Consider the following 113211-nt stretch of genomic DNA (forward strand, 5'->3'; position numbering starts at 1 on the left):
GGGGACCTGTCCGTCCCCGGGAGGCGGCCCCCGCCGTTGTCGGCGGGCCGGACGCACGGTGCGGTCAGCGCAGGACGCCTGCGGCGCGCGCCGCCGCGAGCCAGGCGGGGAACTCCGCGAGCAGGCGGTCGTACAGCACCTGGTCGGGCACGGAGCGCGGGTCGCGCCCGGCGGCCAGGAAGCCGGCGTTGTCCACCACCCGCTTCGCGGGCACCGGCAGCTCGTCGAGCCTGCGCAGGAAGGCGAACTCCTTGCCGTCCGGGTCGCCGAAGCCCACGAACTGCCAGAACAGCGGCAGTCGCGACGCCTCGCAGAGCAGCCGTTCGGCCGCGCTGCGGGAGGTGGGCCCGCCGTCGGTCTGGAAGACCACGAACGCCGGGTCGGTCGCCCCGGAGGCCCGGTAGTGGTCGATCACGGCCTCCATCGCGGCGTGGTAGTCGGTGCGGCCCATGTGCCCGTACGACGCGTGGAGGCTGCCGATCCGGCCGGCGTGGTCGTCGAGGGTGAGGTCGGCGACGCCGTGGACGCCGGTGGAGAAGAAGACCACCGGTACCGTGCCGTCGTCGTCGAGGTTCGCGCACAGGCCCAGGATCTGCTCGGCCAGGTGCTGCACGGTGCCGTCGCGGTAGAAGGGCCGCATGGAGCCGGAGCGGTCGAGGACCAGGTAGACGGCCGCCCGCAGCCCGGACAGGCCGTTCTTGCGCAGGCTGACCCCGGCGGCCTTGTACAGGTCGACCAGGCCCGGTGCGGCGCTCGCCACCCGTTCGGCCCCCACTGCCGCGCCGCCCGCGGAGCCTTCCGCGCCCCCGGGACGGGGACCGTTCCCGCCGTCGCCCCGGTTCTCGCCCGCGCCCTCGTGGGGCCGTTTCACGTAGTCGATCGCCATGGTCGTGCTCCTCCGCCGGGCGCCGCCGCCCGGCCCGGTCGCACGCTACCGCCCCGCCCGGCAGCCGTCAGGCCTTCCGTCCGGTCCGCGTCCGCAGGCCGCGTCCGCAGGCCGCGTCCGGAGACCATGCCCGGAGGCCGTGCCCGGAGGCCCTGCGCACCGCGCTGCCGCGCCGCCGTACCGCCCCGTGCGGCGGCCTCAGCCGAAGAAGCCCAGGGCGGCCGCGGCGCCCACGCCGCCGCAGACCATGAAGATCGGTGTCAGCACCTTCACCTCGACCCAGCTGCCGGCGCGGAACCGCATGGCCTTGGGCGGCCCCACCGGGTACCAGCGCTTGCGGCCCAGCGGGATCGGCCACAGGATCGGGCAGCCCGACACCGTCAGCGCGTCGCCGATGCAGTGGACGAGGGCGCCGAGCACGATGGGCAGGCCGACCCACAGGTACTGCTGCCCCGGCTCCGTGAACAGCCAGGAGGAGCCGTTGCCGGGCTTGTCCAGGATGTCGGCGAGCATCCAGGCGCTGGTGGCGCCGAGGAGCCAGACCAGGACGTCGCTGGAGACGCGGGCCTGCCGCCAGAGCAGCCCCTCGATGGCGAGCACCATGTGCACGAAGAGCACCGCGAGCACGCCCCACCGGCCGCCGTACACGCAGACCGCCGCCGCGCCGCCGCCGAAGAGGACGGCCCACAGCCAGGTGTGGGTGAGGGTGCGGTGGCCGCCGGAGCGCCGCGGGTCGCCCGCGCCGCGGGTCGACTTGTAGACCGCGTACGACAGCTTGTCGATGACCTCGCACATCCAGCGCGACACCGGGCCGAACGCGCGGGAGATGGTGGCGGCCTTGTGGTCCAGGTCCGGTGCCAGGGCCGCGCCGGCGCAGATGAGCGCACCGGTGACCAGCACCGGCCAGGGCATGGCGTGGTCGAGCGCGTACGCGCCCGCGCCGACACCCAGCCACGCGGCAGCCCCGGACAGCGAATGCGCCGGCCCCATCATGGTGATCCCCGCCCCTCGTTCCGCGTCCGGCCTGCCCCTCGGCGTCCGGACCGGCCGCAGCATAGCGGTCCGGATGATCGACTAGGGCGCGGGGGCGGTCGCGGTGACGGTCACGGTGGGCCCCGGGACCGGCGTCGACGCGTGGGTCCGGCCCGAGCCGAAGGCGGAGCCGAGGCCGAAGAACATCACGGCGACGCAGCAGCACATCAGCACCTGTCTGCGCAGGGCCGCCCGCTGCTCCCGGGTCGGCCCCTGCGGCGTGCCGTCGTACCAGCCGTCGTGATGCGAGCTCATGGGGCCCAAGCATCCGTGCGGATTGTGAACTCTGTCAAGGGTTAGGTTTTGTCGCGGCCGTCCACCTCTGTGACGGAACTGTGGCTCCGATGTGAGCTGGGTCAACGTGGGGCGCGTACTCGGTATATTCACACCAGGCCCCTTCGAAGACCGGAGACACCGTGTCCAGGAAAGTCACCGTGACAGCTGCGGAGGTCGCCCGGCTCGCCGGGGTGGGACGGGCCGCCGTCAGCAACTGGCGCCGGCGCCACGAGGACTTCCCGGCCCCGGCGGGCGGCACCGACGCCAGCCCCCTGTTCGCGCTCTCCGAGGTCGAGGGATGGCTGCGCAGGCAGGGCAAGCTCGCCGACGCCAACCAGCGGGACTGGCTCTGGCCCCACTTCGACGCGCTCGGCGACCGCGACCGCATGGGCCTCGCCGTCGCCGCCGTCGGCGCCGCCTGCCTGCGCGGCGGCCCCGACCGGACGCCGCTCCCCCTCCCCGACCTGCCCGACCTGGCCGAGCCCGCCGACCCGGGCCTGGTGGACCGCGCCGTCGAGGTGGCCCGCGCCGAAGGGCCGTACGAGACCTTCGAGTTCCTGCGGGGGCGCTGGCTCGACACCCACGTGCGGCAGATCAGCTCCACCCCCGGGGAGCTCGCGGAGCTGATGACCGCCCTCGCCCTGCCCGACGGGGACGCCCCCTCCGCCGGGGCGTCCGCCCCCGCCCCCACCGTCCTCGACCCCGCCTGCGGCACCGGCACCCTGCTCTCCAGCGCCCTGCGCCGCACCGCGGCCCAGGGCCGGCCCGCCGCCCTGCTCGGCCAGGAGTCCGCCCCCACCTGCGCCGCGCTGGCCGCCGTGCGCCTCGCCTTCGAGTACCGGGCCGTCGCCGGGTCCGCCGGGTCCGCCGGGTCCGCCGGGTCCGCCGGTTCCGCCGGGTCCGGACCGGCGGCCGGGAGCCCGCCGCCCGCCTTCCCCGCCCCCGACATCCGGACCGGCGACACGCTGCGCGCCGACGCGTTCCCCGACGTCCGCGCCGACGCCGTGGTCTGCAACCCGCCGTTCAACGAACGCGACTGGGGGCACGACGAACTCGCCTGGGACGACCGCTGGACCTACGGCCTGCCGCCGCGCACCGAGTCCGAGATCGCCTGGGTCCAGCACGCCCTCGCCCGGCTGCGCCCCGGCGGCACCGCCGTCCTGCTGATGCCGCCCGCCGCCGCCTCCCGCCGGGCGGGGCGCCGCATCCGCAGCGCCCTGCTCCAGCGCGGCGCGCTGCGCGCCGTCGTCGCCCTGCCGCCGGGCGCCGCCCCGCCCCACGGCGTCGCCCTCCACCTGTGGGTGCTGCGCAACCCCGGCGACGCCCCGGCCCCCGACTGCCTCCTGCTCGTCGACGCCGCCGGGGCCCAGGCCCCCGCCGGCCAGCCCCACGCCCCGCAGCCCGCCGACGGCCGCACCGGGCCCGACTGGCCCGCCGTCCACGCCGCGGTCCTCGACGCCTGGCGCGAGTTCGAGAGCCGCGGCGAGCACACCGAGGACCGCCCCGGCCGCCACCGCGCCGTCCGGGTCATCGACCTGCTCGACGACGAGGTCGACCTCACCCCCGCCCGGCACATCCCGCAGGGCGTCGCCGCGGGGGAGGCCCCCGACCTCGGCGGCCGCTGGGACGACCTCGCCGCCGCGCTCCGGCAGGCGGACGCCCTCTCCGCGGACCTCCGCGCGCTCGGCTCGCCCGCCGGCACCGCCGCCCCCGCGTCCTCCGCGGACCGGCCCGCCGCGGCGTCCCCGGCCGGAGTTCCCCAGACCACCGTCGGCGACCTGCTGCGCAGCGGCCACCTCTCCCTCCACCCGGGCACCTCGGCCCACCAGCCCCTCGTCCGCGACGGCGAGGCGCCGCCCGGCGCCGTACGGGTGCTCACCGCCGCCGACGTCCTCGCCGGCGCCGAGCCGTCCGGCTGGCTGCCGGCCGCCGAGGTCGACCCCGCCTGGACCGTCACCCGGCCCGGCGACGTCGTCGTCGCCGTCGCCCCGCACCACGCCGCCACCCGGGTCGCCGACGGCGCCCCGGCCGTCCTCGGCCCGCAGGTCCACGCCCTGCGCCCGGATCCCGGCGCCCTCGACCCCTGGTTCCTCGCCGGCAGCCTGCGCAGCCGCGCCAACGTCCGCCAGGCCGGCACCCACGCCTCCACCACCTCCCGCGTCGACCTGCGCCGGATGCAGCTGCTGCGCCTCCCGCTCGCCGAGCAGCGCCGCTACGGCGCCGCCTTCCAGCGGCTCGACGCCTTCGAACGCACCGTCGCCCGCGCCGCCGCGGCCGGCGACGACCTGGTGCGCTCCCTGACCGACGCCCTCGCCGCCGGCCTCGTCCCACCGGAGCCGGAGGGCGCCCCCGGGACCGGCTGAGCCGCCCGCCGCGCCGCGCCCACCCGGCCCGCACACCGCACAGCTGCACCACCGCACAGCTGCACCACCGCACCACCGCACCACGGCAAAGCCGCACCACCGCACCACCGCACCACCGCACCGCCGTCCGTACGGCGGAGCCGCACGAACGACCCGCACGCACAGCAGACACGCAGACAGCAGACACGGACACACGGGGGAAACCAGTGCCCGACATCCACATACGTCCCGACGCGCTCCGGCAGTCCGCCACCGGCCTGCGCACCGTCGCCGGCGGCGTCGGCCCGCAGGCCGGCCACTGGCTCGACGCCAGCTTCGCCGCCGCGCTCTCCCACGGCGGCTGGGAGTCCGCCGGGGCGCTCTCCGGCTGCGCCGCCGCCTGGCAGGACCACATGAAGCAGGTGGTCCGGCAGCTCCACGACCACGCGGACCGGCTGGACTACTCGGCGGGCTCGTACGAGTCCGCCGACGCCGAGGCCACCCGCCGCCTCCGGCAGGCGCTGACCGACCTGAACGCGGGCTGAGGCCGCCATGGTGACGATCGCCCAGCTCAAGCAGGCGAACCCAGCGATGTGGCAGTCCGCCGCCGACGGCTGGCTCAACCTCGCCAAGGAGTCCGAGCAGGCCTGCAACGACATCCACGACCAGGGCAGGGGCCCCCTCGACGAGCACTGGCAGGACCGCGTCGGCCAGGCCGCCCGCGGGCAGCTCGCCCGCGACGCCGACACCCTGGAGGCCGGCGCCGACATCATGCGCGGCGTGGCCATGGTCCTCGACGGGCTCACCACCAGCATCGAGTACGCCCAGCGCACCCTCCAGGACGGCCTGGACCTCGCCGCCCGGTACGGCTTCGACGTCGACGGGCAGACCGGCGCCCTCACCCCCAACGGGAGCGGCGACGTCCCCGAGGGCCACCGCTACGGCGCCGAGGTCTCCGCCCTGCTCGACGAGGCGCTGCGGCAGGCCGGCCAGGCCGACCGGAAGGCCGCCGACGAGCTGCGCAGGCTCGCCGGCACGACCGGCGTCACCGACCCGGACGTCGCGCTCAACCGGTACCAGGGCGAGGCGTCCCAGACCGAGCTGTCCATGTACAGGGGCGACATCCCCGACGGCTCGGACCCCGCCCTGGTCTCCGAGTGGTGGGACTCCCTCACCCCGCAGCAGCAGGAGCAGCTCAAGCTCTCGAACCCCGTCGAGATCGCCGGGCTCGACGGCATCCCCGACGGCGTCAAGCAGGAACTGCGCGGCACCGACGGGAAGTTCGACCGCGTGGAGTTCGTCCGCTGGACGATGGAGCACTGGGACGACGACAACGTCGACATCGACGGCGAGAACAACTGCACCAACTTCGCCTCCGAGGGGCTGCACCACTCCGGCGTGCAGTACAAGGGCTGGAACACCCTCGACGACGACGGCTGGGGCAAGAGCACCGCCGGCGGCTGGGGCTGGGACTGGCTCGACCGCAACGGCCACACCCACACCAACTCCTGGGGCGGCGCCCAGAACCTGCACGACTTCCTGAACCGCAACGGCAGCCACGAGGTGCCGCTCTCGCAGGCGAAGCCGGGCGACATCATCTTCTTCGAGGAGGCGTCCGACCAGAACGAGCACATCAAGCAGGGCACCATCCACCACACCGCCGTGGTCACCGCCGTCACCCCCGACGGCGACATCCGCTACACCCAGCACAGCGACCAGCGGCTCAACGTCTCCCTCAACGGCCGCGAGCACCACGAGACCACCGCCGAGGGGCAGCAGAACATCCGTGTCGTCCGCGTCGAGCCGAACTGGTACTGAGAGCCGATGAGCAGCCACCCCGAACCGCCCCGCAGCCCCGCCCCGCAGCCCCCGCCGCCGCACGGGGCCCCGCCGCCCCGCGGCCCGGTGCCGTACGGCCCCGGACCCCACGGACCGGGAGCGCACGTCCCGGGTCCGCCGGGCCCCGGCGGGTACGGACCGGCGGCGCACCCCCCGGCGGCGCATCCCGCGCGGACCCTCCGCGTCCGGGGGCCGCTGGCCCTGCTCGTCCTCGGCCTGGCCGCCACCGGCTTCGCCCTGTGGTCCTGGAACCACCACGTCGGCGCGTTCGTCGACGCCTGCAAGGCGGGGCCCGGCATCCCGGCGTCCGGGACGGCCGCCGCCGTCGGCGGCCTCCTCCTCGGCCTCGCGGCCACGGTCTGGCTCGCCCGCCGGGTCCTGGCCGCCCCGCGCCGCGGCGCGGGGGCCGTCGCCCTGGTGATCGCCGCCGTCCTGCTGCTGGTCCAGGCCGTCGAGGCCAAGGAGGTGCTGGGCTCCCGCGGCCCCCAGGCGAACCCCTGCTCCGGCAGCCACGCCCCGTCCCGCCTGCTCTGACCCGTCTCCGTCCGCCCTGACCCGCCTCCGCCCGCCCCGCCCGCACTCCCGCCCGCACCCGCCGGTCCCGACCCCGGCGGGTGCGGCCGTGGCGGTCGGCCCTTGGGCGCGCGCTGTGCGAGCATGGCCGACGGCCGGGCGCGGACCCGGCACGTGACCAGGACGGACGACGGCGAAGGGAAGCGGCATGGTGCTCGGCCTCGGATGGAGACTCCACGGGGACGGACGCACCCCCGGCCCCGGCGAGGTCGTCAGGCCCGCGGAGCGGTTGTCCTGGCCGCGCACGGTCGGGCTCGGCGCGCAGCACGTGGTCGCCATGTTCGGCGCGACGTTCGTCGCCCCCGTCCTGATGGGCCTCGACCCGAACCTCGCGGTGATGCTCTCCGGCGTCGCCACCATCCTCTTCCTGCTGATCACCCGCGGGCGCATCCCCAGCTACCTCGGCAGCAGCCTCTCCTTCGTGGGCGTCGCCGCCTCCATCAAGGCGGCCGGCGGCGGCATCGGCACCGTCACCGGCGCCATGCTGGTGGTCGGCGTCGTCCTGGCGGCGGCGGGCGTGGCGGTCCAGGCGCTCGGCGCCCGCGTGGTGCACGCCGTGCTGCCCCCGGTCGTCACCGGCGCCGTCGTGATGATCATCGGGTTCAACCTGGCGCCGGTCGTCGCCCGCACGTACTGGCCGCAGGACCAGTGGGTCGCCCTGCTCACCATGGCCTTCACGCTCTGCGCGATGGTCGTCGTCCGCGGCTTCCTCTCCCGCATCGCGGTCTTCCTCGGACTGGTCTTCGGCTACGTGCTGTCCTGGCTCTTCGACCGGATCTTCGGGCAGATCCACTCGCCGAACGCCGCCGGCCAGGTCACCGACCACTGGCGCGTCGACCTCAGCGGGGTCGCGCACGCCGACTGGTTCGGCCTGCCGGCCGTCCACGCGCCCGACTTCAAGCTCTCGGCCGTGCTCCTCGCGCTGCCCGTCGTCGTCGCCCTCATCGCCGAGAACGCCGGGCACGTCAAGGCCGTCGCCGAGATGACCGGGGACGACCTCGACCCCGACCTCGGCCGGGCCATCGCCGCCGACGGCGCCACCACCGTCCTGTCCACCTCCCTCGGCGGACCGGCGACCACCACCTACGCGGAGAACATCGGCGTCATGGCCGCCACCCGCGTCTACTCCACCGCCGCGTACCTGTGCGCCGCGCTCTTCGCGATCCTCTTCGGCCTCTGCCCCAAGTTCGGCGCGGTCGTCGCGGCCACCCCCGGCGGCGTCCTCGGCGGCATCACCGTCGTCCTCTACGGCATGATCGGCCTGCTCGGCGCCAAGATCTGGCACGAGAACGACGTCGACCTCGGCAACCCGCTCAACCTCGTCCCCGTCGCCGCGGGCGTCATCATCGGCATCGGCAACGTCTCGCTGACCTTCAGCCAGGACTTCAAGCTCGACGGCATCCCCCTCGGGACCCTCGTCACCATCCTCGGCTACCACGCCCTGCGCCCCCTCGCCCCGCCCCACCTCAAGGGCGAGCCCCCGCTCATGGACGCCGCCGAACCCGGCGGCGACGGCGACGGCCACGGGGGCACTGGCGGCGGCGGGCCGCGGACCGGCCGCTGAGCCCGCACCCGTGCCCGCGGCGACGACCGCCGAGGGCGCAGACGGCGGCCCGGCCCGGCTGGGCCGGGCCGCCGGTACCGTGGCCGACGGCCGGGGCAGCCGCCGGACGAGGAGCTCCGCCGACACCGCCCACCCCTCCCAAAGCAGACCGGGGACCACGGACTCCTCCTCGCCGACCCCATGGACCCCCCCACCGCTCCGCTCCGCCCTCGCGGACGCGCTCGGTGTCCCTCCCGCCGCCGTCGGCATCGCCGACGGGGACGGCGGCATGGGGGAGTCCACCTGGTCCGACCCCGTCCTCTGCCTCTCCTACGCCTGCGGCGGCGGTGTCACCCCCGTCCGGGACATCCACACCGCCGACTCCCTCCCCGGCCTCCCGTCCGAGCAGGTGCTCGCCGTCCGCCCCGCTGCCCGGACCGGCATGCCGGCCCTCCGCCACGCGGGCACGCTGCGGCCGAGCGCCCACCGGGTCGCGACGCCCGGCGGCACCGTCGCCCGCGCCCGGGTGCACGCGGACGACGCGTGCACGAGCCTGACGGTCGACCGGGTCGAACCCGGCCCGCTCGTACCGCACAGGAGTGGAGGAAGCCGAGGTTGAGGGCAGCCGACAGGTCGTCGGTGCGGTGGGCCTGGGCGGGCACCTCCGGCGCCAACGCTTCGGGGGCGGGTGCCTTCACCATCCGCTCGCCGGTCCGGCATGGGGAGCCCGGTCCGGAAGGCCATCCCGTCGCATTCGTCCGCGTGTGCGATACCGTGCCCGGAACCGTTTCTGCTGCCGCGGGGGTGCGCGTGGGCGTGGTGCTGCCGGACGAACTGGTGTGGGTGCTGGACCTGATCGGGGTGTCCTGGCCCAACGTGGACGAGGACGACTACCGCAGGACGGCCGACTCCCTGCGGTCCTTCTGCGACGAGGTCGACAACGGCCGCGCCGACACCCACGTCGCGGTGCAGCGGATGCTCGGTGAGAACGCCGGAGCGGCGACCCGGGCCTTCGAAGCCCACTGGGGAGTGCTGTCCGGAACCCACCTCCACCAGCTCGCCGAGGGCGGCAGGCTCGCGGCGAACGCCCTGGACGGCGTCGCCGTGCTCATCGAGGGGGCCAAGGCCGCTGCCATCGTCCAGCTGGGCATCCTGGCGGCCGAGGTCGCAGCCGCGCAGGCCGCTGCGCCGCTGACGTTCGGCCTCTCGGAGGCCGGCGCCCTGGGCGCCACCCAGGCCACCCGCCTGATCGTCCGCCGACTGCTCAAGGAGGCGGAGCAGGCCATCGTCGCCGAACTGATGGCCGTCGCCGAGGGGCCGGTCATCAACGCACTGTCCGACATGGCCGGGAACCTGGCCGTCCAGCTGGGGGAGAACGCCCTCGGGATGCGTGACGGCGTCGACATGTCGCAGGTGGGCAGGTCCGGCGCGGACGGTTTCTCCCAGGGCGTCGACGAGGCCGGCAGCACACTCGGCCTGTCCGGCGGCGGCGCGGGCGGCCACGACGCCTGACCCCGGGGGCGGGCCGTCGGTGCGGCACCCCGCCTGCGCGGTGCCGCTCGCGGTCCGCCGGGCTCTCAGGGCTGGTCGCTGGGCACTGCCTCCGCCACGCGGGCCAGCATGTCCACATAGCTGCGGCCGACCGGCAGGGAGAACAGCGAGTCGACGTACTCTCCGACGTCCAGGCGGAAGTCCCCGCCGGCCGGCGGGGGGAAGTCCGACAGCACGTAGCGCCCGTAGGACGGGGAGGCCGGGTCGGTGTCCACGGTCCAGTCGCCGCCGTACTCGTGCATGACGTACTGGGCGGTGTAGGCGAGGACGTGGGTGAACAGCCACCAGTAGTCGTCCTCGGGCAGGGCGGCCACGTCCTCGTCCCGCATCAGCTCGTGCACGGGCGAGAGCATCGTGTAGGGCCGCTCCGCCACCGCCTCCGGATCGGCGCCGAGCACCTTGGCGAGGCGCACCAGGGAGTCCCGGGACCCCTGCTTCCAGTCGTCGAGTTCGGCCAGCAGCGTGTCGATGTCCTGCCGGTCGTCGGGGGAAGGCATCGCGCTCCTCAGTTCCGGGTGGTGAAGACGATCCGCGCCCGCAGCAGGGCGTTCCTCAGCGCGGGTGACGGGTGGGCGTCCATGAAGTCCCAGTGCAGCTGCACGTCCGGGTCGCGCCGCCGCGTGGCGACGTCCTTCGCGATCTGCTCGAAGAGGTCGTCCGACAGAGGGACGAACTGCTCGACCGGAGTGCCGTTGACCGTCTTCCACCGCTGGTAGGTCTTGACCTCGACATGGTATCGACGGCCCGAGGCGTCGTGCGCGGTGACGTCCACGTGCCTGCCGCCCGAGCCCGTGACCGGGTAGGGGGCGTGGTCATGAGTGGCCACCGGCACGTGGTTCCCGTGCCGTCGGCCGCCCCACAACCGGGCCGCCGCCCGCTCGCCTGCGGCCCAGCGGCGTTCCCCCGGCTCCTCCTCCAGGTGTCGTCTGCGGGATCGCCAGTTCCGTACGTCGTCCGTCGTCGGTCCGGTGGAGGGGCCCGCCTCCAGCTCTCTCGGCCGGCCGCCCGCGCCCTCCGCCCCGCCCCGGTGCGGCGGAGTCGGCCCGTCGCGGCCCGCGTCGCCGCGCCGGATGCCGTGGAGGGCGTCCGCCACGGACTGCTCGTGGGCGCGGTGGTTGGCGTTGGCCTGGTGGTGGCCGCGTGCGACCTTGTCGAGGTGCTCGGTGAGTGCCTTCTGCGCCTTCGTCACGGAGTCCAGCAGCTTCTCCACCCCCGACTCCGCAGCCTGGGCGAGGGAGCCGCGGCCACGGGTGCGGCCGAAGTGGTGCCGTGCGGCGCCCAGGTGCGTGCCGCCCTCGGTGTGCAGGTGCTCGCTGTGGGCCGAGAACCGGGCGGCCAGGCGCTCCGTCTCCTCGAAGTTGTGCCGGATCTCCTCGGTCACCGGGCCGCTCCCGCGGAGTCCCCGGCCAGGTGGCCCCTGCTCCGTGCGTGCGGTCCCGGGTCCGTGGCGCCGGTGCCGCCTTCGCGCCCGACCGTGCCCTCCGGTTCCCGGAAACGGCCCCCCGTGGCCGATTCGACGCCCATGTGACCATCCCCCTTTGGCGAAGAAACGCTTCCGCACTCTAGCCGCAAGCCTTGCGGCCGAAGCCGGGAGACCTGCGCCGCGGGGGAGTGCGTCCGGCCCTTGGGAGATGCGCCTGTCGCGGGCGTGGCCGGCGGCGCAGCGGGCGGCACCTTCGCGACGCTGGGCGCCGTGCACTGGACGGCGGGTGTGCCGGAACCCGCGCTTGCCGTCCTTGTCGGGCCGGAGGGCGTGGCGTGCACGGTTCGCCCGAGGTCCTCTGCGCTGCCCACGGGCGCGTTGTGCGTGGGGTGGGCCACCCGCTCTCGAGCGTCGATCGGCAGGATCCCGCTGCGAGCCTCCGTGACCTCCCTCGGCAACTCGATCGAGTGAAAGCATCGTTCACATCTAAAGCTCTCGCTATGCTCGCGTCCGGAGAATCCTTCTGTCGGTTGAACAGATCTCTTTCTCAGGGGGCGCCATGAGGATCAAGCGGGTGCATGTGGAGAACTTCCGTTGCCTGAAGAAGGTGGACATCGCGTTCGACCGGATCACCTGCTTCGTGGGCCCCACCGGCGCGGGGAAGTCCACCGTGCTGCGCGCCCTCGACTGGTTCTTCAACGGCGAGAGGTCCGTCGCACTCGGTGACGAGGATCTGCACTCCGCGGCCGACGGACGCCGGATCACGGTGGAGGTGGAGTTCGACGCGCTCACCCCGCGCGACAGGGAGTCGCTCGGCAGCTATGCGCCGCCGGACGCCGAGACCGTCATCATCTGGCGCACCTGGGAGGACGGCGAGGACAGGATCACCGGCAAGGGCCTCGCCTACCCGCCGTTCGAGGCCGTGCGCGAGCAGCCGAAGGCGATGGCGAAGCGGACGGCGTACCGCGAGCTCCGCGAGCAGCGGCCCGACCTTGGCCTGCCCGCAGCCGGCAGCGAGGAGGCCGTGCTGGAGGCGCTGCGCCTGTGGGAGCTGGACCACCGGGACCAGCTGTCCGAGACTGAGATCCCCGGCACCCACTTCTTCGGCTTCGCCGGCCAGAGCAAGCTCGCCGAGCTGATCGACTTCGTCTTCGTCTCGGCTGACCTGCGCGCCCACGAGGAGGCGGACGACCAGAAGACCTCCACCGTCGGGCGGATCCTCGACCACGCGGTGGACCGCACCGTGGCGAGCAAGCAGCTCGACGGGGTGGAGGAGGCCGCCCACCGGCAGCGGCAGGAGATCCACGCCAGGGTCTACGGGCCCGTCCTCGACGGCATCTCCCGGCAGCTGTCGAGGGAGGTCGCTCAGTTCACGACGGGGCGTCAGGTGCTGGTCTCACCTGTGGTCCAGGCTCCCCGGCCGGCCAGGACCACGTTCCGGATCAGTATCAGGGACGGTGCCGCCGAGACGTCCGTGCACCGCCAGGGGCACGGGTTCCAGCGAGCCCTGATCATCGCCGCACTCAAGCTGCTGGCCGAGCGCAGGCGTCCGCAGGACGGGGAGCGCACCCTGTGCCTCGCCGTCGAGGAGCCCGAGCTGTTCCAGCACCCCGCGCAGGCGCGGACCTTCGCGGAGGTGCTGCGCAGGCTCGCCGCCTCCTCCGGGGGCGGCGTGCAGGTGATGTACGCGACGCACAGCTTCGTCTTCGTGGACCACCGCAGCTACCACGAGATCCGCCGTCTCGGCCAGGACTTCGTCGACGGCCACCCGGTCACGCGGGTGCGGTCGGTGACCGAGGCCGACCTGTGCCGGCTCCTCGACCTGTACGTGAAGGCCGACGACGTCAGGCGGCGCACCGGGAGCACGTGCACCGGGACCCTCGCGGAGGCGTTCTTCGCGAAGGCCGCCGTGCTGGTGGAGGGGGACACGGACGCGGCCGTCGTCACCGGCTGCGCCGAGCGGCAGGGGGCCAATCTCGGAGCCGAGGGGATCAGCGTGATCGACGTGAACGGCAAGGGGAACCTCATCCTCTGCCACGCGATCCTCACCGCGCTCGGAGTGCGCTGCCACGTGGTCTTCGACGGCGACGAGGGGCTGCTCGAGCGCAAGCTGGAGTCGGTCCGGCATCTGCCGGAGGAGGAGCAGCGGCAGAAGCGGAAGAAGTTCGAGGAGGAGGCCGACCGTGAGGCGAGGAAGAACACCGCCCTTCTCGGCTACCTCCGCCGCCCGTCGGGCCCGTGGCCCGAGACGGCGGCAGAGCCGACGCATACCGTCTTCGGCGACAACCTCGAGGTGTACCTCGGCGGGGAGTGGCCGTCCTGGGAGCAGCGCAGGCGCGAGCTGGTCGCCCTGGGGGACGGCTTCACCCACAAGAACACGGCCACGTACCGGGAGGCGGCCCGGACCGCCGAGGCCGGTCCGCCGCTGCTGCTCCTGACCCTCCTGGAGAACGTGCGGGCGCTCGCCCGGGACTGACGTGCGCGGCGGAGGCGCGCGACGACGCCTCCGCCGGCCGCGGCGGGCGGAGGTGCCTCCGGCGCCTGCCCGGGTCTGCCCTGTGGCGCTGCGGGTATCCGGCTGCCGGTCCCATCGGCCGGCGTTCGGCCCTTTCCCGTACAGCCAGGTCACCGCTTCGCCATGATGGGCGCCATGCAGCAGCTCGAGGCCCACGAAGTGTCCCTGCACAAGGTGTTCAGCAGCGACTACGACTTCCGGATCCCGGACTACCAGCGGCCCTACGCCTGGGACGTCGAGCAGGCCGTCCAGCTGCTCTCCGACCTCGAGGAGGCGCTGGAGCGGGGCACCGGGGAGCCCTACTTCCTCGGCTCCGTGGTGCTCGTCAAGACCAAGGGCGACGCGCGCGCCGAGGTCATCGACGGGCAGCAGCGCCTCACCACCCTCACCATCCTGCTGTCGGTGCTGCGCGACCTCGCTGAGGACCCCGACCTGCGCAGCGACCTCGGCAGGCTCGTCACCGAGCCGGGCGACAAGGTGCTCGGGCTCGCACCCAAGCCGAGGCTCACGCTGCGCGAGCGCGATGCCGGCTTCTTCCGGACGCACGTCCAGGCCGTCGGGTCCGTCGCGACCCTGCTCGCCCTCGACGAGCGGACGCTCCCCACCGACGCCCAGAAGTCCGTCCTGCGCAACACCGCCGCCCTGCACCGCGTCCTCGGCGACTGGCCGGAGAAGCGGCGGCTGGAGCTGGTCCGGATGCTCGGCGAGCGGACGTTCCTGGTCGTCGTCAGCACCCCCGACCTGGACAGCGCCCACCGGATCTTCAGCGTCATGAACTCCCGCGGCCTGGACCTCTCGCCCACCGACATCTTCAAGGCGCGCATCATCGGCGCCCTCGGGCCGGAGGAGTCGCAGGAGAGCGCCCGCAGGTGGGAGGACGCCGAGGAGGCCCTGGGGCGCGAGGACTTCGCCGACCTCTTCCTGCACCTGCGCATGGTCTTCGCGATGCGGCGAGCGGAGCGGGAGCTGCTGAGGGAGTTCCAGGACCAGGTCCTGAGCCGGTACCTGGCCGACCGGGCCGGGTCCTTCGTCAACGACGTCGTCGTCCCCTACGCGGACGCCTACGCGAGGATCCGCGACGCCGACTACAAGGCCGCCCACGGCGCGGCGAAGGTCAACGCCTGGTTCCGGCGCCTCCAGCAGATCGACAACAACGACTGGCGCCCCGCCGCCCTGTGGGCACTGCGCCACCACGAGAACGACCCCGTCTGGCTGGACCGGTTCCTCCGGGCCCTGGAGCGGCTCGCAGCCAGCATGTTCGTCCGCCGCGTCTACACGACGCCCCGGGTGACCCGCTACGCGGAGCTGATGCGCGAACTCGACGCCGGACACGGCCCGGACGCCCGGTCCCTCGTCCTCACGGAGACGGAGAAGGCCGACACCCGCGCGCGCCTCGACGGGGACCTCTACCTCGCCACCAAGACCCGCAAGTACGTGCTGCTGCGCCTGGACGAGATGCTGGCGGGCCGGTCCGGGGTCTCCTACGACCACCCCGTCGTCACCGTCGAGCACGTCCTGCCGCAGAACCCGAAGGCGGGGTCGCGGTGGCAGCGGGACTTCACCGACGAGCAGCGCGCGGAGTGGACCCACCGTCTCGCCAACCTCGTCCTGCTCAACCGGGCCAAGAACTCCTACGCCCAGAACCACGACTTCGCCGAGAAGAAGGCGAAGTACTTCACCGGCAGGCACGGCGCCTCCCTCTTCGCCCTCACCAGCCAGGTCCTGCACGAGGACAAGTGGACGCCCGACCTGCTGAGGAAGCGGCAGCGGAGGCTCCTGGGCCTGCTCGCGGAGGAGTGGGACCTGTGAGGCGGCGGACCGGCATGCCCTGCCGTCGCCTACTGCCCGCCGCGGCCGAACGGAGGGAGCGTGCGGCTCGTCCTTCTGGTGTCCGTCCGCTCCTCCGCCCACCGTGCCGTCGTCCGTGACGCTCCGAGGAGGGAGCGGTCGGGCGAGGGACTGTCCGGAACGTCTCATCCGTATGTAGTGCCTGGGTGAAGTTGCAGTTCGGAAGGCATGCGGGTCTAAGACCACTGCGCTCCGACCTCCCGGCGACCACCGGTCCGCAGAACCGTTGCCTCGGTCGGCACGCCCCACCCCGTGACTCCTCTCCGGGAATCACCATGCCCCCCCCTTTGCCGGAGGACTCCGTGCCCGGTCGTGCCCGCAACCGCCGAGCGGCGGCTGCCGCCTGCTGCGGCTTCGTCCTCCTGGGGATGTCCGCGTGCGGAGGGGACGGGAACCGCCCAACCGCCGGCAGGCACGCCGCAGCGAGCCGGAAGGCGGTATCCGGGAAGACGGCCGAACCCCGTCACCGGGCCTCCGCAACACCTGCGTTCTCGCCGTCGCCCACCGCGTCGAAGGCGCCGGCCCCGCCGGCGACCAGGAAGTCCGCCTTCTGCTCGGGAAAGCCGCAGAACGTCGTCTTCATGCAGGCCGGTGGGGCCACCAAGGGGAAGGCCGGAATCCCCGGCTACATGAAGATCGACCATGTGCGGTGGGTGCGTGACGAGTCCGGCATGACGATCACCTACACCATGGCCGGACGGATCCCCGAGGCTCTTCCCGATCTCTCGGGCGTGAGCTGGGTCAGCTCTCTCGGCACCCGCAACAGCATGGACGCGGCCGGGAGCGTCACCGTCTCCCTGTTCCAGGACGAGTGGCGCGTCATGGCCGGTGCACCGGACCCGAACGCCTCCAGCGAGTACATCTCCGTCAGGCCGCGACTGAAGGGGAGGACCCTGACGGTCCGCCTGCCCGCCCAGCTGAGCACGGACGGCGGTGTGCTCCAAATCTCCCGGACCACCCATGTGGCGACCTTGGTCAACGGCAAGACGGGACTCGGCGAGGGCACCTGGTACGACGGGTGCCCCGATGACGGCGGCAGGACGCTCGACTGGGAGAACACGCTCATCCGGTTGAAGTGAGCTGGCGCTGCAAGAACTGGTCCGCACCGGTGGCGTAGAGGCCCTGCTCGGAGGACTCCATCCGGTCCTGAGTGGTCGCATCGACGCACAGTTCGACGGACCGACCCGGGCGATCCCGCCTCCTTCGGAAGGACGGGCCGCCGGACAGGGCGCGTCGGAGGCCGCGGACGGCATCCTCCATGCACCCGGCGCCCTCCTCCGGAAGCCGCTCCGCGGTTTTTGTCCCCACCGCCGAGGGCCGGGCCCTGCGGGCCGCCGGCCGGCACTCTCCCGGGTAGGGGGACCACGGGCTTCTCTGCCCGGACCGAACCGGTCGAATTCCGGCTGTGTACGATCGCCGTGCAGGAGCGGATGCGACAAAGGGGGAGCGCATGTCCGGTTCGGGAGAGTTCTCGATACATCCGGCCGACCTTCGGACGGCCGCGCCGAGGTTCGCGGCGGAGAGCGAGCGGCTGAAGGCCGCCGCCTCGGCGCTGGAGGGGGCACTGGCCCGGCTCGGCAGCCCCTGGGGGGACGACGACCAGGGGCGGAAGTTCGCGGACGCCTACAACCCGCGTCACGAGCAGCTCAGGAAGACCACCGGCGTGCTGGTCGAGGGGCTTGCCAGCATCAAGGACGGGCTGCTCGCGGTCGCCGACAACCACACGGAGACCGACCGCTCGAACGCCGACGGCATGCGCTGACCAGGGGGCTGGGAGATGAGCGCCGCCGACAAGGCCAAGGAGATCGTCCAGGACCTCACCGGGATGTGGTGGCCCGCTGCCGACGAGCACGGCCTCCGCGAGGCCGCAGGCGCCTGGCGGACCTTCGCCGAGGCCGTCGACGACTGCTGCGCCGCCGCCAACAGCGAGGCCCGCGGGGTCATCGAGAACAACAAGGGCCCGGCGATCGAGAAGTTCGACGAGTTCTGGCGCCGCTACCACGACGGCGGCAGGGGCTGGCTCACGGACCTCGCCGGAGCCGCCCGGGCCATGGCCCAGGCCCTGGACCGGTACGCGGACGAGGTCGCCGAGGCCACCCGCAGGATCGAGCACGCGCTGGAGATCGCCGGCGCCGCGCTGGTGGCCGGCACCGCCCTCGCCGTCTTCACCGGCGGCCTGTCCGAGGCCGCCGCCGCGGCGGCCGCCGCGACCATCACCGAGGTCGCCGCGAGCGCCGGCGTCGCCGTCTCCACGGTCGTCGCCGAGATTGCCGCCACGACCCTGACCGGTGTCGTCTTCGGCGCCGTCGAGTCCGTCGCCGTCGACCTGGCCGTGGCCCAGCCCATGCGCATCGGCCTGGGCGACCAGAGCGGCCTCAACCTCGACGAGGTGCACGACGCCGCCACCAGCGGCGCCGTGGTCGGCGGCGTCCTCGGCGGAGCGGGCGGCAGCGCGAAGGCCGTCTCCGAGGCCGGCGGCCTCCGCAACGTCCTCGGTGGCTTCCGCCTGCCCGACTTCGGGGGCCCGCGCCTCGCCGTGGCCGGTGGTGCCGACGCCGGCAGTGCGGACATGCGCCTGTGGATGAAGGCCGGGGGCGGGGACGGCGGTGCCGCCAAACCGGTCCCGCCCAGCGGACACTTCCCCGAGGACGCGGTCAACCACGTCATCAAGGGCGAGATCAAGTACAGGGCCGACGGAAAGCCCAAGGTCGTCGGCTACCACCTGCGCCCCGGCGGCAAGGACCGCCCGGGTGTGAAGGTCCCCAAGATCGACGACCGGGACAACCGGACCGGCCTGACCAGAGGTAACGTCTGGATGAGGGATCCGCGCACCGGCGAGTGGGTGATGAAGCTCCGGAAGAGCACCTTCTTCCCCGACACCTGGTCGGAGAAGGACGCCGCCCGGGCCATACGCAAGGCGTTCGAGAACTCCACAGTCGTCGACCCGGCGAAGAACATGTGGGAAGGCGAATACAAGGGAATCATCATCCAGGGTTACTACGACCCTGTGACCGGTGACGCGATCACCGCATACCCGAAGTTTCCGGCCCCTTGAGCAAGAACCAAGGAGAACGCGCTGTGCAGCGCATCACGGACTACTACTCCCTCGACGGCAAGGCGCCCCGGTACACCGGCCCCGAAGAGCTGAGCGTGCTGGGGCAGTGGGTCGACTCCGACATCCAGCTCTCCCCCTATTCGGTGCTCCAGGTCCTCGACCTGGTGCGCAAGGCCGAGCAGGACGTCTTCGCGGTGACGGAGGAGTTCGGCGGCAACGCGCACACCACCGAGATCTCCCCCAAAGGCGTCTCCATCGAGAACGACTGGGTCGAGCACGTACGCGGCACCTTCACCCTCGACCAGGCGCTCGACGTCCTGCTCGACTTCTGGGAGTTCTGCAAGGTCTGTCTCGGTGAGAAGTCCGAGCAGGTGCACCGGGAGTGGGTGGCCGAGCACGGCCGCGACCCGCTCCGGGCGTACTGACCGGACAGGGGCCGACCTGTCCCTCCGCTTCGTCGTCCTCATGCCCGCGGTCCCGGGTGCTGCGGAGCACCTCGGTCTCAGCGCAGGCGAATCCGCAGAATCCCGTCTCCGGGCGCATCCGGCCGCGTCACCGGCCTCGACCCGCTGCGCTGCACCTTCATCCCGTCGGGGGACTCCAGGACACCTGAACCGCGCGGAACACAGGTACGCGTGCGGGTCAGCCCTGTGACCGCCGGGCCCTGGACATGGCGGCGAGACCGGCGAAGAGCTGGGCGGACCACTCCGGGTGGTTACTCAACTCGTCCGGGAGATGCACGAAGCTGCGCCCGTGCCGGATCATCGACTGCCCGCTGAAGTGCGCGGCGCGTCCGCCGTTCGGGAGGACGACGAGCTCCCAGTCGCTGGAGCCGTCGTCCTCCTCCGCACTCGTGCAGAGCGCGAACCGGCAAGGCGGTGTGGCCCTGAACGCGAAGAAGCCGTTCGCATGCGGGGCGGTGCAGAGGCTCGCCGGCCGGGGCCGAGGCTCGTCCTTGTGCATGACCAGGGGCCGCCAGTCCGGGTCGCCGGAGGCGTCGACGCAGTCGGCGGACAGGTGTCTGCGGAGCTCCTGGTGGCGGAAGGCGATGTCGAGCAGCTGTTCGACGGCTGCATGGTCCACACGTCGGCCCAGGGTCCATTCGTCCTCCCATTGATTGCGGAGGGCACCGGTGACCCAGGAGTGCAGCGTCCAGAGCACGCGGCTCCAGCTTCCAGCCGTCGCTGAAGTTCAGGTGTGCCTGGGACTGGGTGATGCCGATCTCGGCGAGCAGCCTGGGCAGGACGTCGCGGGAGAACTCGGCGGTCACCCGCTGGCTGTCACGCTGCGCGGTGCGGCCCAGCAGGTCGCCCCAGATCCGCCCCAGCCCGGTCTCCGCGTCGTCGCGGCCGTACACGCGGACCCGCTGCACCTCGTCCAGCTCCGAGCGCAGCCCCGGGTCCGAGAGGAAGACCGCCGGCTCCACCCGCGGGATGCGGGCGCGCGGGCCGCTGAGGTTCAACCTGCGCGCCGCCCACTCCAGCCGGCTCTTCAGCTCCTTGGACTTCAGGTCGGTCAGGTGGAGCGGGTTGTCGATGGTGCGGACCCGGTCCGGGCCGCGGAAGCTCCAGGTCGAACCGGTGTTGGCCACCGTTCCGGGATGACCCTTCAGCTCCACGAGGTACAGGCCGCCGAGCGTGGCGATCAGCAGGTCGCACTCGTTGATCCGGCCCGAGGCGGCGGTGAAGGAGAACGTCGCCCAGGCCCGGTACGGCTTGGCCCGGGGCATCAGCGACCTGATGTGGTCCAGCGCCTCCTGCTCCCAGGGGAACGGCGACTTGCGCGTCTGGAACCAGCGCTTCTGCTCCGGCTGCGCTCCGGGCTTTGGGGATGCGGGCCTGATCGCTGCCGTCACCGCTGGGCCTCCACCTCTGACCGCTTCCTCCACGAACTGCTCGGCAGACCCTACTGGCGGATGCCGACAGCCGGGGCAGGCCCCGGAGGCCCGGTCGTGTGCCTGTCGGCGTCCTCCACCGCCGGACTGCGGCAGAGCCGAACGGGTGACCTGACGCGGCGCCGGTTGCGGCCCTGCCTTCCGCGTTGCCGGGGCTCCGTCGATCCAGCCGGTCCCGGGCCGGTCCGCCACGGCGGATCTGTCCAGGCCTTTCCCCTGCCGCTCCGGGGCGCCCCGAAACCGCACCCGGGCCGTGTGACACGTAGCACCCGCGGCGTCTCCCGCGCGGGCGCCGTCGGGCCGTTCCCGTCCGCGCGGCGGATGCGCCGCCGCGGGCCCCCGACCGGCCCTGACCTGCGGGGCGGTGCGGTCGGGGCGCCCCGTGCCCCGGCGCGCGCCCCGGTCGCGGGGGCGTCCGGCGCCCCGGAGGCGGCGGCGGGCCGTCCCGGTCCGCGGACGAGGGGGTGTTGTCACCCCGTGCGGGAGACGCAACGATGACCGCCGGACGGGCCCGGCGCCCCCTGACCGGGGGAGAAGGCGGGGTGCGGGCCGTGCCGACCACGGCTGCGGCCCGGCGGCCCTGCCCCGAACCCGCCGCCTGCCCCGCGCGTACGACACCGGCACGGCGGCCGCCCGGGCCGGCGGGCGTCCCGCGCCTGCGCCACCGGGTGGGAATTCGGCGAGGAACGACTGAAGAACCACCGGGGAACCACTGAAGTTCCAGGGAAGATCCGCGGAAGATCCAGGGAAAGAGGTCGCATCCATGGTCCAACGGCTCGGTGTGGTCGCGGAGTCCGCCGCGGGGGAGGCCCGCGTCGCGGCGACTCCCGCGACGGTGCGTCAGCTGGCCGGCCTCGGCTACGAGGTCGTGGTCGAGTCCGGCGCCGGCCTGCGCGCGGGTTTCACCGACGCGTCCTACGCCGGGGCGGGCGCGCAGGTCGTCGGCCGTGAGGAGGCCTGGCGGTCCGACGTCGTCCTGAAGGTCGTCGCGCCCTCCGCCGGGGAGGTCGCCGCGCTGCGCGACGACGCGACGCTGATCGGCCTGATCGGACCCGCCCTCGACCCCGCACTCGTGGACACGCTCACCCAGCGCTCGCTCACGGTGCTGGCGATGGACGCCGTGCCCCGCATCTCCCGCGCGCAGTCGCTGGACGTGCTGAGTTCGATGGCCAACATCGCCGGCTACCGGGCGGTGATCGAGGCGGCCCACGCGTTCGGCCGCTTCTTCACCGGCCAGGTGACGGCGGCGGGCAAGGTGCCGCCGGCGAAGGTGCTGGTCGCCGGGGCCGGGGTCGCCGGCCTGGCGGCGATCGGGGCGGCGGGCGGCCTCGGCGCGGTCGTCCGGGCCACCGACCCGCGCCCGGAGGTCGCCGACCAGGTGCGTTCGCTAGGGGCGGAGTTCCTGGCCGTCGAGGTCGAGCAGGAGGCGAGCGCCGACGGCTACGCCAAGGCCACGTCCGCCGACTACGACCGGCGCGCCGAGGCGCTCTACGCCGAGCAGGCCGCCGACGTCGACATCATCGTCACCACCGCGCTCATCCCCGGCCGCCCGGCGCCGAGGCTGATCTCGGCCGAGCACGTGGCGAGCATGCGGCCGGGCAGCGTGATCGTCGACATGGCCGCCGCGCAGGGCGGCAACGTCGCCGGCTCGGTCCCCGGCGAGGTCGTCGTCACCGACAACGGCGTGACGATCATCGGTTACACGGACCTGGCCGGACGGCTGCCCGCCCAGGCATCCCAGCTCTACGGCACCAACCTGGTGAACCTGATGAAGCTGCTGACGCCGGGCAGGGACGGACAGGTCGTCCTCGACTTCGACGACGTGGTCCAGCGGTCCATGACGGTCGTGCGGGACGGCGGGAAGACATGGCCGCCACCGCCGGTGGAGGTGTCGGCCGCGCCCGTGACGCGGCCGTCGGACACCGCGGGGCCCGCCGTGGGGAAGCCCGCCGTGGGGAAGAGGTCGAAGCCGCCGCTCACCGACCGCCGCAGGTTCGCGGTCGTCGGCCTGGGCGCGGCGGCGCTGTTCCTGCTCGCCGGGTTCTCGCCGAACCAGCTGGCCGGGAACTTCACCGTCTTCGTCCTGGCCGTCGTCATCGGCTACTACGTCATCGGCAGCGTGCACCACGCACTGCACACCCCGCTGATGTCGGTCACCAACGCGATCTCCGGGATCATCGTCGTCGGCGCGCTGCTCCAGATCGGGCACGGGCACACCGCCGTGGACGTGCTGTCGTTCGCCGCGGTCCTGCTGGCGAGCATCAACATCTTCGGCGGCTTCGCGGTCACCCGCCGCATGCTCAGCATGTTCACGAAGGACTGAGGCCCATGACCGCTGCAACGGCCACCCAGGCCGCCTACATCGTCTCCGCCCTGCTGTTCATCCTCAGCCTGGCCGGACTCTCCAGGCACGAGACCTCCCGCTCCGGCACCGTCCTGGGCGTCTCCGGCATGGCGGTCGCCCTGGCTGCCACGGTCGGGCTCGCCTCGCGCAGCATCCCCGCGACCGGCGTCGGCCTCGCCGCCGCCGCCATGGCGATCGGCGCGGGGATCGGGCTCTGGCGCGCCCGCGTCGTCGAGATGACGGGCATGCCCGAGCTGATCGCCGTCCTGCACAGCTTCGTCGGCCTGGCCGCCGTCCTCGTCGGCTGGAACGGCTACCTCGACGTCGAGGCGCAGCCCGGAACCTGGACCGAGGTCCCCGGCTCCCTGCTGGGCGTGCACCACGCCGAGGTGTTCATCGGCGTCTTCATCGGTGCCGTCACCTTCACCGGATCGGTCGTCGCCTACCTGAAGCTGTCCGCGCGGATCAAGTCCCGCCCGCTGATGCTGCCGGGCAGGAACGCGCTCAACCTCGGCGCCCTGGCCGCCTTCGCCGTCCTCACCGTGCTCTTCGTGGTGCAGCCGGGCCTCGGGCTGCTGATCGCGGTCACGGCGGTGGCGCTCGCCCTCGGCTGGCACCTGGTCGCCTCCATCGGCGGCGGCGACATGCCGGTCGTGGTGTCGATGCTCAACAGCTACTCCGGCTGGGCGGCCGCCGCCTCGGGCTTCCTGCTGAACAACAACCTGCTCATCGTCACCGGCGCGCTCGTCGGCTCGTCCGGCGCCTACCTCTCGTACGTCATGTGCCAGGCGATGAACCGGTCCTTCCTCTCCGTGATCGCGGGCGGCTTCGGCATCGAGGCGCCCGCCGCCGCCTCCGCCGAGCAGGGCGAGTACCGCGAGATCACCGCCGAGGAGACCGCCGGGCTGCTGCGCGGCGCCTCCTCGGTGGTCATCACCCCCGGGTACGGGATGGCCGTGGCCCAGGCGCAGCACCTGGTCGCCGACCTCACCCGCAGGCTGCGGGAACGGGGCGTCGAGGTGCGCTTCGGCATCCACCCCGTCGCGGGACGGCTGCCGGGCCACATGAACGTCCTGCTCGCCGAGGCGAAGGTGCCCTACGACATCGTCCTGGAGATGGACGAGATCAACGACGACTTCGCGAAGTCGTCCGTCGTCCTGGTGATCGGCGCCAACGACACCGTCAACCCCGCCGCCGAGGAGGACGCCGCCAGCCCGATCGCCGGGATGCCCGTCCTGCGCGTCTGGGAGGCGGAGGACGTCGTCGTCTTCAAGCGGTCCATGGCCCCCGGCTACGCCGGCGTGCAGAACCCCCTGTTCTTCCGTGAGAACAGCCGGATGCTCTTCGGTGACGCCAGGGACCGGGTCGAGGACATCCTGAGCGCCCTGGGCACGCCGGTGTGAGCCGCGACGGGGCCGGCCCCGGCCCCGCGCGGGCTCCCCGGGCCCGGGCTCCCGTGCCGCCGCCCCGGCGGCACGGGAGCCCGTTCCCGTGTCTCAGGCGTGCCCGGGGAACTCCTCGGCCCGCACGCCGCTGATGAAGTCGGTCCACGCGTCGGCCGAGAAGCAGAGGACCGCCCCGTGGGGGTCCTTGGAGTCCCGGACGTCGACCAGGTCGAACCGGTCGCGGACCTCGACGCAGTCCCCGTCCGGGATGCTGTGGCCGGACTTGTGCCAGGTGGTCGGGCCGTCGTGCGTGCCTGCCGTGTCCATGGTTTCCGCGTCCTCCTTCTCGGGGCGTGCCCGCTGTCCTGCCGCCGTCGGTCCGCAGCGCCATGGCCGGTGTGCCCTCCGGCGCGTACGAACCGGTGAACGCCCGTCGGGCGCCGGGGGTTCAGGCGTGCGGCCCCTGCAGCCGTCCCGCCTCGGGCGGGTAACGGCCCGGGCGGCTCCTGCGATGCACGGGAGCTGACCGCGCAGGCCGACGGAAGGGGATGCGGTGTCGTTCGACGGATGCGACGCGGGGGCGGAGTTCGACCGGCAGCTGGGGGTGCTCGTCGACCGGGGGTACCCGGAGGCGGCCGGAGTGGACGCGAGCGCGTTCGCCGCGATGCTGGCCCCGCTGCGTGAGGTCGCCGTGGCGCGCGGCGCGGGGACGGCTCCGCCGAGCGGAGGGCGGGTGCCGTTCCTGCTGGTGGTGACCCGCGACCTGGTGCCGGTGGAGGAGTCCGTCCCCCGGACGACGCTCGCGGGGAAGGACCGGCCGGGCGTCGTCGACCGGAACTACAGGGACGGTGACCTCGCCCGGTTCGCTCCGGCCGGGGGCGTCGTCCTCCCGGCGGGCGGCGCCTACCTGCTGCTCGACGTGGACCGTGGCGAGGAGTTCTGCGGGGCGGTGCCCGACGAGGCGGTGGAGGCGGTCGCGGCGCGGGGGAGGAGCCCGCTGACCATCGAGGAGGGCATCGCCCTCGTCACCCTGCACCCGGGGGCGCTGGAGAAGAACAGGTGCTTCTCGCTGGGGGGTTCGCGCTGCGGTGACCGACGGGTGCCCGCGGTGTGGATCAGCCGGGGCGCGCCGAAGCTGGGCTGGTGCTGGGCGGGCAACCCCCACACCTGGCTCGGCATGGCGTCCGCCGCCGCGCGGGTGGGAACCGGCGCGGACCGGTCGGCCGCGGTGGGCTGAGAGGCTTGCCCCGGCAGGGCGGCCCGGTACTGCTGCCAGGGCCGCTGCCCGGGTCCTGCCGGCGTCCTCACCCGGGTTCCCCGTGCGGTCCGGTCGGGGTTCCGGCGGGTGTTCCGTCGGGATTCCGACGCGGCTCCGTCGCCTCCAGGGCGGCCCCTTCCGTCGGTGCTCCGCCCCGGGGCGGCCCCGGCCGCCCTGGGGCAGGTTCCGCGCCTCCGGCTCGGCGACTGTCCTGCGGGACCCGGCCCGGTGGTCGGCACCACGGCCGCCCGACCGGCGGACGGCACTGCGGTTCCGGCCCCGCAGTCCCGGCAGCACGGTGCCGGCCCCGCGATCGCTCCCCGGCGGTCGGCCGGTCGTGCACCGGTGGGATGATCTGCCGTCACCGGGATGGACCGCGCGGTGCGCAACGAGGACGCAGGGGCAGGGGCAGGGGCAGGGGCAGGGAACGCGGGACACGCGGCGCGGGACACGCGGGACACGGAACACGGGGAGGACGGGCATGCGGGTGGACGGGGCCGGGGCGGAGCGGGCGGGGGTCTCCCGTGCGGCGGGCGGTGCGGAGGTGCGGCGGCCGGGCAGGCGCGGGGTGCTGCTGGCCGCGCTGGGGGGCGGCGCGGTCGTCCTGGGCGGGGGCGTGGGCGCCGCCGTGGTCGAGGACGTGCTGCCCGGCGGCGTCCGGCTGCGCCGCGCCCTGGGTCTGACCGGCCCCGACGGCACCGTCCCGGACGTTGCCCCCGGGCCGGTGCACACCGTCACCGAGCGCTCCCGGGCCCGCGGCGGCGCGGTCCGGCTCGTCACCATGGCCCCGCCCGGCCACGATCCGGCGCGGCTGCCCGTCTGCCTGGCCCTGCACGGCCGGGGCGCCGACGCGCGGACCCTGGTGGCCCTGGGGATGCCGCAGTTCCTGGCGGCCGCGGTGCGGGCGGGCGTCCCGCCCTTCGTGGTGGCGGCGGTGGACGGCGGCGACGCCACCTACTGGCACCGGCGGCGCGGCGGGGGCGACCCGCAGGCGATGCTGCTGCACGAGGTTCCGGGCTGGCTGCGCGCCCGCGGGCTGGGCCGTTCCACGGCGGGGGAGCCGCGGGCGGTGCTGGGCATCTCCATGGGCGGCTCCGGCGCCCTCCAGTACGCCCTGGGCCGACGCGGCGCCGTGGACGCCGTCGCGGCCCTCAGCCCGGCGGTCTTCCGCACCTGGCCGGATGCGGCCACCACGGGCGGCTACGACGGGGAGGCGGACTGGCGGGCCCACGAGCCGCTGCTCGCCCTCGGCCGGCCGCACGGCCGGCGCCTCGGGGTCTGGTGCGGCACCGAGGACCCGTTCTGTGACGCGGCCCGCGTGCTCGCCGACCGCGGGGGAGTCGTCGAGCGGCACTTCCCGCGGGGCGAGCACACCGACGGCTTCTGGCGGCGCGTCATGCCGGAGGCCTTCGCCTTCGTCGGCCGGTCCCTCGCTGCGGCCCATCGGTGACAGGATCATGTCGTGAACTGAGTCAAATATGACAATGTGCTGTGGCGCCGCCTCATCCCGGCTAGGCTGCGGACCCGCTTCCGTCATCTCCAGGAGAGGCAGGCCCCTATGAGGCCCCGTCGCATACCCGCCGTCGCCGCAGCCGCCGCCCTCGGCACCGCCGCGCTGCTCACCGCCGCCCCCGCCCAGGCCGCCGGATCGGTGCACCTCACCAAGATCTACTACGACAGCCCCGGCAGGGACACGCGCTCCAACGCGAGCCTCGACGCGGAGTACGTCCAGATCAGGAACTCCACCTCCCGGCCGGTCAGCCTGCGCGGCTGGACCCTCACGGACGCCTCCCGCCACGCCTACGTCTTCCCCGCCTTCACCCTCCGGGCAGGCGCGACCGTCACCGTCCACACCGGCCAGGGCCGCAACTCCGCCGCCCACCTCTACCAGCAGCGCCGCGCCTACGTCTGGAACAACGACCGGGACAGGGCGACCCTGAGGCGCTCCTCCGGCGCCGTCCAGGACACCTGCTCCTACGCGAACGCCGACCGCGACTGGACCTCCTGCTGACGTTCCGTCCGAGGGGATGCCGGGCTCCGGCCCGCCCGTCCGGCCGGTGGCCGCCCGACGGGGCGGGCGCCGGCCGGACGGCGTTGCGGTGCCGGTCCGGGGCGGGTGCACCGGAGGGGGCCGACCCCCTCCGCGCCGTCCGCCGGAAACCGGGGTGTGGCAAGCTGTCCCGTCCGGTGGCGCCGAGACCCGGAGGATGAGAGCGTCGTGGCACGTCCCTCGATAACCCGCGCGCACCGCGCACTGATCGGCGTGGTCGCCGCGGGCGCCTGCCTGATCGCCGGCATCGGCTTCGCCGGTTCCTACAACGCGGTGCGCGAGCTGGCCCTCCGCAAGGGCTTCGGCACCTTCTCCTACGCCTTCCCCGTCGGTGTCGACGCCGGGATCGTGGTCCTCCTCGCCCTGGACCTGGTCCTCACCTGGCTGCGTATCCCCTTCCCGCTGCTGCGGCAGACCGCGTGGCTGCTCACCGGCGCCACCGTGGTCTTCAACGCCGCGGCCTCCTACCCCGACCCGCTGGGCATGGGGATGCACGCCGCCATCCCCGTGCTCTTCGTGGTCGTCGTGGAGGCGGCCCGGCACGCGGTGGGCCGCATCGCGGACATCACCGCCGACCGGCACATGGAGTCCGTCCGGCTGGTGCGCTGGCTGCTCGCCCCCGTCCCCACCTTCCGGCTGTGGCGCCGCATGAAGCTCTGGGAGCTGCGCTCCTACGACGAGGTGGTCCGCCACGAGCAGAACCGCCTGGTGTACCGGGCCCGGCTGCGCGCCCGGTACGGGCGCGCCTGGCGCCGGACCGCCCCGATCGAGGCGGTCCTGCCGCTGAAGCTCGCCCGGTACGGGGTCCCGCTGGACATCGCCGCGCTGGAGCGCGGCGGCGGGGCCGACCCGGCGCCCGGGCACGGGCGGGAGCCGGCCGCGCCCGTCCTGGACGGGGCCGCCCGGATGCAGGAGATCGCCGTGGCGGCGGAGCAGCCCGAGGCGTCCCGGGAGGGAGCCCCGGACGCCGGGGCGGCGGCCCGGGCCGTGTCCGGGGCGGTGCCCCGGTCCGGGTCCCGCCCCGTGCCTGACGCCGCGCCCGGGGCCGGACCGGTGCCGGCGGACCCGGAGGTCCCCGAGCAGGCCTCGGAACCGCCTGCGGAGCCCTCCACGGAGCCCTACGCGGAGCTCTATGCCGAGCCCGAGGAGGACCTGGTGGCCTCGGCCAACGGCCACCGGCGCCCCCTGCGGGTGCCCAGGCCGCGGCAGGCGCAGCCGTACGCGGACGGGCCGCCGCAGCCGCAGCCCCAGCGGCGCCCGGAGGCGGACCCCGAGGCCGCCTGGGCGCCTCGGGCCGACCCGGGCCCTGACCCCGGACCCGGACCCGGCCCCGCGCCGGGCCCGTCCGCCGGTCCCGCCCCCTCCTCCGGGCCCGTGGGCGGGCCGGAGGAGTCGTGGCCCGGGGTGCCGGAGGCGCCGGAGCCCGGGGAGCCCGAGCCCGCTGCGTCGTCCAGGGAGCAGAAGCTCGACGTCTACCTCAAGGGCCTCTGCACCTACATCGACACGTACGGCAAGGAGCCTGACCACTTCCGGCTCTCCCAGCACCTCTTCCACCAGCACGGCGTGACCGGCCGCCCCGGGCAGCCCGTCAGCCCGGACCAGCTGCGCCGCGCCTGGCCGCAGCTGCAGGAGCGGTACGCCGAGCTGGGCCGCGAGTAGCCGCTGCGGTCGGCCTGCCCGCGGCGGCCGCCCGCCCGCCGGCCGCCCGCTCACCGCTCGGCCAGCCGGCGGCGGCACTCCGCCGCCAGCTCCGGGTAGGCGCGGGCGATGGCGTCGAGCAGCCGCTCCCGCAGCAGCTGGGCCGCCTCGGTGCGGCCGGCCCCGCCGTGGAGGCCGTCCAGCAGGGCGTCGTACCCGGTGAGCCGGTGGCGCAGGTAGTCGACCTGCCAGCGGGCGAGCGTCGCGGTGTCGGTGGTGGCCAGGACCGCGGGCCTGGGCACGTGGTCCGGCCGGTCCCAGGCCCGTTCGCGGTCGCGGCGGTTGCGGTGCCGCACGGCCTGCTCGGCGAGCTCGTCCCGTGCGAGCCGGGGCACCGCGACGGCCTCGGCCGCGATGCGGTCCAGCACCTCCCGCCGCCGCCGCGCCGCGGCCTCACGTGCGGCGGCCGACCGCCGGGCCGCGGCGGCCAGTGTGCGGGCGAACTCCTCGGTGCCCTCGGCGGCCTCCACCCGGCCGACGGCGAACATCCGGGTCGGCGCCTCGGCCCCGTAGAAGGGGCTGCGCCCCTGGGCGTCGGGCTCGCCCAGCAGGTCGCGGACCATGGACGGCGTCCAGCCGCGGGCCCGCAGCGAGGCGAGGGTGTAGTAGGCGCGGTGCCGTCCGCCGCGCTCGCGGTCGGCGGCCGCGGCGGGCGTCTGGGTGTCGCTGGTCCGGGATTCCGCCATCGTGGTGTTCCCCCCGTCGTCCGGCGAAAGTCGGAACCCCATGTATAGACGACACCACTGACAGTGACTGCGGCGGCCGTGCGCCCCGGGGGATGCGGGCGCACGCCCGGCAGCGGGTCCGCGGGGCCTCGGCCCGCCGCGTCCGGGGCCCTCCGGCGCCGGAGGGCGTCCCGGAACACGCCCGGCGGCGGCGGACTTGACCTTCCACAGCGCCCGCAGACCGAAAGGACGTCCATGTCCCGCTCGTTCCTCTTCCTGCTGGGCAGCAGCCGCCCGGACGGCAACACCGAGCTGCCGGCCCGCGCGGCCGCCGGGCACCTCCCGCCCGGCACGGAGCAGCGGTGGGTCAGGCTCGCCGAGCGTCCCCTGCCCGACTTCTCCCACGTCCGCCACGCAGACGGGCCCAGGGCCGCACCGGTGGGGGAGGAGGCGGACCTGCTGGATGCCACGCTCGCCGCCACCGACGTCGTCATCGCCTCGCCGCTGTACTGGTACACCCTCTCCGCCGAGGCCAAGCGCTACCTCGACCACTGGAGCGGCTGGCTGCGCCTCCCCGGCCGGGACTTCAAGGCCGCGATGGCGGGCCGCACCCTGTGGGGCGTCACCGCGATGGCCGGCGACGCCGGGACCGCCGGCCCGCTGGTCGGCGCGCTCCACCACACGGCCGCGTACATGGGCATGCGCTTCGGCGGCGTACTGCTCGGGAACGGCACCAGGCCCGGGGACGTCCTGGCCGACACCGGCGCCCTGGAGCGCGCCGGGACGTTCTTCGCCCGGGAGGCGCCGCTCGCCCGCTTCCCGCAGGCGGCGGAGGCGCCGGCCCGGTGACGGGCGGCAGCGGTCCCCGCCGGGCGGCGTCGTCGAGCCGGGAGAATCAAGCCGGGAGCATCGGGGCGGGACCACCGGGGCGCGCCATTATCGTGCTGCCGTGACCGGTTCTCCACGTCGCCCGCTGCTCTTCCTCGATGTCGACGGACCGCTCATCCCGTTCGGGGCGGCGCCGCAGCAGTACCCGACGTACCGGACCGGCCCCCACCTGCGGGAAGGCGGCTCGAATCCGCTCCTGGCCAGGATCAATCCCGCGCACGGGCCCCGGCTGGCGGCGCTGCCGTGCGAACTGGCCTGGGCCACGACGTGGATGGACGACGCGAACGAGTGCGTCGCGCCACGGATCGGCCTGCCGCCGTTGGCCGTGGTGGCCTGGCCGGAGCCGTCCGACGTGGATGAGCAGGACGAGCGGAACGGGTTGCACTGGAAGACCCGCGCTCTTGTCGGCCGGGCAGCAGGGCGCTCGTTCGCCTGGGTCGACGACGAGATCACCGACACCGACCGCACCTGGGTCTCCGCGCACCATCGAGGACATGCCCTGCTCCATCGTGTCGATCCGCGTCGAGGCCTCACCGATCATGATTTCGAGGCTCTTCACGCATGGCTGCAGCGGGCGGCCGGATCCGTCGGCGACTGATCCCGTGTCACCGGGACTCCACTGCCCGTCCACCGGGTGAAGTGCGGAGCCGTCAGTCCGTGAGAAGGGTCCGTCCGCGGAGCAGGCCGAGCCCGGCGCGACCGCAGCCCCTCCGTCCGAGGAGCTCGATCCGCGGGGCCCGGCCCTCGACCCGGCCCGGACCCCAGGAGCCGGACAGGCCGGCGACGACGGCGTCCTGGTCCCGGCGGAGGCCGCTGACCGGGGAGAGCGGAGTCGGCGGGTCGCCGGCGATCAGGGCGGTGTCCCCGCCGGTCGTGTGGTCCCGATCGGTCGGCAGTCCGTCGTCGTCCAGCAGCAGCCGCGCCCGCACGGCGGGCGGGACGCGCCGCGCCGCGTGCGGTACGTGCGGTACGTGCGGTACGTGCGGCACGCGCGGGACCGCCGGGGCGTCCGGGGAGCCGCCGACGGCGCGGAGGCCCGGTGGGCCACCGGGCAGGGCGGAGTCCGCCGTGGGGGCGGTGCGGGCGGCGGGGGCGGCGCACCGGGCGGTGGCGTTGCCGGGGGCGGCGCGGCCGGTACCGGTCAGCGGTGCGGCGTCCTCGCCCGCGCTCACAGGCGCCGGTGCATGATGTGCAGGCCGACGTAGCCGTGCTCCGGGTGGAGGAAGCCCTCCGGCAGGGTGCCGATCACCTCGAAGCCGAGCGAGCGCCACAGCGCCACGGCCCGGGTGTTGGTCTCCACGACCGCGTTGAACTGCATGGCGCGGTAGCCCTCCGCGCGCGCCCACGCCAGCACGTGCTCGCCCAGCGCCCGGCCGGTGCCGCGGCCGGAGTGCGCGGGTGCGACCGCGAAGCTCGCACTGGCGATGTGCGCGGCGGGGCCCATGTGGTTGGGGTTCATCTTGGCGGAGCCGAGGACGGTGCCGTCGGCGTCGACCGCGACGACCGTGCGGCCCGGGGCGTCGAGCATCCACATGCCGCGCGCCTGCTCCTCCCCGACGTCGCGGGGCCAGGTGTAGGTCTCGCCGGCCTCCATGATCGGCTGGAGGAACGCCCAGACCGCCGGCCAGTCCGCCGGGGTCGCCTCTCTGATCGTCACGGCCCCAGCATGGCGCCCGGCCCGGGGGAGGCGCGAGCGGATTACGGCCGGCGGGCGCGCTCCGGCCGGCCTGCGGGGCGTAGCGGGCGGCGCAGGCCGGCCGGGAGCGCGGCCGGGCGGCGCAGGTTCACCCGCTGGAGGTCCGGGGCGCCGAGGCGCTGCCGGTGCCGGCGGCGCCGGGCCGGACCGCCGAGGTGATGTCGAGCACGAAGACCATCGTGGCCCCCGGGCCCACCCCCAGGCCCGGGCTCCCCTTGCGGCCGAACGCCTCGGCCGGAGGCGCCACCACCAGCAGTCTGCTGCCGACCCGCCGCCCGATCACGGTGTGCTCCAGCGCCCCGATCACCTGGTCGGCGCCCGCCTGGAAGAGCTGAGGCCGCTCGCCCGGGTCGTACGAGCTGGGCACGGCCCTGCCCTCCGTCCAGTCCACCGCCGTGTAGTCGACGGTCACCCGGTCCTGCCGGCGCACCACCCGGCCGTCGCCGGCGCTCACCAGGCGCACGGCGAACCGCTCGCCCCGCGGCGGCCGGTCCGGCACGGTCAGCACCGCCCTGGTCCCGAAGGCGCCGGAGACCGTGATCCCCGGGTCGATGCTCCCGACGTCCCCCGCGGCACCGGCGCCCCCCGTCCCGCCGCCCGGGGCGGCCGCGCCCGGGGTCCCCCCGGCCGGCGGGACGGCCCGCGCCGCGCCGTTCCCGGGCCCGGCGGCCCCCGGGGCGGCCGCGCCGCCCGCCGACTCCCGGGCGCCGCCCGACACCTGGTTGACCACCGTGTACCCGACACCCCCGCCGGCCAGCAGCACGAGCGTGGCGACCGCGGCCAGCAGCCGGGGCCGGCCGGGGCGGCGCCCGCCGGGGACGGTCCACTCCTCGTCCGGCGCCGGCCCGCCCCGGGCCTCCCAGCCGGTCCGTCCGTCGAAGCCCCGCCCGTCGAAGCCCCGTCCCCCGAGGTCCCACCCGTCGAGGTCCCATCCGTCGCCCGGCGGCACCGGCTCGCCGCCGGCCCACCGGTGGGGCGCCTCAGGCCCGTACGGCACCCGCCAGTGCGCCGCCAGGGCCGACTCCAGCGCATCGCCGCCCGTCGTGCCCCCGCCGCCCGGGGGCGTCCCGGCGGACAGCAGGATCAGGCAGCGCCCCACCAGCTCCGCCGCGGCGGGCCGCCGCGCCGGGTCCTTGTCCAGCGCGGCCCTCACCAGCGGCAGCAGCCCTGCGGGCACCCCCGCGGTGTCGGCCTCCTCCCGCATGATCCGGTACGCCACGGCGTCGGGTGCCCCGCTGCCGAACGGCAGCCGTCCGGTGGCCGCGTACGCGACCAGGGCGCCCCAGGCGAAGACGTCCGCCGCGGTGCCGCCCCGGTCGCCCCGGTACTCCTCGGGGCTGGTCCAGCCGGGCGTCCCGGTCCAGCCGCCGGTCCGGGTGATCGCCGTCTCGTCCAGGACGCGGGCGATGCCGAAGTCGAGCACCCGCGGCCCGTCGGACGCCAGGACGACGTTGCCGGGCTTGAGGTCGCGGTGCACCACGCCCGCGGCGTGCACCCGGTGCAGGGCGTCGGCGACGCCCGCCGCCAGGGCCGTCAGGGTGGCGCCGGGCAGCGCCCCGTGGCGGGCCAGGTGGTCGTGGAGGGTGGGGCCGGCGACGTACTCGGTGGCAAGCCAGGGGCGGGCGGTGTCGGTGTCGGCGTCGAGCAGCGGCACCAGGCAGGGGCCGGTGACCCGCCGCAGCAGGTCCACCTCGCGGCGGAAGCGGGCGCGGAACGACGGGTCGCCGGCGATCTCGGCGCGGACCGCCTTGACCGCGACCCGGCGGCCGTCCCGGCCCTCGCAGGCGTAGACGATGCCCATCCCGCCCGCGCCGAGCCGGCCGAGGACCCGGTACGGGCCGATCTCGGCGACGTCTCCGTCGACCAGGGGAAGAACGCGGCTGGTGGCCATGGCTCCTCGGGTGGCGGTCGAGCCCCGCTCCGGCGCGGGGCGGCGGATCGGGGCGGCGGACCGGCCGCCGCCCGGGCGGCGGCGGCGTACTGCTGCACGCATGACGCGGCCGGGCGCCGAAGGGTTCACCCGGGACGGGTCCCGCGCCGCGGTGAGGGGACCGCCCCGCCGCGCGTCGTGACGCCCCGACGCGCGCCGCGGCGGCCGGGCACGCCGTTGACGGCGCGGACGGCGCTGGCTAGCGTCCCGTCAACAGAGTGTTGAAACCGGTACCGGACCCCCGGAAGGGGCGCGGATGGCGCAGCACGACACCCCTGCCCGCACCACGCTCCCCGCCGCGCTGCGCGCGGACGTGGACGCCTCGCTCGCCGCCGTGGACGCCGACCTCGCCCGCCGCTACCCGGGCGACCCCGGCACCCGGCAGCCGGTGCACACCGTCTACGTCCCCGCGGACGTCCTCGACGCCGGCACGGTGCGCTCCTGGGGCGACCGGGCCCTGGCGGCCATGGACGCCCACGCGCCCGGCCCGGCGGCCTTCGCCGCCGCCCTTGGCCTGCCCGCCGGCCCGGCCGCGGAGGAGGTGCACGGCCGGGTCCGGGCCAAGCTCGCCCGCGAGCCCGTGGAGGACCTGCGGGTCGACTTCGAGGACGGCTACGGGATGCGCCCCGACGCGGAGGAGGACGCCGCCGCGGTCCGGGCCGCCCGCCTGCTGGCGGAGGCCGCCGCCGAGGGCTCCGGGCCGTTCTGCGCGGGCATCCGGATCAAGTGCCTGGAGGCGGCGTCCCGCAGCCGCGGCGTCCGCACCCTCGACCTCTTCCTCACCGCCCTCCTCGACGCGGGGGGCGGCCTCCCGGAGGGGCTGCGCGTCACCCTGCCCAAGGTGGCGTACCCGGAGCAGGTGGCCGCGATGGTCCGGCTGTGCGCCGGGTTCGAGGAGGCGGCCGGGCTGCCCGCCGGGCGGATCGGCTTCGAGATCCAGGTCGAGACCACGCAGGCCGTCCTCGGCGCCGACGGCCGCGCCACCGTCGCCCGCATGATCGACGCGGCGCGGGGCCGCTGCACCGGGCTGCACTACGGCACCTTCGACTACAGCGCGGCCTGCGGCGTCGGACCGGCCCAGCAGAGCCCGGACCACCCGGCGGCCGACCACGCCAAGGCCGTGATGCAGGTCGCCGCGGCCGGCACCGGCGTCCGGCTCTCCGACGGCTCGGTGAACGTGCTGCCGACCGGCACCACCGCCGAGGTCCACGCCGCCTGGCGGCTGCACCACGCCCTGGTCCGCCGGGCCCTGCACCGCGCGTACCACCAGGGCTGGGACATGCACCCCGGCCACCTGCCGACCCGCTACGCCGCCGTGTACGGCTTCTACCGCGAGGGGCTGGCCGGGAACGGCCGCCGCCTCGCCGCGTACCTGGCCCGCACCTCCGGCGGCGCCGTCCTGGACGAGCCCGCGACCGCGCGGGCGCTCGCCGGGCACCTGCTGCGCGGCCTGGACTGCGGGGCGCTCGACGCGGCGGAGGTCGAGCGGGCGTCCGGACTGGACCGCGCCCGGCTGGAGGCCCTGTCGGGGCGCGGACCCGCGGGCTGAGGGCGCCCGCCCGCGCCCCGCGCTGTCCCCCGCACTCCGTTCGCTGTCCCCGCACCCCGCGCGCTGTCCCCCGCGCCCCGCGCCCCCCACGCCCGTGCCCCCCACGCCCGCGCCCCTCATGCCCGGCCCCTCATGCCCGGCCCCGGACACAGCCGGCCCCGGACGCAGCCGACCCCGCGCCGGCGGTCGGCGCGGGGTCGGCGGGCGGGTCCGGGACGGGCCCGGACGGGGGTCAGCGCAGGTCGGCCGCCTTCACCGACCAGATGCCGCGCCCGTGCGTCGCCGCGTACACCTTGCCGTCGGGGCCGAGCTTCAGCTGCTGCACCGCCACCGCGGGCAGGTCGCCGACGACCTCCCAGCCGCTGCGGTGCGGGGCCCGGTAGACCACGCCGAGGTCGGTGGCGAGGGCCACGCCGCCGCCGGGCAGCACGAGCAGCGCGTCGGCCGGGGCGTCCGGCAGGTTCGCCGAGACGTCCTTCCAGCTCGTGCCGCCGTTCCAGGACTCGAAGACGTGGCCGATGCCGGCGCCCGGTCCCTCCGTCCAGTGCCGGGAGAAGCCGTTGACGGCCAGGTAGACGTGGTCGGCGTTCGCCGGGTCCACGGCGAAGCCGGACAGGTAGCGGTTGGGCACGGTGCCGTCGACCGGCAGGTTCAGCTGGTGCCAGCCGGTGCCGTCCGCGTTGCCGACGGCGATGCCGCGGGCGAAGCCCACGTTGTTGCAGGGGCCGCACCAGGCCGCGTAGACCCGGCCGCCGGAGGAGGCGACGGCGGTCGCGACGTGGCCGGCGCCCAGGTCGAAGGCGTTCCTCCACTCGTCGGAGCTGCGGATGGCGTACCCGTGGGTCTGCACCCACACGTGCCGGCCGCCCGCGATCCAGGTGTTCCCGTCCTTGCCGTCGGCCGCCAGCGGGGCGATGAAGCGGGCCCCGGCGCCGCCGAGCCGGTTGTCGGGCGGGGCGACCGCGTACGAGGTGGCCTTCGACGGGTCGGTGAGCCAGGAGCCGTCGTTGACGGCGCAGTTCTGCGTCACCTGCAGCGCCAGGTACACGTACTCCTGGGCGATGTTGCAGCCGTTGCCCGGGTCGGTGAGGGTGTCGCCGCCGTCGCCGCCGAAGTTGGAGCCCATGACGCGGTCGCGGCCGCGCAGGATCGACTGCCCGTTGTCCTGCAGGCCGCCGTTGACGGCGACGCCGCCGAAGTCCCGGTCCTGTCCGACGCCCACCGAGTAGTACTGCAGGGTGTCGATGGTGCCGTCGTTGAGCGAGGTCCAGTCGGTGGCGTGCCCGGAGGCGTCCGCGGCGCCGCGCGTCGGGCGCCGGTACACGCCGCCGTCGTCGCCGACGTACAGGTAGGACCTGCCGTGGCTGCGGCCGACCGCGACGGCGTGCTGGTCGGGGTGGGTGGTGGCGTTGCAGTCGCCGGTCTGCTTCGACGGGTCGATGGACCAGCAGGAGAAGCCGAAGTTCCAGTACGGGCCGGGCGCCGACCAGTTCGCGCCGCCGTCGCGGGTCTCGAAGACCTCCTCCAGGCCCGCCCACACGTGCTCCGGGTCGGCCGGGTCGACCTGCAGGAACTGGTTGTACCAGGCCTGCACGCCCGGCATGTAGCCCGGGTCGGTGAGCGCCGAGCCCGACTTCGCGAGCGTCTGGTAGTCGGCGATCCGCTTCCAGGGGCCGAGCGGCGAGCCGCTGCGCGAGACGTAGACCCCGGCGAGCGAGCTGTCGGGGTTGGTCGCGAGCTGCGTCGGCGACTGGTCGATCGCGTAGTAGCGCGAGCCGTCGGCGGAGCGGGCGAAGGTCACCGAGCCCACCTCGTCGGGCGCGGTCGGCAGGTCCCCGAGGCCGGTGGTCAGCCGATGCCAGCTGCCGTCGGCCGCCTTGGCGTAGAAGCCGTTGTAGTCGTCGCCGCTGCGCCAGCCGACCGCCAGCACCACGCGGGAGGGGTGGCGGGGGTCGACGGCGACGTCGTTGGTGATGTTCTTGTAGGGCGCGTCCGGGTCGGAGGCCTTGGGGTGGCCGGGGAGGTAGTCGGGGTTGGGGGCGTACTCCAGCTTCCACGCGCCGGTGAGCGTGCGGGAGGAGTGGCTCCACACGCCGCTGCTGGTCGCCGCCCAGACCCTGCCGCCGGCGAAGCGCAGCTGGTGGATCGTGGTGTTCTCCAGCTCGGGGCCGCCCACCCGGTCGCGCTCGGTGAAGGCGCCGTACCGGGGGTTGGAGAGCGCGTAGACGCCGCTGCCCAGGTAGGCGTCGGCGTTGGTGTTGGCCTCGCCCGTCGCCAGCCACAGCCGGCCGCCGTCCAGGGCCAGGGCCCCGGTGGACTGCGAGGGCAGCCGGTCGCTGATCGGCTGCCAGTGGCCCCCGCCCTGCGAGGAGCGCCACACGCCGCCGCCCGCGCTGCCCGCGTAGACGTACCCGTCGCCGTCGGCGGCGAGCGCGGTGGTGCGGCCGGTGACGCGTCCGGCGCCGCCGCTGGAGTTGGAGTCGATGTCGCGGTAGCGCGGGTCGTCCGAGTCGTAGGGCAGCTTCGTCACGTGCCGCCACCGGCCCCCGGCCTGCGGCAGCGCCTGCATGGCGTTCCAGGCGGCGGTGTACGCGCCCGGCCGGAGCGTGCCCGGCGAGGTGCGGGCCTCGGCGTACTGCGCGGCGCCCTCGGCGATCTCGTCGGCCGCCTCGCCCCCGTCCCCGTCCTCGGCCGCAGCGAAGGGGTGGGCGCCGGTGCTCCTCGCGTCCTGGACGCGGTGCCTGGCGGTGTCCGCCAGCTCCCGCGCCCCGAAGGGCTTTCCTGCGCCGCCGGGAGACGCCTGGCCGGCGGGTATGCCCACCAGGGTCGACACGGTGACGGCGGCACAGATCGTGAGCCACCGTCTGGTACGGGTTGGTGCTGACAACAGTTCCTCCCCAGCGTGGATGTGCGTTCGGGGGGAACCCGACCACGGGAGGGGCGGGAGGGACCCGGCCGGTCGCGAGATTTGACCGAAGCTTTGTACGGAACCTGACATGAGGGGCATACCGCCTCCCGCCGGGCCCGCGCATAGGGTGGACGGTGACACCGACCCGCCCTCCCGGGAGCCGCATCCGCCATGTCCGACCCGCACCGCCACCTCACCGTCAAGGGGCCGGCCCGGCACGGCATCGAGATCAAGAAGTCCCGCTTCGTCTGCTCCCTCGCCCGGGTCGCCGACGAGGAGGAGGCGCAGGCGTTCATCGCGGCGGTCCGCAAGGAGTTCTGGGACGCCCGGCACAACTGCACCGCGTTCGTCGTCGGGGACGAGCAGCGCCGGGAGCGCTCCAGCGACGACGGGGAGCCCGCCGGGACGGCGGGCGTGCCGATGCTGGAGGTGCTGCGCCGCCGCGGGCTCACCGACACGGTCGCGGTGGTCTCCCGCTGGTTCGGCGGGGTGCTGCTGGGGGCGGGCGGCCTGGTGCGGGCCTACGGCTCCGCGGTCTCCGAGACGCTCGACCTCGCCGGCGTGGTGGAACTGCGGCCCGTCGCCCTGCTCGCCGTCACCGCCGACCACGTCCGCGCGGGACGGCTGGAGAACGATCTGAGGGCCGCCGGGCACGCCGTGCGCGACGTCTCCTACGGCGCCGCGGGGGTCCGCATCGAGGTCGGGGTGCCCGAGTCCGGCACCGCCGCCTTCCACGCCTGGCTGGCGGAGGCCACGGGCGGCACCGCCTCCGCCGTCGAGACGGGGCGGACGCGCATCGAGGCCGACGCGGACTGACCGGCCGGGCCGGGCCCGCAGCCGCCGCCCGTGCCCGCCGCCCGTGGCGGGTCCGCCCGTCCGCCTGCGCCTGCCCGGGCCCGCCGCCCGCGACCGGTCCGGCGCGTGCCCGGTGCCGCTTCCGCACATCGCCGGCCGGCCGGCCGTACCGACGTGCCCGTGCGCCCCGCCCAGGCGCCCCCGGCGTCCGGGGGAGGCCCCGCCGGGCGCACGCCGGGCCGGTGCGCACGCCGCTCCCTACGGCCCCCGCCGGCCCCGTACGGCCCCGTGCGGCCCCGTACGGCCCCGTCCGGACCTTCCCCGGGCCTCTCCCCCGAAAGCCGCCCCGGCTGCGCTCCGCAACCGCCGAATCACTCGAACGGGTGACCACCGTCCGGCCCAGGAACTCATGCCCGGGGCGGCGGCGTTCTCCCACCAACCGGTACGGACGGGACACCTCGCCCGGCCGACGGCCGACACCCACCCACGGAGGACAGCAGGATCCCACCGCAGCACCACGGGAGGACCAGCGCATGACCCGTCCCACCTCGTCCGACCAGTCCGATCCGCCCGCAGCCCGCTACCGCATGGTCGTCACCAGCGGCCACGGCCACACCGACACCGCCGCCCTCGCCGACCAGCGGCTCCGCGGCTGGCTCAAGCAGGAGGGCTACGACGAGCCCCCCGCCGCCCCCGCCCCTCCCGTCGCGGACGGTGCCGCCCCGCCCGAGGCCGCCCGGTACCGCATAGGCGACCGCGCCTCCCTCGACCTCGACGCCGGACCGCTGCGCGGCGGCACCGGCCGCTACCTGCGCCGCCGCGTCCGCCAGCCCGCACCGCACGGCGTCCGCCAGACGACCCTCACCGTGGCGACCCCGTCCGGGGGTCCCACCTGGGTCCGCCTGGAGGCCGAGCACCTGCCCAACGGCCCCGGGGTGCGCAGCTCCGGGCGGGTGCCCGTCCCCGGCCTCGCCCGCGACCTGCTCCCGCTGCTCGACGCCTCCGACGGCCCGGCCGCAGTCCGCGACCGACCCGCCGTGGTCGGCCCCCGCGCCGTGGACCGCCTGATCGACGAGCTGTGCGACCCCGACCGCCGGCTGCCGATCGTGGTCGCCAGCGTCCCCGCCGACCTGGACCGCGACGCCTGGCTCGCCGACGCCGTCCGGCCCGCCGTGGCCGGCCTCACCGGCCTGGCCGTCCTCTACGTCCTCGACCACGCCGCCCGCCCGGCCTTCAACCTGGCGCTGGAGTACCACCCCGTCTACGGCGGGGCCGTCCGCACCTACCTCCCCGGACTCGACCCGGCCGCCCGCGGCGACGGCGTCCACCACCCCGTGATGTCGCGCCGCCTCCTGGAGGACGATCCGCGCCGCGCCGCCGCCATCCTCGCCCGGGAGCCGCGCCGGCTCGCCGCCGACACCCCGCTGCCGGACGTCCTCGCCGACGTCCCGGTGCTCCGGACGCTTCCCCTGCCCCCTGCGCCGCCCCGGCCCGGCAGCCCCCCGGCCGACCAGAACGCCCGGGGCGCCCGGACCGACCAGGACGCCCGGGCCGCCGAGGCCGCCGAGGAGTCCGCACGGGAGGAGCAGGCGGGAGCGGACGAACTGCAGCGCATAAGGCGTCAACTCCAGCACGCCGAAAGGCTCGAGCGCTCCCTCCTGGCCGAGGCCGACGACCAGTACGAGGCGCTGAGGCACGCCCGGGCGCAGGTCCGGGTGCTCACCCGCAGGCTGGTCAGCGCCGCCGGCCCGGCCGCCGCCGATCCGGCGGAGGTCGCCGGCGACGCACGGCGGGAGGAGGACGCCAACCCGGCGACCTTCGCCGAACTCGTCGCCCGCCTCGGCGAGTTCCCGTCCCTGGTGTTCACCGGGGACGTCAAGGAGGCGCTGGCCCTCGACGAGCGCAACGCCGGGCCCGGATGGGCGCGCCTCGCCTGGGACGGCCTGCTGGCCCTCCAGGACTACGCCGACGCGGCCGCGCGCGGCCGCGCCCACGGCGACTTCAAGCAGTGGTGCGAGCACACTCCGCCGGACTGCCACCCCTTCCCACCGCGCAAGGCCGTCCGCGGGGAGTCGCACACCGTGAGCACCAACGCGAAGTGGAAGAAGGAGCGGATGCTGCCGGTGCCCCATGCGGTCGACCCCTCCGGCCGCGCCTTCATGGGGGCCCACCTGCGCATCGGCGGCGGCGGTACCGCGCCCCGGCTGCACTACCTCGACGACTGCTCCGGCACCGGCCGCATCTACATCGGATACATAGGACTCCACCTCACCAACACCCGGACGAACTGAGCGGCGGAAGCGGCGCCCGCCGCCGGGTCTCCGCCCCGGTGCGGAGCGGCGGACGCGGGCCGGGGGGTCCGCCCTCCGCTGCCCCCGGTGTCCCGCCACTCCGCGTGCGCGGGCCCGGAGGCCTGGGCGCCGGGCCGTTCCCGGCGCCGGCCCTGGTCGCTCCCCGTGCGCGGGTCCGGAGGCGTCCGGGGCTGTCGGCTGCGGCAGAGGCACGTTCCTCCGCAGAGGCCGGGGCCCGGGGTTCCGCCTCCGGGCGGGATCCACCGGAACGGGGCCGGCCGGCCGCCGCGACCGCGCCGCCTCCGGCGCTGCACCTCCGGGGCGGCACCGCTCCTGCGGCAGTGCCGTCACGGCACGGCCGCCCGGACGCGGCCGGGACGCCTCTGGGGCGCACCCCCCGCGCTCCGGCGCGCCCCCGTCCGCCGGAAAGCTCGCCGGTGATCCCCCACAGGACCCTCCGGGGCGGAACAATGGCCCCGGGGGCCGCCGGAACGCCCGCGGGCGAGGCCCCCGGTACCCGACGACCTGCCGCGCGACCGGACGAAGCCGACCACGGGGGAGCGACCGCCGATGCAGTACCCGCAGAACCGCACCACCGGCCGCCTCACCCGCTCCCTGTTCCGCCGGGATCCGGACGGTCCCGTCCCGCACGACCCGGTCCCCGACGGCACCCCGCCCGGCCCCGTTGCGCCGGGCGTCACCGTGCCGGCCGGCCCGGCGTCCGGCGATCCGGAGCAGTCCGGCCCCCCGGCGGGGCGCGGCACCGCCACGGCGCCGGACGCTCCCTGGGCGGGGCCCGGGGCCGGCGGCGCACCGGACCACGGCGTCCGCGTCGCCCGCGAGCGCACCGCCACCGCGGCGGCCGAACTGGCGCGCTTCCTCGACCTGCTCGACCGCGCCGGCCGCCCCGGCCCGGCGGTCGACTTCGCGTCGCAGCGGCGTGTCCACGAACCCCGCCCCTACGTCGCCCCGGCAACCGCCGAACCGCCCCGCTGGGAGGAGTTCGCACCGCCCGAGCCGGCGGGCGCGCCCGCCGGGTCCGCAGACGCCGCCGACGCCGGCCGCCGCCTGCTCGACCCCGTGTACCAGCGGGAGCGCGCCCAGGCGCGCCTGCGGCACCAGCGCGCCCTGCGGGAGTGGCGGGAGCGCCAGGAGCTGCTGGACGGCGACGACGACGCCCGGACCCGCGCCCGGCAGGACCGCATCGAGCACGAACGTGCCGAGCTGGCCCGTGCGCGCGCCGTGGAGGAGTACAACGCCACCCTCGACGAGTGCCGCCGCGCCTACCGGGCCGCCGAACCGGCCGCCGTGGAGTCGCTCCTGGAACGGGCACTCGCCGCAGCCGGGCACGCCACCCCCGACCTGCCCGCCGCCTGCCGGACGGCCTTCCGGCCGCTCACCCGCACCGCCGTGCTCGACCTGGAACTGCCCTCGCCCCAGATCGTCCCGTCCATCGCCGGCTACCGGCCCTCCGCCGAGGGCGGACCCCCGGAGCCGGTGCCCCGCCCGGACAGCGAGCGGGCCGTCCACTACCTCCAGCTCGCCGCCCGCCTGGCCCTGCGCGCCCTGCACGCGGTCGCGGCCGCGGACGGCGACGAGGTCCTGGGCGGCGTCGTGCTCAACGGCTTCGTCCGGGGGCCGGGCACGCCGCCGGGCGGCTGCTGCCTGCTCACCGTCGACGCCGACCGGGACGACCTCGCCCGCACCCGCCTGCTGCCGCCCGGCCGTCCCGGCCTCCCTGCCCGCGGCAACCGTGCCGACCGTGCCGACCGGGAGGACGCCCTCGCGGTGCTCCGCGCGCTGCCCTCCGCGGTCACCCCCGACCCGTACGGGCCCGCGCCGGTCACGCCCCTGGCCACCGCCAGCGCCGCGGTGCCCGCCGAGGGGGATCTCTCACCGGCGGAGTTCTCCCGGCTGATACGCGAACTGACGGCCCGTATGGGGCTCGGCGGCTGGACGCTCCGGCTGCGGGGCCGCGACGGCCTGGTCGCGGTCGCCGAGGGCGGCGAGGCGGCGGCGCTGCCGGGGCGCCGGGTGGTCTGGGCGGCCCGCCGCCCCGACGGGGTCGACGCCGATGCGGTTCGGACCCTGGCCGAGGCCGTCGCCGAGGAGCGCGCGGACGGGGGCGTCTGGCTGACCACGGCGCACTTCACCCCCGAGGCGGCCGAACTCGCCGCCGCCGACGAGCGGCTGCTGCTGATCGACGGCGATCGGCTGCGCCTGCTGCTCCGCACCCACCTGGACGGGGAGCTCGCCTCCGGCACGGACTGACGGACCCCGCGGTCCCGGCCGATCGTCTCCTCCGCCGACCGCCGACCGCCGACCGCCGACCGCCACCGCCGACCGCGTTCCCCGACCGTCGGCTGCGGTCTCGCGCGCCTGCGCCGCCGGAGGGCCGCGGCGCAGGCGCGGACCGTCCCCGCGCGCCGGGCCACCGCGGCACCGCGTGCGGCCGGGGCGCGCCGGAAGGCGTCGAGCCCGCAGCGCGCCCCGGTCGGGCGGCCCCGGCGCGGACTCCCGGGGCGCGGCGCCCGCAGCGCGCCGTTCGGTTGCGGGTCCTGTTCCCGGCGGCCGCAGGCTGTCACGCTGGTGGGTATGGGAATCGCGTTTGTGGACAGGTGGCGTGCCCGGCACGGCGGGGCGGCGGTCGCACCGGCGGCACAGGCGTCCGACGCGGCCGCCGCGGCCGGGGGGACCGATGGGACCGGGGGGACCGGCGAGGGGATCGGCGGACTCCTCGCCGAGTGCGAACTGCTGCGCGAGCAGGCGGGCCTGGCCGGCGTCGTCCTGGACGACACCCCGGCGTCCCTCTCCGCGCTCGACCAGCTGCTGCCCCGTTGGCGTGACGACCCGGAGGCGTCCGACTGGCTGGGCAACGACGCCGGCCTCTACCTGGGCACCGTCATCGTCCGCACCGTGCCGGGGGCCGCCTGGCGCGTCTGGCCGGACGGCCGCCCGACGGTGCTGCTGCCCGCGGGGCGCGAACTGGACGTGGTGCGGATGGGCCACAGCTGGGCCACCGACGGCTACCCCGAGCTGGCGGTCGCCTGCGCGGAGGCCGAGGAGGACTGACCCGCCGCCGGAGCCCCCGGCCCGCCGGGCGCCGGGTGGCGGCCCATCCCGGGTCCGGCCGGGTCCGGGCGGTGTCCCTCCACCGTCGGGTGGGCCGGGAGGGACGACGCCGGCATGCGGAACACCGCCACCGCCCTGAACGGCGCCAGGCACTCCTGCGGTGCCGGCCCGCCGCCGGTCCAGCGCACCGTGAGGTCTGATCCGCGCGCCCACAGTTCGGCGCCGGTCGGCTTCCCGCAGCCGACCGCGTCGGTCACCGCGACGAGCACCTGCCCCGGCGCCGGGACGGCCGGTCCGCTGCCGGCGAGCCTGGCGCGCAGTGCCGCGGCCGTCTCCTTCCCGCCGCCCACGTCGAACCAGTGCGGGTACGCCCGGGCGTCCTGCGGGGTGGTGAGCACCGAGTCGGCGCCGCTCGGGATGCCCACCGCCACGCGGAGGAGGACGGTCCCGGCGTCCACCCGGTGGCCGCCCGTCCCGGCCGGTCCCGACGGGGACCCGGTGGGTGGGGCCGGGGGCGGGGGAGCGGCCGACGACCCGGCGGTGCCGCTCCCGGACGGATCCCCGCCCGGGGTGACCCGGGCGGACGGGGTGGAGCCGCAGCCCGCCAGGACGGCCGCGCCCAGGACGGCGGCGAGCAGTCCGGCCGCCGGCCCGCCCCTCCGCCTCCGCGCGCCGCCCGCTCGTGTGCCGCCGGCCTGCGGGCCGCCCGCCGACGTGCTGCCCGCCGACGTGCTGCCCAGCGGTCCGGACCGGTCTGTGTGCGTCGCAGTCATGTCAATCCGACGCGGCCGGTGCCCGCCCGGTTCCACCGTTCCCGGGGACCGGATCCGGGGCGGGGGCCGCCGCCGGAACGGCGACCGAACGCAGGGCGCCCGCCGTCCGCCCCGTGCCCGCCGTCCGCCCCGTGCCCGCCGTCCGCCCCGTGCCCGGCTCGGGGGCGGCACCCCGCATCGGCCAGTGGTCCCGCACCGCAGCCAGCGCCGCCGTGATCGCCGGGCGGCGCGACGCCTGCTGCCGCCAGAGCGCGAACACCCGGCGGACCGGCTCCGGCCGCACCGGCCGCGCCACCACCCCCGGCGGGAGCGGACCGCGGCCGAGCCGCGGCACCAGCCCCACCCCCAGGCCCGCCGCGACCAGGGCGATCTGCGTCTCGAACTCGCCCACCTGGTGGGCCACGTCCGGCTCCTCGCCGGCCTCCCGCATGGTGCGGACCAGCCAGTCGTGGCAGATGTTGCCCGGCGGGACGCTGATCCACCGCCGGCCCCGCAGGTCGGCGGTGCCGACCACCGCCGCGGCCGCCAGCGGGTGCCCGGCGGGCAGGACCAGGTCCACCGGGTCCGTGCCGAAGTCCTCCCGGGCCAGCCCGTCGGGCACGGGCAGCGGCGTGTTCTCCCAGTCCTGCACCACCGCGAGGTCAACCTCGCCGCGGGCGACCATCTCGGCGGCCTGGTAGGGGTCGGTCTCCAGCAGGCGCACGTCCAGGTCCGGGCACCGGACCTGCAGCTCCGCCAGCGCCCCCGGCAGCAGCCCGCGGGCCGCGGTCGCGAAGGCCGCCACCATGAGCCGCCCGGCGGCGCGTCCGCGCTGCTCCTCCAGGGACACCTCCGCCTGCTCCACCAGCGCCAGCACCTGCCGTGCCGTGGCGGCGAGCGCCTGCGCGGCGTCGGTGAGCACCACGCCCCGGCCGCGCCGCTCCAGCAGGACGGTCCGGGTCTCGCGCTCCAGTTTGGAGATCTGCTGGGAGACCGCCGAGGGGGTGAAGCCCAGCGAGGCGGCCGCCGCTCCCACCGAGCCGTGCACCGCCACCGCGTGCAGCGCGCGGAGCCGTCCGAAATCCATCATGCAGCGATGCTAAACCCAGGTCTTCAGATGTCATCGCTGGTGCTGAACGGTTGTCCGGCGCCATCCTCGTGCCATGCCCCCGCCCCCCGCCGCAGGACGCGGCGCCATGACCCCCGCCCACATCGGCCTCGCGGTCGCGGTCGCAGCCGTCTGGGGCCTCAACTTCGTCCTCATCGACGTCGGGCTGCACGACTTCCCGCCGCTGCTCTTCTGCGCCCTGCGGTTCACCGCGGTCGCCCTGCCCGGCGTGCTGTTCGCCGGGCCGCCGCGGGTCCCGTGGCGGTGGGTCCTGGCGGTCGGGTTCGTGCTGGGCGTGGTCAAGTTCGGCCTGCTGTTCGTCGGCATGCACGCCGGCATGCCCGCCGGGCTCTCCTCGCTCGTGCTGCAGAGCCAGGCCGTCTTCACCGCCGTCTTCGCCGCGGTGCTGCTGCGCGAGCGCCCCGGCCGCCTGCGCCTGGCGGGCATGGCCCTGGCCCTCCTGGGCATCGCCCTGGTCGCCGCCGACCGGGGCGCCGGCGGCCCGGCCGGATCCTTCGCCCTGGTCGTCGCCGCGGCGGCGGCCTGGGGGCTCTCCAACGTGCTGACCCGCCGGGCCGCCCCGCCCGACATGCTCCGCTGGATGGTCTGGGTGAGCGCCGTGCCGCCGCTCCCGCTCCTCGCCCTCTCCCTGCTGTTCGAGGGGCCGCGGGCGGACCTCGAGGCGCTGCGCACCATCACCCCGGCCGGCCTCGGGGCGGTCGCCTACGTCGCGTGGGCCGCCACCCTCTTCGGCTTCGGCGCGTGGGGGTACCTGCTGCGCGCCTACGACGCCTCGGCGGTGGCGCCGTACTCGCTGCTCGTCCCGGTCTTCGGCATGTCCTCGGCCTGGCTGCTGCTCGGCGAGCGGATCAGCCCGGCGGCCGCCTGCGCGGCGGTCCTGGTGGTCGGCGGGGTCGGGCTCACGGCCCTCAGGCCGCGCCGCCGGACAGGCCCCGCCCCTGCCCCGGGCACCGCCCCGGACCACCGTCCCGCTCCAGGTCCCGGTCCGGCCCCGGTCCCTGCTCGCGCTGCGGGTGCGCCGTCCGCACCCCGTACGACGCCTCCGTCCGGCGCAGGACGCGCAGCAGCGCCTCCCGGTCCCCGGCGCTGACGTCGGCGAAGTACTCCTCGGCGACCTCCTGCCGGACCAGGCCGATCCGCTCCACGGCCCGCCGGCCCGCCTCGGTGAGGTGCAGGCCGACGGCCCGCCGGTCGGCCGGGTCCGGTGCGCGCACCACCAGGCCGGACGCCTCCAGGGCGTCCACCACCGTGGTCGCCGAGCGGGGGGCGATGTGCAGGACGTCGGCCAGTTCGCTCAGGCGCATGGCGCGGCCGGGGGTCTCGCAGTCCGACGCGTGCGCCAGGACCCGCAGCGCGCGCCCCTGGCCCGGCGTGATCCCGTACGGCTCCAGGCCCGCGGCGGTGCGGCGGCGCATCCGCTTCACGGCGCGCGTCAGCGCGTCGGCGAGCTCGGCGGCGTCACCGGGCTCGGCGGTGCCGCCGGGCTGCGGGGCGTCGGGTCGCGGGGCGTCGGGCCGGGCGTCGTCGCCGGGCCGGACAGGGGTGCCGGAGCCGGCGGCGGGCCGGGCGGCGGCCGGTCCGCCGGCGGACCTGGTGGTCGGCGGGGCCATGGGCGGGGCTCCTCGGTGCGGGGTGGTCGCCCAGCGTAGTGGCACGGTGCGGACGGGGAATACGGTGAGGCCGGGCCGCCTTGCGGCTGGTGACGGCCCCGCCTGTCGCAGCGTACGTCCGGCCCCCTGGAGGGAACATGCCCCGATCCGAGGCGCGCGTCACCACCGACCGCCCGCACCGCTACGCCAAGCAGCTCGTCTCCCACCTCGGCCGCCGCATCGAGGCCTCCTGGGACGAGGAGGCCGGCCGCGGCGGACTGGCCTTCGCCGCCGGGACCGGCACCCTGACCGCCGAGCCCGGCGCCCTGCTCCTGGCCGTCGAGGGGGACGCCGCGAGCCTCCCCGTGCTGGAGGACGTCGTCGGCCGCCACCTGGTCCGGTTCGGCACCAAGGACGAGCTCGTCGTGGAGTGGTACCGGGACACCGGTGAGCCCGGCCTGGTCCACCGCGGCGAGGGGGAGCAGGACTGACGCCCGACCCCCTCATGGACCTCACCCCGCGAACTCCGGCCGGGAGGCGGCTGACCCGGGCCGCCCGCGTCCCGGCGCGGGCCCCGTCACCGGACTCGGCCCCGGCCCCGGAGCCGCCCCGCCCCCTGCCCCGGCGCCGGACGCCGCCCGCGATGTCCGAGCCGGGGGGTACGGTTCGTGCCAAGGCGTACCGCACGACCGCAGGGGGTGCCTCATGGGCGGACGCGCGGCGGTGCAGCAGCCGCCGGGGGAGCGGCAGCTCGCCGTGGTCGAGGGTGTCCTGGAGCGGATCACCTACGCCAACGAGGAGACCGGCTACACCGTCGCCCGCGTCGACACCGGCCGCGGGGCGAACGACCTGCTGACCGTCGTCGGCGCGCTGCTCGGAGCCCAGCCCGGCGAGTCGCTGCGGCTGCACGGCCGCTGGGGCTCGCACCCCCAGTACGGCAGGCAGTTCACGGTGGAGAACTACACCACCGTGCTGCCCGCCACCGTCCAGGGCATCCGCCGCTACCTCGGCTCCGGGCTCATCAAGGGCATCGGCCCGCGGCTCGCCGAGCGGATCGTCGACCACTTCGGCACCGGGACCCTCGAGGTGATCGAGCGGGAGCCCGCCCGGCTGATCGAGGTGCCCAAGCTCGGGCCCAAGCGCACGAAGCTCATCGCCGCCGCCTGGGAGGAGCAGAAGGCCATCAAGGAGGTGATGGTCTTCCTGCAGGGCGTCGGCGTCTCGACCTCCCTGGCCGTCCGCATCTACAAGCAGTACGAGGACGCCTCCATCGGCGTGGTGAAGAACCAGCCGTACCGCCTGGCCGCGGACGTGTGGGGCATCGGCTTCCTCACCGCCGACCGCATCGCGCAGGCGGTCGGCATCCCGCACGACAGCCCGGAGCGGGTCAAGGCCGGCCTGCAGTACGCGCTGTCGCAGAGCAGCGACCAGGGGCACTGCTACCTCCCCGAGGAGCGCCTGATCGCCGACGGCGTCAAGCTGCTCCAGGTGGACGTCGGCCTGGTCATCGAGTGCCTGGCGGAGCTGGTCGCGGAGGAGGGCGTGGTCCGCGAGCGGCTGCCCTCCCCCGAGCCGGGCGGCGACCCGGTCACCGCCGTGTACCTGGTGCCGTTCCACCGCGCCGAGATCTCGCTGGCCGCCCAGCTGCTGCGGCTGCTGCGCGCCGACACCGACCGCATGCCCGGCTTCGCCGACGTCGACTGGGAGCGTGCGCTCGGCTGGCTGCGCACCCGCACCGGCGCCGACCTGGCGCCCGAGCAGGAGCAGGCGGTGCGCCTGGCGCTCACCGAGAAGGTCGCCGTGCTCACCGGCGGTCCCGGGTGCGGCAAGTCGTTCACCGTGAAGTCGGTCGTGACCCTCGCCCTCGCCAAGAGGGCCAAGGTGGTGATGGCCGCCCCCACCGGCCGCGCCGCCAAGCGGCTGGCCGAGCTCACCGGCTGCGAGGCGTCGACCGTGCACCGGCTGCTGGAGCTCCGGCCGGGCGGCGACGCCGCCTACGACCGGGACCATCCGCTCGACGCCGACCTGGTGGTGGTCGACGAGGCCTCCATGCTGGACCTCATCCTTGCGAACAAGCTGGTCAAGGCGGTCGCCCCCGGCGCCCACCTGCTGCTGGTGGGCGACGTCGACCAGCTGCCGTCGGTCGGCGCCGGAGAGGTGCTGCGCGACGTCCTGGCCGAGGGCGGACCGGTCCCCGCCGTCCGCCTGACCAGGATCTTCCGGCAGGCCCAGCAGTCCGGCGTGGTCGTCAACGCCCACCGCATCAACGAGGGCCTGCCGCCGCTCACCGAGGGCCTCGCCGACTTCTTCCTCTTCGTGGAGGACGACGCCGAGCGCGCCGCGGGCCTCACGGTGGACGTGGTGGCCCGCCGCATCCCGGCCCGCTTCGGGCTGGACCCGCGCCGCGACGTGCAGGTCCTCGCGCCCATGCACCGCGGCCCGGCCGGCGCCGGCAACCTCAACGTGCTGCTCCAGGCCGCCGTCACCCCCTCCCGCCCCGACACCCCGGAGCGCCGCTTCGGCGGCCGCACCTTCCGGGTCGGCGACAAGGTCACCCAGATCCGGAACAACTACGAGAAGGGCCGCAACGGCGTCTTCAACGGCACCGTCGGCGTGGTCACCGGCATCAACCCCGAGGAGCAGCGGCTCACGGTGCTCACCGACGAGGACGAGGAGGTCCCCTACGCCTTCGACGAGCTGGACGAGCTGGCCCACGCCTACGCGGTCACCATCCACCGCTCGCAGGGCAGCGAGTACCCGGCCGTCGTGATTCCCGTCACCACCTCGGCCTGGACGATGCTCCAGCGCAACCTGCTCTACACGGCCGTCACCCGGGCGAAGCGCATGGTCGTCCTGGTCGGCTCGCGCAAGGCGATCGGGCAGGCCGTGCGCACGGTCAGCGCGGGGCGGCGGCACTCCGCCCTCGACCACCGGCTGGCGGCGGGCTAGCGTCGCGGTCGCGGCCGCGTTCAAGGGGTGAACGCGCACACCCGCCCCTTTCGGGCCACCCCGGGTGCGCGGTTGTCCCCCGTATGGGGGAAGGTAGACCTAGTCAATACACCTTGGCAGAGGTTTCATTCGTCGGTGAGGAAGACGTGAGCGACAACTCGGTAGTACTGCGGTACCAGGACGGCGAGTACGAGTACCCCGTCGTCGAGAGCTCTGTGGGCAACGCCGGCTTCGACATCTCGAAGCTCCGCGCGCAGACCGGCCTGGTCACGCTGGACAACGGCTTCGGCAACACCGCCGCGTACAAGTCCGCGATCACCTTCGTGGACGGTGAGAACGGCATCCTGCGCTACCGCGGCTACCCGATCGAGCAGCTGGCGGAGCAGGGCAGCTTCATCGAGACCGCCTACCTCCTGATCAACGGCGAGCTGCCCACCGCCGACCAGCTGGAGACGTTCCGCAACGAGATCACGCAGCACACCCTGCTGCACGAGGACGTCAAGCGGTTCTACCAGGGCTTCCCGCGCGACGCCCACCCGATGGCGATGCTGTCCTCGGTGGTCAGCGCCCTGTCCACCTTCTACCAGGACAGCCACAACCCGTTCGACCCCGAGCAGCGCCACCTCTCCACCGTGCGCCTGCTCGCCAAGCTCCCCACCATCGCGGCCTACGCGTACAAGAAGTCGGTGGGCCACCCGTTCGTCTACCCGCGCAACGACCTCGGCTACGTCGAGAACTTCCTGCGGATGACCTTCGCGGTGCCGGCCGAGGAGTACGAGCTCGACCCGGTCGTCGTCAACGCCCTGGACAAGCTGCTCATCCTGCACGCCGACCACGAGCAGAACTGCTCGACCTCCACGGTCCGCCTGGTCGGCTCCAGCCAGGCCAACCAGTTCGCCTCCATCTCGGCGGGCATCTCCGCCCTGTGGGGCCCGCTGCACGGCGGCGCCAACCAGGCCGTCCTGGAGATGCTGGAGAAGATCAAGAACGACGGCGGCGACGTCGACGCCTTCATCCGCAAGGTGAAGAACCGCGAGGACGGCGTGAAGCTCATGGGCTTCGGGCACCGCGTCTACAAGTCGTTCGACCCCCGCGCCCAGATCATCAAGAGCGCCGCGCACGACGTCCTCTCCCAGCTGGGCAAGGCCGACGAGCTGCTGGACATCGCGCTGAAGCTGGAGGAGCACGCGCTCTCCGACGACTTCTTCACCGAGCGCAAGCTCTACCCGAACGTGGACTTCTACACCGGCCTGATCTACCGCGCCATGGGCTTCCCCACCAGCATGTTCACCGTGCTGTTCGCCCTCGGCCGCCTGCCGGGCTGGATCGCCCACTGGCACGAGATGATCAAGGACCCGGGCAGCCGCATCGGCCGTCCCCGCCAGATCTACACCGGCACCGAGATCCGCGACTACGTGCCGCTCGGCAGCCGCTGAGCCCGGGGCGCGCCCTGCCGCGCCCCTCGGTCCCGGTCCGGCCGGGCCCGGCTGCCGCCTCCCGCCCTCGGGCGGTGCGCGCGGCCGGGCCCCCTGCCGCCTCCTCCCCGCCGGGGGCGGGGCGGCGCACGACGCCTGACGTCCGGCCGGGACGGCCGCTCAAAGCGTCCCGTTCCGTGTCGCGGCGCCGTGCGTGGGCGGACCGTCCAGCGAAGACGGTCCGGTGTCCGGGGTCCGCCGGAACCCCGTCGGCGGCGTGCGCGGGCTGGTCCGCCCGGCCGCCGCACTCCCAAAGGTATGACGCGGAAGGCTCCGGCGGTGCGCCGGGGTGCGGTGTGAGATGACTCTCACGCCCGGACGGGCCCGCCCCGGGGCACCCCCGCCGCCGGGCCCGCTCACCCTCCGTGATACTAATCACCCGTTCCGCGACCGCGGCCCTCCCGGGCCGACCAGCCCAGGGAGGGACGCATGGCCAGGAACGTCGTCGTGACCGGCGGCGGCACGGGCATCGGCCGCACGGTGGCGCGCCGCTTCGCCGAGGCGGGGGAGCGGGTCGTGATCGTCGGCCGCCGCCGCGAGGTGCTGGTCCGCGCGGCCGCCGAACTCGGCCCCGGTGTCACCCCGCTGGTCTGCGACCTCGCCGACCCGGACGCGGTGGAGGCCGCCCTGGGGGAGCTGCCCTCCCGCATCGACGTCCTGGTCAACAACGCCGGCAGCCGCGAGACCGCCATGGGCCCGGGCCCGCACGCGCTGCTGGCCCGCTGGCGCGGCGACTTCGAGCGCAACGTCATGACGGCGGTGCTGCTCACCGAGTCGGTCCGCGACCGGCTCACCCCCGGCGAGGGCCGGGTGGTCACCGTCAGCTCCATCGCCGCCCTGCGCGGCGCGGGCTCGTACGGCGCCGCCAAGGGCGCCCTGCACGCCTGGAACCACTTCCTCGCCGCCCAGCTCGGCCCCTCGGGCATCACCGCCAACATCGTGGCGCCCGGCACCGTCGCCGGCACCGAGTTCTTCGGGCCCCGCCTGGACGAGGCCGAGCTCTCCCGCCGCGCCGGGCGCACCCTGCTGGGCCGCATCGGCCAGCCCGCCGACGTCTCGGCGGCGGTGTACTTCCTGGCGTCGCCCGAGGCCGGCTACATCACCGGCGAGATCCTCAACTGCAACGGCGGCGAGCTGCTGGGACGCTGAACGGCTCCGCCGCCGGCCCCGGGCCGGGGCCCGCTGCCCCTGCCGGGGACCGGCGGCGGCCGTCCAGCACCCCGCCGTCCAGCACCCCGCCGTCCCGCACCCCGCCGGCCCGGAGGCCGAACCGGCGTCGGGGCCGGCCCCCGGACCGCCGCCGCCGTCAGTCCGTCCGCGCCGTCAGTCCGTCCGCGCCGTCAGTCCGTCCGCGCCGTCAGTCCGTCCGCGCCGTCGGTCCGTCCGCGCCGTCAGTCCGTCCGCGCCGCCTGGAAGGTGCGCAGGCGGAGGCTGTTGGTGACGACGAAGACGGAGGAGAAGGCCATCGCCGCCCCCGCGATGACGGGGTTGAGCAGGCCGAGCGCGGCGAGCGGCAGGGCGGCGACGTTGTAGGCGAAGGCCCAGAAGAGGTTGCCCTTGATGGTGGCCAGGGTGCGCCGGGCCAGGCGGATGGCGTCGGCGGCCACCCGCAGGTCGCCGCGGACCAGGGTGAGGTCGCCGGCCTCGATGGCGGCGTCGGTGCCGGTGCCCATGGCCAGGCCCAGGTCGGCCTGGGCGAGGGCGGCGGCGTCGTTGACGCCGTCGCCGACCATGGCCACCGTGCGGCCCTGCTCCTGGAGGCGGCGGACCGTGGCGACCTTGTCCTCGGGCAGGACCTCGGCGATCACCTCGTCGATGCCGACCTCGGCGGCCACGCTCCGGGCCGCCGCCCGGTTGTCGCCGGTGAGCAGGACCGGCGTCAGGCCCAGGGCGCGCAGCTCGCGGACCGCCTGCGCGCTGGTGGGCTTGACGGTGTCGGAGACCTCCAGCACCGCCCGGGCCCGTCCGTCCCAGCCGACCGCGACCGCGGTCCGCCCGGCCTGCTCGGCGGCGGCCTTCGCCCGGACGAGCTCCTCGGGCAGCTGCTGGGACCGGTCGGCCAGGAACTGCTCGCGGCCGGCGAGGACGGCGTGGCCGTCGACGACGCCCTGCACGCCCCGGCCGGGGACGCCGGCGAACTCCTCGACGGGCGGCAGGGACCCGACGCGGTCGGCGGCGGCGGTGGCGACGGCGCGGGCGATGGGGTGCTCGGAGGCGTGCTCCAGGGCGCCGGCCAGCCGCAGCACCTCCTCCTCGTCCTCGCCGTCGGCGGTGTGCACGGCGGTCAGGGCCATGCGGCCGGTGGTGACGGTCCCGGTCTTGTCCAGGACGACCGTGTCGACGGTGCGGGTGGTCTCCAGGACCTCGGGGCCCTTGATGAGGATGCCGAGCTGGGCGCCGCGGCCGGTGCCCACCATCAGGGCCGTGGGGGTGGCCAGGCCCAGCGCGCAGGGGCAGGCGATGATCAGCACCGCCACCGCGGCGGTGAACGCCTCGGCCGGGTTCCCGGAGACCAGCAGCCAGGTCGCCAGCGTGGCCGCGGCGAGGAGGATGACGACCGGGACGAAGACGGCGGAGATGCGGTCGGCGAGCCGCTGGGCGGCGGCCTTGCCCATCTGGGCGTCCTCCACCAGCTTCGCCATCCGGGCCAGCTGCGTGTCGGCGCCGACCCGGGCGGCCTCGACCACCAGGCGGCCGCCGGCGTTGAGGGTGGCACCGGTGACGGCGTCGCCGGGTGCGACCTCCACGGGCACCGGCTCGCCGGTGAGCATGGAGGCGTCGATCGCGGAGGTGCCCTCCACCACGACCCCGTCGGTGGCGACCTTCTCCCCGGGGCGGACCACGAACCGGTCGCCGACCTGCAGCCGGTCGGCGGGGACGCGGACCTCGCGGCCGCCGCGCAGCACCGCGACGTCCTTGGCGCCCAGGTCGAGCAGGGCGCGCAGCGCGGCCCCGGCGCGGCGCTTGGAGCGGGCCTCGAAGAACCGGCCGAGGAGGATCAGGGTGGTGACGGCGGCCGCGGTCTCCAGGTAGAGGGTGGAGGCGGCGTCGGCCCCGCCGACCGCGAGGGTGAAGCCGTGCTTCATCCCCCGCATGCCCGCGTCGCCCCAGAACAGGGCCCACACCGACCAGCCGAACGCGGCCAGGGTGCCCAGCGAGACCAGGGTGTCCATGGTGGCGGCGCGGTGGCGCAGGTTGGTCCACGCCGCCCGGTGGAAGGGCCAGCCGCCGTAGGCCACGACCGGCCCGGTCAGCGCGAACGCCAGCCACTGCCAGTCGTCGAACTGCAGCGCGGGGACCATGGAGAGCAGGACGACCGGGACCGACAGGGCGGCGCTGATCCGCAGGCGCTGCAGCAGCGGGTCGGGCCCGCCGGGCTCGGCGGCCCCGGCGGCGGCCCCGGCCGCGGCGGCCGGCTCCGGCTCGGGCGGCGGGGGGAGTTCGGCGGTGTAGCCGGCCTTCTCCACGGTGGCGATCAGGTCCTCGACCCGGATCCCGGGGCCGAAGTCGACGCGGGCCTTCTCGGTGGCGAAGTTCACCGACGCCTGCACGCCGTCCAGGCGGTTGAGCTTCTTCTCGATCCGCGCCGCGCAGGAGGCGCAGGTCATGCCACCGATCGCCAGCTCGACGCGGTCCGGGTCCTCGCGCACGGGGGCGCTCGTGCTCATGATCCCCTCCTGGGGTGGTGCCGAGTGGGGTGAGGGGCGCGGGCGGGCAGGCCCGCGCCCCGGCGGGTCAGGCGCGGCCGACCAGCTCGTAGCCGGCCTCGTCCACGGCGGCGCGCAGCGCGGCCTCGTCCACCGGCTGCTCGGAGGAGACCGTCACGGTGCCCGCCTTGGCGTCGGCCGACACGCCGGTCACGCCGGGCAGGGCGGAGACCTCCTCGCTGATCGACTTCTCGCAGTGGCCGCAGCTCATGCCGGTGACGGTGAAGACGGTGGTGGTGGACATCTCTCGTGCCTCCTGTGGACGGGTCTCTCCGATGGACAACACCATACCCCCCTGGGGTATTCCCGGGCAGGGGGGTCCGGGGTGGATGATGCCGATGAGGCCGAGGGTAGTGAGGTCGCGGAGGTTTGCCCCTTTCGGTCGCCCCCCGGCAGGCCGGGCGGGGCGCAGAACCACCCGCCCAGCCCGCCCCGTCCGGCCCCGCCTGGCCCAGCCCGCCCCGCCCGGCCCAGCTCGCCCCGCCCGCCCCGCCCCGCCCGGGCCGGTCCCGCCCCGCCCGCCGGGCCTGCCCGGCGCCGCTGCCGGCCGGTCCCCGGCCGGGAACGGCGAAGCGGCCTGCGGGCCGGAGAGTGCTCTCCGGCCCGCAGGCCGCTTCGGGTTTCGGGTCCCGGATGCCGCCGCCCCGCGGCGGTGGCGGGGTCAGAGGGGCAGCAGGTCGGGCCGCTTCGCCTCAATGTGGTCGCCCGAGGACTCGCCCCGCAGCCGCCGCCCCACCCACGGCACCAGGTGCTCCCGCGCCCACTGGAGGTTCTCCCGGCGCAGCTCCGCCGGGCTGTGCCACTCCGGCGGCGGCCACGCCTCCTCCGGGTCGCGCTCCACCGGCAGCCCGAGCACCTGGGCGGCGCGCAGGGCCACCCGCTGGTGCCCCTCCGGCGACAGGTGCAGCCGGTCCGAGCTCCACGCCCGGCGGTCCTGGACCGACCGCAGCGACCAGAGGTCCAGCACCGCGCAGCCGTGCCGGTCGGCGATGGCCCGCAGATGGGCGTTGTACGTCGCGATCCGGCCGCGCAGCCTGCGCAGCACGGGCATGTCCCGCGTGTCGAAGCCGGTGCAGATCAGCACCGTGCCCGCGGCGGACCGCAGCTGCACCACGGCGGCCTCGAAGGTCTCGGCGATCGCGTCCGGGTCGCTGCCCGGGCGCAGCACGTCGTTGCCCCCGCCGCAGATGCTCACCAGGTCGGGCCGCAGCTCCTGGACCCGGGGCACCTGCTCCTCGACCATCTGCGCGATGAGCCGGCCGCGCACCGCGAGGTTCGCGTACCGGAAGCCCCCGTCCGGGCGGCCGGCGGCCAGCAGCTCGGCCAGCCGGTCGGCCCAGCCCGCGTATCCCGCGCCGTCCGGTCTGGGGTCGTTCAGGCCCTCGGTGAAGCTGTCCCCTACGGCCACGTACGAGGCGATGGTGAAGTTGTCCGATTGATCTGCCACGGCTCCCCATCCTGAACCCGCCCACGTGACCTACGCCACCGTAGGGAGGGGTTGACGAACCGTGACATCCACCACTCGGTCACCGGGAATAGCAGGTCCGGGCGCTGCTCGGCCGCCCCCGCCCTTGCCCCCGCCCCCGCCCCCGCCCCTGCGGCCGTCCCCCGTCCGCCGCCCGGCTCCCGCGGCGGCCCCGGCGTACGGCCCCGCCACCGCCCGTCCCCTCCGCACCGGCCGCCGGTCCGGGGGCGTCCCGCCCGACCCCCCGTCACTTGGCGTCGGCGTAGCAGTCCACCACCCGCGTCTCCATCGGCATCCGGACCGGCGTGTCCCCGAAGACCAGGGTGCGGGCCTCCTCCGCGGCCGCCGCGACGGCGGCCGCGGCCTCGTCCGCCTGCTGGGTGGGGACGTGCACCACCACCTCGTCGTGCTGGAAGAACACCAGGTGCGGCCGCCCGCCGGTGGCGTCCGGACCGATCTCCGCCAGCCTGCGGCGCAGCGCGGCGAGCAGGGCGAGCGCCCAGTCGGCGGCGCTGGCCTGGATGACGAAGTTCCGTGTGAAGCGGCCCCGGGCGCGCGCCGCCCGCTCGCCGTCGGGGCCCGCGGCCGGGCCGTCCCCGGGCGGGCCGCCCGTCGGGCCCCCCTCCTCCGGCCCGTCCTCCCCGGTCCGTCCCGCCGACGGCGGCGGGCACACCCGGCCCAGCCGCGAGGCGACCACCCCGCCCTGCTCGCCCGTGCGGGCCGCCGCCTCCACGTACGCCATCGCCGCCGGGAACCGCCGGTTCAGCACGGCCAGCAGCGGCCCCACCTCGCCGCTGGTCTGCCCGTACATCGCGCCCAGCAGGCCCAGTTTGGCCCGGGCGCGGTCACCGCCGAACGCCGTCCGCGCCAGCGCCTCGTACAGGTCGCCCTGCGCGGCCGCCCGCGCCAGGCCCGCGTCCTGCGACACCGCCGCCAGCACCCGCGGCTCCAGCTGCGCCGCGTCGGCCACCACCAGCGACCAGCCCGGGTCGGCGACCACCGCGCCGCGCAGCATCCGCGGGATCTGCAGCGCGCCGCCGCCCCGGCTGGCCCAGCGCCCCGACACCACACCGCCGACCACGTACTCCGGACGGAACCGCCCGCCGCGGGCCCACGCCTCCTGCCACGCCCAGCCGTGCGCGGCGTGGATGCGCGACAGCTCCTTGTAGCGCAGCATCAGCGCCGCCGCCGGGTGGTCGACCCGCTGCAGCACCCAGGAGCGGGTCGACGGCAGGCTGATGCCCTGCTCGGCGAAGGCCCGCAGCACCTGGGCGTGCGAGTCCGGGTTGAAGGGGCGCCCGCCCAGCGCCCGCTGCACCTCGCCGGCCAGCTCCGCCAGCACCCGCGGCCGCACCCCGGGCGGTGTGCGCGGGCCGAGGAGGCGGGTCAGCAGCCGGTCGTGCACGTCCGCCCGCCACGGCAGGCCCTCGTACGTCATCTCCGCCGCGGCCAGCGCCCCGGCGGACTCCGCGGCGCACAGCAGCCGCAGCAGGCCGGGGCGGTCCCCGCGGGCGGCGCGGCGCTGCTGGTCGGCGTGGACCTCGACCACGGCCCGCAGCACGTCCGTCCCCGGCGGCAGCTGGTGGCGGTCGGGCTGGAACAGGCCGGGCTGGCCGTCGTGCGCGGGACCGTCCGGCAGGTCCTCCGGGACCGGCAGGCCGTGCAGCCGGGCCCAGGCGGCGCCCAGCGACCGCGGCGCGCCGTGGCGCCCCTCCCGGCCCAGCAGCAGGGGCTCCACCAGGGACAGGTCGTGGCAGCGGGCGACCCGCAGCGGCAGCAGCCCCGGGTACACGCCGTCGGCCGACGCCCACACCCACCGCGGCCGCTCCCGGGTCTCCGCGGCGGCCACGGCCGCGGCCAGGTCCGGGGCGTGCTCGGGCGGCCCGGCCGGGGCGCCGTCGTCGGCCAGGCGCTGCAGCCGGCCGCCGGGGCCGTCGGGGTCGGCCACGAGCGCGATGCGGGCTGCCATGGGGTCCTTGGGTCCTTCTCCGGGTCAGGGGACGCCTCCGACCATAGCCGCGGGGTCCGACAGCCGGACCCGGCCGGACCGCCGCCGCGCCGCACCCGGCCCCGGCGGCCCCGCTCCTCCGGCCGGTCCCGGCCCTGCGGCCCCTGCCTGCCCGGACCGGCGGCCCGGGGGCGTGCGGCCCGGAGGGGCGGGCACAATCGGGGCATGGACGAAGGCGGGGACGCGGCGTGCTGGCTGGACCGGGTCTGCACCGGGTGCGGACGGTTCCGGGAGGACGGCGCCGCACCGGTCTGCGACCACTGCGGCACCCCCGTGGAGGGGGCCCGCGGACCGTCCGCGGGCGGTGACGACCACCCCCGGCCCGCCCCGGACGCCGGGCCCGTCCCGGACCGCGACCGCGACGCCGGCGGCCGCGCCCGCAACGCCCGGCCCCGGGACGGCCTCGGCCGCCCCCTGCCGTACGGCTCCCCGGGCGTGGCCCGGCAGCCCGAGGGCGTGCGGCGCACCCCCGCGGAGACGCTCGCCGAGGCGCAGCGGCTCCTGGACGGCGGCATGCCCTTCCACGCCCACGAGGTGTTCGAGGACGCCTGGAAGGCGTCGGCCGGGCCCGACCGCGGACTGTGGCGCGGCCTCGCCCAACTGGCGGTGGGGCTCACCCACGCGGCGCGCGGCAACCCGTCCGGCGCGGCGGCGCTGCTCGGCCGGGCCGCCGACGCCCTGGCCCCGTACGGCGCCGACGCGCCCCACGGAGTCCCGGCCGCCGCCCTCGCCGCCTGGGCCCGCCGGGCCGCGGCCGCCGGCGGGACCGCGGACGGCGCCCCGCCCCGCCTGCCCGCGCACCCCGGCGGCGCCCCGGACGCCTCCGGCGTAGGGGAGCGCGCCGCCGCACCCGGCCCCCGGGACCGCCGGCCCCAGGACGGCGCCCGACCGGACGGCACCTGACCGGACGGGACCCCGCCGGACGGCACCTGACCGGACGGAACCCCACCGGACGCCACCCGACCGGACGGAACCCCGCCGGACGGCCGGGGCGGCCCTACCGGAGGATCCCCGCGGTCCGGGCCGCGACGAGCCAGTCGGGGAACTCCACCATGAGGCGGTCGTACAGATCCGTGTCGGAGACGCCCCGCGGATCCGTGCCGGCGCCGAAGTAGCCGGCGTTGTCGACCACCCGCCTGCGGAGGGTGTCCAGGCCGCGGAGGAAGCCCAGGGCGCTGCTCGACCCGAAGCCGACGAACTGCCAGAAGATCGGCAGGGAGGAGGAGGCGCGCAGGAGCCTGCGGGTCCTCCTGCGGTCGAAGGGGTCCCCGTCGGTCTGGAAGATCACGAAGGCCGGGTCGACGGCCCCGCTCTCCCGGTAGTGGTCGATGACGGCCCGCATCGCGGGGACGTAGCGCGTCCCGCCCCAGCCCAGCGACCGGTGCAGGCGGTCGATGCGGCCCCGGTGGTTGTCCAGGCCGATCTCTGCCACGAGGTCGACGCCGGAGGAGAAGAACACGAGCGGGACGACCCCGTCGTCGTCGAGGTTGGCGGAGAGCCCCAGGGCCTGTTCGGCCAGGTGCTGCATGGTGCCGTCGCGGTAGAACCCCTGCATGCTCGCGGAGTGGTCCATGACCAGGTAGACCGCCGCACGCTGCCCGGCGACGCCGCGTTTGGCCAGGGAGACGCCCGCCGCCTTGTAGAGGCTCACGAGCTCCGGTGCCGTGCGCCGGACCTTGTCCAGGCTGACGGCCGCCGGGCCGCCCGCCGGGGCGCCGCCGCCCTTGCCGGGATCGCCGTCCACGTCTTCCTCCCCCCGGGCCGTCCGTCACGGCGAGCCCGCGGAACGCAGGCCGCCCCGGTCGGGCCCGCGCCAGACCCTAGTGGTGCGTGCACGGCAACTCCAGTGCCCGGGGCCTCCGCGGGTGCAGTTGACGGAGCGTCACTTCCTGCCGCCGTTCCGCCCCCGCCGACCCGCGCTGCGGCCGCTCCTCCGTCCCGCCCCCGCCTCCCGGAGCCGCGGCCGCCGCTCCCGCGGAGGCGCCTCCGGGCGGCTGCCGCCCCGGCGCCGGGCCCGCAGAATTCCGTTGCGGTCCCCGCGGCGCCGTGCGACGGTGGAGGCCGTCCGCAGTCGTCGAGAAGGAGCAGGCCGTTGCTCGTCTGAGGCCATGAGACACCGTGCCCCGCGTGAGTCCTCCGCGCGGCATGCGTCCGGCCCAGGCAGCGAGCCGCCCTCCCGCACCCGCCCCCGTGTCCGTCCCCGGACCCGGCGCCCCGCGGACGGGTCCCGCAGCGCCCCCTGCCGTCCCCGCCGCCGCAGCGGTGTCTCCGCACCACCGCCGAGACCGCCACGCACACCGCCGGGAGACACCTTGGCCACCGCCCGACCCACCGCACCCTCGATCCGCTGCTCCGCCCTGGGCTTCGACTGGCCCGACGGCACCCCCGCCCTCGACGGCCTCGACTTCACCGTGGGGGCCGGCCGCACGGGGCTGATCGGCGCCAACGGCTCCGGCAAGTCCACCCTGCTGCGGCTCGTCGCCGGGCAGCTCGCCCCCACCCGCGGCACCGTTCGCGTCACGGGCACCCTCGGCCTGCTCCCGCAGGACGTCGTCCTCGATGCGGGCCGCCGCGTCGAGGAGGTGCTCGGCATCGCCGCCGCCAGGGCCGCGCTCCACGCGATCGAGGGCGGCGACACCCGCGAGGAGCACTTCACGGCCGTCGGCGACGACTGGGACGTCGAGGAGCGCGCCCACGCCGTCCTCGACCGGCTCGGACTCGGCCGCATCGGCCTGGACCGGCGCATCGGCGAGCTCTCCGGCGGCGAGTCCGTGCTGCTCTGCCTGGCGGCGCAGCTGCTGCGCCGCCCCGACGTCCTGCTCCTCGACGAGCCCACCAACAACCTCGACCTCGACGCCCGGCGGCGGCTCCACGACGCGGTCGCCTCCTGGACCGGGGTGCTGCTGGTCGCCAGCCACGACAGCGGGCTCCTGGGCCTGGTCGACCGGATCGCCGACCTGCGGGACGGCGGTGTCCGCTGGTACGGGGGCGATTTGGAGGCGTACCGGGAGGCCGTGGCCGCCGAGCAGGAGGCGGCGCGGCGCGCGGTGCGGGCCGCGGAGTCCGACGTCCGCCGGCAGCGGCGCGAGCTCGCGGAGGCGCGGGTCAGGCTCGACCGCCGGCAGCGGTACGGGCAGAAGATGGAGGGCACCAAGCGCGAACCGAAGATCGTGATGGGGGGACGCAAACAGCAGGCCCAGGTGTCCGCGGGCAAGCACCGCGCCCTCCACGACGACCGGCTGGAGCAGGCCCGGGAGCGGCTGGCGGAGGCGGAGGGGGCGGTCCGGGACGACGACACGATCCGGGTGGACCTGCCGGACACCGCGGTCCCGGCCGGGCGCACCGTGTTCACCCTCTCCGGCGTGCGGCTGCGCTGCGGGGCCCTGGCCGACCTGGAGGTGCGCGGCCCGGAGCGGATCGCCCTGACGGGCCGCAACGGCGCGGGCAAGTCCACGCTGCTGCGCACCCTCGCGGGGGAGCTCGCACCCGAGGCGGGTGAGGTCGCGGTCGCGGTGCCGGTGCGGTACCTGCCGCAGCGGCTCGACCTGCTGGACGACGGGCTGACGGTCGCCCGGAACGTCGGCCGCTTCGCCCCGGCCGCCACCGACAACCAGATCCGCGCCCGGCTCGCCCGCTTCCTCTTCCGGGGCGGGCGGGCCGACCTGCCGGCCGGCGCCCTCTCGGGCGGCGAGCGGTTCCGGGCGACCCTGGCGGCCCTGCTGCTGGCCGAGCCCGCCCCGCAGCTCCTGCTACTGGACGAGCCGACCAACAACCTCGACCTGGACAGCGTCCGGCAGCTCGCCGCCGCCCTGGAGTCGTACCGCGGGGCGCTGGTGGTGGCCTCCCACGACCTGCCGTTCCTGGACGCGATCGGGGCCACCCGCCGGCTGCACCTCGACGGCAGGCTGAAGGAGGCCGGCGGCCCGTGAGGCCCGCCGCCGCCCCGCCTCCCCGTCTCCCTGTGGCCGCACCTGGCCGACGACCTGACGGCCCGACGGCCCGGCGCGCCGTCCCCGCGGCAGGGGCCGCGGGGGCGGTGCGGCGGGGCGGTGCGGCGGCGTAGGGTCGCCCGCGTGACGAATCCCCTCCTCAGCCCCAGTCCGCTCCCCTACGAGCTGCCGCCCTTCGCCGAGATCCGGGAGGAGCACTACCTGCCCGCGTTCGAGCGCGGCATGGCCGAGCAGCTCGCCGAGGTCGAGGCCGTCGCGGACAGCCCCGAGCCCCCGACGTTCGAGAACACCGTGGTCGCGCTGGAGCGCTCCGGCGCCCTGCTGCGCCGCGTGGAGAACGTCTTCTTCAACCAGGCGTCCGCCGACACCAACGAGGCCGTGCAGGCCGTCGAGGCCGAGGTCAGCCCCCGGCTCGCCGCCCACAGCGACGCGATCCTCCTCCACCGCGGCCTGTTCGGGCGCGTCGGCGCGCTGTACCGCGACCGCGCCGGCCTGGGCCTCGACCCCGAGTCGCTGCGCCTGCTGGAGCGCTGGCACGACCGCTTCGTGCGGGCCGGCGCCCAGCTCTCCGAGGCCGGCCGGCAGCGCGTGCAGGAGATCAACCAGGAGCTCGCCGCCGCCGCCACCGCCTTCGAACGCAACCTCCTCGCCGCCACCCGGGACGCCGCCCTCGTGGTCGGCACCGCCGAGGAGCTGGCCGGGCTCGCGGAGGACGCCGTCGCCGCCGCCGCGGAGAACGCCCGGGAGCTCGGCCGCGACGGCGCGTACGTGCTCAGCCTGAAGAACTTCTCCAACCAGCCGGAGCTCGCCGTCCTCGACGACCGCGACGTGCGCCGCCGCCTGCTGGAGGCCTCGCTCGGCCGCGGCCTGCCCGAGAACGGCGTACTGGCGGTGCGGATGGCGCGGCTGCGCGCCGAGCGGGCCGCCCTGCTCGGCTTCGAGAGCCACGCCGCGTACGAGGTCGCCGACCAGACCGCCGGCAGCACCGGCGCCGTCTCCGACCTGCTGGCCCGGCTGGTGCCCCCGGCCGTCGCCAACGTCGGGCGGGAGGCGGAGGCGCTCTCCGCCCTCGGCGACGGCGACCTGGAGGCGTGGGACTGGGCGTACTGGTCCGAGAAGGTGCGCAAGGAGCGGTACGACGTCGACGGGGCCGCCATGCGCCCCTACTTCGAGCTGGACCGGGTGCTGCGCGACGGCGTCTTCTTCGCGGCGGAGAAGGTCTACGGCCTGTCCTTCACCGAGCGGCCCGACCTGCGCGGCTACCACCCGGACGTGCGGGTCTGGGAGGTCCTCGAGGAGGACGGCACGCCGCTGGGCCTCTTCCTCGGCGACTTCTTCGCCCGCGCCTCCAAGCGCGGCGGCGCCTGGATGAACGAGCTCGTCCCCCAGTCCCGGCTGCTCGGGCAGCGCCCGGTCGTGGTGAACAACCACAACATCGCCAAGCCCCCGGCGGGCGAGCCCGCACTGCTGACGCTGGACGAGGTCACCACCCTCTTCCACGAGTTCGGCCACGCCCTGCACGGCCTCTTCTCCGACGTGCGCTATCCCCTCTTCTCGGGGACGAACGTGCCGCGCGACTTCGTCGAGTACCCCTCCCAGGTCAACGAGATGTGGGCGCTGTGGCCGGAGGTGCTCGCGAACTACGCCCGCCACCACGCGACCGGCGAGCCGATGCCGGCCGCGCTGGTGGAGCGGATGCAGGAGGCGGAGCGGTTCGGACAGGGCTTTCGCACGGTGGAGTACCTGGCCGCGACCCTCCTGGACTGGGCCTGGCACACCCTGCCGGCCGGGACCGATCCGGGGGACGCGGAGGCGTTCGAGGCGGCCGCGCTGGAGAAGGCGGGCGTTGCGGTGCCGGCGGTCCCGCCGCGCTACCGCTCCGGCTACTTCGCGCACATCTTCGCCGGCGGCTACGCGGCCGGGTACTACTCCTACGTCTGGAGCGAGGTCCTGGACGCGGACACCGTCGAGTGGTTCCGGGAGAACGGCGGCATGCGGCGGGAGAACGGCGACGCCTTCCGGCGCGCGCTGCTCTCCCGCGGCGGCGCGACCGACCCGCTCGAGGCGTTCCGGGCGTTCCGCGGCCGGGCGCCGGAGACCGGTCCGCTGCTGGTGAGGCGCGGACTGGCCTGACCCCGGCCCTCTCCCGGACCCGCACCCCGGCTCCCGTTTCCCACACCCCCGACCCCCGCCGCCGGTCCTCCGGCGGCCACGGCGCCCCGGACACCCGCGTGTCCGGGGCGCCGGCCGTTCCGGGGGTGTCCGCCGGGTCGGGACGCCTGCCGTGCGCGGGGCGCCTGCCGTGCGCGGGGTGCCCCATGTGTCCGGATCGTGGCGGACACGCCCCGGTCGGGGACACCTCGTGGCAGGAGTGTGCATTCACTGGACACATGTCTAGTCAGTGGGCCGGGGGCTGGCTACGCTGGCGCACCCACCCGCCTGCCGGGGCCCGGTACCGGGCCGCCCCGCGTGCGACCGCCCGTCCGGCCGCCCACCCGTCCTCCGTCCCGCACCCGTCCGCACCGGCCGGTACCGCGGGCGCCCGGCGGCAGGAGACCCACCCTCATCCGTCCCGAGGAACGCCCCCATGCCAGCCATGCAGCCCCCGCCCCGCCGCACGGCGGCCGGCCCGACCCGCCGCCCGCCGCGCCGTGCGCAGGCCCCCGCCCCCGGCACGCAGGCACCCGGCCTCCACCTCCGGGCCGCAGGCCTCCACCCCCAGGCCCCCGAGCCCGCCGCGCCCTCCCTCGCGCCGGTCCGCACGGCCACCCGCCGCCTCAACCGGGGCTTCGCCGCCGTCAACGCCGCCTGCTTCGCCGTCACCGTGCTCCTCGCCTGTACCGCCGAGGACCTCCTCGCCACCGAGGTCGCCGGACGCGTCAACCTGGGCATGGCGCTCGGCCTCCTCCAGGGCGCCCTGCTGCTGTGGACCGCCGCCCGCTTCGACCGCCGCTCCGAGCACCTCTGCGACCGCCGGGCCGACGCGCTGCGCGCCCACTGGGAGGCGCAGGCCGGGGCCGAGGCGGATGCGGAGGCCCGGACCCAGGCCCAGGCCCCGTCCCGCCCCCGGGCCGGACACGGCCACCGGTACCGCAGCCACGGAGCCGCCCGATGACGACAGCCCTCCCGCCGTCCCCCGCCGGGGCGCTCCTCCTCGCCGCCCCGCACGCCGCCGCCCCGCACGCCGTCCTCGGCGAGAGCACCCAGACGATGGTGCTCATCTCCTTCATGGTCTTCGTCGGCCTGGCCCTGCTCCTCTGCGTCTTCGCCGGCCCCGACCGCGACGAGGTCGCCGACTTCTACACCGCCAACCGCACCCTGACACCGCTGCAGAACGCCCTCGCGCTCTCCGGCGACTACATCTCCGCCGCCACCGTGCTCGGCACCACCGGCATCGTCGCCCTCTCCGGCTACGACGGCTTCGCCCTCGCCTTCAGCACCGTCCTCGCCCTCGGCGTGCTGCTGCTGCTCGCCCGGCCGATGCGCAACGCCGGGCGCTACACCCTCGGCGACATCTTCGCCATCCGCGCCTCCGGCGGCGCCCCCCGCACCGCCGCGGCCGTCGCCACCCTCGCCGTCTCGCTGCCCTTCCTCGTGGTGCAGCTGTCCGGCGCCGGCTCCGCCACCGCCCTGCTGCTCGGCCTCACCAGCGACGGCGCCCAGCAGACCTGCACCGCGCTCATCGGCGCCCTGATGGTCTGCTACACCGTGCTCGGCGGCATGCGGGGCACCAGCCTCGTCCAGATCGTCAAGGTCGTGCTCACCTTCGGCACCGTCGTCGCGGTCGCCGTCTCGGTCCTCCACCACTTCGACTGGCACCCCGGCGCCCTGCTGGACGCCGCCGCCAGGGGCAGCGGGCAGGGCGACGCCTACCTCCGCCCCGGCCTGCAGCTCGGCCACACCGCGGAGGGCCGCCTCAACTTCATCGGACTGCAGCTCACGGTCGTCCTCGGCGCCGCCTGCATGCCCCACATGATCATGCGGGTCAACGCCGCTCCCGACGGCGCCGCCGCCCGCCGCTCCACCCGCCACGCCGTCGCGATGGTCGGCCTCTTCTGCCTGGTCGTCGCCGTCCTCGGCCTCGGCGCCGCCGCCATGGTCGGCGACCGGGTCATCGCCGCCGTCAACCCCAACGGCCAGGGCGCCCTGCTGCTCCTCGCCGGCACCGTCGAGGGCGGCACCGCCACCACGGCCGGCGGCGTCCTGTTCACGGCGGTCGCCTGCTCGGTCTTCGTGACCGTGCTGGCCGTCGTCGCCGGCATCACCCTGACCGCCGCCGCCACCCTCGCCCACGACGTCCACGCCCACGCCGTGCACCGCGGCCGCCTCACCCAGAAGCGCGAGGTGCGGGCCGTCCGCTGGTCGGTCCTCCTCTTCGGCGCGCTCGGCATCGTGCTCTCCATGGCGGCGCAGGGGTACAACGTGCAGTTCCTGTCGTCGCTGGCGGTCGCGGTCGCCGCCTCGGCCGTGCTGCCGGCGCTCGTGTACTCCCTCTTCTGGGAGCGGTTCAACCGCACCGGCCTGCTGTGGAGCGTCTACGGCGGCGTCCTGCTCTCCGTCGGCCTGCAGGCCTGCTCGCCCACCGTGTCCGGCAGCCCCTTCGCGCTCTTCCCGCAGAGCGACTTCGCCTGGTTCCCGCTGCAGACGCCGGGACTGGTCTCGGTGCCGGCGGCGTTCCTGCTCGGCTGGGCCGGCAGCCTCCGCGGCGCGCGCCGCCCCGCCCCGGCCGGGGAGCCCTCCTACGCCGCCGCGGAGGCCCGCATCCTCACCGGCATCGGATCCGAGTAGGACCCGCCGCCGGCACGGTGGCCACCGGCACGGCGCCGGTCTGCACGGTGGCGGCCTGCACGGCGCCCGCCGTCCCTCAGGCCCTGGGCCCGGACCCGTCCGGGCCCAGGGTGGCGTGCCAGCTCGCCGACATCACGTCCAGCAGCAGCTCCCGGTCCGTGCGCCAGGTGCCCTGCACCACCGTGTCCGTGGCCACCTGGTGCAGCTGGCGCACCAGCAGCTGCAGGCGCAGCTGCGCCTCCGTGCGGGCCGCTCCCTCGAACCGGTCCAGGTAGCCGGACATGGTCTCCACCAGCCGCTCGATCGACTCCGACCGGCGCTCGGCGACCATCCGCTCGACCGCGCCCGCCTCGTTCAGGGCGGCCAGCAGTCCGGCGTGCGACTCGTACCAGTGCAGCGCCTCGTCCATCCAGCGCCGCAGCCCCTCCCGCGAGCCGACGGCCTGCTCCAGTGCCGTGTACCAGCCGCGGTCCGAGGGCGTCACCTGCTCCAGCAGTGCCGCGGCGGCCTCGGCCTTCGAGCGGAAGTGCAGGTAGAACGTCGCCCGGCTCGTCCCGGCCCGGCCCACGATCTCGTCGACCGTCGCCGCCGTGTAGTCCTCCTTCTCCAGCACCTCCCGCACCGCGGCGAGCAGCCGCTTGCGGGTCAGCTCCCGGTACTCGGTGCGCAGTGAGGACGGCCGGCCGGCGGACCGCCGTGCGGGTCCGGCGGCGGCTGAAGAGGTCACGCGTCCAGCCTATCCCGGTCCGCCGGGCCGGCGGCCTGCCCGGTCGTGCCGTCCGCCTGCCCGGTCGTACCGCCTGCCGGGTCGGTCGTGCCGGCCGTCGTACCGGTCCGCTGGGGGCGGCTCCGTCCGTGGCGTGCGCGGGACGGCGCCGGTCAGCCGCACCGGCTGCGGCGCGGCCCGTCCCGCGCCGATGCCGCAGCAGGTACCGGGTCGCCCCCGACGCGGACCCGTCCGGACGGCTCCGGCCGCCGCCCGCCGGAACCCCGCTCCCCGGCCCCGGCCGGTGGCCGGCCCCGGTGTACTTCCCTGCGGCGCGAACGCTCCCGGGGCCGGACGACAAGTACAGGACGAGACCGCCGCCCGGCGGTCGGAGACGGAGACTCCGTGGAACCGGACCACGACGGCCGGCGCGGCCGCGCCGACGACCGCGACGCCGACCACACCGAGGCTCAGGCCGACGCGGGTGCCGACGCCGATGCCGACGCCGATGCCGACGCCGAGGAGCGCCGCAGCGACGCCCAGCTGACCCGGGCGGCGTCCGACGCGGCGGCGTTCGCCCCGCTCGTCGAGCGGTACTCGGCCGCCCTGCACGGCTACTTCGCACGGCGCGCCCCCGCTGCCGCCGACGACCTGCTGTCCGAGGTGTGGCTGCAGGCGTTCACGGCCCGGCGCACCTTCGACGCCTCGCGCGGGTCGGCCCGGGGCTGGCTCTTCGGGGTGGCCCGCAACGTCCTGGCCGGGCACATCCGGCGCGCCGGACGCGACGGGGGCGCGCCCGCACCCGCGCCCAGCGACCCGTGGCAGGCCGTGGACCAGCGGCTCGACGCCGCGGCCCTGGCCCCCGCACTCCACCGGGCCCTGGCCGAACTCCCCGCGGACGAGCGGGAACTGGTGCTGCTCGTCGCCTGGGAGGAGCTGACGCCGACCGAGGCCGCCGCCGTCGTCGGCGTCCCCGCCGGCACGGCCCGCTCGCGCCTGCACCGGGCCCGGAACCGGATGCGCGAACGCCTCGCGTCCTCCCGCCCGGCACCCCTGGGCCTCACGGCGGTCGGAGAGCGGGCATGAACGGCAGCCGTCCCCGAAGCCTCCCCCGCCCCCGCGGCACGGCCCCCGTGGCCCCCGCGCACGACGCATCCCCTCCCCACCGCACGGAAGGAACCGGCATGACCGACCGACAGGCACTCCTCGACTTCCCGGGCGCCGAGGCGCTCCGCGCCGCGGGCCGCGTCGAGCCCCCGTCCGCGCGGACTCTCGCCCGGGCGGCCGCGGCGGTCGACGCCGCCATCAGGGACGAGGCCGCGACCGGCGGCGGGAGCGCGACGCAGGAGCGGGCCGCCGTCGTCGTCCCGTTCCGCCGCCGCCGGCTCGTCACCGGCCGGCGGGCCGTGGCCACGGCCCTCGCGGCGGCCGCGGTCGCCGCCGGTGCGGCGGTGTACGCCGACCCCGTCGCTGGCCCGTCCGCCGGACGGGCCCCGGGGCAGGCCCGGGCCGCCACCGCCGCGACGTTCCTGGAGGACACCGCGAAGGTGGCCGCCGCCCTGCCGGCCTCCTCCGGGCGGTACTGGAGGATGCACCTGAGGACCGCCGCCCCGGGCGGCGGGTCGAGGACCTTCGACGAGTACGTGTCGCGGTCCATGCACTACTCCGTCGTCGCCCGCGGCCACACCTTCACCAAGCCTCAGCCCGGCACCTGGAAGCTGGGCCCGAGGAGCTTCGGGTGGAAGGGCCTGGACGCCCTGCCCGCCGACCCGGCGGCCCTGCTCAAGATCATGAACAGTTCCCGGGAGTACGCCGGCCAGAGCGCCTTCATCCAGGCCGGCACCCTCCTCGGCGGCGCCCCCTCAAGCCCCGGGCTCCGCGCCGCCCTGTACGGCGCCCTCGCCAGGCTGGACGGGGTCAAGCTCGTCGGCCCCGCCAGGGACAGCGCCGGCCGCAAGGGGACCGAGCTGGTCTTCAGCGGCGTCGCGAGCACCGACTACCTGATCATCGACCCCCGGACCAGCGCGCTCCTGGAGACCCGCAGCGTCACCACCAAGGGCCGCCCCGACCCCGTCGACCGCACCACCTACCTCTCCGTCGGCCCCGCCGACCGCATCGGCTGACCACCCCCGGCGGCGCCCCGCCGCGCCGCCGGAACGCGGTGGGCGCCCCGGGGCCGGCCTCGGTTCCGGGGCGCCCCCACGCGTCGACGGCCGCCGAGGGGGCCCAGGCGGTCTCGGGGGGTGTCGGTACGGGCGAGGCGGGCGCCACAGGAGCGGCACCGGAGAAGGAAGGCGACCGGCATGCGGTCCCGGGCCGGGGCGGCCGGTCGGCGGTCGACCATCCGGGCGGCCACCCCGTGGTCCTCTGCCCCCACACCGGTGATCAGCGTGGCCGCTGCCAGCCCCGGATCGGACCGCCACCGGCACGACCGCGACCTGCTGCGGCCGGAGTCCCCGACGGGGGCCGGCCCTGTCAGGCAGAGCCGCCGATCTCCCGGTCTGCGGCAGCGATCTGGTCGTGGAAGCGCCTGTGGACCCAGTGACGCTCTCCGAGGAGGTCGATCTCCCCCCATCGGCCGGACACCGGGCCGAGCCGGGTGGTGCGCGGCATCGTGGCCGCCAGGCGCTGCGGGCGGGCGCCACCGGACAGCTTGCTGCTGTCCAGCACGTGGATGGCGTCCTGGGTGACCGCCACGCACCGGTACGTGTTCCAGAACATCGTCAGGCCGGTCAGATAGGTGAGGACGAAGAAGAAGAAGTTCGGCGCGCTCTGGCAGATGAACGCCTGCCGTACCTCACTTCCAGCGGGCAGAAGGGCTGCCGAGCGGTGCACCAGGTCCTGCCGCGGTCCGAGAGGACGCCGGTCGCTCCCGCCGAGCCCGTCGGTCATGGGTGTCCCCTTCCCTCCCGCGTGCCTCCCCGGATGCCGCGAGACGGCCGCGTCGCCGGGGCGCGCCGCGTGCGTGTGAGCCGGCGGTCCGCCGTCCGAACACCATATGACCTTGTGTCAGGTCGAGACCCGCGGCTGGAGCATCGGCTGCCGTACAGCGGAGGCCGGGCCCGCCCGTCGAGCCGCCGTGCCTCGTCGTCGAGGCCCCGGCCGGCAAAGTCCCCGACCATGCTTCCGGGGAGGCGGCCTCGCGGTCCGTTCCCGACAGCTGAGGTCCGGTCGCCCGGCTCCCCGCCGATCGGCATCGGACCAGGCACGCCCATGCCGGAACCACAGCCCTGCACCCAGCCCCTGTGACCGCTCCTCCGGCTGCCTCCTCCACCGCGCGGGTACCGACCGTTCTCACGCAGCGGTGCCGGCCGCCACCGTCGTCGTCGGGACGCCCCCTCCGGAAGCCTCCGCATGCGCGGCAGCGCTGATCCGGCTCACTCCTGACCTGCGACGCAGCGCGGTGCCTGCCATCGTGCGCTGTGAGTGACCTCCAGATGCCGGGCAACCCGGCACGGCTGCGGCACGGGACATTGACCCTGACGTCGGCGGCAGGGTTGCACCATGACCGGCATGAACAGCACCGCACCGCAAAGCAGCAGAGTCGTCGCCGTCACCGGGGCCGGCACCGGCATCGGCCGGGCCACTGCACGCGCCTTCGCTGCCGAGGGCGCCCACGTCTTCGCCATCGGACGGCGAAGCGGACCACTCGAGGAGACTGCGGCCCTGAGCGACCGGATCACGCCGCTGCTCGCCGACATCACCGCCGAAGGCGGACCCGAGGGGATCGTCCGGGCCGCACTGGGGACCTACGGCCGACTGGATGTCCTGATCAACAATGCCGGCATCGTGTGCAGCGGCGCTCTCGGCGTGCTGACGCCGGACATGATCGCGTCCCAGCTGGCCACCAACCTCATCGCTCCTGTCCTGCTGACCCAAGCCGCCCTGCCGCTTTTGGAGACGTCGAGCGGAGTGGTCGTCAACGTGAGTACGTCCGTGGGCCTGCGCGCCTGGCCCGGCAGCTCGGTCTACGCCGCGACCAAGACCGCCCTTGAATCGTTGACCCGCAGCTGGGCCGTTGAGCTGGCACCCCGCGGAATCCGGGTGGTGGCGGTCGCCCCAGGCGCGATCGACACCCCCATCGGCGAGCATCAGGGCCTTTCGCCGGAACGCAGGGCCGCCCTCCGGGAGTGGCAGCTGGCGCACACTCCGCTGGGTCGGATCGGCCGGTCCGAGGAGGTCGCCCGGGCCATCACGCACCTGGCCGCACCGGCCGCGTCGTTCACCACCGGGGTGGTGCTCCCCGTCGACGGCGGGGCAGTCGTGGCGTGATAGGAGTGGCCCCGGAGGTGGGAAGGGTGCGGATCGGCGAGCTGGCTAGGGCAACCGGGACGACCGCTCGTGCGCTGCGGCACTACGAGCAGGCAGGGATGATTTGTCCGGATCGGACATCGAACGGCTACCGCATCTATGACGAGCACGCGGTGGTGCGGGTCCGCAACCTTCGCCACCTGCTGGCCGCCGGCCTCACCCTGGAGGACGTCCGCGTCTTCCTGCCGTGCCTGGACGGCGACCTGGCGTCCGCCCCGCCCTCTGAGAAGGGCCTTCAAGTTGCGCGGGAACGGCTGGCGATCCTCAACGAGAGGATCGCCGCCCAGACCGAAGTGCGAGACCGGCTGGAGACCGCACTCCGGGAGAAGGCACGGGAGACCCACGCTCGGGAGGCCCGAGGCCTCCACGACCAGTAAGCACCTTCAGGATGGCCACCGACCGGGTGACCGCTGCAGGCCGTAACAGGCGAGGCCCTCGGGCTGTTGACCGAGATGCCTCACGTCTCACGTCGCCAGCCTGGCGGCCTCGTTGGCCGTCTGTCCTGCCGCACTCGACCTGCCGCACGCGCTCATCGAGCGGGTCACGATGCTCATCCTCACCCGCGAGGGTGACCGACGATGCAAGCTCCCACCCCACTGGCGGGCCCTGGTCGCGCTGGTCTACCTGCGGGAGCACACCACCTACGCGAAGATCGCCGCCGGGTTCGGTATCAGCGAAGGCACCGCCCACGCCTACGTACGCTCCGTGACCGACCTGCTCGCCGGCCGGGCACCCTCCCTGACCCGGGCCCTGCGCCGAGCCCGCCCCGAGTACGTGCTCGTGGACGGCACCCTGGCCGAGTGCGACCGCGTCGGCGACAGCGAGGCCGGTTCCTCGGGCAAGGCCAGGCGGCACGGGGTCAACGTCCAGGCCGTCACCGCACCCGACGGCGCCCTGCTGTGGCTCTCGCCCGCGTTGCCGGGCCGCACCCACGATCTGACCGCGGCCCGCACCCACCGCATCATCACCGTCTGTGAACGCCTGAAGATCCCCGCCCTCGCGGACCGGGCCTACGTCGGGGCCGGCGGTACCTTCTGCACACCCTTCAAGCGCCACGGCGGGCGCGACCTCACCGCCAAGCAGCAGGCCGTCAACCGCGCGCACGCCCGACTCCGCTTCCCCGTCGAACGCGCCTTCGCCCGCCTGAAGACCTGGCGCATCTTCCGCAAGGCCCGCTGCAGCCCGAACCGGCTCACGTCAGCGATCCGGGCCGTCCTCACCCTGGAGCAGCACCGCTGAAGATGCTTACTCGTAGACCGTGGCAGCAGCGAGTGCCCGCGCCAAGAAGGTCCAGTCGCCTCGGGCCGGCAACTCCTGGTGGAAGTTGCCATACCAACCGGGAGACGCCTTGACCCACGCTGCCAGCGCCTCAAGGAAGCGGTCAAGCGTCGGGTTCTCCCACTCGTCCCCACGCCGGATGAAGTCGTCGTGCAGTTCCCGCAGGAAGGCGACGAACGCCTCTCGGTCGGAAATCTCCTCGTCGGGACGTAGCAGCGGCATGGGGGAACACTACTGCTCGGACGTGGGACCGCGGCCAAAGGCCGGTTCTCCGGGTGCAGGCATGGTCCTCTCCGTGTCGCAGATCCAGGAGGGCTGCCCAGGTCGCCACATGGATCTGAAAGGTCAGCTCTGGCCTTCGTCCGTCGTCGGGCGCCCTCGCACGGTCCATAGACGGCCCAAGCACAACCAGCCCCGGTCCGTACCGCGGATCACTGCTTCTCCAAGGAGACCTTGAGAGCTCGCGTGGTCCTGCGGAGACGGAGCGCTCTGAAGGCCCTTTTGATGGCCTTCACGAACCCTTCGAGCAGCACGTCGCCGATCAGGTCAAAGATGAGCCATGCAATACCGCGAAAGACGGCGCCCACAATAGCGCCGACTATCTCTTCCACCAGGCCTCCCAGGGGTCAAGGCGGATGACGTTACACGCGGGCGCTGGCGCGATCTTTGGCCGGTGGCCTGCCTGGGCTGGGATCGAGCATGATCAGGGGCCGTACGCCTGTCGGCAATTCGGGCAGGTCCTGGGCCTGCCCGCCATGTGTCCGAGTGGCCTCCTCGTCGTGCATGACGCGGGTCCCGGACCTGGTAGGTGCCCAAAGATCGTGTCGGCGCCCGCCCCAACCCCCGGCCTTCCCTCGTCTGCGGGGCGCCCGGGCGGCCGCCGGAGCGGCACGGAGGCAGGAGTGACGGCGAGCGGACCGGCGCGCGCCGCGCCGCGCTGTGCGCGGCGCCTCGAACCCGCGGAGAAGGTTGTTGTTCAGCTGCTCATGGATGCCGGTTCCGGCTGGTGCGCCCGGGTCTCCTCGGCATGGTGCAGCGCGACTCTGACGGTCCGGCCGTTCGCATGGCTGAGCACGTCCATACGGCTGGGGAGGGCTTCGACCAGGGTGAGGTCTCGGCCACTGGTGGAGCCGTCGCCGGCTTGGCGGGCGTGGGGGATGCCGAGGGCTCCGCCGTTGTCGGAGACGGCCGGCGACCGGTGGCAGGGCCGGGGCCTGGTCTTCGCGACGGCGAACGGCACGCCGATCGAGCCGGGGAACCTCAACAGCCACGGGTGCGGCGTCCGCGAGCGGGCCGGCCGGACCGCCCGGTTCCACGACCTCAGGCACACCGGCATCACGCTGCTGCTCGGCCTCGGTGCCCCGCCGCACGTGGTCCGCGACATCGTCGGGCAGAGTGCCCTGGAGGTGACGATGAACATCTGCGCTCACGTCGACCTGTCGAAGAAGCGGGCGGCGCCCGACCGGCTGGGTGGTCTCCGCGACGGGTGGCCCCCGTTGCCGTCGGCACTGCCGCCAGAACGCACCGGCGCCCCTGAACCGATCCCCGGTCCGGGACGTTCGTCCTGATGAGAGGTGGCGCCCCCGGCAGGACTCGAACCTGCGACCAAGTGCTTAGAAGGGGCATACGCTCTGTCTAGCTAGAGCATGTGTGACCTGCGCAAACGTCCCAGCCAGGGCTGGCGGCGCGTCTTGTCACCGCGTATTCGCCAGAAGACATGAGCAGGGGGCGGCACTCCCAGTAGCCGAATATATGTTCGGCACCAGTTGGATCGGCCTTGCCAGGGGGTGTTTCGGCTTGATGCGTACACATCTTTGCCTGCGTCTGTGAGCAAAGATCAAGCCTTCGTTCACCTATGGGTAAGTTAGCTCCGCAGGCATCCAAGCTCCCTGACCTGCGGCTGCTGCGTAGCCCCGAAGGCATGTAGCCCTACCGGCGGGTAAGGCGATGGTGTGTCGCAACGCTTGCGCACGCACCCCCTACTTGCTCTAGGCTGCTGGATCTACTGCAGTGGGCAGAGTGGGGGACGTGTGCGTATCAGCCGAGTTCTTATCCAGAACTATCGCAATTTTCGCAAGCTGGAGATCAACCCATTTCCTGCAAGTGCAGTAATTGTCGGCGAGAACGGAGTGGGAAAGTCAAATTTGCTCCGGGCGCTGAGGATCGTTCTAGACCCTGATCTCCCAGAAAGCGCTCGCATGCTCCGCAGCGAGGATATCTGTGATTACGCAGAGGTTGGTCTAGCTGAAGGCGTTGAGGTCCGGATTGAAGTTGATCTCACTGACTTTGAAGGAAACAGGAAGGCTGAGGCCGCCCTCGACGGGTGCTTCGTAAGCCTCGACCCTTTGACGGCCCGCATCACCTATTTCTTTCATCCCCTCAGGGGCATTGGAGAAGAAACAAAAGCTTCAGGCCTTACACGCGATGACTACACCTGGGAGGTCGGAGGAGGGCCCGAGGGGAAGCGAGATGCAAAATATCTGCGGCGCGACGTCCCCTTCACTGTCCTCCCTGCCCTGCGAGACGCAGTGGGCGACCTATCTCGTTGGCGTGACTCACCCCTGCAAGAACTTCTTGAAGTTCGCCCCCCTAGCAGGGACTCGCTCGAGCTAGCCGCACAACGCATCTCTGATGCCATGGATGAGCTTGCGAAGGCGCCTGAGCTGAGCGAGGTCTCGAAGGACCTTTCTCAGCGTTTGCAGTTGATGGCAGGAAATCGACTCTCTATTGAGCCGAATTTTGGGTTTGCCTCAAGTGACGCGGATAGGCTGCTGAGGGCGATCCGGATGTTTGTGGACTCGGCGCGGATTAGGAGTGTTGCTGACACATCCACCGGCGCCGCCAACGTCATCTATTTGGCATTGCTCTTGGAGCGCTTGAGCGGTCGACAGAAGACTGACTCTATTTTGCAGTCCATCCTTGCTGTGGAAGAGCCGGAAGCTCACCTTCATCCGGTTCTCCAGCGGCAGGTTTTCCGTTATTTGCTCAAGCATGAGCCAGCGCTGATTGTTAGCACGCACAGCCCTAATATCGCTGCAGTATCACGGCTCGAGTCGCTGGTGCTACTACGACCTGGTTCTGACGGGTCCACTGTAGCTTCATACACTTCCAGGATTGAGCTCGAAGAAAGGCAGCATCAAGACCTGGAACGGTACCTTGATGTGAGCCGCGCTGAGATTCTATTTTGTTCAGCGGCCATCCTTGTGGAAGGCACCGCTGAAGTTTACGTAATCCCGGCCCTGGCTAAGTCTCTAGGATTCGACCTTGATTTCCACGGGGTGATCGTGGGGAATATATCTGGAACGGATTTCAAGCCTTTCCGGACCTTGTTGGGAGAGTCCGCCCTAGCTGTTCCGCATGTCATTGTTACCGACGGAGACCCAACTAGTAAAAAGGGCGATTACATTCACTTGGGGTTGCGTCGGGCAGCAAAGCTTATTCCTGCGCCCAGGAAGGCGGAATTTGACATGCGTATCGAATCCCTCATCTCCGCCAAGGACACGGCTTCTAGTGCCCCCCTTAGGCTTGAGGCTGCTGAAGCGGATGTCTTCATTGGGCCGAAGACCCTAGAAGTAGATGTGGCCGGCTTGCTGCATAAGGAGATGGTTCTCGCTCACACTGAACTAGAGGAGTCGACAAAGCTCCGAGTTAAATTCGACGAAGCTGTGTACGCCCTCAGGTCGGGAAGCGAAGAATCTGAAGTTCAGGATGAGCTTCTGCGGCGGGTCAATCACGTCAGCAAGGGGCGCTTTGCCCAGCGTCTTGCTGCGCATGTGGAAGAAGCTGACCTAGCGTCCACCTTGGTGAGCCTTATTTCTAAGGTTCATGAAGAAGCTATGGATGCCAAAAGTGAGAGCGCTGAAGAGCGAGTGCAGCGCGCCCTTATTAACTATGCGCCCTATGGATACTTGCTGGCAGCGCTTGATAGAGTCTCTATTCTAGTGCGCGGGCACGGTCTATTTTCGGAATTCTCTGGAGTTGCGAATGTCTGACCAGAAGACCGTGCGGCCCGTCCTGGCTGCTGAGATTGAGCAGCTCAACCCGGCTCAGCGCATGGCAGCAATGCACAACGGCGACCTGGTTGTTCGAGCAGGACCGGGCTCAGGTAAAACGCGGACACTAGTCGCAAGAGTGGGCTACCTTCTGGAAAGCGAAATATCGCGGTACCGTGGTGTCGCAGCCCTAACTTACACCCGACATGCGGCCCAGGAAATTGTAGATCGCTTGGATCGTCTAAGTGTCAGGCCAGGACGTAGACTTACTGCAGGAACTGTTCATTCCTGGTGTCTTTCTGCAGTCCTCAGGCCGTATTCATACCTTGTAGGGCTTCCGTCGCCCGATGAATCTAAGCTCGTAGATGATAAATCCGGTGAATGGATTACTCTACTTCAGAGATGCTTCGATGTAGCTGGTGCTCTTGAAAATCCCAGATACGAGAAAGCAGCCATTACTAGGCTTCGCCGGCGGATCGCTGCTGGATATGAGGTCCAAGCAGATGACCCGATGACGCAAGCCGCAATACTGGTCGATAGGGAACTCGAAAGGCGCGGTTGGATTGATTTCGACGCAATGGTCTCTCGCAGTCTAAAGATCATCAATGAGAATCCCAAGATTGCGCGCCTAATCGTTTCTAGATACCCGTCTCTCGTAGTTGATGAATATCAAGACCTCGGCCCCGTCCTGCACAGGTTGGTAGTTACACTTCGGGATGAATTCGATATCCAGGTTTCGGCCTTTGGGGACGTAGACCAGGCGGTGATGGGATTTACTGGAGCTGAACCCGAGTTTCTGAATGAGCTATCTTCCAAAGATAAATTTGAGACCATCTCTCTTCCGCTCAATTATCGGAGTGGCCAGGCTATCATCTCTGCGAGTCAGGCAGTGCTTAATGAATCTCGTCCCTATCAAGCAACCCCCGATAGGGAAGATTTGGGAAGTATTGAGTTGGCTTACGTAGAGGACGGTGGTCTGTGGGATCACAGCAATGCAGTAATGGAGTATATTGATGAATTTTTGGCCTCCGGATTTCCTTGTCATCAAATAGCTGTGCTGTACCCAAGGAAGGGGCCCCTGCTGGATGCGCTGCTGTACGCGTTCAAGCAAAGCAGCCATGCCTATGTGCATGAGGGTGATGAAAGCCTTCCGAGGAGCGATCTAACTGACTTCATCCGAACATGTGCGGCTCGCACCTTTTCCGGATTTCAACCGATCGGGAGCCTGGCTGAAAAAGACGCCTCCGACGTTGCAACCTTGCGTGGTATTTCTCGACGTTACGCCGAATTGCGACGAAAGAGCGGACTGGTGGAGCTGGAGAGCCGTGCTTGTGACGCTTTGATCGCAGAGGTCTGCGTGGCTGCCTCATGGGGAAGCTCTGGAGACCTTCTCAGTTGGCTCAGCTTTATGGTCGAAACTCTTGAACTTAAGGCAGTGGCGAACGCGAGCAACCGAATCGGGGATAGCGAGGATCTGAAGCTCTTTTTGGATCGGTGCGAAGAGCTTGAAATAACTTTTGAGGACATGTCCTCGGCCGCGATCCGAGCTGGCAAAGTGACGCTTACTACGTATCACTCAGCTAAAGGGAGAGAGTGGGACGTTGTAATCCTTCCAGGGCTTGTTGAAGGCGTGATGCCGGGATGGAGGTGGAACCAGCGAATGAAACGCTTTGTGGAGCCCTCTGGCAGGCAACTTTCCCAAGATCGAATGGCGTTTTATGTCGGGTTGACTCGTGCGCGTTCCTCCGCCGTCCTTGTATTTGGGGATTATTGGGAGGGGAAATATGGTTATGTAAATCGATTTGGAATCTCGCGTTTTGCGCGAGACGTGATCGATCATATGAGCGCTCAGTGATGGAGGGGTCCTGCTTTACATCCAGCTGCTACGGGTTGCCGCAGCGATGAAGTCACCTCCGGCCGGTCTCGCCGACAAGGATCCTAGGATTGGGCTCTACCGGACGCCTCCAGCGATAATGGTGGCCGACGGACCAGCCTTCACGTAGCTGGGAGACTCATTCATGCTGGTATGGCCAGTGAGGGGTCTGAAGTCTAGGTGAGGAGAGCCCAGTGCCAGAGACCAGCCCTAGAGGAACGTACCTTCAGGTCGCGAACGCGATTCGCAAGGGCCTTGCTGATGGTTCCATCGCCTCGAATGAGCTACTACCGTCTGAGGCGCAACTTATGTGTCAGTTTGGCGTGGCGCGCACGACGGTACGGCGAGCGTTTCGGGAACTGGAGCTTGCCGGAGAGATCGAGACGATTGCCGGTGTTGGCCGACGGGTGAAAGGTGCGGTTCAGGGGGCCCCGTTCCAGCGGGTGGTGGATGCGCTCGTTCGGCAGGTGCGCGACGGTTCGCTTCCGACGGGGGTGAAGATTCCGAGCGAAGCCGAGTTGGCGACGGAGCACGGTGTCACACGGAACACCGTCCGTCGGGCCGTACGGGAGCTGGAGGCTGCTGGTGTCATTGAGTCGAGGCATGGGGTCGGGCGCTTCGTTCGGCAGGCTCCGAGCGCAGAAGACCAACCGTAGGCTGGTGGAATGGGACTGACCGACTGGGCGTATGACCTTGCCGAATCCCTGCTCTCCGAGCGCTTGCCCCAACGTTGGGCGCACTCTAAGCGAGTCCTTGCGCAGGCTCAGCGGCTGGCGCCGGCCCTCGGTGCTGATGCTGAGCTGCTGGCCGCAGCGGCCATTGCACACGACGTGGGCTATGCCCCTGATGCCGTCGACACCAAGCAGCACATGATCGACGGAGGTCGGTACCTCCGCGACGTGGTCGGTGCCGATGCTCGAATGTGCAGCCTGGTGGCCTTCCACACGTCGTCGCCGTGGGAGGCGGCCGAGTTGGGACTGTCCGACGTGCTCGCCGAGTTCGAGCCGGTGGTTCCCGAGCTGGTCGACGCCATCACGTACTGCGACCTGACCAGCGGACCGACCGGCGACCTGGTTGACCCTGTTCGTCGTCTCGATGAGGTCTTGCGGCGATATGGCCCCGGCCATGTGGTGTTCCGGGCGGTGTCCGCGGCGCGGCCGAGTCTGCTGGAGATGGTCAGGCGGGTGGAGAAGCGGCTGGCGGCGGCCGGCGTCCGGTAGTCAGCCGATGTGTGGCTCGGAGCGTTCCTGGAACCCGTGGTCGAGGCGGAGGCGTGTGGTGGGCGACATGTCGAGCCTCGGGAGTTCGCCGCGGGGAACCCACCGCACCTCGTAGGACTCCGAGCTGGCGGTGACGGTGCCGCTCAGGGGCCGGGCGCGGAAGCACAGAGAGAACTCCTGGCGTACCTCGCCGTCGGAGAATGCGATGACGTGCCCAGGGTCGGTATAGATGCCGACCAAGCCGACCACCTCGACCTTGATGCCGGTCTCTTCCAGCACCTCGCGGACGACCGTGCCCGTGATGTTCTCCCCGATTTCCTGGACGCCTCCGGGCATGCCCCAGCGCCCGTTGTCCGAGCGCCGCTCCAGTAGCACTTCGTGCCGGTCGTTGACGACGAACGCCGTCACGGCCGGGACGATGCTGTTCGGCTTCGGGGCGGCCGGATCGTTGAAGTAGTCGCTGCGGCTCACGTTTTCACCTCGGGAGCGGTACGGATTCGGCCCAGACCTTCTCGAAGCTCTGCTGGTATGTCGAGACCAGCGCTGCTCCGGCGATCTTGCGCAGGTGCAACACCGGCGCCATAGGGGCGCTTACCCCATAGACCTGCGTGTTGACCAGCCACTCGTCATCCGAGCGATACAGCGAGTTGTGGAGCGTCGACCGGTGCTGCCGGAACTCGATCCCCGAGACGTCGTACAGCGGGCGGTAGAGCTTCATCACCTCACGGACCTTATAGGCGACGCCCGCGCCGATCTCTTCCTCTTCCCCACGCCGTGCGATCTCCGGGCTGTCGGGGTCCCCGAGCAGGATCCGGGCCTGAACGCCGGACTGTGTTTTCAGCCTCAGTAGTTGCAGCCACCGGGGGTTCTCGGCGAGGAAGACGCCGGCGTGCACCAAGACGCCGATTTCCCGTTCGGCCCGGCCGAAGAGCTCCAGCCATAGGTCCGGCGGCACGTAGGACCGGTGCGGGTAGACCTTGAGCACTTCCGCATCTGCGGCGTCCTTCCGCTGGCCGTCGGGCAGGCCATCCGGCCACAGGTACGCCTCGTCCTCGCGCACGTACGCGGCGACGGCCAGCCGATGCCGGCGGTACGGGGCCCGCCCTTTGGTTATCCACCGTTCGACCGTCTTCGGGTCGACGCCGATGTGGTCCGCAAGCTGCTCGACGCTGATGCCGCGGGTCAGCATGGCTGAGCGCAGGCGTTCGTTCGCCATCCTTGCTCCTGGGACGTCTGGGGACGTACTCCGTGCCTCTGACGCTATCCGGGACGTCCCGCCGCGTCCAGTTCTGCGGTCTCTGAGTCCCCTGTCAGTCCGGCACTCTGATGCCACGTCAGGAAAGACGGCGAATCCGGGAGAGGGCTTGACACCTGGATGAGACCGCGTCACCGTGAGATGCACGGTCAACCATGTATCTCATGGTTGAGCGGCCCGAACAAGGCCGCTCCGACCTGCACAAACGCGCCTGCCGACGGAGGGCCTGCGCCCACCTCGGCAAGTGAAGGGGCCCCGGACGGACGGGGCCGAGGGACCCGGACCCCTGGTCAACCGGAGGGCGAGACCGAAAGGTCATGTCGTCTGTGCCTGAAGCGGGAGCGCGCTCCCGAAGAGGACGACACCACTGGCTGTGCCGCCGAGACCGGGCGGCGCGGGCTACTGCTGATCAACCCATGTCTTTTCGCCCCGGCCCGTGTTTCCCGGCCGGGGCCTCTTTGCTCGGACTCTGCCGAGCGTCCCCGGCCTGTGAGTCGGGGCGGCTGCCTCCCGGCCAAGGAAAGCGCAGCCGCCCCGCTCCGGGCCGGTCCCGTCTAACCCAAGGAGATCGACCCGTGAGGACCATCGTCTCAGGTCAGTACGCCGCTACGGCGGCGGAGTTCGTTGAGCTGGCGCTCGGCATCGACACCGAGCTGTTCACCGGCCCGGCCGGCCCGGAGTCGCCCGAGGAGCGGGCGGCGCGGTTGGACGTGGCCGGCGCGGTGCTGGCGGACCTGCGCCGGGAGGACCCGGAGCTGGCCGCCTACGCCACCGCCCTGCTCGCCACCGCCCCCGTCCCGCTGCACTCCCGGCGTCCGACCGCTGCCCGCCGCCCCGCCACCCCGGCGGGGGTGGCGGCATGAGGACCGGACCGTTCCCCGCCGTGCTCGCCCGACTGCGGCTGCTGGCCGTGCTCGCCGGCCTGGCGTGGCTGCTGGGCATCACCCCCGCCGTCCCGGTGCGGCTGCTGCTGTGTGTCATGGGCGCCATGGTCCTGGCCGTGGACGTCCTCTCCGACGCCGCCCGCCCCACCGGCCCGGCCCGCACGCCGGGCCGCGACACCCGGGGAGGTGCCCGGTGACCGCAGCCGCCCGCGAGGCCGCCGCCCGCGCCGCCGAGGCGGCCAGGGCCGCCGCTGCCGCCGCCCACGCCGCGGCCGAGGCCGCCCGCCGGGCCCGCGAGGCCGCTACCGGGGGTGCCCGGTGAAGCGCGGACCGAAGATCCTGCTGGTGCTCGGACTGCTGGCCGTGGTCGGCATGGCGTTCCGGGTCTCCTGGAACGCGCTGCGCGACGTGGCCCACGTCATCGGCGCGGACCCGGTCGCCGCCACCGTCTACCCGCTGGTGGTCGACGGCCTCATGGCGCTGGCGCTGGTGGCGGCCCTGGTGCTGCCGGAGGGCGACCGCCGGTTCGCGCTGCGGATCCTGGCCGGGTACACCGTCGCGTCGCTGGTGCTGAACTACGTGCACGGGCTGGTGCCCGGCCTGCACAATGCCGGCCGGGTGCGGCTGGCCGACTGGTCGCCCGCCAACTGGGCGCTGGTGCTGCTGGCCACCTCGCTGCCGGTCGGCTCCATCTTCTACGGCTCCGACCTGGTCGCCAAAGTGCTGCACCACCGTCCCGCGACCGGCGAAGCACCGCAGACCGTGACGAATCGGTCGGTGCCTGACCTGCCCGCACCGGCCGACCCCGCCCCCGAGCCGTCGGTCTACGCCCCGCCGCCCCCGGCCCCGACCGAGGCGGCGCCGGTCGTGCCGCTCGCCGCTCCTGTGGCCGACTCCCGTCCGACCGTGGCCGCCCGTGCGGTCCGGCCGCGCAAGCCGACCGGGAAGCTCCCGGCCGCCGCCCGGTCGCCCCGACCGGTCCGCACCCCGGACCAACTCCTCACCGAGGCGCGGGAGGCCACCGCCGGGTGGCCGGACCGGGAGCTGACGGCCGACCGCATCCGGGTCGCGGTCCGCACCTCCGCCGAGAGGGCCCGCACCCTGCGGGACGCCCTCAAGGCCGAGCGCGTCGCCGCCACCACCCCGGCCGGGCTGCACCTGGTCACCGAGGCCGCTCCGGATGCTGCGGCGGTTGAGTGATGGGCGGCCCCCGGTTCTGGGACCCCGACGGGGAGCGGTTCGGCCTGCCGACCTACCCGTGGCGGATGGCCCCGGAGGGTCTGGCGACCCGGCGGCAGCTCCGTGCCGAGGGGCTGCGGCCCGGCGGCCAGGACGTGGCTGCGCAGATCCTCTGGCGCAACCGGCGGCGCGGCGTTCGCGCGGCTTACCTCTACAGGGTCGACCTGGCTCGCCCGGTGCGGCCGATGACCCCCGCCCGCGCCGCCGCACTCGCGGCGGCGATGCGGGCCCGCCGCACCTGCCCGGTCTGCGGGCGGGATGCGGGCTACGTCCTCCCCGCCCGCTACGGCACCTGCCTGCCCTGCGCGGAACCCGCCGCAGCCGCGGCCTGAGGAACAGAGCCACTTCCAGTTGATCCGGGGCGCGCCCTCGCTTGCCGGCTTCCGGCGCGCCCCGGCACCTCCACTCATGAGAGAGGCACGCGAAGTGAACCACGACGACCACAGCGCTGACGACGAGCTGTTCGCCCGTCTGGAGGCGGATCTGACCGCCGACTTCCCCGAGACACCGGGGGGTGAGGTGGTGGACCTGGGCAAGGCCCGCACCGCCCGTCGCCCCGCCGACGGCCCCGCCGTCGTGCCGGTGGTGGGCACCGCGGCGGACGCGGACGACGACCCGGACGACACCGTGTACGTGGACGACCCGGCCGCCGCCCCCGCTGACGTGGCGGCCGAGCGGCGGCGGGAGCCGATCCTGCCGAAGTGGGCGAGCAACGCGGAGCAGTTCAAGGCCGCCGCGAAGTGGGCCGCCGGACAGGCCGCCTACGTCACCGCCTACCACGCCGCCCGCTCCCCGCTCTACGCTGCCCGCCTGACCGCCCGCGCCCCGCGCGGTGCCGCCCGGATCGTCCGCGGCGCCGGCCGGTGGGTGGCCGACACTCAGGGCGCGCCGATGCGGGCGGTGGCGGTGCGCAAGGAGGACGCGGAGCTCTACCTGCGCCTGACCCGGCAGCGGGACGCCAAGGTGCGGCTGCGGACCCTGATCGCGGCTCTGGTCGCCGCGTTCGGCGTCGCGTTCGTGGCGGTGCTGCTGGTCATGACCCCCGGCTGGACCCACCTGGCGCTCGCTGCCGCCACCGTCGCGGCGCTGGGGTGGGCCGGGGCCCCGGCCGATCAGCCCCTGGTCACCCGGGCGGTGGTGAAGACCCGGGCGCCGCGGCTCACCTCGGACATCGTGGAGCGGGCGCTGCTGGCGCTCGGGATCGGCGGCATGGGCAAGGGGGAGATCACCTTTCCCGCCCCCATCACCCGCGACGGCCCCGGCTGGCGCGCGGACGTTGACCTGCCCCACGGCGTGACGGCGGGGGACATCATGGAGCGCCGCAAGCGCCTGGCCTCCGGGCTGCGTCGTCCGCTGGGGTGCGTGTGGCCGGAGGGCAACGCGGACGAGCACGAGGGGCGGCTTGTGCTGTGGGTCGGGGACAAGGACCTGTCCAAGGCGGAGAAGATCGCGTGGCCGCTGGCCAAGTCTGGCCGCCACGACCTGTTCAAGCCGGTGCCGTTCGGCCGCAACCCGCGCGGGCAGTGGGTCGCGGTGCCGCTGGTGCAGCACAACGTGCTGTTCGGCTCCCAGCCCGGCCAGGGCAAGACCTCCTCCGTGCGGGTACTGGCCGCCGGGGCGGCGCTGGACCCCACGGCGGAGATGTGGACGCACGAGCTGAAGGGTTCCGGCGACCTGGACCCCTTCGAGCCCATCTCCCACCGGTTCGTCTCCGGCATCGACGACGACTCCATCGAGTACGCCGCCGAGTCCCTCACCCTGCTCCGCAAGGAGGTGATGCGCCGCACCGGCGCGCTGAAGAAGCTGCCGCGGGACCTGTGCCCGGACAAGCGCGTCACCCGCGAGATCGCCGACAAGCGGATCGGGCTGCACCCGCTGGTCTGCATCGTGGACGAGTGCCAGAACCTGTTCGCCCACGCCAAGGTGGGCAAGCAGGCCGGGGAGGACGCCGAGTTCATCATCAAGATCGGCCGTGCGTTCGGCGTCATCCTCATCCTGGCCACCCAGCGCCCCGACAAGGACTCCCTGCCCACCGGCGTCTCGGGGAACGTGTCGATCCGGTTCTGCCTGCGGGTCGCCGGCCAGGTCGAGAACGACATGATCCTGGGCACCTCCGCCTACAAGAACGGCATCCGCGCCACCACCTTCCGCCCCGAGGTCGACGCCGGCCTGGGCTACCTCGCCGGCGCCACGGCGACGCCGACCGTGGTGAAGACCGCCTACCTCGACACCCCCGCCACCGAGGCCATCGCCAAGCGCGCCCGCGCCATGCGCGCCGCGGCCGGCACCCTCACCGGCCACGCCGCCGGGGAGGCGCCGGAGCGCTCCGACCCGCACGCCACCCTGCTGGACGACCTGGCCGCCGTCTGGCCCGCCGGTGAGGCCCGGGTGTGGGGCGAGACCCTGACCGGCGCCCTGGCCGCCCTCCGCCCCGACGCCTACGCCGGGTGGGCCCCGGAGCAGCTGGCCGCGGCGCTGCGGCCGCTGGGCATCGAGCCGGGGCAGATCGGCCGCCGTATCGACGGCAAGACCGTCAACCGGCGCGGCTACGACCGCGCCCACATCACCGCCGCGATCGCGGAGCGTGACCGGAACCGGTCCGCCTGACCGCCCGCCCGGGGTGCTAGCGCTAGCGGGCCCACCCCGCTAGCGCTAGCACCCCCGCTAGCACCCCACAGTGCTTCCCACCAGTGCGCTAGCGCATAGCACCCTACCTGCACAAACCCCCGAAACCGGCCCCGGAGACCCCCTGTGACCCTCCTCCTGCTCGCCCTCGCCTGCCTGACCGTCGTCACGCTCGGTTACGCCGGGCTGTGTGCGGTCCAGCCGTTCGGGCCCTGCCGCGCCTGCCGCGGCATCGGCTTCCAGACCACCACCGACCGCAAGGGCCGCCTCAAGCGCGGCAAGGACTGCCGCCGTTGCAAGACCACCGGCCACCGCATCCGCACCGGCCGTCACCTCTACAACGCCTGGCGCCGCACCTACCGCGCCGGCACCCGCTGATCCCCTGCCCACGCACCGCCCGACCGATCGGGAGTCCTGCCGTGCTCATCACCTTCTCGACCGCGTTCGTCTTCGGCCTGATCACCGGCGTCCTGGTGTGGACCAAGCGCGTCGGGGTCGGCACCGCGCTCGCCGTGTGGCTGTCCGGCTTCACCCTCGCCTCCACCGGCCTGGCCGGGCCCGTCAACACCGCCCTCGCCTCCGTCATCACCGCCCTGACCCAGCTCCACTGAAAGGAGCCGCCGCCGTGTCCACGCTGCCCGCCCGGCCTGCGCCGCCCAGCGTCCGGCCGCTGGCCGCCGCCCACTTCAAGGACGCCCTGCGCGCCCTGGAGAGCGGCGACCGGCCCGCCGCCGTCCGCGCCCTGCTCGACATCGACCCCGAGTCCTGGACCGGCATCGAACACCGCCTCGCCCTGCTCGGGGAAGACCTGGCCGCCCTGCTCACCCTCGCCGCCGCGGACGTGGCCCGGTGACCGGCGACGCCGTGTTCCTCGCCGCCGCCACCGCCCCCGCCGCCCTCCTCCTGCCTCCGCTAGCCGTCGCCTGGCGGCGCTCCGCACGGCAGGGCGCGGCTGTGCTGGCGATGCTCGCCGACGAACGCGCCAAGCGCGCCGCCGGGCCGGACGACGACCCGCCGCCCCCGGACGGCGGCCAGCCCGCCGAGGCACCCGCGCACCTGGCCCCGGTCATCCCCCTGCACACCCGCACCGCCCCTGCGGCCGCCCGGCTGCGGCGCGCGATCTGAAGGCAGCCCCCGTGTCCGGTAGTCGCGGGCCGGGGGGCGCGGTGGTTCAGTGCAGCGTTCGCTGCCTCCACCACCGGCCTATGTCCCACTCGTTCACCGTGCCGATGAACGGGCTTGTACGCCGCCGTAGCCGATTGTCCAGAGGCTCCAGAAGACGTCCGAGGTCTGTTCTGGCCCGCGGTGGCAAGCGGTGCAGCACTACGTCCAGTCGGTCTCGCGCTGTGAGCCAGTCACACCCCGGACACGGACAGGGAAAGAGATCCATACGGCCGGGCTCGCAGACCGCTTCCCGGTAGCGGGCCAGGTCTGCCGCGACGTCACCCGGCAACAGGCCGTCGCTCTGCAACTCGACACGTCGGATGGCCACTCTGGTGGCGGCAGACACCCCGGCGACCTGCCGTAGGGGTCTGCCAAAGCTCAATCTCCGGTGCTGAGCGCGAAGCAGATTCGGGCGCCTACGCGGCATAGCCCTTTCGGTTCGCAGTCACAGCGTCATCCTTCCACGCTCACTGCAACCCCCGCTGCTCGATTAAGCCCGTCCACGCACGAGCCCCGGGACCGGTCGGCATCTCCCGCCAAGGTTCCGCCGCCCGCCCCGGGGCCCTACCTGATCCCGCAGCAACGAGACAGGAGATCCCAGGATGCACCCGCCCGCGCTGCCCGCGCAGCGCCACCTGCCGGCCATCCTCGCCGCGAGCGTGCCGCTCGCCGGATGGGCCGCCACCACCACCGTCCTGGCCCGCCGCCTGGACGCCGCCCGCCGCGACCCCCTGACCGGGCTGATGACCCGCGACGCGTTCACCGCCCGCGCCACCCGCCTGATCGCCCGCCGACCGGTGCTGGTGGTGCTGGTCGACCTGGACGGCTTCAAAGTTCTAAACGACGCCCGCGGCCACGCCGCCGGAGACGCCGTCCTCGCTCACACCGCCCACCGGCTCGCCGCCGCCATCGGCCCCACCGGGGCGGTCGGCCGGTTCGGCGGAGACGAGTTCACCGCCGCCCTGCCCATCGGCCCTGACATCGACCACGCCCTGACCGCGCTGTCGCTGCTGCACTCCGAGCTGACCGAACCCGTCCCATTCGGCACGGACCTGCTGCCCGTCGGCGCCTCGGTCGGCGGCCACCTGGCCGCCCCCAGCACACCGTTGGCCGACGCGCTGACGGCGGCGGACGCGGCGATGTACGCGGCCAAAAGGGGCGGCGGCGGGTGGGAGCTGTCCGAGCACCCCGCCCGCACCTACACCGCCGCCCCGCGCCGCTGGCGCCGTCACCGCCCCACCACCGCCGAGCGGAGGGCCACCTGATGTCCCCACAGCCCACCCCCGGGCGCTGCCCGGCAGCCCACCCCGAGGACCCCACCGGCTGTGACGGCCCCGCCGACGCCGTGACCATCCACGACCGGCACGGTGCCATGGTGACCGGGTGCGTGCACCACGGTGCCCGACTGCTCGCCTCCCTGGACGGCGGCCAGGTCCACCCCGGCACCGTCCCCGGGGCAGCCCTGGACGCCTACTGCCGCGCCACCGTGCTGCCGCCGTTCTGCTGGCTCAGGGAGGCCCAGTGAGCACCCCTACCGTTGTGAGGGATCTGCGGTCGTTCTCCTTCGGAGGCGGGGTGCAGTCGATGGCCGCGCTGGTGCTCGCCGCGCAGGGCCGCATCGACTACCACACGTTCCTGTTCGCCAACGTCGGGGACGACTCGGAGAACCCCGCCACCCTCACCTACGTCCAGCGCTACGCCCGCCCCTACGCCGCGGCCCACGGCATCGAGCTGACCACCCTGGACCGGGTCATGGTCCGCTCCGGCGAGACCCGCACCCTCTACGGAGAGATCACCCGGGAGGGCTCGAAGTCGCTGAAGATCCCGGTGCGGATGTCCAACGGGGCCCCCGGCACCCGCTCGTGCACCGCGGACTACAAGATCCTGGTCATCGGCCGGGAGCTCAAGCGCCGCGGCGCCACCCCCGACCACCCCGCCACGGTCGGGATCGGCATCTCCCTGGACGAGATCCACCGCGCGAATCGGCGCCGCAGCGAACCCCACGAGCACATCGCCTACCCACTGCTGGAACTCGGCCTGCGGCGGACCGACTGCGCCCGGATCATCCGCGACGCCGGACTGCCGGTGCCGCCGAAGTCCTCCTGCTGGTTCTGCCCCTTCAAGCGCCCCGAGTCCTGGCACGAGCAGCGCCGCAGCGAGCCCGAGCTGTTCGAGAAGGCGTGCCAGCTCGAAGAGCTGCTGAACCGTCGCCGCGACGAGCTGGGCAAGGACCACGTCTACCTCACCCGCTTCGGCAAGCCCCTACGGGACGCGATCCCGGACGGCGTGGACACCCTGCCCTTCGAGATCGACGACGGGGATGGGCTGTGCGACTCCGGGTGGTGCATGACATGACCCACCCCGCCCTCCCCCCGCTGGCCGGCGCCGCCACCTGGCAGGCCGTCATGCAGACCGCCGGCCACCGCTGCCAGTGCACCGGAACCTGCGGCGACCCCCACCCCCGCGGCGGCGGACGCTGCGACCGCGTCCACGGCGGCCACACCCACCGCCACGGCGGCGGCACCGTCCGCCTCCTCGCCGCCCCCGCCGATCCGGCCCGGCTCACCCTGCCCCTACACCGCGCCACAGCCCTGCCCGTCGGGGACCTGGCCGCGTGGTGCCCGCCGTGCCACGACGCGGCCCGCCGCACCGCCGCCGCCCGGACCGCCGAGGCGGCCCCGCCCGGCGCCGACGCCCTGTTCTGACCCGCACCGCGCAGGCACCCGGTCGCCAGAGCAACGTTGAATTTCAACGCTGCCAACTCCGGCCGGGCGCCTGCGTCCCTCCCGCTCGAAGGGAGCACCGCCCGCATGACCGCATCCTCGACCCCCGTCCTGACCGCCGCCGCCCTCGCCGCGGCCCGCCGCGGCTGGCACGTCTTCCCCCTCACCCCCGGCGCGAAGAGGCCCGCCGTCCGCGACTGGGAGCACCGCGCCACGACCGACCCCGGCCGCATCCGGCGCTGCTGGCAGTCCGGCCCGTTCAACATCGGCCTGGCCTGCGGCCCCTCCCGGCTGCTCGTGGTGGACCTGGACACCCCCAAGCACCCCAGGGACACCCCGCCCGAGGCGTGGGCGCTGCCCGGTGTCGTGGACGGCGCCGACGTCCTCGCCGTGCTCTGCGAGCGGGCCGGACAGCCGTTCCCGGACGCCACGTTCACCGTCCGGACCCGGTCCGGTGGGCTGCACCTGTACTTCGCCGTCCCCGAGGCGGTGCCGCTGCCGCCGTCCACGATCGGCACGCTCGGGTGGAAGGTGGACACCCGCTGCCGCGGCGGCTACGTCCTCGCCCCCGGCTCGATGGTGGACGGGGCCACCTACCGCGTGGAGCGCAACGACCCGCCCGCGCCCCTTCCCTCCTTGCTGATCAGCGAGGAGGCCCCGGACCGGCAGGCGCCGCGGATCACCCCCGCCCGGTGGCGGGACCGGATGAGCGACGCCGACGCCTACAGCCGCGCCGCCCTGGACGGCGAGACCACCCGCGTCCGGCAGGCCCCGGAGGGACAGCGCAACCACACCCTGTTCCGCGCCGCCGCCGCCCTCGGGCGCTTGGTGGCCGCCGGCACCCTGCCCCGCGAGGCCGCCGAGGGGGCGCTCACCGAGGCCGCCGCCGCCGTCGGGCTGGGGGAGGCGGAGATCCGCCGCACCCTCGCCTCCGGCCTCGCCCGCGGCGCCCAGCCCACGATCCCGGGAGTGGCCGCATGAGCATCCACAGCCCTGTGGGCGGCTCCCTCTTCGCGGACTGGGACGCCGCCCTCACCCCGCCCCCGCCGCCGCAGGCCGAGGCGGAGTTGTGGGAGGACCCCATCCCCCTCGGGCAGGCCCGCGCCCTGCCCCCGTTCCCCACCGACGCCCTGCCCGCGTGGCTGGCCGACATGGTGGCGGCCGTGGCGGAGGAGACCCAGACCCCGCCGGACCTGGCCGGGTGCGTCGCCCTGTCGGTGCTGTCCACCGCCGCCGGCGGCCGCGCGCAGGTGGCGGTGCGCGGGCGGTGGCGGGAGCCGGTGAACACCTTCATCGCCGTCGCCCTGCCGCCCGGCAACCGCAAGAGTGCCGTCTTCTCCCTGATGACCGCGCCCCTGCTCGCGGTCGAGAAGACCCTCGTGGAGACCAGCGCCGCGACCCGCGCCGAGGCGGAGACCACCGCCCGCCTCGCGCGGGCCGCCGCCGACAAGGCCGCCGCCAAGGCCGCGAACGCCGCCCCCGACGAGCGCGACGCCCTGACCGCCGAGGCCGTCGTGCTGGCCCAGGCCGCCGAGGCGGCCACCGTCCCCGAGCGGCCCCAACTGGTGGCCGACGACGTCACCCCCGAGGGCCTGGCCACGCTGCTGGCCGAGCAGGGCGGCCGGATGGCCGTCCTCTCCCCGGAGGGCGGCATCTTCGACATCATCGCCGGCCGCTACTCCGGCACCCCCAACATGGACGTCTTCCTCAAGGGCCACGCCGGGGACGTGCTGCGGGTCAACCGGCAGGGCCGCGACCGCCAGTACATCGAGGCCCCCGCCCTCACCATGGGCCTGGCGGTGCAGCCGTCGGTGTTCACCGACATCGCCAAGGTCAAGGGGTTCGAGGGCCGCGGCCTGCTCGCCCGCTTCCTCTACTGCCTCCCCGCCTCCCTGGTCGGCTACCGCAACCTCACCCCCGACCTCATCCCGGAGGCGGTGGCGGAGGCGTACACCCGGCAGGTGGCGGCGCTGACCCTGGCCCTGGCCGGTTGGACCGACCCGGCGGTGCTCACCCTCACCCCGGAGGCGGATGCCGCGATGCTGGCCCACCAGCAGGGCACCGAGCCCAAGCTCCGCAAGGGCGGCGCCTTGGCCCACATCGACACCTGGGCCAGCAAGCTGGACGGCGCCGTCGCCCGTCTCGCCGGACTCCTCCACCTGGCCGCCCACCCCGCCGACGGCCATGCCCGCCTCATCGACGCGGACACCATCCGCGCCGCCGGCCGCCTCGGGGACTACTTCACCGCCCACGCCCTGGCCGTCTTCGACGCCATGGGCTCCGACCCCGCCCACACCGGCGCCCGCACCGTCCTGGACTGGCTGCGCGCCAACCCCGCCGACCGCATCTCCCGCCGGGAGCTGTTCCGCAAGCTGCCCCGCGGCGAGTTCCCCACCGTCGCCGACCTCGAACCCGCCCTGGCCCTGCTCGAAGAACACGGCTGGATTCGCCAGGAAGCGCCCCCGGCCCGCGCCGCCCGCGGCGGCCGGCCACCCGCACCCCGGTATGCGCTGCACCCCGCCATCACCCACCCCGGCCCCTGACCCCCGGACACAACCGACAGAACTGACACAACCCCGCCCCGACACGGCTGACCAGCGCAAACGCCGCCAGGCAGCCGCGAGACACAACCTCCGGAAACTCAGACACAACCCTGACCGCGCGACCGGCCCCGGGTTTTGGCGGAGTTTCCGGAGATTTCGTCACACCGCACCCCGGCGCCGAATCCCCAGCTCAGAGCTCACAGCCGGGGGTTCTGTCAGTTCTGGCGGTTCTGTCACGCCCCCACCGCCCGGAGTCGCCCTTGCGCATCCGCCCGCACGGCACCGAAGACGGGTGCCACCGCACCGCCACCCCGCCCACTGACGCCGAGGAGGCACCCCAGTGACCACCGCCACCCCCGAGGCCCTGACCGTCCCCGAGGTCATGGCGGCGCTCCGGCTCAGCCGAAGCAAGCTCTACGACCTGCTGCGCTCCGGCGAGCTGTCCAGCATCAAGATCGGCCGTTCCCGCCGCATCCCCGCCGACAGCCTCGCCACCTTCCTCCGCAACCGAATCGAGGGGAATGCCTGATGGCCAAGCGTGCCAACGGTGAGGGAAGCATCAGCCGCCGGAAGGACGGCCTCTACCACGGTCGGGCGTACGTCACCACGACCTCGGGCATCCGCAAGCGCGTCTCGGTGTACGGCAAGACCCGCGAGGAAGCGCACCAGAAGATCACCAACCTCCAGGCCCAGGACAACCAGGGCGTCCCGACCCCCGACACGAACGTGACCGTGGAGGAGTACCTGGCCTACTGGCTGGCCGGCATCGTCAAGGCCCAGCGTCGTCCCAAGACGTACCAGGGCTACGAAAGCGTGGTGCGGGTCCACCTGGTCCCTGCCCTGGGCAAGCGCAAGCTGCGGACGCTGCGGGCGGCGGAGATCCGCAACTGGCTGGGACGGCTGGCCACGACGTGCCAGTGCTGTCGGCACGGCTGGGACGCCGCCCGTACCGAGCCGAAGTGCTGCGCGGCAGGGGAGTGCTGCCGGTCCCACCTGTCGCGCCGCATGGTGCAGTCCGTGCACGCGGTGCTCCGCAACGCTCTGGAGAACGCCGTCCGCGAGGAGCTGATCGTGCGGAACGTCGCCAAGCTCGTGCAGGTGCCGACGCCCGACTACGGCATCGGGAAGGGGCTCACCGTCCCTCAGGCCCGGCTGCTGCTCAAGGAGTCCCGCAAGGACCGGCTGCACGCGCTGTACGTCCTCGCGCTCGTCATGGGGATGCGCCGCGGCGAGCTGCTGGGCCTCCACTGGGATGCCGTCGACCTGGAGCGCGGCACGCTGATCGTGTCCAGCAACCTCCAGCGGGTGAAGGGGGAGCTGCTGCTCGGCCCGACCAAGACGGCTTCCTCGCTGCGGACGCTGCCGCTCCCCCCGCTGGTGGTCGAGGCTCTGGAGGAGCACCGCGAGCGGCAGGCGCAGGAGCGCGCCGCGGCCGGAGACCGGTGGGCCGAACGGGGGCTCGTCTTCGCCTCCCGGGTCGGTACGCCGATCGAGCCGGACAACCTCCGCCGCAGCTGGTACCCGCTCCGCCGCCGTCTCGGCCTGGACCTCCGGTTCCATGATCTGCGCCACACCTGCGTCACGCTGCTGCTCGATCTCGGGGTGCCGCCCCACGTGGTCCGCCAGATCGCCGGCCACAGCGACATCGCGGTCACGATGAAGGTGTACGCCCATGCCTCCCTCGACGAGCAGCGCAGGGCGCTCGGGGCCCTCGGGGAGCGCCTGGGCTGACCCGTTGGGGTACGGGTTGGCGTAGGAGCATGCAAAAGAACCCCCATCCCGGCGAGGGTGGGGGTTCTGCTGCTGGTCAAGCTGGTGGCCAGGGCCGGGGTCGAACCGGCGACCTTCCGCTTTTCAGGCGGACGCTCGTACCAACTGAGCTACCTGGCCGTACTGCACTGCGCATCCCCAGGTTAGGGGATGAGCGATCCCGACGGGACTTGAACCCGCGACCTCCACCTTGACAGGGTGGCGAGCTAACCAACTGCTCCACGGGACCTCGTGACGCAGATGGACTCTGCGCATGGGTACTGCGGTGCCCCCAACGGGATTCGAACCCGTGCTACCGCCTTGAAAGGGCGGCGTCCTGGGCCACTAGACGATGAGGGCTTTATGGCCCACCCGGCTTCCTTGCGGCCGTCGGGGACGTTGAGAAGCATATGGGATGCCGGGCGGGAACGCCAAAACCGTTCGCGGCCTGTCGCGCCGTCGCCGCCGGTCAGGGGGAGGCCGAGGGCGCCGGGGCCTGGGGGGAGCCCGTCGCGGACCCCGTAGCCGGGCCCGGCGGCCGTCCCGGCGTGGCGCCGGGGGAGGCGCCCGCCGACGTGCCGGACGGGGCGCCTGCGGGGGAGGCAGGGGAACCGCCCGCCGGCGTGCCGGACGGGCCCGGCGGCGGAGGCCCGGCGGGGGAGGCGGACGGGCCGCCCGGCGCGGGGGAGGAGGACTCGTCGGCCAGGTGCCGGTCGATCTGCGCTGTGGTGCGGCCCAGCCCGCCCAGGGTGATGTCGTCCCAGGCCTGCAGCCGGTGGGTCACCCGGTCGAAGTACAGGACGGAGAGGCTGACCGGCGTCGGCGGGTTGCTCTCCAGTGCCCGCAGCCCGGAGCCCCCGGTCGAGCCCTGGACGAAGATCCGGGTGCCGTGCTCCAGCATCCGGGTGTCGCGCACGTGCGTGTGGCCGGCGAGGACGAGCGGCACCCGCCCGTCGAGCTGCTGGGCGGCGGTCGGCTCGTGGACGGCGGCGATGTCCGGCGGCGTCCGCATGCCGGCGATCCGCGCGGCGAAGGCCTTCCCCATCGCCTCCTCGGCCGGCTCCCCGCCCACCTGGACCGACCGGTCCGGGGTGAACTGCGGGTCGCCCCAGCCCGCGATGCGCAGCCCCGCCACGGTCGCCGTGCGGCCCTCGTCGAGCACGACGGCGTGCCGCTGCCGGGCGACGGCCGCCTGGCTGCCGGCCGAGTCGTGGTTGCCCCGCACGTAGACGTAGGGCGCGCCCAGGCCGGGGATGCCGTCGGCGAAGGCGTCCTCGGCGGCGGAGCCGTGGTCCATCAGGTCGCCGGTGTCGACGACGGCGTCGATCCGGTACTCGGCGACCACGGAGCGGATGAGGTCCCAGGCCGCCGGGTTGAGGTGGATGTCGGAGACGTGCAGCACCCGCACCGTCCCCGGGTCGGGGTTGTAGGCGGGCAGCGTGGTCGCGGCGTCGTAGAGCTTGGTGACGTTGCCGACCAGACGGGCCAGCTCCTGCCGGTACACGCCGAAGTCGGTGACGATGGACCGGGCGTTGCCGACCACCTGGGGCGCGCCGGTCAGCAGGCCCGTGAAGTGCGGCTCCAGGACCGACTTGGGGTTCCAGCTGAGGGCCGCCCCGCCCAGGGACGCCACCAGGAGCCCGAGCGAGGTGCCCGCGGCGGCCAGGGCGCGGCGCGGGCGGCGGTACACGACCAGCCCGACCGCGCAGGAGCCGGCCGCGACGGCGGCCGCGGCGCGCAGGCCCAGGTCCAGCATGCCGTGCTCCACGCCGGAGGCGACCTCGTCCTGGAGGTTCGCGAGGCGGGCGGGGTCCTTGGCGATGGCGCGGGCGGCGTCGGGGTTCAGCCGCCGGACGTCGACGTCCAGGCGGAGCGGCGCGCGGTGGGTGTCCAGCTCCAGGGAGCCGAGCGGGGCGATGTCGACCCGGCTGCCGCCGTGCAGGTCGGGGTGGAGCGACATCCGCGTCTCCACGGGCCCGACCCTGGCCGGGGAGGTTCCCGCGACCACCAGGCCGAGCCACCCGCCGAACACCGCCACCGCGGCCAGGACGGCCGCCCGGCGCAGCCCGGGTCCGGGCCGCAGGAACCGGCCCGGTCCGCGTCGGGGCGGCCGGCCGGCCGGGCCGGGCACGGTGCGCGGGCTGGGGCGGGTGTCGGCAGGCATGCTGGGGATCATGCCCGGGGGTCCCGTCCCTTATACGGGTGCCGGCGCGGGCGGGGAGCGCCCGGGCGCGGCGCGGACGGGCGCCGGGTTCCCGACCCGGTGTCAGGGGCCCTCCGGTCAGGCCCAGCCGAGTTCGTGCAGCCGCTCGTCGTCGATGCCGAAGTGGTGGCCCACCTCGTGGACGACGGTGGTGCCGATCTCCTCGACGACCTCCTCGCGGGTCCCGCACATGCGCAGCGTCGGGCCCATGTAGACGGTGATCCGGTCGGGCAGCACCCCGGCGTACCACTCGCCGCGCTCGGTCAGCGGCGTGCCCTCGTACAGGCCCAGCAGCTCCGGGTCGCCGGGGTCCGGCTCCTCCTCGACGAAGACGGCGACATTGTCCATGAGCTTCGCCAGCTCGGCGGGGATCCGGTCCAGGGCGTCGCCGACGAGGGACTCGAACTCGTCTCGGGTCATCTCCACAGGCCCATTGTCGGGCCCGCACCGCGCCCGGCCCAGACCCCGCACCGCGCCCGGTCCGGACCCCGGACCCCGCACCGCGCCCGGCCCAGACCCCGCACCGCGCCCGGTCCGGACCCCGGACCCCGCACCGCGCCCGGCCCAGACCCCGCACCGCGCCCGGCCCAGACCCCGCACCGCGCCCGGTCCGGACCCCGGACCCCGCACCGCGCCCGGTCCGGACCCCGCACCGCGCCCGGCCCTGGCCCCGTGCCGTCCGCACCGGCCCGGTCGGGCCCGGCTCAGCCCCAGACGGCCCGGGCGATCCCTCCGCCGGCGAAGGCCGCGCCCAGGCCCGCGGCGATGCTCACGGCGACGTTCGCCGCCGCGTACAGCCGGGCGCCCTGCTCGGCCAGCCGCAGCGTCTCGTACGAGAAGGTGGAGTAGGTGGTCAGCGCCCCGCACAGGCCGGTGCCCAGCAGCAGCTGCAGCGAGGACGGGGCGGCGCCGACGGCGGCCGCGCCCGTCAGGACGCCCAGCACGAGGCAGCCTGCGACGTTGACGGCCAGCGTGCCCCAGGGGAAGACCGAGTCGTGCCGGGCCTGCACCGCGCGGTCGGTGAGGTAGCGCAGCGGCGCCCCGACCGCGGCGCCGGCCGCGACCAGCAGCCAGGTCATCCGGCGGCCTCCCCGTACCCGCCGGACGCCTGCCCGCCGGACGCCTGTCCGCCGGACGCCTGTCCGCCGGACGCCTGTCCGCCGGACGTCCGCCCGCGGCCGCCGCAGCGGACCACCTCGACCCGCTCCAGGGTCACCAGGCCGCCGGTGAGCAGTTCGTCCAGGTGGGGGAGGAACCCGTGGATCCGCTCCTCGGTGTCGACGATCACCACGGCCACCGGCAGGTCCTCGCTGAGCGACAGCAGCCGGGTGGTGTGGATCCGGGAGGACGCGCCGTAGCCCTCCACGCCGTGGAAGACGGACGCCCCGGCGAGTCCGGCGGCGTGGGCGCGGTGGACGATCTCGGAGTGCAGGGGGCGGTGGTGCCAGGTGTCGCTCTCGTTGATGTGGACGGTGAGCCGCACGGCGGGTCCGGTCGTTCTCATCGGGTCCTCTGGAGCAGCAGGCGGCGGGTGAGGGCCGACGCCGCCCAGACGGACAGCAGGGCCGCGGCGGCGGTGGCGGCCAGGTAGGCGGCGGCGGTCGCGGCCCGGCCGGACGCCAGCAGCCGCTGGGCGTCGACCGCGTAGGTGGAGAAGGTGGTGAAGCCGCCCAGCACACCCGTGCCGAAGAAGGGCCGGAGCAGCCGGTGCGCGGACCACGCCTCGGTCAGGAGCACCATGAAGACGCCGATCACGGCGCATCCGGCCGCGTTGACGGCCAGGACGGTCCAGGGGAGGGCGCCGGGCGCGGTCGGCCACAGCAGGGTCGCCCCGTAGCGGGCCCAGGCGCCCAGCACGCCGCCGGCGGCCACCACCGCCACCACCGGACCCTGACCGTGGAGGAGGGGCGGCCGGACGGCGGACCGGGGGGCCGGGAGGGGGAGGCCGGGCGCGGAGGCCGGGGGTGCCCCTGCGGTGCCGGGCCGCGGTGTCTGCACGGGGCCTGCTCCTCCTCGTCGCCGTGCCCCGGCGGGGCGCGGCGCGCGCCGGGCGCACCCGCCGTCGCGCGCCCCCGCGGGGCCTCCCAGCGTACTGCCGCCGTACGGCCGCCGCGCTGCCGTACGGGCTGCCGTAAGGGCTGCCGCCCGGGCGGACGCAGCGGCCGTGTCCTCACGGCCGTGCGCGCGTTGGGCACCCGTAGTGGCCGCACGCAGCGGGCGGCCCGGGTGGGGCGTACGAGAGGCTTTCCCGTGACTGCGGTTACTCCCGTGACATGTGCGACGTGTCGTCCCGCGGCGGCGGCCGCGCCCGCCACCCGGCCCGCGCCCGCCACCCGGCCCGTGCGCACCGCCCCGGCCGCCCGGCCCGTGCCGCGCCGCAGGGCCCTCGGCCGCGCCCTGGCCGCGGCGGCCGGCGCGGTGCTGGCCGCCGGGGCGCTGGGCGGCTGCATGGACGTGAGCAGCGTGCCCGCCTCCCAGGGGCCGACGTCCGACGGCGGCCGGGGCGCGGCCGACCAGGTCGGCCGGGGCGTGGGCGGCCGTCCGTGGTACGGGGGCTCCCGCCCGGTGCCGGCGGGCTCCAGGGGGTCGGGCACGGTGGACGCCTCCCCCTCCGCCTCGGGGACGGCGGTCCCGTCGCCGACCCCCGGCGCCACGGCCCACGCGTCCGGCCGGGCCTCGGCGCCGCCGACGGGTCCGGTGCCCGGCGGTGGCGGTACCGGGACCACCGGGCGGCCCGCCCCGGGGGGCACGGGCGGTCCTCCGGGGAGCGCCTCCCCGTCGTCGAGCCCCCAGCCGAGCGTGTCGCCCCCCGCCTCCCCGGCGTCGCCGTCCGCCTCCCCCGCCCCGGACCCCGCACCCAGCGGCGCCTCCCCGTCGACGCCGGCCGGCGCGGGCGCCTCGCCGCACTGAGCCGTACCGCCGACCCGCCCCGGCCCGCGGTGCCCGCGCCGTGCCCGGCGGGACCGCCGGGTGCGGCGCGCCGCCGGGAATACCCGGCCCGCCGCCGGGGTTCCCCGTACGTCCTGCGGCCCGTGCCGCGGGACGGGCCGGGCGGTGTGCCCCGGACGGAACGGCCGGTCTGCGGCCGGTGCTCCGAACGGGCGATTTGCGTGCCCCCGTCCGCGGCGTCTATAGTGGTAGATCGTTTGATTTCATCTGCCCGGCGCCGCTCCCCTACAGGCGCCCTTGGCGCGTTCCGGCGATCCGTGGCTTGACTGCATCGAGGCGGTCTGTGCGAACCCGCGGACTTAGGCGCGTGCCACTTCCGGAAGGTTCTGCATGTCTCTCGTTGACGACGACCGCTTCGCCATGCCCGCGGACGGTTCCGCCGCCGATGCCCCCGCCGTCGACCAGCAGGTCGACGCCCCCGTCACCACCACCGCCGACCCCGGCACCGCCGAGGCCCCCGAGGCCGGCGCCGCCGAGGAGCCGACCGTCACCTTCGGCGACCTGGGCCTGCACCAGGACATCGTCCGCGCCCTCGCGAAGCGCGGCGTCACCACCCCGTTCCCCATCCAGGCCGCGACCATCCCGGACGCGCTGGCCGGCAAGGACGTGCTGGGCCGCGGTCGCACCGGCTCCGGCAAGACCCTCAGCTTCGGCCTGCCCCTGCTCACCCGTCTGGCCGAGGGCCGCACCCGGGCCAAGCGCCCGCGCGGCCTGATCCTCGTCCCGACCCGCGAGCTGGCGATGCAGGTCTCCGACGCGCTGGAGCCCTACGGCTCGGTGCTCGGCCTCAACCTCAAGGTGGTCTGCGGCGGAACCTCGATGCCGCGTCAGATCTACGCGCTGGAGCGGGGCGTCGACGTCCTCGTCGCCACCCCCGGCCGCCTGCGCGACCTGATCGACCGCGGCGCCGCCACCCTCGACGAGGTGCAGATCGCCGTCCTCGACGAGGCCGACCAGATGGCCGACATGGGCTTCCTGCCCGAGGTCACCGAGATCCTCGACCTGGTGCCGGCCGGCGGCCAGCGGATGCTCTTCTCGGCCACCCTCGAGAACGAGATCGACACCCTGGTCAAGCGCTACCTGCAGAACCCGGTCACCCACGAGGTCGACCCCTCCGCGGGCGCGGTCACCACGATGACCCACCACATCCTCGTGGTGAAGCCCAAGGACAAGGCGCCGATCACCAGCGCCATCGCCGCCCGCAAGGGCCGCACCATCATCTTCGTCCGCACCCAGATGGGCGCCGACCGCGTCGCCGAGCAGCTGCGCGAGGCCGGTGTCCGCGCCGACGCGCTGCACGGCGGCATGACCCAGGGCGCCCGCACCCGGACCCTGGGCGACTTCAAGGACGGCTACGTCCACGTGCTCGTCGCCACCGACGTCGCCGCCCGCGGCATCCACGTCGACGGCATCGACCTGGTGCTCAACGTCGACCCGGCCGGCGACCACAAGGACTACCTGCACCGCTCCGGCCGCACCGCGCGCGCCGGCCGGTCCGGCATCGTCGTCACCCTCGCCCTGCCGCACCAGCGGCGCGGCGTCTTCCGCCTCATGGAGGACGCCGGGGTGGACGCCTCCCGCCACGTGGTGGGCGGCTCCTTCGACGCCGACGTGGCCCGCATCACCGGCGCCCGCTCGCTCACCGAGGTGCAGGCGGAGGGCGCGGCCGGCGCCGCGAAGGCCGCCGAGCGCGAGGTCGAGGACCTGGCCCGCCGCCTGGAGAAGCTGCAGCGCCGCGCCGCCGAGCTGCGCGAGGACGCCGACCGCCTGGCGGCCCGCGCCGCCCGCGAGCGCGCCGAGCTGGGCATCGAGGACGAGCCGTCCGACGCCGTCGAGGCCCCGGAGGCCGAGGCCGACGCGCGGGTGGCCGCCCCCGCGGACACCGACGCCGCCCCGTCCGCCGCCCCCGTCGCCGAGGAGGCCGCTCCGGCCGCCGACGCGGAGGAGCGCACCCGTCCGTTCAACCGGGACCGTGACGACCGTGGTGGCCGTTCGTTCGAGCGTCGGGACGACCGTGGCGGCTTCAACCGCGACCGCGGTGGGGACCGTCCGTTCAACCGGGACCGTGACGACCGTGGTGGCCGTTCGTTCGAGCGTCGGGACGACCGTGGCGGCTTCAACCGCGACCGCGGTGGGGACCGTCCGTTCAACCGGGACCGTGACGACCGCGGTGGCCGTTCGTTCGAGCGTCGGGACGACCGTGGCGGCTTCAACCGCGACCGCGGTGGGGACCGTCCGTTCAACCGGGACCGTGACGACCGCGGCGGTCGTTCGTTCGAGCGTCGGGACGACCGTGGCGGCTTCAACCGCGACCGCGGTGGCGACCACCGCGGCGGGGACCGTCCGGCCCGCTCCTTCGACCGCCCGTACGGCGGCGACCGCGACCGCGGCGCCCGTCCGTCGTTCGGCGACCGGGACCGCACCAGCCGCCCCCAGGGCCGGCGCGACGACCACCGCTCCGGCGGCCGCTCCTTCGGCGACCGTGAGCACGGCGCCGGCGGCCGCGGCTTCGAGCGCCGCGACAACGGCGGCAGCGGCTTCGGCGGCGCCGACCGCAAGCCGCGCTGGAAGCGCAACGGCTGACCCGCCGTCGGCCGGCCCGCAGCGGCCGACCCCGCACCGGCGGCGCCGGTGACCACGGCTCGGGGCCGCCTCCCCCGGACATCGTCCGGACGGGAGGCGGCCCCGGGCCGTTTCCGCGTCCGCCCCGGCCCGCCCGCCACGGGTGGACCGGGGCGTCCGGCCCGGACACGCCGGCACCGGGCCTGCGGCGTCCACCCCGCCGCGTCCCCGGCCTCACGCCGCTGCCGGGTGTCCGGGTCGGCCCTGTCCGTCCCGCGGACATCGCGCGCATCCCGCCCGGACCGCCTCTCCGCCCGGTGAGGCGTCCCGCCCGGGTGCTAGGCTCCGGCGACCGCACGTGATCATGAGGCGCCGTCCGCCGCTGCGAGGCCGCCCTGTCGCCGTGCTCCACCGCCCCCACCGCACTCCCGTGCTCCAGGAGCCGTCCTTGCGCAGGCCCGCCGCCGCCTTCACCGTCCTCGCCCTGACCCTGTCCCCGCTCGCCGCCGTGCCGTCGGCCGCAGCCGCGCCCGTCCCCCGGGGGGCGGTGTCCCCCCAGGAGGCGGTGATCCCCGCCGGGACCCTGCCCGGCGTCCAGACCGACACGCCCTCCCTGGGCGGCACGACGGGCTTCCTCCACACCCAGCAGGCCCTCGGCCTCCTCTGGACCTCCTACGACGGCGCGACCCGCAGGGTCGCCGCCCCGCCGACGCAGGCGTCGGGGACCTGGACGGGCGGCCCCGACGTCGTGGCGTCCCCCCGCAACCCGGGGATGACCACGGCCGTCCTCCAGGACATGGCCACCGGAGCCGTCGCAATGGTCCCCGTGCCGACGGGCACGACCTACCGGACGACCGCGGGTTCCACCGTCGTGGCCTCGGGCACGGCCGCCGACGGGACCCAGACCCTCCACCTGCTGACCCCGCGCACGGACGGCACCGTCGACCGGGAGCAGGTCGGCGGCCTGCCCGCCCGCATACGCACGTTCAACTCCTTCCTGTGGACGGGCCCCCGCGGCTTCGCGGTGACCACGACCGACACCTCCGGCGCCTCCCACCGGTCGTACGTCACCCTCGCCGACCACACGGCCCGCCCGCTGCTCGAACAGCACACCGTCGACGACGCCCCCTTCGTCCGCGACAGCGACCACGTGGGCGTGTGGACCGCCGACGGCCGCTTCCTGCTGTACCGCTACGACGCCCTCGACACCCCGGAGCGCACCTACCCGCTGCCCCGGCAGGCCGCCGTCCGGCCCGTCGGCCTGGTCGGCGACTGGCTGCTGGCCGCCCGGTGGGAGGCCTCCGCCGACACCCCCGGAACGGGTCCCGCCACCGACACCCCCGTCTTCCGCACCGTCGCGATCCACCTCACGGACGGCGAGGAGCGGCCCCTGCTCACGACCTCCACCGCCCAGGGCGTCCCCCTGCCCGACGGCGGTGCGCTGCTCGTCGGCGGTTCCGGTGCCGACGCCGCGGCGAGCCCCGACTGGGGCGTCCAGCGTGTCGAGCCGGACGCCTCGGGCGTCCCGGTGCTCCACCGGGTGTACACCCCCACGCCGAACCGCACCCTCGTCCGCGGCCTCTCGACGGCCCAGGGCTGGCTGACGGCGCTGACCCTGCCCCCGAGCGGCCGGGCGGCGTCGCTGACCAGCCGGCAGATCGGAGCGGCGGGCGACATCACGGTGGCCGCACCCTTCACGACCGCCGCCGGTGCGCGCTACGCCGACTGCTGGCTGGGTGCGGACTGCCCGCACTTCCTGGAGACCGGGCAACGGGCCGAGCAGCCCGACGACACGCTCGGCGGCGCCGGACAGGGCCCCTCCGAGGTCGTCGACGCGGACGGCCGCCACGTCCTCCACCGGGTGCGGCAGGCCGGGGGCGGCGCGCTCGTGGAGGTCGTCGACACCGACTCGCGCCACGTCGTGCGCACCGGCACCGGACCGGTCGGCGCCCTGCACGGCACCGCGCTGCTGCAGCCCGGGGCCGCGCCGGGCACGGTGTCCGTGACCGACATCGCCACCGGCAGGGCGGCCGCCCCGATCGCGCTGGGCGCCTCCTGTACCCCCACCGAACTCCAGGCGACCGGCCGCTGGGTGTACTGGGCGTGCGGAGCCGAGCAGGCCGGAGTGCTGGACACCGCGGCCCACCGCACCACCCCGGTCCCCGCGGGCGGCCGCACCGTGCTCGGCGACGGCTTCACCGTCCGCGCCGACGCCGGCGGCCTGCTGACCCTCACCGACGTGCGGGGGGACGCCCCCGTGTCCCGTCCGGTCGGCACCGCCCGCGACGCGGACCCCGGCGACGGCTGGGCCGTGGACCGCAACGGCGGCCGCATCGCCTACGTCGACGCCCAGGACGCCGTTCACGTGCAGGCCAGCGGCGTGCCCGCCTCGCCCCTGGCCGTGGCCGACCGCCGGGAGGGCGCCGCCGCGATCGACCTGCGCTCGGGCGAGAGCTGGCACAGCACCTGGTGGCTCACCCGTCCGACCCCCGGCTGGCGGCTCGAGGTGCGGGACCCGCGGACCGGGCGCGTCGTGCGGACCGCCTCCGGCCGTCCCGCCGCGGGCCGGGTCGAGATCTACTGGAGCGGGCGGGGCAGCACCGATGCCCGGGTCGCCGACGGCACCTACGCCTGGTCGGTGGCCTTCACCCCCGCCGACGGCACCGGACCGGAGGCCACCGCCTCCGGCACGGTGCGCGTGAGCGGCGGCGCCCCCGCCGACCACGACTACGGCTCCTCCGCGCTCGGCGACGTCCTCGTCTCCAACTCCGCCGGGGACGTCGGCTACCGTCCGGCCACCGGCACCGGCGGCGTCGGCGCCGCCCGGCGGATCGCCGCCACGCACATGCCGCTCCTGAGCGCCGTCGTGCCGATCGGCGACCTGGACGACGACCGCTGCAACGACGTGCTGCTCCGCTTCCGGGGCACTCTGGAGATCGCCTACGGCACCTGCGGCGGCACGGTCCGCCCGTCCCTCGCGGTGCTCGACGAGGAGGGCTGGGGCCGGTACGACCGGCTCCTCTCGCCCGGCGACCTGACCGGTGACGGACGCCCGGACCTCCTGGCGCGTGACCGGTACGGCGTGCTGTGGATGTACCCGGCGAACAGCACCGGCCGGCTCGACCCGCGGCGCAGGGCCGGCTCCGGCCTGTCCGGCTACACGCTGCTGGTGGGGGCCGGCGACCTGAACGGCGACGGCGTCGGCGACCTGCTCGGCCGGGACCGGGCCGGGGTCCTCTGGCGGTGGTTCGGCAACGGCGCGGGCGGCTGGAGCGCCCGCGTCCGGCTCGGTTCCGGCTTCAACTCCTACAACGCCCTGGCCGGCGTCGGAGACCTCACCGGCGACGGGAAGGCCGACCTCGTGGGCCGGGACACCCGCGGCAACGTGGTCCGCTGGAACGGCAGGGGCAACGGCTCGTACGCGGGCGGCACCCGGATCGCCACCGGCTGGCAGGGCTACAGCGGCCTGTACTGAGCCCGCCGTCCCGCCGGGGGCCGGAGCCTTGAGGCCCCCGGCGGGACACCCCCTCAATGCGGTGGCGGACACCCGGGGATCTCCGGGTACGCTTCACTCGGCAGCAGCCGCGTTCACCGGCGCACTGCCGGCGGGCCGCTAGCTCAATTGGCAGAGCTGCGGACTTTTAATCCGTAGGTTCAGGGTTCGAGCCCCTGGCGGCCCACCCCGCCCGACCTGCACCGGAACACGACGGAGGCCCCCGCGGAGACCGCGAGGGCCTCCGTTTGTGCTTCGCCGGCCCGCGGCGGGCCGGGGTCCGCCCACCGCGGCCTCCGTGAGGCATCGGGCACGTCCCCCCTCCACCCCGCCCGGGGCGGGCTGACGGGGCGGACCGCACCCGGGGCTCCGCGACGCCGGTACGGCCCGGGACCGCGGTGCTGCGGATGCGGCGTGCGGCGGACGCGAGGATGCTGAACGGGTGGCACGGGGTACTTCGGCGGGTGGTGCGGACGCGCGGCGGCTGCCGGGCCCCGGACGGGTCAACTATGCGGGGGCGGTCTACGGTTCACTGCTCGCCGCCTCGGTGGTGGCCGGAGCCGGGACGCCGGGTCCGTATCCGCGCCTGGAGCTGGCCCTGCTGCTCCTCTGCACCGGTGTGGTGTTCTGGGCCGCGCACGTCTACGCGGGCTTCGTGGGCGAGCGGTTGCGCGAACAGCCTGTCAGCCGGGCCGATGTCCGCCGCATCTGCACGCGCGAGTGGCCGATCGTCCAGGCGGCCTTCCTGCCGGCCGCCCTGATCGCGTCCAGCCCGCTGCTGGGACTGGGCTTCAGGGGCGCGGCATGGCTGGGGCTGGGCGCCGCGGTGGTGCAGCAGGTCCTGTGGGCCAGTGCCGCAGTGCTCCGGGCCGGCGCGGCCTGGTGGCAGGTCGTGTCCGCCGGTGTCGTCAACCTGCTCCTGGGGCTGGTCCTCGTCGTCGCCAAGGTCTGGCTCCAGCACTGACGCGTCCGGGTTCCTCCCGCCCGGCACGGCGGAGGACGGGCCGGCGGCCCGTCGTGCCGGGCAGGGGTGCCGTGCGCCGGACCACGACGCGCGCCGGACCACGACGCGCGCCTGACTACGACGCGCGCCGGACGTCGGCGACCCGGACGTCCTCGGTCTCCGGGGCGCCGAAGGGCTCCACGAAGGCGCCGTCGCGGGTGGCGGTGACCTCCAGGGCGAGGTTGCCGCCCATGAAGCGCAGGTCGATGCGGGCGCGGGGCTCGCCGAGGCGCTGCGGCATGCGGTGGATGCGCTCGGCGGGGTAGTCCAGGCCGGTCAGCTCGGCCTGCAGCGCGTCGTAGCCGGTGACCGCGGTGCCGCGGAGGGCGGCGGTGATGCGGTCGGCGTGGGCGGTGCCCTCGCACGCCTCGATCTCGCTCAGCGGGACCTCGCGGAGCGCGCCGGTGCGGGGGGCGGTGGCGGTCGGCGCGGGCGGCTCGGGGGCGTCGGCGGGGAGCGGGACGGCGATGTCGCCGTGGGCGTCGGGGGTGCCGGGCGGGGTCTGGCCCGGCCCGTATCGCGGGGTCTGCGGGCCCTCCCAGCCGGGCAGGTCCTCGGGCCGCGGCGCGGCGTCGCCCGGGTTCCGGACCGGCAGGCCCTGGGGCGCGGAGGCGTCGCCCTTGTCCCCGAGCGTCCGGGAGGCGCAGTCCTGCATCGTGCGGTTGACCAGGTCGAGGAAGCGCATCTGCGGGTCGCCGGCGGCAGGCGGAGCCTCCTGCCGGGCGGCCGGGGCGTGGGCGGCGGCGGGGGCCGCGGAGGCGTGGCCGGCGCCGGCGGCGGCGGGGGCCGTGCTGCCGCAGGCGGAGAGGGCGGCGCAGCCGAGGGTCGCGGCCAGCAGGGACTTCGTGAGGAAGGTCGATCGCATGGGTGAATCATCGGACCAGTGATCATCGCCCCACCTGAGTACCCGTACTCACCTTCGCCCGGGGCCGGTGCTCAGTCCGGACCCGTCGGCAGCCGTGAGCCGTGGGCGGCCAACTCCCCTTGACCGCACAGGGTTTGGCCGCTCATCCGGAGGTCGGCCGCGGCGGCAGGGCCCCGCAGCGGGCGGCGGCGTCCTCGCGCCGGCAACGCGGCGGGGCTGCTCGCCGCGCCCGTCCCGCGGTTCCCCGGGACCGGCGGATCCGCGGGACCGGCGGATCCGCGGGGCTGCGCCAGGCCGATGGGCCGCCGGGTGGTCCGACGGCCTGTCGGCGGACCGTACCGCGGTCCGGCGGCCCGTACCGGTGGAGGAGCCGCCCGGTCCGTCACCCCGGGCTCCCCACGGGTCCCGCGCTCCCGGACGGGGTCAGCGGGCGGCTTCGCCGCCGTCCTCCCCGGCGGGGAGGACGTCCGGGGCGAGCGGGGCGCCGGGGCGGAGGTTCCAGCGGCCGGCGCGGCCGCTGAGGGCGGTGGCGGTGAGGGGGGCCACGTCCAGGCGCCAGAAGGTGCGGGGCGGGGCGCCGAGGGCGTGGACGGCGGCGGCGCGCACCACGTCCGGTTCGGCGACCGCGACGACGCGGGCCGGTCCTCCCTCCGCCAGGCCGTCCAGCCAGGCGCCGACCCGGGCGAGCAGGCCGAGCAGGGACTCGCCGCCGTGCGGCGCGGCCGCGGGGTCCGCCAGCCAGGCGGCGACCGCAGCGGGCTCGGCCGCCGCGACCTCGTCCAGCCGCAGTCCCCGCCAGCGGCCCGGGTCGCACCCGCGCAGCGCGTCCTCGGGGGCGGCGCGCAGGCCGAGGGCCGCCGCCGTCTCCCGGCAGCGCGCCGACGGGGAGGCGAGGACCAGGGCGCCGCGGGGAGCCCGCCCGGCCGCCGCCCGCGCCCGCCGCAGGCCGCCGGCGTCCAGGCCGCCGCCGCCGCTGCCGTCCGGTCCGCTCCCGTCGCCGAACCGTGCCTCGCGCAGCGCGGCGCAGCCCGCCGGGGCGACCAGGGACACCCGCACGGTCATCGGTCCTCCTCCTGTCCGGGCCCCGCGGGGGACTCGCTGCCGGGGCCGCCGGACCCGTGCTGACGGCGGATCGCCCGGACTGGGGCGCCGGGCGCAACCGGCCCGTCCGGGGCCGCCGCCGGTCCGGATGCCCGAAAGGCGCCCTTGGCCCGACTGCCCGTTCACGGTACGGTCGTCGCACCATGACGACGGCGTGACGGAAGCCCGGTGAGAGTCCGGCACGGTCGCGCCACTGTATGCCGCGCAGGCGCAGCCCTCCCTCGGGGGGATGCGGTTGACGGTAAGTCAGACCCGGCGCCGTCGTCCGTGCTCCATCGAGTGGGACGCGTGTTCCCAGAGGAGGCCCTGCCATGGCAGAGACCGCCGTTCCGGCTGCCCTTCCCCCCGTCCGCCCCGTCGCGGCACCCCTGTCCGTCCGCGAGATCCTGCCGTGGGCGGCCTTCCTCGCCGTCGTGGCGCTGGTGGTGCTGTACTTCGTCGGCGCCGAGCAGGGCGCCACGTCGCTCGTCTCCGGCGAGGCGGTGCACGAGTGGGTGCACGACGCCCGCCACCTGCTCGGCTTCCCCTGCCACTGAGCGGGGGACGCACCCGTGAAGCCCGCATCCGGCGGGCGCCCGCCCGCCGCCCCCGTCCCCCCGCCGCCCCCGCCGTCCCGCCCGGCACCCGCCGGGTCGGCACTGGTCCGGGCCCTGCTGGTGCGCGGCATGCTGGCGGGCCTCGCCGCCGGCGTGGTCGCGCTCGCCGTGTCGTACCTGCTCGGGGAGCCCCGGGTGGAGGCGGCCGTCGCCTTCGAGGAGTCCCACGCGCACGGGCACGGCGAGGAGCTCTTCAGCCGGACGCTGCAGTCGACCGGCGGCCTGGCCACGGGGGTCCTGCTCTTCGGGACCGCCGTGGGCGGCGTCGCGGCGCTGGCCTTCTGCTTCGCCCTCGGCCGCACCGGCCGCCTCGCCCCCCGGGCGACCGCGGCGCTGGTGTCGCTCGCCGCCCTGGCCGGCCTGTACCTGGTGCCGTTCCTGAAGTACCCGGCGAACCCGCCGTCGGTCGGCGATCCCGACACCATCGGGACGCGGACGGCCCTGTACTTCCTGATGATGCTGCTGGGCGTGCTGCTCGCGTCCGCCGCGGCGGTCCTCGGCCGCGCCCTCGTGCCGCGGTTCGGCGCCTGGTACGCCTCCGTGGCGGCGGCCGGCGCCCTCGTCCTCGCGGTCGGGCTGGCCTACGCCCTCCTGCCGGGGGTGGACGAGGTGCCGGCGGACTTCCCGGCGACGCTGCTGTGGCGGTTCCGCCTCGCCGCGCTCGCCGTGCAGGCCGCCCTGTGGACCGCCTTCGGCCTGCTCTTCGGGGAGCTGGCCGAGCGGGTGCTGCGGCCGGGCCCCGCCCCGGCCGCCGCGCGGACGCCGCCCCCGCACCCGGCCGCCTCCGTGCGGTGACGCCGGCGCCGCTCCCCGGGCCCGGGACACCGGGTGGACCCGGCCCCGCCCGGGGAGCGGCGGCGCGCACTAATCTGGGGACATGTCGAACCCCGATGGCCTGCTCATCGACCTCGCCGCCAAGGTGGAGTCGGAGCACAGCAATCAGATGCCCCTGACCGTGGTCGTCCCCGGAGCCGTCATCACCGGGAAGCTCGCCCCGGAAGCCGTGTGGAAGCAGCGGGTGGCGGAGGTGCTGGGCGCCTCGGAGCACCTCAAGGGGTTCGCGGGGGTGTTCGTCCCCTCGGCGACGGCCGCGGGCGACGGGACCGGCGCCGGTGACGGCGGCGGCGGCCGCCCGACGCACCTGTACTTCCACGTGGCGAGGATCCTCCAGGGCAGCCTCGGGCTCCCGGAGACCGGCGGCATGTACCGGGTCGCCATCGCCGACGTGAGCAGCTGGACCATCGGCGACCTCAGCTACTCCGAGCACTGACCGGGGCGGCCCGGCCGTCCGCCGCGCCGTCCGGCGGCCGGGCCGCGCCGTCCGGCGGCCGGGCCGCGCCGTGGCCCGCCGGGGCCTGCGGGGGCTGCCCGGCCGCCGGGGCGCGGGAATGGCCGTGCGGCCCCGGCCGTTGACCCGGCGGGACGATACCGGCCCGGGTATGCCCGCCGGTCCCGCGGTGCGGGCGGACGCGCACCGGCCGCACGGCACGGCACGGCCCGCGGGCCGGACCGCCGAGGTGAAGGAGAGGGCGTCGATGCAGGTGGACGAGGAGGCGACGGGTGCGGTCCTCAACCGGCTGCGCCGCGCCCAGGGCCAGTTGGCCGGGGTGATCGCCATGATCGAGGCGGGCCGGGACTGCAAGGACGTGGTCACCCAACTCGCCGCCGTCTCGCGGGCGCTGGACCGGGCCGGGTTCAAGATCGTGGCCAGTGGCATGCGGCAGTGCATGGCCGCCGCCGACGGCGACGCGCCGCCCAT

At 74.7% G+C, this 113211-nt stretch carries 104 protein-coding genes, 4 tRNA genes, 2 pseudogenes and 1 riboswitch (1 of these 111 only partly in view); of the genes and pseudogenes, 73 read left to right on the forward strand and 37 right to left on the reverse strand.

Annotation, left to right across the window (positions count from 1 at the left end):
• Positions 1 to 64 precede the first annotated feature (64 nt).
• The 3 genes from LO771_RS13410 to LO771_RS13420 form a co-directional block, all read right to left on the reverse strand.
• Positions 65 to 886 carry a VWA domain-containing protein gene (locus LO771_RS13410; RefSeq protein WP_230651929.1) on the reverse strand — a complete coding sequence of 274 codons (822 nt, stop codon included), beginning with the start codon at positions 884 to 886 and terminating at the stop codon, positions 65 to 67.
• Positions 887 to 1084: 198 nt separating this feature from the next.
• Complete coding sequence (locus LO771_RS13415; RefSeq protein ID WP_230651932.1) at positions 1085 to 1879, reverse strand: metal-dependent hydrolase; 795 nt, start codon at positions 1877 to 1879, stop codon at positions 1085 to 1087.
• Between the two features lie 81 nt (positions 1880 to 1960).
• Entirely contained in the window at positions 1961 to 2173 is a 213-nt protein-coding gene (locus LO771_RS13420) for a hypothetical protein (protein ID WP_230651935.1), read from the reverse strand.
• A 179-nt stretch (positions 2174 to 2352) separates the two neighbouring features.
• Between LO771_RS13420 and LO771_RS13425 the strand changes: the two genes are divergently transcribed.
• From LO771_RS13425 to LO771_RS13455, 7 genes are all read left to right on the forward strand, one after another.
• Complete coding sequence (locus tag LO771_RS13425) at positions 2353 to 4557, forward strand: N-6 DNA methylase (protein WP_230651938.1); 2205 nt, start codon at positions 2353 to 2355, stop codon at positions 4555 to 4557.
• Positions 4558 to 4763: 206 nt separating this feature from the next.
• Positions 4764 to 5081 carry a type VII secretion target gene (locus LO771_RS13430; protein ID WP_230651941.1) on the forward strand — a complete coding sequence of 106 codons (318 nt, stop codon included), beginning with the start codon at positions 4764 to 4766 and terminating at the stop codon, positions 5079 to 5081.
• A gap of 7 nt (positions 5082 to 5088) precedes the next feature.
• Entirely contained in the window at positions 5089 to 6354 is a 1266-nt protein-coding gene (locus tag LO771_RS13435; RefSeq protein ID WP_230651944.1) for an amidase domain-containing protein, read from the forward strand.
• Positions 6355 to 6360: 6 nt separating this feature from the next.
• Positions 6361 to 6909 (forward strand): hypothetical protein, encoded by a 549-nt coding sequence (locus tag LO771_RS13440; protein WP_230651946.1) that lies wholly within the window; start codon positions 6361 to 6363, stop codon positions 6907 to 6909.
• Between the two features lie 187 nt (positions 6910 to 7096).
• Positions 7097 to 8512, forward strand: coding sequence for a uracil-xanthine permease family protein (locus tag LO771_RS13445; RefSeq protein WP_230651949.1), 1416 nt, complete (start codon positions 7097 to 7099; stop codon positions 8510 to 8512).
• Between the two features lie 10 nt (positions 8513 to 8522).
• Positions 8523 to 9110, forward strand: coding sequence for a hypothetical protein (locus tag LO771_RS13450; protein ID WP_230651951.1), 588 nt, complete (start codon positions 8523 to 8525; stop codon positions 9108 to 9110).
• Positions 9111 to 9307: 197 nt separating this feature from the next.
• A complete protein-coding gene (locus LO771_RS13455) occupies positions 9308 to 10003 on the forward strand; it encodes a hypothetical protein (protein ID WP_230651954.1) in 696 nt (231 codons plus the stop codon).
• Between the two features lie 65 nt (positions 10004 to 10068).
• Here the strand turns inward: LO771_RS13455 and LO771_RS13460 are convergent, their stop codons facing one another.
• Together LO771_RS13460 and LO771_RS13465 are read right to left on the reverse strand one after the other, a co-directional pair.
• Complete coding sequence (locus LO771_RS13460) at positions 10069 to 10539, reverse strand: hypothetical protein (protein ID WP_230651957.1); 471 nt, start codon at positions 10537 to 10539, stop codon at positions 10069 to 10071.
• An 8-nt stretch (positions 10540 to 10547) separates the two neighbouring features.
• Positions 10548 to 11423, reverse strand: coding sequence for a hypothetical protein (locus tag LO771_RS13465; RefSeq protein ID WP_230651960.1), 876 nt, complete (start codon positions 11421 to 11423; stop codon positions 10548 to 10550).
• A gap of 601 nt (positions 11424 to 12024) precedes the next feature.
• Here LO771_RS13465 and LO771_RS13470 point away from each other — a divergent pair.
• The 6 genes from LO771_RS13470 to LO771_RS13495 all read left to right on the forward strand — a co-directional run bounded on the left by LO771_RS13470 (position 12025) and on the right by LO771_RS13495 (position 19308).
• A complete protein-coding gene (locus LO771_RS13470) occupies positions 12025 to 13941 on the forward strand; it encodes an ATP-dependent endonuclease (protein ID WP_230651963.1) in 1917 nt (638 codons plus the stop codon).
• 174 nt (positions 13942 to 14115) lie between these two features.
• Positions 14116 to 15789, forward strand: a complete 1674-nt coding sequence (locus LO771_RS13475) for a DUF262 domain-containing protein (protein WP_230651966.1) — start codon at positions 14116 to 14118, stop codon at positions 15787 to 15789.
• A 620-nt stretch (positions 15790 to 16409) separates the two neighbouring features.
• Positions 16410 to 16907: a hypothetical protein gene (locus tag LO771_RS13480; protein WP_230651969.1), complete on the forward strand. Its 498-nt coding sequence runs from the start codon at positions 16410 to 16412 to the stop codon at positions 16905 to 16907.
• Positions 16908 to 17278: 371 nt separating this feature from the next.
• Positions 17279 to 17590, forward strand: coding sequence for a WXG100 family type VII secretion target (locus tag LO771_RS13485; protein ID WP_230651972.1), 312 nt, complete (start codon positions 17279 to 17281; stop codon positions 17588 to 17590).
• 15 nt (positions 17591 to 17605) lie between these two features.
• Positions 17606 to 18883, forward strand: coding sequence for an EndoU domain-containing protein (locus LO771_RS13490; protein WP_230651974.1), 1278 nt, complete (start codon positions 17606 to 17608; stop codon positions 18881 to 18883).
• A 23-nt stretch (positions 18884 to 18906) separates the two neighbouring features.
• On the forward strand, positions 18907 to 19308 hold the full coding sequence (locus LO771_RS13495) for a hypothetical protein (RefSeq protein ID WP_230651976.1): 402 nt from the start codon (positions 18907 to 18909) through the stop codon (positions 19306 to 19308).
• Positions 19309 to 19525: 217 nt separating this feature from the next.
• Here LO771_RS13495 and LO771_RS31320 read toward each other — a convergent pair whose 3' ends face one another.
• Positions 19526 to 20044, reverse strand: a complete 519-nt coding sequence (locus tag LO771_RS31320; protein WP_230652246.1) for a hypothetical protein — start codon at positions 20042 to 20044, stop codon at positions 19526 to 19528.
• A 304-nt stretch (positions 20045 to 20348) separates the two neighbouring features.
• Positions 20349 to 21542: pseudogene (locus tag LO771_RS31325) on the reverse strand (NERD domain-containing protein); the annotation flags it as partial.
• Between LO771_RS31325 and LO771_RS13510 the strand changes: the two are divergent.
• Together LO771_RS13510 and pntB are read left to right on the forward strand one after the other, a co-directional pair.
• Positions 21541 to 23100, forward strand: a complete 1560-nt coding sequence (locus LO771_RS13510; RefSeq protein WP_230651978.1) for a Re/Si-specific NAD(P)(+) transhydrogenase subunit alpha — start codon at positions 21541 to 21543, stop codon at positions 23098 to 23100. The pseudogene LO771_RS31325 and the gene LO771_RS13510 sit on opposite strands and share 2 nt — an antisense overlap.
• Positions 23101 to 23105: 5 nt before the next feature.
• A complete protein-coding gene (gene pntB / locus LO771_RS13515) occupies positions 23106 to 24524 on the forward strand; it encodes a Re/Si-specific NAD(P)(+) transhydrogenase subunit beta (protein WP_230651982.1) in 1419 nt (472 codons plus the stop codon).
• Positions 24525 to 24617: 93 nt separating this feature from the next.
• On the opposite strand, the gene LO771_RS13520 is transcribed toward pntB, so the two are convergent.
• Complete coding sequence (locus LO771_RS13520; protein ID WP_230651985.1) at positions 24618 to 24833, reverse strand: DUF397 domain-containing protein; 216 nt, start codon at positions 24831 to 24833, stop codon at positions 24618 to 24620.
• Between the two features lie 226 nt (positions 24834 to 25059).
• Here LO771_RS13520 and LO771_RS13525 point away from each other — a divergent pair, with 226 nt between their 5' ends.
• The 4 genes from LO771_RS13525 (at position 25060) to LO771_RS13540 (ending at position 29473) form a co-directional block, all read left to right on the forward strand.
• Entirely contained in the window at positions 25060 to 25743 is a 684-nt protein-coding gene (locus LO771_RS13525) for a DUF5701 family protein (RefSeq protein WP_230651989.1), read from the forward strand.
• A 502-nt stretch (positions 25744 to 26245) separates the two neighbouring features.
• The gene (locus tag LO771_RS13530; RefSeq protein WP_230651992.1) at positions 26246 to 27214 is read left to right on the forward strand and encodes an alpha/beta hydrolase family protein; all 969 of its coding nucleotides are present in this window, start codon (positions 26246 to 26248) and stop codon (positions 27212 to 27214) included.
• A gap of 108 nt (positions 27215 to 27322) precedes the next feature.
• Positions 27323 to 27775 carry a lamin tail domain-containing protein gene (locus LO771_RS13535; protein WP_230651996.1) on the forward strand — a complete coding sequence of 151 codons (453 nt, stop codon included), beginning with the start codon at positions 27323 to 27325 and terminating at the stop codon, positions 27773 to 27775.
• A 207-nt stretch (positions 27776 to 27982) separates the two neighbouring features.
• A complete protein-coding gene (locus LO771_RS13540) occupies positions 27983 to 29473 on the forward strand; it encodes a DUF2637 domain-containing protein (RefSeq protein ID WP_230651999.1) in 1491 nt (496 codons plus the stop codon).
• Between the two features lie 50 nt (positions 29474 to 29523).
• On the opposite strand, the gene LO771_RS13545 is transcribed toward LO771_RS13540, so the two are convergent.
• Positions 29524 to 30198: a hypothetical protein gene (locus LO771_RS13545; RefSeq protein ID WP_230652002.1), complete on the reverse strand. Its 675-nt coding sequence runs from the start codon at positions 30196 to 30198 to the stop codon at positions 29524 to 29526.
• Between the two features lie 234 nt (positions 30199 to 30432).
• Here LO771_RS13545 and LO771_RS13550 point away from each other — a divergent pair, with 234 nt between their 5' ends.
• Entirely contained in the window at positions 30433 to 31026 is a 594-nt protein-coding gene (locus LO771_RS13550; protein ID WP_230652005.1) for a flavodoxin family protein, read from the forward strand.
• A 100-nt stretch (positions 31027 to 31126) separates the two neighbouring features.
• Positions 31127 to 31663, forward strand: coding sequence for an HAD domain-containing protein (locus LO771_RS13555; protein ID WP_230652008.1), 537 nt, complete (start codon positions 31127 to 31129; stop codon positions 31661 to 31663).
• A gap of 52 nt (positions 31664 to 31715) precedes the next feature.
• Here the strand turns inward: LO771_RS13555 and LO771_RS13560 are convergent, their stop codons facing one another.
• The 3 genes from LO771_RS13560 to LO771_RS13570 form a co-directional block, all read right to left on the reverse strand.
• Positions 31716 to 32237: a hypothetical protein gene (locus LO771_RS13560; protein ID WP_230652010.1), complete on the reverse strand. Its 522-nt coding sequence runs from the start codon at positions 32235 to 32237 to the stop codon at positions 31716 to 31718.
• On the reverse strand, positions 32234 to 32722 hold the full coding sequence (locus LO771_RS13565; RefSeq protein WP_230652013.1) for a GNAT family N-acetyltransferase: 489 nt from the start codon (positions 32720 to 32722) through the stop codon (positions 32234 to 32236). Before LO771_RS13565 ends, LO771_RS13560 begins: the two co-directional genes overlap by 4 nt.
• Positions 32723 to 32849: 127 nt before the next feature.
• Positions 32850 to 34652, reverse strand: coding sequence for a protein kinase (locus tag LO771_RS13570; protein ID WP_230652016.1), 1803 nt, complete (start codon positions 34650 to 34652; stop codon positions 32850 to 32852).
• Positions 34653 to 34947: 295 nt separating this feature from the next.
• On the opposite strand from LO771_RS13570, the gene LO771_RS13575 reads away from it, so the two are divergent.
• Complete coding sequence (locus tag LO771_RS13575; protein WP_230652019.1) at positions 34948 to 36240, forward strand: aldolase/citrate lyase family protein; 1293 nt, start codon at positions 34948 to 34950, stop codon at positions 36238 to 36240.
• 232 nt (positions 36241 to 36472) lie between these two features.
• Here LO771_RS13575 and LO771_RS13580 read toward each other — a convergent pair whose 3' ends face one another.
• The gene (locus LO771_RS13580; protein WP_230652022.1) at positions 36473 to 39127 is read right to left on the reverse strand and encodes a glycosyl hydrolase; all 2655 of its coding nucleotides are present in this window, start codon (positions 39125 to 39127) and stop codon (positions 36473 to 36475) included.
• 192 nt (positions 39128 to 39319) lie between these two features.
• On the opposite strand from LO771_RS13580, the gene LO771_RS13585 reads away from it, so the two are divergent.
• The 4 genes from LO771_RS13585 (at position 39320) to LO771_RS13600 (ending at position 45306) form a co-directional block, all read left to right on the forward strand.
• The gene (locus LO771_RS13585; RefSeq protein WP_230652024.1) at positions 39320 to 39964 is read left to right on the forward strand and encodes a YigZ family protein; all 645 of its coding nucleotides are present in this window, start codon (positions 39320 to 39322) and stop codon (positions 39962 to 39964) included.
• A gap of 512 nt (positions 39965 to 40476) precedes the next feature.
• Positions 40477 to 42234: a hypothetical protein gene (locus LO771_RS13590; RefSeq protein WP_230652026.1), complete on the forward strand. Its 1758-nt coding sequence runs from the start codon at positions 40477 to 40479 to the stop codon at positions 42232 to 42234.
• Between the two features lie 570 nt (positions 42235 to 42804).
• The gene (locus LO771_RS31030) at positions 42805 to 44505 is read left to right on the forward strand and encodes a restriction endonuclease (protein WP_304944804.1); all 1701 of its coding nucleotides are present in this window, start codon (positions 42805 to 42807) and stop codon (positions 44503 to 44505) included.
• A gap of 324 nt (positions 44506 to 44829) precedes the next feature.
• A complete protein-coding gene (locus LO771_RS13600) occupies positions 44830 to 45306 on the forward strand; it encodes a DUF6278 family protein (protein ID WP_230652028.1) in 477 nt (158 codons plus the stop codon).
• On the opposite strand, the gene LO771_RS13605 is transcribed toward LO771_RS13600, so the two are convergent.
• Together LO771_RS13605 and LO771_RS13610 are read right to left on the reverse strand one after the other, a co-directional pair.
• Entirely contained in the window at positions 45261 to 46079 is an 819-nt protein-coding gene (locus LO771_RS13605) for a hypothetical protein (protein WP_230652029.1), read from the reverse strand. The two genes, LO771_RS13600 and LO771_RS13605, sit on opposite strands and share 46 nt — an antisense overlap.
• Before the next feature lies 1 nt (position 46080).
• Positions 46081 to 47148 carry a LysR family transcriptional regulator gene (locus LO771_RS13610; RefSeq protein ID WP_230652031.1) on the reverse strand — a complete coding sequence of 356 codons (1068 nt, stop codon included), beginning with the start codon at positions 47146 to 47148 and terminating at the stop codon, positions 46081 to 46083.
• Between the two features lie 106 nt (positions 47149 to 47254).
• Between LO771_RS13610 and LO771_RS13615 the strand changes: the two genes are divergently transcribed.
• The gene (locus LO771_RS13615; protein WP_230652232.1) at positions 47255 to 48277 is read left to right on the forward strand and encodes an EamA family transporter; all 1023 of its coding nucleotides are present in this window, start codon (positions 47255 to 47257) and stop codon (positions 48275 to 48277) included.
• A gap of 100 nt (positions 48278 to 48377) precedes the next feature.
• Here the strand turns inward: LO771_RS13615 and LO771_RS31330 are convergent.
• Positions 48378 to 48797: pseudogene (locus LO771_RS31330) on the reverse strand (MarR family winged helix-turn-helix transcriptional regulator); the annotation flags it as partial.
• Between the two features lie 137 nt (positions 48798 to 48934).
• Here LO771_RS31330 and LO771_RS13625 point away from each other — a divergent pair.
• From LO771_RS13625 to LO771_RS13640, 4 genes are all read left to right on the forward strand, one after another.
• The gene (locus LO771_RS13625; RefSeq protein ID WP_230652033.1) at positions 48935 to 49267 is read left to right on the forward strand and encodes a DUF2218 domain-containing protein; all 333 of its coding nucleotides are present in this window, start codon (positions 48935 to 48937) and stop codon (positions 49265 to 49267) included.
• 214 nt (positions 49268 to 49481) lie between these two features.
• Complete coding sequence (locus LO771_RS13630) at positions 49482 to 51725, forward strand: ATP-dependent RecD-like DNA helicase (protein ID WP_230652035.1); 2244 nt, start codon at positions 49482 to 49484, stop codon at positions 51723 to 51725.
• A gap of 146 nt (positions 51726 to 51871) precedes the next feature.
• Positions 51872 to 53161: a citrate synthase gene (locus LO771_RS13635; protein WP_230652037.1), complete on the forward strand. Its 1290-nt coding sequence runs from the start codon at positions 51872 to 51874 to the stop codon at positions 53159 to 53161.
• Positions 53162 to 53629: 468 nt separating this feature from the next.
• Positions 53630 to 54349, forward strand: coding sequence for an SDR family NAD(P)-dependent oxidoreductase (locus LO771_RS13640; RefSeq protein WP_230652039.1), 720 nt, complete (start codon positions 53630 to 53632; stop codon positions 54347 to 54349).
• A 242-nt stretch (positions 54350 to 54591) separates the two neighbouring features.
• On the opposite strand, the gene LO771_RS13645 is transcribed toward LO771_RS13640, so the two are convergent.
• From LO771_RS13645 to LO771_RS13660, 4 genes are all read right to left on the reverse strand, one after another.
• Entirely contained in the window at positions 54592 to 56868 is a 2277-nt protein-coding gene (locus tag LO771_RS13645) for a cation-translocating P-type ATPase (protein ID WP_230652041.1), read from the reverse strand.
• A 67-nt stretch (positions 56869 to 56935) separates the two neighbouring features.
• A complete protein-coding gene (locus LO771_RS13650; RefSeq protein ID WP_230652043.1) occupies positions 56936 to 57196 on the reverse strand; it encodes a heavy-metal-associated domain-containing protein in 261 nt (86 codons plus the stop codon).
• 372 nt (positions 57197 to 57568) lie between these two features.
• On the reverse strand, positions 57569 to 58354 hold the full coding sequence (locus LO771_RS13655; protein ID WP_230652045.1) for an SGNH/GDSL hydrolase family protein: 786 nt from the start codon (positions 58352 to 58354) through the stop codon (positions 57569 to 57571).
• Positions 58355 to 58619: 265 nt separating this feature from the next.
• Complete coding sequence (locus LO771_RS13660; RefSeq protein ID WP_230652047.1) at positions 58620 to 60341, reverse strand: bifunctional 3'-5' exonuclease/DNA polymerase; 1722 nt, start codon at positions 60339 to 60341, stop codon at positions 58620 to 58622.
• Positions 60342 to 60545: 204 nt separating this feature from the next.
• Here LO771_RS13660 and LO771_RS13665 point away from each other — a divergent pair, with 204 nt between their 5' ends.
• A complete protein-coding gene (locus tag LO771_RS13665; RefSeq protein ID WP_255744267.1) occupies positions 60546 to 61283 on the forward strand; it encodes a DUF309 domain-containing protein in 738 nt (245 codons plus the stop codon).
• A gap of 94 nt (positions 61284 to 61377) precedes the next feature.
• Here the strand turns inward: LO771_RS13665 and LO771_RS13670 are convergent, their stop codons facing one another.
• Entirely contained in the window at positions 61378 to 62124 is a 747-nt protein-coding gene (locus LO771_RS13670; protein WP_230652049.1) for a VWA domain-containing protein, read from the reverse strand.
• Between the two features lie 568 nt (positions 62125 to 62692).
• Here LO771_RS13670 and LO771_RS13675 point away from each other — a divergent pair.
• The 4 genes from LO771_RS13675 to LO771_RS13695 all read left to right on the forward strand — a co-directional run bounded on the left by LO771_RS13675 (position 62693) and on the right by LO771_RS13695 (position 69118).
• Positions 62693 to 64309, forward strand: a complete 1617-nt coding sequence (locus LO771_RS13675; protein WP_230652051.1) for an ABC-F family ATP-binding cassette domain-containing protein — start codon at positions 62693 to 62695, stop codon at positions 64307 to 64309.
• 144 nt (positions 64310 to 64453) lie between these two features.
• A complete protein-coding gene (locus LO771_RS13680) occupies positions 64454 to 66463 on the forward strand; it encodes a M3 family metallopeptidase (RefSeq protein ID WP_230652053.1) in 2010 nt (669 codons plus the stop codon).
• A gap of 454 nt (positions 66464 to 66917) precedes the next feature.
• Positions 66918 to 67445, forward strand: coding sequence for a DUF485 domain-containing protein (locus LO771_RS31035; protein ID WP_304944805.1), 528 nt, complete (start codon positions 66918 to 66920; stop codon positions 67443 to 67445).
• Positions 67442 to 69118, forward strand: a complete 1677-nt coding sequence (locus LO771_RS13695; RefSeq protein ID WP_230652054.1) for a cation acetate symporter — start codon at positions 67442 to 67444, stop codon at positions 69116 to 69118. Before LO771_RS31035 ends, LO771_RS13695 begins: the two co-directional genes overlap by 4 nt.
• Positions 69119 to 69194: 76 nt before the next feature.
• On the opposite strand, the gene LO771_RS13700 is transcribed toward LO771_RS13695, so the two are convergent.
• Positions 69195 to 69845, reverse strand: a complete 651-nt coding sequence (locus tag LO771_RS13700) for a TetR/AcrR family transcriptional regulator (RefSeq protein WP_230652055.1) — start codon at positions 69843 to 69845, stop codon at positions 69195 to 69197.
• A 384-nt stretch (positions 69846 to 70229) separates the two neighbouring features.
• On the opposite strand from LO771_RS13700, the gene LO771_RS13705 reads away from it, so the two are divergent.
• Positions 70230 to 70910 carry an RNA polymerase sigma factor gene (locus LO771_RS13705; RefSeq protein ID WP_230652057.1) on the forward strand — a complete coding sequence of 227 codons (681 nt, stop codon included), beginning with the start codon at positions 70230 to 70232 and terminating at the stop codon, positions 70908 to 70910.
• A gap of 98 nt (positions 70911 to 71008) precedes the next feature.
• Complete coding sequence (locus tag LO771_RS13710; RefSeq protein WP_230652059.1) at positions 71009 to 71947, forward strand: hypothetical protein; 939 nt, start codon at positions 71009 to 71011, stop codon at positions 71945 to 71947.
• Between the two features lie 352 nt (positions 71948 to 72299).
• Here LO771_RS13710 and LO771_RS13715 read toward each other — a convergent pair whose 3' ends face one another.
• Positions 72300 to 72716, reverse strand: coding sequence for a hypothetical protein (locus LO771_RS13715; RefSeq protein ID WP_230652061.1), 417 nt, complete (start codon positions 72714 to 72716; stop codon positions 72300 to 72302).
• 612 nt (positions 72717 to 73328) lie between these two features.
• On the opposite strand from LO771_RS13715, the gene LO771_RS13720 reads away from it, so the two are divergent.
• The 3 genes from LO771_RS13720 (at position 73329) to LO771_RS13730 (ending at position 75374) form a co-directional block, all read left to right on the forward strand.
• On the forward strand, positions 73329 to 74096 hold the full coding sequence (locus LO771_RS13720) for an SDR family NAD(P)-dependent oxidoreductase (RefSeq protein ID WP_230652062.1): 768 nt from the start codon (positions 73329 to 73331) through the stop codon (positions 74094 to 74096).
• A 26-nt stretch (positions 74097 to 74122) separates the two neighbouring features.
• Positions 74123 to 74512 (forward strand): MerR family transcriptional regulator, encoded by a 390-nt coding sequence (locus LO771_RS13725; protein ID WP_230652064.1) that lies wholly within the window; start codon positions 74123 to 74125, stop codon positions 74510 to 74512.
• Between the two features lie 112 nt (positions 74513 to 74624).
• Positions 74625 to 75374, forward strand: a complete 750-nt coding sequence (locus LO771_RS13730) for a transposase (RefSeq protein ID WP_230652066.1) — start codon at positions 74625 to 74627, stop codon at positions 75372 to 75374.
• 6 nt (positions 75375 to 75380) lie between these two features.
• Here LO771_RS13730 and LO771_RS13735 read toward each other — a convergent pair whose 3' ends face one another.
• Entirely contained in the window at positions 75381 to 75635 is a 255-nt protein-coding gene (locus tag LO771_RS13735; RefSeq protein WP_230652068.1) for a hypothetical protein, read from the reverse strand.
• Between the two features lie 209 nt (positions 75636 to 75844).
• On the reverse strand, positions 75845 to 76024 hold the full coding sequence (locus LO771_RS13740) for a hypothetical protein (RefSeq protein WP_230652070.1): 180 nt from the start codon (positions 76022 to 76024) through the stop codon (positions 75845 to 75847).
• Between the two features lie 564 nt (positions 76025 to 76588).
• On the opposite strand from LO771_RS13740, the gene LO771_RS13745 reads away from it, so the two are divergent.
• The 5 genes from LO771_RS13745 (at position 76589) to LO771_RS13760 (ending at position 82498) form a co-directional block, all read left to right on the forward strand.
• A complete protein-coding gene (locus LO771_RS13745; protein ID WP_230652072.1) occupies positions 76589 to 76981 on the forward strand; it encodes a tyrosine-type recombinase/integrase in 393 nt (130 codons plus the stop codon).
• A 462-nt stretch (positions 76982 to 77443) separates the two neighbouring features.
• Positions 77444 to 79405 (forward strand): ATP-dependent endonuclease, encoded by a 1962-nt coding sequence (locus LO771_RS13750; protein WP_230652074.1) that lies wholly within the window; start codon positions 77444 to 77446, stop codon positions 79403 to 79405.
• Entirely contained in the window at positions 79398 to 81260 is a 1863-nt protein-coding gene (locus LO771_RS13755; protein WP_230652076.1) for a UvrD-helicase domain-containing protein, read from the forward strand. Before LO771_RS13750 ends, LO771_RS13755 begins: the two co-directional genes overlap by 8 nt.
• A 212-nt stretch (positions 81261 to 81472) precedes the next feature.
• Positions 81473 to 81934, forward strand: a complete 462-nt coding sequence (locus LO771_RS31645; RefSeq protein ID WP_374228171.1) for a GntR family transcriptional regulator — start codon at positions 81473 to 81475, stop codon at positions 81932 to 81934.
• Positions 81935 to 81943: 9 nt separating this feature from the next.
• Positions 81944 to 82498 carry an HD domain-containing protein gene (locus LO771_RS13760; protein ID WP_230652078.1) on the forward strand — a complete coding sequence of 185 codons (555 nt, stop codon included), beginning with the start codon at positions 81944 to 81946 and terminating at the stop codon, positions 82496 to 82498.
• Here LO771_RS13760 and LO771_RS13765 read toward each other — a convergent pair whose 3' ends face one another.
• The gene (locus LO771_RS13765; RefSeq protein WP_230652080.1) at positions 82499 to 82969 is read right to left on the reverse strand and encodes an NUDIX domain-containing protein; all 471 of its coding nucleotides are present in this window, start codon (positions 82967 to 82969) and stop codon (positions 82499 to 82501) included.
• 4 nt (positions 82970 to 82973) lie between these two features.
• Positions 82974 to 83714 (reverse strand): helix-turn-helix transcriptional regulator, encoded by a 741-nt coding sequence (locus LO771_RS13770; RefSeq protein WP_230652082.1) that lies wholly within the window; start codon positions 83712 to 83714, stop codon positions 82974 to 82976.
• Between the two features lie 614 nt (positions 83715 to 84328).
• Here LO771_RS13770 and LO771_RS13775 point away from each other — a divergent pair.
• The 18 genes from LO771_RS13775 (at position 84329) to xerC (ending at position 96662) form a co-directional block, all read left to right on the forward strand.
• Positions 84329 to 84616, forward strand: a complete 288-nt coding sequence (locus LO771_RS13775; protein WP_230652084.1) for a hypothetical protein — start codon at positions 84329 to 84331, stop codon at positions 84614 to 84616.
• Complete coding sequence (locus LO771_RS13780) at positions 84613 to 84834, forward strand: hypothetical protein (protein ID WP_230652086.1); 222 nt, start codon at positions 84613 to 84615, stop codon at positions 84832 to 84834. The genes LO771_RS13775 and LO771_RS13780 overlap by 4 nt, the downstream gene beginning before the upstream one ends.
• Positions 84831 to 84959, forward strand: coding sequence for a hypothetical protein (locus LO771_RS30655; protein WP_255744274.1), 129 nt, complete (start codon positions 84831 to 84833; stop codon positions 84957 to 84959). The genes LO771_RS13780 and LO771_RS30655 overlap by 4 nt, the downstream gene beginning before the upstream one ends.
• A complete protein-coding gene (locus tag LO771_RS13785) occupies positions 84956 to 85837 on the forward strand; it encodes a DUF2637 domain-containing protein (protein WP_230652088.1) in 882 nt (293 codons plus the stop codon). The genes LO771_RS30655 and LO771_RS13785 overlap by 4 nt, the downstream gene beginning before the upstream one ends.
• Positions 85837 to 86208, forward strand: a complete 372-nt coding sequence (locus tag LO771_RS13790) for an RRQRL motif-containing zinc-binding protein (protein WP_230652090.1) — start codon at positions 85837 to 85839, stop codon at positions 86206 to 86208. The genes LO771_RS13785 and LO771_RS13790 overlap by 1 nt, the downstream gene beginning before the upstream one ends.
• Positions 86209 to 86302: 94 nt before the next feature.
• On the forward strand, positions 86303 to 88483 hold the full coding sequence (locus LO771_RS13795; protein ID WP_230652092.1) for a cell division protein FtsK: 2181 nt from the start codon (positions 86303 to 86305) through the stop codon (positions 88481 to 88483).
• Between the two features lie 144 nt (positions 88484 to 88627).
• Positions 88628 to 88879: a hypothetical protein gene (locus LO771_RS13800; RefSeq protein WP_230652094.1), complete on the forward strand. Its 252-nt coding sequence runs from the start codon at positions 88628 to 88630 to the stop codon at positions 88877 to 88879.
• Between the two features lie 41 nt (positions 88880 to 88920).
• Complete coding sequence (locus LO771_RS13805) at positions 88921 to 89112, forward strand: hypothetical protein (RefSeq protein ID WP_230652096.1); 192 nt, start codon at positions 88921 to 88923, stop codon at positions 89110 to 89112.
• A gap of 14 nt (positions 89113 to 89126) precedes the next feature.
• Positions 89127 to 89354, forward strand: a complete 228-nt coding sequence (locus LO771_RS13810; RefSeq protein ID WP_230652098.1) for a hypothetical protein — start codon at positions 89127 to 89129, stop codon at positions 89352 to 89354.
• On the forward strand, positions 89351 to 89626 hold the full coding sequence (locus tag LO771_RS13815) for a hypothetical protein (protein WP_230652100.1): 276 nt from the start codon (positions 89351 to 89353) through the stop codon (positions 89624 to 89626). The genes LO771_RS13810 and LO771_RS13815 overlap by 4 nt, the downstream gene beginning before the upstream one ends.
• A 641-nt stretch (positions 89627 to 90267) precedes the next feature.
• Positions 90268 to 90930: a GGDEF domain-containing protein gene (locus tag LO771_RS13820; protein ID WP_230652102.1), complete on the forward strand. Its 663-nt coding sequence runs from the start codon at positions 90268 to 90270 to the stop codon at positions 90928 to 90930.
• Positions 90930 to 91190: a hypothetical protein gene (locus LO771_RS13825; RefSeq protein ID WP_230652104.1), complete on the forward strand. Its 261-nt coding sequence runs from the start codon at positions 90930 to 90932 to the stop codon at positions 91188 to 91190. Before LO771_RS13820 ends, LO771_RS13825 begins: the two co-directional genes overlap by 1 nt.
• Complete coding sequence (locus LO771_RS13830; protein WP_308188898.1) at positions 91187 to 92020, forward strand: phosphoadenosine phosphosulfate reductase; 834 nt, start codon at positions 91187 to 91189, stop codon at positions 92018 to 92020. Before LO771_RS13825 ends, LO771_RS13830 begins: the two co-directional genes overlap by 4 nt.
• On the forward strand, positions 92017 to 92370 hold the full coding sequence (locus LO771_RS13835) for a hypothetical protein (RefSeq protein WP_230652106.1): 354 nt from the start codon (positions 92017 to 92019) through the stop codon (positions 92368 to 92370). Before LO771_RS13830 ends, LO771_RS13835 begins: the two co-directional genes overlap by 4 nt.
• 105 nt (positions 92371 to 92475) lie before the next feature.
• Positions 92476 to 93369: a bifunctional DNA primase/polymerase gene (locus LO771_RS13840; RefSeq protein WP_230652108.1), complete on the forward strand. Its 894-nt coding sequence runs from the start codon at positions 92476 to 92478 to the stop codon at positions 93367 to 93369.
• Positions 93366 to 94931, forward strand: a complete 1566-nt coding sequence (locus tag LO771_RS13845) for a YfjI family protein (protein WP_230652110.1) — start codon at positions 93366 to 93368, stop codon at positions 94929 to 94931. The genes LO771_RS13840 and LO771_RS13845 overlap by 4 nt, the downstream gene beginning before the upstream one ends.
• Before the next feature lie 340 nt (positions 94932 to 95271).
• Positions 95272 to 95460, forward strand: a complete 189-nt coding sequence (locus tag LO771_RS13850) for a helix-turn-helix domain-containing protein (protein WP_230652111.1) — start codon at positions 95272 to 95274, stop codon at positions 95458 to 95460.
• Entirely contained in the window at positions 95460 to 96662 is a 1203-nt protein-coding gene (gene xerC, locus LO771_RS13855; RefSeq protein WP_230652113.1) for a tyrosine recombinase XerC, read from the forward strand. The genes LO771_RS13850 and xerC overlap by 1 nt, the downstream gene beginning before the upstream one ends.
• A gap of 82 nt (positions 96663 to 96744) precedes the next feature.
• Here the strand turns inward: xerC and LO771_RS13860 are convergent.
• The 8 genes from LO771_RS13860 to LO771_RS13895 form a co-directional block, all read right to left on the reverse strand.
• Positions 96745 to 96821 (reverse strand) — tRNA-Phe (locus tag LO771_RS13860).
• Between the two features lie 35 nt (positions 96822 to 96856).
• A tRNA-Asp gene (locus tag LO771_RS13865) sits at positions 96857 to 96930 on the reverse strand.
• Positions 96931 to 96967: 37 nt separating this feature from the next.
• Positions 96968 to 97040: transfer RNA gene (locus LO771_RS13870), tRNA-Glu, on the reverse strand.
• Positions 97041 to 97149: 109 nt separating this feature from the next.
• On the reverse strand, positions 97150 to 98844 hold the full coding sequence (locus tag LO771_RS13875) for a metallophosphoesterase (RefSeq protein WP_230652115.1): 1695 nt from the start codon (positions 98842 to 98844) through the stop codon (positions 97150 to 97152).
• Positions 98845 to 98961: 117 nt separating this feature from the next.
• Positions 98962 to 99303, reverse strand: coding sequence for a metallopeptidase family protein (locus LO771_RS13880; RefSeq protein ID WP_230652238.1), 342 nt, complete (start codon positions 99301 to 99303; stop codon positions 98962 to 98964).
• A 284-nt stretch (positions 99304 to 99587) separates the two neighbouring features.
• Positions 99588 to 99962: a fluoride efflux transporter CrcB gene (gene crcB / locus LO771_RS13885; RefSeq protein WP_230652117.1), complete on the reverse strand. Its 375-nt coding sequence runs from the start codon at positions 99960 to 99962 to the stop codon at positions 99588 to 99590.
• Positions 99959 to 100387 carry a DUF190 domain-containing protein gene (locus LO771_RS13890; protein ID WP_230652119.1) on the reverse strand — a complete coding sequence of 143 codons (429 nt, stop codon included), beginning with the start codon at positions 100385 to 100387 and terminating at the stop codon, positions 99959 to 99961. The genes crcB and LO771_RS13890 overlap by 4 nt, the downstream gene beginning before the upstream one ends.
• Positions 100384 to 100881, reverse strand: coding sequence for a CrcB family protein (locus tag LO771_RS13895; RefSeq protein WP_230652121.1), 498 nt, complete (start codon positions 100879 to 100881; stop codon positions 100384 to 100386). The genes LO771_RS13890 and LO771_RS13895 overlap by 4 nt, the downstream gene beginning before the upstream one ends.
• Positions 100882 to 101151: 270 nt before the next feature.
• On the opposite strand from LO771_RS13895, the gene LO771_RS13900 reads away from it, so the two are divergent.
• The 5 genes from LO771_RS13900 to LO771_RS13920 all read left to right on the forward strand — a co-directional run bounded on the left by LO771_RS13900 (position 101152) and on the right by LO771_RS13920 (position 108851).
• A complete protein-coding gene (locus LO771_RS13900; protein WP_230652123.1) occupies positions 101152 to 101793 on the forward strand; it encodes a hypothetical protein in 642 nt (213 codons plus the stop codon).
• Positions 101794 to 102162: 369 nt separating this feature from the next.
• On the forward strand, positions 102163 to 104415 hold the full coding sequence (locus tag LO771_RS13905) for a DEAD/DEAH box helicase (protein WP_230652125.1): 2253 nt from the start codon (positions 102163 to 102165) through the stop codon (positions 104413 to 104415).
• Positions 104416 to 104842: 427 nt separating this feature from the next.
• Positions 104843 to 107869, forward strand: coding sequence for a VCBS repeat-containing protein (locus LO771_RS13910; RefSeq protein WP_230652126.1), 3027 nt, complete (start codon positions 104843 to 104845; stop codon positions 107867 to 107869).
• Between the two features lie 132 nt (positions 107870 to 108001).
• A tRNA-Lys gene (locus LO771_RS13915) sits at positions 108002 to 108074 on the forward strand.
• A 255-nt stretch (positions 108075 to 108329) separates the two neighbouring features.
• Positions 108330 to 108851: a hypothetical protein gene (locus LO771_RS13920; protein WP_230652128.1), complete on the forward strand. Its 522-nt coding sequence runs from the start codon at positions 108330 to 108332 to the stop codon at positions 108849 to 108851.
• Between the two features lie 115 nt (positions 108852 to 108966).
• On the opposite strand, the gene LO771_RS13925 is transcribed toward LO771_RS13920, so the two are convergent.
• Both LO771_RS13925 and LO771_RS13930 read right to left on the reverse strand, forming a co-directional pair.
• On the reverse strand, positions 108967 to 109755 hold the full coding sequence (locus LO771_RS13925; RefSeq protein WP_230652130.1) for a hypothetical protein: 789 nt from the start codon (positions 109753 to 109755) through the stop codon (positions 108967 to 108969).
• Positions 109756 to 110178: 423 nt separating this feature from the next.
• A complete protein-coding gene (locus LO771_RS13930; protein ID WP_230652132.1) occupies positions 110179 to 110817 on the reverse strand; it encodes a histidine phosphatase family protein in 639 nt (212 codons plus the stop codon).
• Between the two features lie 198 nt (positions 110818 to 111015).
• A riboswitch (cobalamin riboswitch) is annotated at positions 111016 to 111108 on the forward strand.
• A 59-nt stretch (positions 111109 to 111167) separates the two neighbouring features.
• Here LO771_RS13930 and LO771_RS13935 point away from each other — a divergent pair.
• The 4 genes from LO771_RS13935 to LO771_RS13950 form a co-directional block, all read left to right on the forward strand.
• Complete coding sequence (locus LO771_RS13935; protein WP_230652135.1) at positions 111168 to 111392, forward strand: CbtB-domain containing protein; 225 nt, start codon at positions 111168 to 111170, stop codon at positions 111390 to 111392.
• Positions 111393 to 111494: 102 nt separating this feature from the next.
• On the forward strand, positions 111495 to 112247 hold the full coding sequence (locus LO771_RS13940) for a CbtA family protein (protein ID WP_304944807.1): 753 nt from the start codon (positions 111495 to 111497) through the stop codon (positions 112245 to 112247).
• Between the two features lie 82 nt (positions 112248 to 112329).
• Entirely contained in the window at positions 112330 to 112722 is a 393-nt protein-coding gene (locus LO771_RS13945) for a hypothetical protein (protein ID WP_230652137.1), read from the forward strand.
• Positions 112723 to 112987: 265 nt separating this feature from the next.
• Positions 112988 to 113211 carry the 5' portion of a metal-sensitive transcriptional regulator gene (locus LO771_RS13950; protein ID WP_230652139.1) on the forward strand. The gene runs 43 nt beyond the window's last position, so the window shows 224 of its 267 coding nt (coding positions 1-224); it begins with the start codon at positions 112988 to 112990; its stop codon lies beyond the right edge, outside the window.

Origin of the sequence: Streptacidiphilus sp. ASG 303, from assembly GCF_020991365.1 — a bacterium.
Taxonomy (GTDB): domain Bacteria; phylum Actinomycetota; class Actinomycetes; order Streptomycetales; family Streptomycetaceae; genus Peterkaempfera.

Excerpts from the sequence above, each read along its gene's own strand:
- LO771_RS13410 (WP_230651929.1), bottom strand. The coding sequence starts at position 886 with ATGGCGATCGACTACGTGAAACGGCCCCACGAGGGCGCGGGCGAGAAC.
- LO771_RS13415 (WP_230651932.1), bottom strand. The coding sequence starts at position 1,879 with ATGATGGGGCCGGCGCATTCGCTGTCCGGGGCTGCCGCGTGGCTGGGT.
- LO771_RS13420 (WP_230651935.1), bottom strand. The coding sequence starts at position 2,173 with ATGAGCTCGCATCACGACGGCTGGTACGACGGCACGCCGCAGGGGCCG.
- LO771_RS13435 (WP_230651944.1), top strand. The coding sequence starts at position 5,089 with ATGGTGACGATCGCCCAGCTCAAGCAGGCGAACCCAGCGATGTGGCAG.
- LO771_RS13440 (WP_230651946.1), top strand. The coding sequence starts at position 6,361 with ATGAGCAGCCACCCCGAACCGCCCCGCAGCCCCGCCCCGCAGCCCCCG.
- LO771_RS13445 (WP_230651949.1), top strand. The coding sequence starts at position 7,097 with ATGGTGCTCGGCCTCGGATGGAGACTCCACGGGGACGGACGCACCCCC.
- LO771_RS13460 (WP_230651957.1), bottom strand. The coding sequence starts at position 10,539 with ATGCCTTCCCCCGACGACCGGCAGGACATCGACACGCTGCTGGCCGAA.
- LO771_RS13470 (WP_230651963.1), top strand. The coding sequence starts at position 12,025 with ATGAGGATCAAGCGGGTGCATGTGGAGAACTTCCGTTGCCTGAAGAAG.
- LO771_RS13475 (WP_230651966.1), top strand. The coding sequence starts at position 14,116 with ATGCAGCAGCTCGAGGCCCACGAAGTGTCCCTGCACAAGGTGTTCAGC.
- LO771_RS13480 (WP_230651969.1), top strand. The coding sequence starts at position 16,410 with ATGCAGGCCGGTGGGGCCACCAAGGGGAAGGCCGGAATCCCCGGCTAC.
- LO771_RS13485 (WP_230651972.1), top strand. The coding sequence starts at position 17,279 with ATGTCCGGTTCGGGAGAGTTCTCGATACATCCGGCCGACCTTCGGACG.
- LO771_RS13490 (WP_230651974.1), top strand. The coding sequence starts at position 17,606 with ATGAGCGCCGCCGACAAGGCCAAGGAGATCGTCCAGGACCTCACCGGG.
- LO771_RS13510 (WP_230651978.1), top strand. The coding sequence starts at position 21,541 with ATGGTCCAACGGCTCGGTGTGGTCGCGGAGTCCGCCGCGGGGGAGGCC.
- pntB (WP_230651982.1), top strand. The coding sequence starts at position 23,106 with ATGACCGCTGCAACGGCCACCCAGGCCGCCTACATCGTCTCCGCCCTG.
- LO771_RS13520 (WP_230651985.1), bottom strand. The coding sequence starts at position 24,833 with ATGGACACGGCAGGCACGCACGACGGCCCGACCACCTGGCACAAGTCC.
- LO771_RS13530 (WP_230651992.1), top strand. The coding sequence starts at position 26,246 with ATGCGGGTGGACGGGGCCGGGGCGGAGCGGGCGGGGGTCTCCCGTGCG.
- LO771_RS13535 (WP_230651996.1), top strand. The coding sequence starts at position 27,323 with ATGAGGCCCCGTCGCATACCCGCCGTCGCCGCAGCCGCCGCCCTCGGC.
- LO771_RS13545 (WP_230652002.1), bottom strand. The coding sequence starts at position 30,198 with ATGGCGGAATCCCGGACCAGCGACACCCAGACGCCCGCCGCGGCCGCC.
- LO771_RS13550 (WP_230652005.1), top strand. The coding sequence starts at position 30,433 with ATGTCCCGCTCGTTCCTCTTCCTGCTGGGCAGCAGCCGCCCGGACGGC.
- LO771_RS13570 (WP_230652016.1), bottom strand. The coding sequence starts at position 34,652 with ATGGCCACCAGCCGCGTTCTTCCCCTGGTCGACGGAGACGTCGCCGAG.
- LO771_RS13575 (WP_230652019.1), top strand. The coding sequence starts at position 34,948 with ATGGCGCAGCACGACACCCCTGCCCGCACCACGCTCCCCGCCGCGCTG.
- LO771_RS13585 (WP_230652024.1), top strand. The coding sequence starts at position 39,320 with ATGTCCGACCCGCACCGCCACCTCACCGTCAAGGGGCCGGCCCGGCAC.
- LO771_RS13590 (WP_230652026.1), top strand. The coding sequence starts at position 40,477 with ATGACCCGTCCCACCTCGTCCGACCAGTCCGATCCGCCCGCAGCCCGC.
- LO771_RS31030 (WP_304944804.1), top strand. The coding sequence starts at position 42,805 with ATGCAGTACCCGCAGAACCGCACCACCGGCCGCCTCACCCGCTCCCTG.
- LO771_RS13600 (WP_230652028.1), top strand. The coding sequence starts at position 44,830 with ATGGGAATCGCGTTTGTGGACAGGTGGCGTGCCCGGCACGGCGGGGCG.
- LO771_RS13605 (WP_230652029.1), bottom strand. The coding sequence starts at position 46,079 with ATGACTGCGACGCACACAGACCGGTCCGGACCGCTGGGCAGCACGTCG.
- LO771_RS13610 (WP_230652031.1), bottom strand. The coding sequence starts at position 47,148 with ATGATGGATTTCGGACGGCTCCGCGCGCTGCACGCGGTGGCGGTGCAC.
- LO771_RS13615 (WP_230652232.1), top strand. The coding sequence starts at position 47,255 with ATGACCCCCGCCCACATCGGCCTCGCGGTCGCGGTCGCAGCCGTCTGG.
- LO771_RS13625 (WP_230652033.1), top strand. The coding sequence starts at position 48,935 with ATGCCCCGATCCGAGGCGCGCGTCACCACCGACCGCCCGCACCGCTAC.
- LO771_RS13630 (WP_230652035.1), top strand. The coding sequence starts at position 49,482 with ATGGGCGGACGCGCGGCGGTGCAGCAGCCGCCGGGGGAGCGGCAGCTC.
- LO771_RS13640 (WP_230652039.1), top strand. The coding sequence starts at position 53,630 with ATGGCCAGGAACGTCGTCGTGACCGGCGGCGGCACGGGCATCGGCCGC.
- LO771_RS13645 (WP_230652041.1), bottom strand. The coding sequence starts at position 56,868 with ATGAGCACGAGCGCCCCCGTGCGCGAGGACCCGGACCGCGTCGAGCTG.
- LO771_RS13650 (WP_230652043.1), bottom strand. The coding sequence starts at position 57,196 with ATGGTGTTGTCCATCGGAGAGACCCGTCCACAGGAGGCACGAGAGATG.
- LO771_RS13660 (WP_230652047.1), bottom strand. The coding sequence starts at position 60,341 with ATGGCAGCCCGCATCGCGCTCGTGGCCGACCCCGACGGCCCCGGCGGC.
- LO771_RS13665 (WP_255744267.1), top strand. The coding sequence starts at position 60,546 with ATGGACGAAGGCGGGGACGCGGCGTGCTGGCTGGACCGGGTCTGCACC.
- LO771_RS31035 (WP_304944805.1), top strand. The coding sequence starts at position 66,918 with ATGCCAGCCATGCAGCCCCCGCCCCGCCGCACGGCGGCCGGCCCGACC.
- LO771_RS13695 (WP_230652054.1), top strand. The coding sequence starts at position 67,442 with ATGACGACAGCCCTCCCGCCGTCCCCCGCCGGGGCGCTCCTCCTCGCC.
- LO771_RS13710 (WP_230652059.1), top strand. The coding sequence starts at position 71,009 with ATGACCGACCGACAGGCACTCCTCGACTTCCCGGGCGCCGAGGCGCTC.
- LO771_RS13715 (WP_230652061.1), bottom strand. The coding sequence starts at position 72,716 with ATGACCGACGGGCTCGGCGGGAGCGACCGGCGTCCTCTCGGACCGCGG.
- LO771_RS13720 (WP_230652062.1), top strand. The coding sequence starts at position 73,329 with ATGACCGGCATGAACAGCACCGCACCGCAAAGCAGCAGAGTCGTCGCC.
- LO771_RS13735 (WP_230652068.1), bottom strand. The coding sequence starts at position 75,635 with ATGCCGCTGCTACGTCCCGACGAGGAGATTTCCGACCGAGAGGCGTTC.
- LO771_RS13755 (WP_230652076.1), top strand. The coding sequence starts at position 79,398 with ATGTCTGACCAGAAGACCGTGCGGCCCGTCCTGGCTGCTGAGATTGAG.
- LO771_RS13760 (WP_230652078.1), top strand. The coding sequence starts at position 81,944 with ATGGGACTGACCGACTGGGCGTATGACCTTGCCGAATCCCTGCTCTCC.
- LO771_RS13770 (WP_230652082.1), bottom strand. The coding sequence starts at position 83,714 with ATGGCGAACGAACGCCTGCGCTCAGCCATGCTGACCCGCGGCATCAGC.
- LO771_RS13780 (WP_230652086.1), top strand. The coding sequence starts at position 84,613 with ATGAGGACCGGACCGTTCCCCGCCGTGCTCGCCCGACTGCGGCTGCTG.
- LO771_RS13790 (WP_230652090.1), top strand. The coding sequence starts at position 85,837 with ATGGGCGGCCCCCGGTTCTGGGACCCCGACGGGGAGCGGTTCGGCCTG.
- LO771_RS13820 (WP_230652102.1), top strand. The coding sequence starts at position 90,268 with ATGCACCCGCCCGCGCTGCCCGCGCAGCGCCACCTGCCGGCCATCCTC.
- LO771_RS13825 (WP_230652104.1), top strand. The coding sequence starts at position 90,930 with ATGTCCCCACAGCCCACCCCCGGGCGCTGCCCGGCAGCCCACCCCGAG.
- LO771_RS13835 (WP_230652106.1), top strand. The coding sequence starts at position 92,017 with ATGACCCACCCCGCCCTCCCCCCGCTGGCCGGCGCCGCCACCTGGCAG.
- LO771_RS13840 (WP_230652108.1), top strand. The coding sequence starts at position 92,476 with ATGACCGCATCCTCGACCCCCGTCCTGACCGCCGCCGCCCTCGCCGCG.
- LO771_RS13845 (WP_230652110.1), top strand. The coding sequence starts at position 93,366 with ATGAGCATCCACAGCCCTGTGGGCGGCTCCCTCTTCGCGGACTGGGAC.
- xerC (WP_230652113.1), top strand. The coding sequence starts at position 95,460 with ATGGCCAAGCGTGCCAACGGTGAGGGAAGCATCAGCCGCCGGAAGGAC.
- LO771_RS13875 (WP_230652115.1), bottom strand. The coding sequence starts at position 98,844 with ATGCCTGCCGACACCCGCCCCAGCCCGCGCACCGTGCCCGGCCCGGCC.
- LO771_RS13880 (WP_230652238.1), bottom strand. The coding sequence starts at position 99,303 with ATGACCCGAGACGAGTTCGAGTCCCTCGTCGGCGACGCCCTGGACCGG.
- crcB (WP_230652117.1), bottom strand. The coding sequence starts at position 99,962 with ATGACCTGGCTGCTGGTCGCGGCCGGCGCCGCGGTCGGGGCGCCGCTG.
- LO771_RS13890 (WP_230652119.1), bottom strand. The coding sequence starts at position 100,387 with ATGAGAACGACCGGACCCGCCGTGCGGCTCACCGTCCACATCAACGAG.
- LO771_RS13905 (WP_230652125.1), top strand. The coding sequence starts at position 102,163 with ATGTCTCTCGTTGACGACGACCGCTTCGCCATGCCCGCGGACGGTTCC.
- LO771_RS13925 (WP_230652130.1), bottom strand. The coding sequence starts at position 109,755 with ATGCGATCGACCTTCCTCACGAAGTCCCTGCTGGCCGCGACCCTCGGC.
- LO771_RS13930 (WP_230652132.1), bottom strand. The coding sequence starts at position 110,817 with ATGACCGTGCGGGTGTCCCTGGTCGCCCCGGCGGGCTGCGCCGCGCTG.
- LO771_RS13935 (WP_230652135.1), top strand. The coding sequence starts at position 111,168 with ATGGCAGAGACCGCCGTTCCGGCTGCCCTTCCCCCCGTCCGCCCCGTC.
- LO771_RS13945 (WP_230652137.1), top strand. The coding sequence starts at position 112,330 with ATGTCGAACCCCGATGGCCTGCTCATCGACCTCGCCGCCAAGGTGGAG.